Origin of the sequence: Streptococcus orisasini (assembly GCF_001431045.1) — a bacterium.
In the GTDB taxonomy this organism is placed as follows: domain Bacteria; phylum Bacillota; class Bacilli; order Lactobacillales; family Streptococcaceae; genus Streptococcus; species Streptococcus orisasini.
Map to the genome: position 1 here is coordinate 57,672 of NZ_BCLE01000030.1, position 115,343 is coordinate 173,014.

Consider the following 115,343-nt stretch of genomic DNA (forward strand, 5'->3'; position numbering starts at 1 on the left):
CTAAAACATTACCTAAAGATTTTATCTTCGGTGGTGCAACAGCTGCCTATCAAGCAGAAGGTGTCACCAAAGGAGAGGGCAAGGGACCTGTTGCCTGGGATAAATATCTGGAAGATAATTATTGGTATACAGCAGAACCTGCCAGCGATTTTTATCATAAATACCCTGTTGATTTAAAATTAGCTGAAGAATTCGGCGTCAATGGTATCCGAATTTCCATTGCCTGGTCGCGGATTTTCCCAACTGGTTTTGGTCAGGTCAATCCTAAAGGTGTTGAATTCTATCACAATCTTTTTGCAGAGTGTCACAAGCGTCATGTTGAGCCCTTTGTGACCCTGCACCACTTTGATACTCCGGAAGCTCTGCATTCTAAAGGCGATTTTCTCAATCGCGAAAATATTGATCATTTTGTTGATTATGCTGAATTTTGTTTCAAAGAATTTCCAGAAGTTAACTACTGGACAACCTTCAATGAAATCGGCCCTATCGGCGATGGACAGTATTTGGTTGGGAAATTCCCGCCAGGTATTAAGTATGATTTAGCTAAAGTTTTCCAATCCCATCACAATATGATGGTCTCGCATGCCCGTGCGGTTAAACTTTTCAAAGACGGCGGCTATTCCGGTGAAATCGGTGTCGTACACGCCCTACCAACCAAGTATCCTTATGATCCTGCTAATCCTGCTGATGTTAGAGCCGCAGAATTAGAAGACATCATCCATAATAAGTTTATTCTTGATGCTACTTATCTGGGAGAATATTCGGATAGAACGATGGAAGGCGTCAATCATATCTTAGCTGTCAATGGTGGTGAGCTGGATCTTCGCGATGAAGACTTTGCAGCTCTTAAGGCTGCTAAAGATTTGAATGACTTCTTGGGCATCAACTACTACATGAGTGACTGGATGCGCGCCTTTGACGGGGAAACGGAAATTATCCATAACGGAAAAGGCGAAAAAGGAAGTTCTAAATACCAGATTAAGGGTGTTGGCCGCAGAGAAGCGCCAGTAGATGTACCAAAAACAGATTGGGATTGGATCATCTACCCTCAAGGTTTATACGACCAAATCATGCGTGTCAAAACCGATTATCCAAATTACAAGAAAATCTATATCACTGAAAATGGTCTGGGATATAAAGACGAATTTTTAGACAATACTGTTTATGACGACGGACGTATTGATTACGTTAAAAAGCATCTAGAAGTTATTTCAGATGCCATAGCTGATGGTGCCAATGTTAAAGGTTACTTCATTTGGTCACTTATGGATGTTTTCTCATGGTCAAACGGCTATGAAAAACGTTACGGTCTCTTCTATGTTGATTTTGATACTCAAGAACGCTACCCTAAAAAGAGTGCTTACTGGTATAAGAAATTGGCTGAGAGCCAAACAGTTGACTGACGCCTGTGTTTTAGTATCAGTTGATAACTATGACACATAGCCCTTGGCTTTAAGTCATCTTGTTTGGAAAAATTGCTGCCTTGACTGAAATTTAATTTAAAGTTGTTTCTTCAATACTTTCTTATCTATTTATACATATACCCTATATTACCCTATATTTAATAAATACTTCCAAATATCAAAAGCTTTGTTTAAATTTTAGGAAAAGGCAGCATAGAAACAAGAGTGACAGTCTTTGATTGCACTCTTGTTTTGTTTTAATGATTAATACTCTTCAAAAATCAAAACTATAGGCTCTTGTTTTCACTTTGTTGTACCCTAGTCTATTTTTGATTTTTATTGAGTATAAAATACGGATAAAAACGAGGATAATCAATGGTTATTGAATTAAAAAATGAAAAAGTAACAGTCCAGTTTAAGGAATTAGGTGGCGCTTTGTCTTCTATCAAAGATCAAGATGGTTTGGAATATCTCTGGCAGGGAAATCCTGAATATTGGAGTTCTCAGGCACCAGTTCTTTTTCCTATTTGCGGCAGTTTAAGAAATGATTGGGGAATCTATAATTCTAAAGAACATCCGCATTTTTACGGTCGTATTCCTAGACACGGGCTGGTGCGAAAGAAGAATTTCAGCTTTGAGCAGCTAGGCGAGGACAGTGTCGCTTTTACAATTGTCTCTGATAAGGAAATGCTGACGCAGTATCCTTATCACTTTGAATTAAAAATCATCTATACTTTAAAGGGGACAACCGTTCGTACAGAATATCAGGTCACCAATAAAGAAAAGGAAAGAACCATGCCTTATTTTATCGGTGGTCATCCCGGTTTTAACTGTCCTTTATTTGAAGGTGACCGCTATGAAGATTACTATCTTGAATTTGAAAAGGAAGAGAACTGCACGGTGCCCAAGTCCTTTCCTGAAACAGGTCTGCTTGATTTAGGAGACAGAAGTCCTTTCTTGGGAAAACAGAAATTTCTTGATTTAGATTATTCCTTGTTTGAGCATGATGCCATTACTTTAGATAATTTACAGTCAAGAAGTGTCACCTTGCGTTCTAAAAATCATGATAAGGGCTTGCGTTTGGATTTTGCAGATTTTCCTTATCTGATTCTTTGGTCGACGGTCAATAAAAGTCCTTTTATAGCTTTGGAACCTTGGAGCGGATTATCAACGTCTTTAGATGAATCCGATTATTTCGAAGAAAAACGCAATGTGAGCTTGCTGAAGCCTGGAGAGGTTGACCGAAAATATTTTGACATTACTATTTTGTAAATCCTGAAAAGTGTTTAATACAGCTCTTAATTTAAAAATCCATTTGGAGATCCTAACTCCAAATGGATTTTTAAATACAGTAGACAGCCCGCGCCAGACATGCAAAGGCGATAGGCACAACTGATGTGCTATATCGACTCGATTGCTTTAACCTATCCCCAAAACTTGGCAGCAATTTCTTGACCTTGTTTGATTTTGGCCCATTGCTGAGGAATGGCCAATTCGTTGCCTGAATCGCAGGAAGCAAAGCCGCATTGATGAGACAGCAACAGACGCTCTTTAGGAAGAATAGTGCTGGCTTCTTCAAGCAAGGAAAGTACACGTTCTTCATCATCAAGATCAGTTGTCTTACTAGAAAGAAGTCCAAGGACAACTTCAGCATCTTTATCTTTAAGAGAAGCCAGTGCTTTTAAATCTCCAGCAGCTTCACTGTCCCACTCAAGAAAGAAACGATCGTAATGCTGATCATGCAGGAATTTTTTGGCAATAGCTTCATAGGTTCCGCCTGAAGCTGAGCGGCTTTCATAGTTACCGCGGCAGTTGTGAGTCCAGACTTTGAGACCCAACTTGTGACCGTAATCTGCTACTTCATTATTAATGGCAATGAATTCATCGGCAAGATCAGTCAGACTGGCATTTCCTTCTGCAAAAAATGAGGCAGGATTTGATTCGTCAAAAAGTTCCCACAGGCAGTCGTCAAACTGGATGATTTCCCCGCCAACTTCCTTGTACTCTGCTAAGAATTCTTTGTAAGCCTTGATGAGACCAGTCTTTAACTCATCATTGGTTTTGTAAATTTGATCTGGTCCGGCAAGTTTATCAAAGATAGCCAGTTCAGTATAGGCATGAGCAGGCCCCCAAATGGTCAATTTGGTTTGGGTATCGCCAGCTTCTTGCTTGAGCAACTTATAAATGTCTAAGAAATGGTGATTTTTACCAGACAGTGGTTCGGTGATACGAATACCAATGTCTTTGCGTGTTTCAAAATGACCTCCGTCATGGTCTTTAAAAGTGTATCCATGATCAGCTATATAGCGTTCGATACCTTTAAGACCCCAAACGAAGTCTAAGTGCCACATGGACTTAGAATATTCACCATCTGTCAGAATATCAATACCATTTGCCTTTTCATCAGCGATAATTTTTTTAATCTCTGCCGTCTCGGTTTCATGATAACCAGGGAAACTGTCATAAAATGGGTACTGAATATCATCACGATGTTCAATTTGATTTTTATAGTCCAGCAGGTTCGCAGGACGTAAGAGTGAACCAACAAGTTGGAATTTTGATTGTGTCATATAAAAGCCTCTTTTCAGATTTCTTGCTTTTTATTGTACAGGAGCTGAGCCTTTTTGAAAAATAGTTAATTTAGAGAAAAGGATATAGTTTTAAACTATACCTCCCCTTTTAGCCTAAACAATTAACTGTCATTGCTAGAAAAGCCATGGTTAAGGAAAATCAGATGGCGACGTATTATGTGATTTTCCTTGACTATAAAGCCTCACTAAAAATTGGCAAAGGCTCCAAGCAGCTCTAATTTAAATCTTCTACCATAACATTAGGCGTAAAACTTTGCAACTGCTGTAAAAGCATACTTAGGTCTCCGTCGATATAAGTTACCTCAAGTTGTATAGCTGCCTGAGTTTTTGTGTTAATGGTTAGATAAGTGTAAAAAGGTCTAGTGAGAAGGCCTACGCGATCCATGCGGGAAAAAGGGAAAGGTGATGACAGCTGAAGAGGATATTTGCTTCTGGTATAAGTAATGGACTCAATGTCATTCCAGCTGAATCGATAGTCTCGTGAAGAGTGGTGAATGGCGAGTCCTTGGTCATCTCCCTTAATTAGGTAATGAGAATTTTTGAGCTTAGCAATACTTATGATAAAAACAATCAAGCCAATAAGCAATAATAAAATTGGAAGCCCTAAGGAAGGGAAAAGTCCTATTGGCGATTTACTTTTAGTCACTGATGAAAAGAGAAAAACGGTAAATGCACCGAAAAAGAGTAAGGGCAGAGCAATAAAGGTGGAAATTAAAGCAAAAACAAGCCAAAAACGAGATGATGTCTTTTTGTTTTTATATTGAAATGGCATTGCATCTCCTTTTTATATCAAATAATTACTGTTATTTTACCACTAAAGATTGCTAATTTCCTTTGAAGTTAAAAAATGATACATCATTTTAAAGGGCTGACATTCTCAGATAAAACTTCTTAATGTAATTGAAAAGAGGTTTTCTCTTCCCTCTCCTTTTTGGTAAAATAGAAGAAAGGTGATGAGCTGAGGAATGAAACAAACCCAACTGATGTCACCAAACAGAGTAAGTTAGCAAGGCGCTGTTTTGATTTTTAAAAAATATTAGGAGATTTTCTATGCGCGACAACCATTTACACACCCATTTTTCCTACGATTCCGATGCCAGCTTTGAGGACTATCTCAAAGACTACAGCGGGGAGATTGTCACGACAGAGCACTATGACCTGTCCAACCCCTACACCAAGCAGGATGATGTGCCCGATTATGAGGCTTATTCTAAGGAAATAGCAGAGCTAAATCGCAAATATGACAATCGCATCAAGCGCGGCATTGAAATCGGCTACTATCAGCCCCGCGAAGCGGACATTCTCAGCTTCCTAGCTGACAAGGACTATGACTTGAAATTGCTTTCCGTCCATCACAACGGCGTCAATGACTATCTGGACGATGAAGTTGCCGACATGGACAAAGAAGCTGTTATCCAAGAGTATCTGGACAAGCTGGAATACGCCATCGGGCGCGTGGAAGCTGATGTGCTAGCGCATTTTGACTATGGTTTTCGCCTCTTTGATGTGACGGTTGATGAATTAAAGACCTATGAACCCCAGCTCATTCGCATTTTCCAAAAAATGATTGATCACAATCTCGCCTTTGAGCTCAACAGCAAATCCATGTACCTCTACGGCCACGAGCATCTCTACCGCTATGCCTTGGGTTTAGTTCAATCACTGGGCTGCCATAAATACTCCATCGGCTCCGACGGCCACAAACTCGAGCATTTTCGCCTCAAATTCGACCGCATCCAAGAAATATTGGAAGAGAATGGGATTGGGGAAGAGGAGATAATCTAGAAACAGCGGCAGTGGTATGGTGTTTAACTTGCAAACCTATTCCGGATTGTCAGTCAGTTTTATGTGGTTCGGGAGGCTAGCAAGTCTACAGTTTTGTGGTTTTTCCTGAAAGCAAAAAATATTTTAAGAGCTTATATTGTTAGCAATACCAGCGATACTTTACCCACTATGGAAACTGGATTTAGGAGAAACTTCTTAGTAGGATTATAAATTAAATGAGTATAATGGATCGAATACAATAAGTATGCATATTATCTTTATGAAAGGAGGTTTTAATGAGTCGAATTAATAAAATCGAGAATGCTATTAAAGAATTAGAAGGAGGACGATTTCAGAATTTTGGAGATGCCTACCTAAGAAGAAAATATCAATTTGAGAATTTAGTTTCTTTAGGTTCTCAAGAAGGAACAGATAAGGCAACTAGAGGGATTCCAGATTCTTACGCAGAAGAAAATGGTAAGTATATCTATATCATGTATGGTACTCATAAATCTGCAATGTCTAAATTAAAGGAAGATATTCAGTCAGTTAAGAATAAAATATTAGACGAAAATATTACTGAGAAGAGAGTTGGGAGAATTATTTGCTGCCACACTTCTTCAAATATAGAAATTAAGCAGAAAGAAGAATTAGAGAAACTAGCTAAGCCTTATCAACTGGAGTTAATAGGAATCAATGAAATAGCTAGTGATCTTACAAAATTAGATTTCCAATTCTTAGCGAAAGAATATTTATCAATTAGTGAGTCTACAGAGCAAGTTTGGAATATTGAAGACTTCATAAAAATCCATGATAGTAGCAAGACAAATGCACCTATTTCAAACCATTATATTGGCGATGTAAGCGAAGGTGTCGACTTATTAACATCAAGTAAAACTCATATTTTATTAATATCAGCTAAACCTGGAACAGGAAAAACAAGATTGGCAATTGAAATTTGCTCTTTGCTAGATAGAAATAGATATAATATTCTTTGTGTAAAGAGCAACAATCAGTCAATTTATCAAGATATTAAAGATAACTTAGTTTCACAAAAGGAAAATATTATTTTTATTGATGATGTTAATTTAACTCAGAATTATATTTCTACGCTCGATTTATTAAGGATAACTACCAATGTTAAGTTTATTCTTACTGTTCGTGACTATGCTAAAAATGAAGTCATCGCCAATATAAAAGAGTTTGGATATGATAATGTTGAACCAAGTGTTCTAAAAGAAGACAACTTTACAAAATTACTTAAACAATTCTCTAGTCATAATTTTACTCAGAAAGAAATAGAACATATTAATACTATTTCTAAAGGAAATCCACGGATTGCGGTTCTTGCAGCTCAATTATCTAGCTCACAGGATTTGGATAATTTTAATGACGAAATTGATATTTTAAAAGATTACTATGAAGAGATTTTAATTAAAAATAGTATCAATATTGAAGAGCAAAAAGTTCTTTTCATTTTGTCTTATCTTAAAAAAATTAGATTAGATAGCTTGGCAAACAATCAGGAATTTGCTAAATTACTGCAAATAATTGATATAACAGAAAAAGAATTTAGGAATGGAGTTAAAAAACTTCATGAACGAGAGTTATGTAATATCTATAAAGATAAAATTGTAAAAATATCAGATCAATTATTAGATGATTATATTGTTATCAAGTTTTTAATTAATAAAAAAGTATCAATCTTAGATATTTTACATGAACTCTATCCATTAAATAACCATAGGATTGTTCAGGTATTAAATCAGTTATCCAATTTTATCAGAAAAGAAAGTGATACAAAAATAGTTTCTAATGCAGTTAAACAATATTATAATGAAAGCAATTTCAAGAATGATGAAGCTAAAGAAAAGTTCCTAACACAATTTGGTGTCTTGCTTCCTTTAAAGGCTATTTCTTATATTAAAAATAGGATTGAAATTATTGAGGTAGGGGATTACACAAAAGATAGTTTTATTAAGGAAAAGAATAAAAAAGTCACTGTTGAAGATCCAATTTTATTGATAATCTATACGATTAGCCAAACGGAATATTATAATTACGCCCTTCAATTATTGTTAAAATATTTTGTTAAAAAGCCTGATATAATTTCTGAAGTTTATACCATTCTTGAAGGAAGTTATGGCTTAGTAACAGATAGAGATTATATCTATTATAATAAAGCGGAAGAAACGATAGATGAATTAGATAAACTTGACTTGGATCGACGCTACAATCAAGAATTAATTGTGACAGTTTTGAAGCAATATTTTAAGATTGATTTTAAACGGACAGTATCAAATGAAGAGCACCTTATATTTAAACATTATACAGTGTCAGATGATGATAATTTAAAACAATACCATAAAAATATCCTAGAACTTCTAGCAAAATTATATGATGTTGGAAATTCAGAAGTGAGATGTTATATTGAGAAAATATTATTTGATTATCAATTTACAATTTTAAATTACTCAGAAAGTCATTCTAATACCATTAAGGGAGACTTGAAAATTATTAAGAAAGTGTTCTTTAAAGATTTTTCAGAGTTGTCGATGGTGGAAGAAAAGATAGCTTACGCGTTACATCAAGCCGAAATTAAAAAGAATTTTTCTATCTTTTCAGATTATAAAATTTCTGAGAGACAGGAAATTTATAACAATCTAACAAATGATAATTATGTAAGGTTTTATGAAGATGATGACAAGATAAAGTTACAGAAAATAGCAAACAATTATTCGCGAGAGTGGAATAAAATTTTCATTTTTGCTAATCAATTCAAAAGTAACTTATTTATGGATGATACAAATATTGAATCTGTATTATTTAATATATTTCAGAAACTAGATAATAATGGCAAAATTAGCTTTCTTAATTCTATGTTCAAAGCAGACTATCATTTTGAAAATATTATGCCAGTTAGATTTTTAGAAAATGTAGAAATAAGCTCAATACAGACTATTATTGACTTTTCACCAGAATTAGAAAAATATAAATGGCAATTTGCTTATCTAATTCAGCTTGAAGAAATTGAAAAAGAAGATGTACAGTTACTAGAAAGTCTTTTAGAGAATGTCCCTTTACCTGAATATTTTAATATTTTAAATTTCGAAAAATTTATTTTAGTGGAGCCTAATCTAAAAGAAATATTGATTCAAAAAGCAGAAAGCATCAATTTTGTTATTCCCTATTTTGTGAAAAAAGAAGAAACAGCAAGATTAATTAATCTAATTGGAGAAAGTAATTTAAAATTGTTATATCTAAAAGAATTAGGGAACAATATTGATCATTTTTGCTACCTTTTTCGAAAACTGGGAGAAGATGATGCGGATTTTACAGTAGAAATTTTGAAAAAGATTGATGAACTGAAAATGGAACATAGCAATGAGGGTTATATCTTGCTACATAGCATTAAAAGTTTTAAAAATGCTGAAAAAATTTATCTAATTTTTTTGAACTACATAATATCAAAAGATCCTCTTTATTATTATAATAGCCTGTTGGAAAGTATCGTGAAAGAAGATAATAATATTTTATTTCGCGCCCTAAATTTATCTGATAATGAAGAATTGGCGATAAAGTTTGTGAATCTAGGTGTAGAAGTTATTGATGATAAAAATAAGAAATTAGAATTATTTAGAATTTTAAAAGATAAAGGCTATGGGAAAAGTACCTTTTTAAAAATTCATTTTTCTCCTTATTCAGATTCGTGGTCAGGTAGTTATGTTCCGGTACTAGAGCAGAAGCAAGATTTTTTGAAATGTACCAAAAAAATTTTTGACGATGATATGGACTATATTGAACTAGTAATGTATCTTGATAAAAGAGTAGATAGTTATACTGAACAGATTGAAGAAGAATTGGAGAAGGAATTTTAATAATCTATTAGTTGTCTCGCTATTTTCAAATCTAGGAATAGAGACACTGATAACATTATTGAAATTTTGGGAGAAAGGAAAATTTATGTCAACAACTATTGAAGTCAATAAACAAACTGTTAAACAACTTTTGGAAACGGGAAAAAAGAAAAAGTTTGTTATTCCTGAGTATCAGAGACCATATGCTTGGACAGCTGATCAAATTCAGACTTTATTTAATGACCTTGTGGAATATACAGAGACTACTGCAGGCAATAATAGTAGTGAAGAAAGTACTTACTTTTTAGGGACGATTGTTGCATATGAAAATAATAATGAGCAAGAAATTATTGATGGTCAGCAACGCATTACTTCACTATTCTTACTATTAAGGGCTATATACTCTAAGTTGGTTTCAATGAGTGAAACACCACAGTCTAAAAATTTCATCACACAAATTGAGTCAGCCTTGTGGCAGCAAGATGAGCTAACCGCAGAAGTTGATTTTGAGAAGATATTAATTATTTCTAGGGTGATGGGAGAAGAAGGTAATGAAATCTTTTCTAATATTTTAGTTACTGGTACAGTGAAAAAAGGGGCAAAAGATAATTATTCTCTCAACTACAGTTTATTTACAAAATTAATTGAAGAGTATGCTAGCAAAGAGCCAGAGTTGTTTTATTGGTTAATTCGGAATATATTAAATAGGGCAATTTTACTTCCTATTACTGCTGATACACAAGATACTGCCCTAACCATATTTTCAACTCTGAATGATCGAGGATTAGCATTATCTGACGCTGATATTTTTAAAGCTAAGATATATAACCATCTTGATGAAATAGATAAACAATCTTTTATTGAAAACTGGAAGCAGCTTGACGAAAACGCCACAAATGCAAACGAAAGTATACAAAAGCTATTCTATTATTATATGTTCTATTTAAGAGCAAAAGAGAATGATAAAAATACAACAACGCCTGGTATAAGGAAATATTATTCTCAAAATAAATTTGAAAGATTGTATGCGAAAGACTTGTTGATTGATCTGAATACATTATTAAATTTATGGATTGTTGTCAACAATAATACAATGATTGATGGTGAAGTCTGGTCAGAAAATAGTGATATTTTAAAGGTTTTAGATGCTCTGTCCTCATATCCAAATGAATTCTGGAAATATCCTGTCGTTATTTATTATTTGAGATATAAAGATTCTGTAGAGTTTGAAAATAACTTTCTAATTTTCCTCAAACGTTTATTTGCAGTTTTATCTGCCAGATATATAGTAACCCCAACTATCAATGCTGTGAAGCGTAGCATATTGAATTTAAATGCAGAAGTTTACCGCTCTGAAAATCCAAAATTTGATTTTAAACCTGTTGATGAAGAAGAATTAAAAGAACAGATAAAGCATTCTCATAGAAACACAGTTCGAATGATTTTGAAAGTTCTTGCCTATCAAAAACAAGAAAATCTACTTCCTCCAAAGTGGGAGATTGAACATATTCTGCCTCAAAAGTGGCAAAATAGTTATTTCCCAGATAACACAGAAAAGGAAGTTAGATTACTTGTTGAACATATTGGAAATAAGATTCCATTTGAAAAAAAGTTGAATATTATCGCAAGTAATGGCTATTTTCAAAAGAAACAAGATAGCTATAATAAGTCAAAAATTACAATTGTTCAAGAGTTATCACAAGAAAAATCTAAGTGGGAACTAGATGATATTAGAGAACGGGGATATACGAATTTCAGATGAATTACTGGATTTACTTAAATCTTGGGGCTTAAACAAAATTGATACAGAAAATGATAACAGCAATGAATCAAAATATAAAATTAAAATTCCTGTTGATAGAGAAAATGATTATAGTCAATTTTTGACTATATTTCATAAAGAAGATTCCGATGAGAGTAGAGATCAGTTTTTAAATCTGTAATATTGTGTGGTTATTGCATTGATTTAAATTAATCCCTTAAACGAAAGCGAGCAAACCAATGACTGAAAACCTAATCTTAGTCCGTCCCAGTCTTGACTGGGAAGAGGAATTACTGGCTTATAAGGAAGCTTTTAAAGATGAGCACATGCACGGCGGAGCTGGTCTTGATCGATTTGATAAGATGTCTGACTGGATGGTCTACTTAGAAAAATTGTCAAGGGATAAACCGGCGGCAGAAGGCTGGACAGCGACAGCTTTTCTCTGCATTCGCCCGTCCGATAAGCGGATGGTTGGCATTTGCAATGTCAGACACTATCTCAATAGTTTAGGCTTGCTTAATGTTTCAGGACACATTGGCTATTCCATTCGACCCGATGAACGTCAGAAAGGCTATGCTAAAGAGCAGCTACGTTTGGCGTTGTTAGAAGCTAAGAAATTAGGCATTGAAAAGGTTTTGCTGACCTGTGCAGACGGAAATATTGGCTCTGAACGCACGATTGTAGCCAATGGCGGTGTCTATGAAGACAGCCGTCTGGATGAGTCTACAGGGGATATGATGAAGCGTTATTGGATAGATGTGACCGAAGGAGTATGAGCCATGAAGCTAATCTTTTTGCACGGCTTGGGACAGGACAAGACGGTTTGGGATGATGTGACAGCAGCCCTGCCTCATCAGGACTGCTTGGCCTTAGAGTTATTTGAAGATGGAAAAATGCCTGAAAATTTTGCGATCTTGACAGAGCAGGTGGCTAACAGTCTCCAAGAGATAGAAGAAGATTTTATTTTAATTGGTTTATCCTTGGGCGGTGTACTGGCTCTGGCATTGAGTCAGTATCACTTTATGCATCTCAAAGGTCTTATCATCTCTGGCGCGCAGTACCGTTTGAAAGGAAATTTTCTTTATAAACTGCAGCTGCTAGTCTTTCAGCTCCTGCCCCAGTCGGTTTTTAAAAAACGGGGAGTAGCTAAAAGGCCTTTCCTTACCTTTTTAAAGTCCATGTCCAATCTTGATTTAAGCGAAAGGATCAAACATATCCAGCTACCAACCTTGATTCTCTGCGGGCAAAGGGACAAGCCTAATCTTTTGCCTGCAAAAGAAATGGCAGAGTTGATTCCCCATGCCAAACTTGCTGTCATAAAAAAAGGCGGACATCTCTTAAACACTGAAATGCCAACGATTTTTGCCACAGAAATTACTGATTTTTTAAAAGCATTGACAACAGAAAAAAAGTAATCTGCGTTTGCCCAGTACTACTACGTCATGAGCTTATTCTAAAACAGGAATACTGGACGAGTTTTTACACGTAATTTTCCTAGATTACACCGTTTTGTGAGCGACTGCCCAGCCTCTTGAAGCATTCTCTTTCCGAAATGGCCTTAGGAAAATAAGGCTGGCATTTAAAAACTCAAAAATAGAAATCCGCAAACACTCAAAAAAACCACGAAGCTTCTCACCAACTCTAAAGGCTTGGGAAGGTTCGTGGTTTTTGTTATTATAAATCGCTGTATTCCAAACCGAGCGAGTCTGCAACGGCCTTATTGGTGACTTTGCCGCGATAGATGTTCAGTCCTGTACGCAGGGCTGTGCTTTCAGCGACAGCTTTATCAGCACCTTTATTAGCAAGTTCAAGGGCATAAGGCAGGGTCGCATTTGTCAGAGCGAGAGTAGACGTGCGAGCGACAGCTCCCGGCATGTTGGCTACGGCATAGTGAACAACTCCGTCAACCAGATAGGTTGGATCGTCATGAGTTGTTACACGGTCGGCTGTTTCAATGATACCGCCCTGATCGACAGCGACATCAATGATGACAGAACCAGCTCTCATTTGTGCGACCATTTCTTTGGTGACAAGTTTTGGTGCGCGTGCTCCTGGAATTAAAACTGCTCCGATGAGGAGGTCTGCATCTTTAACACTTTCTGCAATATTGAGCGGATTGGACATCAGTGTCTGTACCTTACCGTCAAACTGAGCGTCCAGCTCAGCCAGACGTTTTGGATTGACATCAATAATAGTAACTTTGGCACCAAGCCCGACAGCCATCTGTGCAGCATTAACGCCAACATTGCCGCCGCCGATGATGACTGCATGGCCTTTTTTAACACCGGGAACGCCGCCGAGAAGAATACCCGAGCCGCCTTCGATTTTAGTGAGGAACTGGGCGCCGAGCTGAGTGGCCATGCGTCCTGCTACCTCACTCATAGGATTGAGCAGCGGAAGTGTACCCTTGTCAACAACAGTTTCGTAGCCGATTGCAATCACGTCCCCATCAATCAGAGCCTGCGTCAGCTCTGGTGCTGGTGCTAAGTGCAAGTAAGTAAAAAGCAAGAGTCCTGGGCGGAAAAACTGGTATTCACTTTCTAAAGGTTCTTTAACCTTGATGACCATATCAGCTGCCCAAGCTTCCTGGGCTGTAGATCTGATAAGAGCTCCCTGCTCTTGGTATTCTGTATCGCTAAAACCGGATCCAAGGCCCGCATCCTTTTCAACCCAGACTTCGTGACCAGCTTGTTTGAGTGTAAGCACACCAGCTGGCGTCAGCCCCACTCGGTTTTCATTGTTTTTAATTTCCTTAGGTACACCAATGATCATAATGTAACCCCTTTCATTTGATAGAAATATTTTCCCACATTGACAGGCAATAGTCAAGAAAAAATCAAAAGGCGGTTTGCTCAGGTACCAGCAAACAGTGAGAGATTGGAGCTATTAGTAATTTTTTGCATAGGCATTTAATCGTTTATTCCTTCAAATATAAAATAAATTCATATTTGAATATAAGCTGCTTAGCCCCTTTTTTGTGATAGTATGCATCATAAGAGCTTGAAGTGACAAATGTGACATTAGAGCAAATCACTGTATTCACTAAAGGGCTCAGACTGGCTAAAGGGATAGGATTATGACAGCGGAACAAAGTCCTATTATTCAAATCTATAACTTAACTGGGGGGAATCATCTATGTTAAAGTTCTTAAAGAGGAATAGACTGTTTGCACGATTAACAGGAATTAATTTAGTATCAAAAATTGGAGACAGGCTGTTTTATACAGCAATGCTGGCTGCAGCAACTTCATTACCGAACAGCAGCTTTGCTGTAATGATTGTGTCAGCCTCAGAGACCCTTCCTATTTTGATTAGTTTATTCCTAGGTGTGATTGCTGATAAACAGCAGAAAAAACTAGATCAATTAGTGACTAGTTCACTTGTTAGAGCAGCTTTGTATTGCTGCATTGGACTTATATTTAGGTATCCTCCCACTTTGCTATTAGTCATTTGTGCTTCGTGCTTAAACCTTTTATCGGATATTGGCGGGAATTACGCGACGGCTCTGTTTTCACCTTTTACCAAGATTTTAATAAAAGCAGACGACATGGAGAAAGCTCAAGGTCTTGTCAATTTAGGCACACAGCTGGTCTCTGTTTTTGCAGCCTTTATTGGAGCAGTCTTGCTGACGATTTGTACAGAGAGTGCTTTAGCCCTGATAAATGCTTTGGTTTTTTTAATGGTTGCTATGCTTTATTGCCTAATCAAACCGTCCCTGCAAGACGATGAGACCAAGATAAAGAAATTCGAACGGGGAAATACTATTTCAGTCGTCAAAGATAACTTGAAATCTTTTACAGCTGATCATCTTTTTCTGCTTAATTTAATTCAGCTGTCCATGCTCAATGGATTTTTCGGAGGACTGACACCTCTATTCGCCTTGTTTATTAAGAACAACAATGAATTAACTGCTTTAAGCGGCCCCGTAAAAATATCAGTCTTATCAGGCATTATTACGCTAGCTATGATTATTGGGAACAGCTTAACAGCTAAAGTGCTTAGAAAACGGTCCATTTTTTATATTAATCTTTGGTCTGATGCAGTCATTCTTTTTGTAGGGCTAGGTTTTATCTTTAATAATATTTGGCTGATTTTCTTTTCGAATGGCTGCCTTGCTCTGTTCTTAGGGATTGTTTCCCCAAGATTCTCAGCAGAAGTGGTCAACCGCTATCCCATAGACAGAATCGGCGGAATTATTACCAGTATCAATGCTATTTTAGTGTTAGCACCGCCTGTAACAAGCTTGCTGTTTCCCATGTTATCAGCCATCAGCCTATGGCTTGCCTACTTAGCTTTTATTGCTTATGCTCTGTTATTAATCATCATTAGTTTCGTCTTAGTGAGAGCAGCAAGGACAAAAGTTTGAACACCATTATAAAAACGAACACCTTTAGTCTTCTGTTAATCAGAAGGCAAGTGTGCTCGTTTTTTTGATTAGCGCAAAACAGCATTTAAGTTCGATGCTTATCTTTTCTTGAAATTTTTAATATGCTATTAGTCTGTTTAAATTATCTTGGAGAAAAGCGGCAACTTCCTCCTGCCCCAGCTCTTTAACATGCTGAATATACTGTTCTAAAGCTGCTGTGCTAACACTTTTTCCCTCTTGATAATTGAGAATTTTTCTCAAGAAAGTAAGAACAGTCTTTACGAACATATCTTGGTAATTGAGAATACTTTCTAAGTGTTTCATAAAATAATCGGCATCATATCTCTGCTCTCTCTCCAATAATACAAAGATGATGTTTAGAAAAACTAACTGTGTTCGGTATTTATTATTGGGGATTGATAAGTATAGAGAGTCTCTCTCAGTGAGAGCTTTTCCTAAAAATATGAGGTCATTATTGGATAATACTTGTAAGGTATTTCCAAAAATATAGAGTTCATATTCTGTCCAATCTTCAATACTGTAGAGATAGGCTGCGATGAATTCTTTATCCTGATCTGAAATGATAAATTCCGGTTTCAAATTGTGAATAGCACACTGAATAACCAGCTTATTAAGCTGATTATAGGTGTCGTAGGTCTCAGAGTTCCCTTCATCATTTTCTAAAAGTCGTTCTAAGCCTGCGACGTCTTTGTTTGAGTGGAGATCTGAAATGATTTTAGCCTGCTTAAAAAAACAACTATCTTCATATTGATGATAAGCATGCTCAAACTCAGAAAAACTCAGATGAATAGCAGATATGGCAAGGAGCAATTTATCTGCTGAAAGCATCGTTTGACCATTTTCAAATTTAGATAATTGAGACTGTGATAGATTGCTGTTAACCACATCTTTCATCTTTAGTCCCCTGGCCAGTCTAAGGTCTCTATACAGTTCACCTAGATTAACCGCATTTAATTTAGTCAAAGTCCATTCTCCTTCATTATCTTATGCTAAGAAAAAACGTCCCTGAGGACGGTTTTTCTTGTTTTATCGAGTAACGCGGCGGCGTGCAGCTTTCTTACGATTTTCTTCAATAAAGGCAGCTTTCTTTTCTTCTGGATCGATAATTGTTTTCTTAACGGCAAAGACAGCTCCGGCAACTGTTGCAGCAGTACCGATGACGCCTGTCGCAAGACCTCTAGCAAATGCATGTTTTTTAGCCATAAGTAAGACTCCTTTTATATGTTATAATAGTATTATTATCTTAAAAATTACCGTTTTTTTCAAGGAAAAAGTGCATGAAAGAAAAAATACTTGTGGTCTTAGGTCCGACAGCAGTCGGCAAAACAACTTTAGGCATAGAGCTGGCGCAAAAATATGGGGGAGAAATCATCAGCGGAGACAGTCAGCAGGTCTACCGCAAGCTGGATATCGGAACGGCCAAAGCGAGCGCAGCCGAACAGGCAGCAGTGCCTCACCATCTGCTGGATGTGCGCGATGTCAGTGAGGGCTACTCGGCTTTTGATTTTGTCCAGGAAGCGGCGAGTGCTGTTGAAGCAATCAGGCGGCGCGGCCACCTCCCGATCATTGTCGGCGGGACGGGACTGTATTTGCAGAGTCTTTTAGAAGGCTATCATTTGGGCGGTGAGGTCAATCAAGAGGAAGTTTTAAATTACCGCAAAGAATTGGAGGAACTGTCAGATCAGAATCTCTTTTCTTTGCTAGAGGCTCATAGCATTGAACTGCCGGAGTTAAACCGCCGCCGCGCCACTCGGGCACTGGAACTGCACAGATTCAGTCAGGGAGCCCGCAATCATGAGAAACCGTACGATTTTTTACTGATCGGTCTAAACGATGACCGCCAAAGGCTGTATGAGAGGATTAATCAGCGCGTTGACCAGATGCTGGCTCAAGGGCTGTTAGATGAAGCCAGATGGCTTTATGAGAACTATCCTCAGTCACAGGCTAGCCGCGGTATTGGCTACAAGGAACTTTTTCCTTATTTCGCGGGAGAGCTAAGTTTGGAAGCAGCGGTTGAACAAATCAAACAGAATACCCGGCGTTTTGCCAAGCGTCAGCTGACCTGGTTTAAAAATCGCATGGCTGTTGATTTTTATATGGTCAGTGCAGCAGATTATAAGACAAGGATTGATCAGGCAGTGCTTGATTTTTTGAAAGACGATTGAAAAGCTATGTGGTCTTAAATGGCTGATTAGTTATAGAAATCAATAATTCAGTTTCAGGGGCTGCCCCCTGTTTTTTCTTAGGTTAAATATCTTTTACATTATTTAAGAGCTGATAAAATTATTTAAGTCTGGAGAAATTGTCTGACTTTTCTACTTAGCTGTGATATAATAATTGTTAAATTTGGTGTCTCATTGTCATACAAAAAATTGAAAATTTATGAAAGCAGAGGGGAAGGACAAGAATGATTGAAACTAGTCAAAAACAAGAGCGTGTCATTCTTGTCGGTGCAGCTCTGCCAGACAGTGAAAACATTGAAATGTCCATGGACGAGCTGGCTAGTCTCGCGCAGACAGCGGGGGCCAAAGTCGTTCATTCTTATTGTCAAAAAAGAGACCGTTACGACAGTAAAAGCTTTATCGGCTCAGGCAAATTGCAAGAAATTAAGCAGCTAATTGAAGCTGAAGCTATTGATACGGTCATCGTCAATAATCGGCTGACGCCCCGCCAAAACACTTATTTGGAGGCAGAACTTGGGGTCAAGGTGATTGATCGGATGCAGCTGATTTTAGACATTTTTGCCATGCGGGCCAGAAGCCATGAAGGAAAGCTTCAGGTTCATCTGGCCCAACTCAAATATATGCTGCCGCGCCTTGTCGGACAAGGCGTTATGCTCAGCCGTCAGGCCGGTGGCATCGGCAGCCGCGGTCCTGGTGAAAGTCAGCTGGAGCTGAATCGCCGCAGTATTCGCAGGCAAATTTCAGACATTGAAAAGCAGATCAAAGCGGTGGCTAAAAATCGAGAAACTATCCGTGAAAAACGACTGGACTCGCAGACTTTTAAGATTGGTTTGATTGGTTACACAAATGCAGGAAAATCAACCATTATGAATGTTTTGACCGATAATAGACAGTACGAGGCGGATGAGCTTTTTGCGACACTTGATGCAACGACCAAACAGATTTATCTCTTTGATCGTTTTCAGGCAACCTTAACAGATACCGTTGGTTTTATTCAGGATTTACCGACTGAACTTGTGGCAGCCTTCAAGTCAACACTGGAAGAAAGTCGTCAGGTTGATTTGCTGCTGCATGTTGTTGATGCCAGCGATCCCAATCACGAAGAGCAAGAACAGGTTGTTTTGGATATCTTATCAGAGCTTGATATGATGGCAATTCCACGGCTAGTGGTTTATAATAAAATGGACAAGGCAAAAAATTTTACAGCCAGTCAGTATCCTTATGTCAGTCTTTCAGCCAAGTCTAAAGAAGCCGCTTTTATATTGCGTCAGGCCATTTTGAAGAAAATAAGGAGTATTTTTGTGCCCTTCAGTTTTAAGCTAAGCCCAGAAAATGCCTACAAACTCTATGATTTAAGTCAAATAGCCCTGCTTGAGTCTTATGATGCTGAACAAGACAGCAAGGAAATCAAGGGCTGTATTTCAGAAAAAAACAAGTGGAGGCTGGAAGCATTTTTATGTTGAACTATCTTGACTTAGCCCTTAAGTATGGTGGCTTTACTAGCTTGGACAAGGTTTATTTGAAAAATAAACTGGCTTCTTTGGCTGATGCCGACAAGCTGGCTTTTATTACACCGCCGCCGAGTGTCATCAATGCCTATTTTGCTGAAATTTATCAAAAGCAATCACCCAAGGCGGCAACAGATTATTATTTCGAAATAAGCCAAAAGCTGCAGCTTTTGACCGATAAACCTTCTTTTGACGAGCAAAAGCCTTTTGTCCGTCTCAATCTGTCTGGAAAATCTTATGGCTTTGTTTTTGAAAATGAAGAAGAAGTCGCTCAGGTTTTCAGTGAGCAGGACGAGCCGATTACTGACAGTCTTTTATTTGAATTGGCTCAGATTTTTCCACAGTATAAGGTTTTTGTAAATGCTCAGACCATAAAAATGAAACCTTTGACATTTGAAGAGGGTGAGAGTAAGCAGATTAAAGAAGATTCGGCGCTTCTTAGTGATATTCAGAGATTAAAAGACGGAACGATTAAAATCTCAAGTTTCAATCAGGAAGAAATCATGGAAGTGGCTAAGGCCTATCAAGGTCAGCGCTATTACAGTTACGTTCAGCGTCAGGCTGTGCTTTACATTATTAAAGATTAACCAGTATAGAAAAGTATAAATAGAAAGTATAGTAAGTATGGAAATTCAATTTTTAGGAACTGGTGCCGGTCAGCCGGCCAAAGCCAGAAATGTATCAAGTCTCGTTTTAAAACTTTTGGATGAAATCAATGAAATTTGGATGTTTGACTGCGGAGAAGGAACTCAGCGTCAAATTTTAGAAACAACGATTAAACCGCGTAAAATCAGAAAAATTTTTATCACCCATCTGCATGGCGACCACGTGTTTGGTTTGCCAGGTTTCTTATCAAGCCGTGCTTTTCAGGCTAATGAAGAGCAGACGGATGTTGATATTTACGGTCCTGTCGGTATTAAAAGCTTAGTTATGGCTAGTTTGCGGACTTCCGGCGCTCGACTGCCTTATCGGATTTATTTTCATGAATTTAATGAAAAACATGTGGGAAAGATTCTTGAAACGGACAAATTCACAGTTTATGCTGAAAAATTAGACCACACTATTTTTTGTGTGGGCTACCGCGTGGTGCAAAAGGATTTGGAAGGCACGCTTGATGCTGAAAAGCTAAAAGCAGCAGGAGTTCCTTTTGGTCCCCTTTTTGGCAAAATCAAAAACGGTCAGGACATTGTCTTGGAAGATGGAAGAAAAATTATTGCCAAAGATTATATTTCAGCTCCTAAAAAAGGGAAAGTTATTACTATTTTGGGAGATACCCGCAAAACGGATGCTAGTATCCGTCTGGGCTTGGGTGCAGATGTGCTGGTTCACGAGTCGACCTATGGCAAGGGCGATGAAAAATTAGCCAGACGTCACGGGCATTCAACTAATATGGAAGCAGCCAAGGTAGCTAAAGCAGCTTCGGCCAAGAAACTGCTGCTCAATCACATTAGCGCTCGCTTTTTGTCACGAGACATCAGCAAGATGCGCAGCGATGCTCAGGAAATTTTTGAAAATGTCCATGTTGTCAGGGACTTAGAAGAAGTAAAACTATGAAAGAACGTGTTATTGTTATTACCGGAGCGTCCGGAGGAATTGCTGAGGCGATAATTAAGCGTCTTCCGCAGGCTGACCAGCTTATTTTGCTCGGCCGGAACAAGGAAAAATTGGAAACCATGTATGCCCATCGCAGACCAGTGACCTGTTTTTCAGTTGACATCACAGATGATGAGGCTCTAAAGGCGATAGTTGATACTATTTATCAGCAATTTGGCCGCATTGATATTTTCATCAACAATGCTGGTTTTGGTGAATTTAAGGATTTTGATCAATTTTCAAACAGTGACATTCGGGAAATGTTTGATGTTAACACTTTGGCGACCATCAATTTTTCACGCCTTGTCGGCCAAAGAATGGCTGAAGCAGGTGCAGGCCATATTGTCAATATTGCCAGCATGGCAGGCCTGATTGCGACGAGCAAGTCAACGATTTACTCAGCCACAAAATTTGCCGTTATTGGTTTTTCCAATGCTCTGCGCTTGGAACTGGCAGACAAGGGCGTTTATGTGACGACTGTCAATCCCGGCCCGATTGCGACTAAATTTTTTGATCAGGCCGATCCTAGCGGTGCGTATTTGAAAAGTGTCGAAGAATTTACCCTGCAGCCGAGCGATGTTGCAAAGAAAATCATTGCGCTTTTAGGGAAAAACAAGCGAGAACTCAACCTGCCTTGGACGCTAAAAGTAGCACACAAGGCCTATACCCTTTTTCCAAGATTATCGGATTTTTTGGCCAGAAAGGTATTTAATTATAAATGATTACATCCAAATTTGATTGGAAAATAAAGCATGAAAAGCCAGATGATGGCTTTTTTGAACTGATTAAAAAAGAAAAACTTAGTCAAGTGGCTGCCCAAATTCTCTACGGGCGCGGCCTTAACGAAGCTAGTGCTCTCGAGCAGTTTTTACACCCTGATTTGTCACAGCTTCACGACCCCTATCTTTTAAACGATATGGAGAAAGCGGTGAAGCGGATTCGTCAGGCCATTGAAAACTATGAAACGATTTTAATTTACGGCGATTATGATGCTGACGGTATGACATCCAGTTCTATCGTCAAAGAGGCCTTAGAGATGATGGGAGCAGAATGTCTGGTCTATCTTCCTAATCGCTTTACGGATGGTTACGGTCCAAACAAGAGTGTCTATCAGTATTTCATTGAACAGCAGGCTGTGTCTCTAATTATTACGGTAGATAATGGGGTTGCTGGCAAAGAGGCGATTGCCTATGCGCAGGAAAAGGATGTTGATGTCATTGTGACAGATCACCACAGCATGCCCCAAGAGCTGCCGGATGCTTATGCTATTGTTCATCCTGAACATCCTGGAGCAGCCTATCCTTTTAAATATTTAGCTGGCTGCGGTGTTGCCTTTAAGCTGGCCTGGGCTCTTTTAGAGTCTGTTCCTGTGGAAATGCTGGATTTAGTAGCTATCGGGACAATTGCTGATATGGTTTCTCTGACAGATGAAAACCGCGTCATGGTCAAATATGGTCTGGAAATGCTTAAGCAGACAGAGCGTATTGGCCTACAGGAATTGCTGGATCTCTCAGGTGTTCAGGCAGACAGTATTAGCGAGGAGACCATTGGCTTTAAAGTGGCTCCGCAGCTCAATGCTCTAGGCCGCTTGGATGATCCCAATCCTGCTGTAGAGCTGCTGACGGGCTTTGATGAAGAGGAAGCTCGTACGATTGCGGCCATGATTAATGACAAAAATGAGGAACGCAAGGCCATCGTTCAGACGATTTTTGATGAAGCCATGGCCATGGTAGACACAGCAAAAACTGCTCAGATTTTGGCAAAAGAAGGCTGGCATGCTGGTGTTCTGGGCATTGTCGCAGGACGTATCATGGAAGAAATTAATCAGCCAGTGATTGTCCTCAATATTGAAAACGGTTTGGCCAAGGGCAGCGCCCGCAGTCTGGATACGGTCAATATTTTTGCTGCTTTGAATGAACACAGAGACTTGTTTACGGCCTTTGGCGGGCACAGCGGTGCGGCCGGCATGACTTTGAAAGCTGACAGGCTGGAACAACTAGAACAAGTCCTCGTGTCCTACATTGAAGAACACCATATTGATCTCTCTCAGAAGAACCCGCTGATTATTGATGCCGAGCTTCCTTTGTCACAGCTGAGCTTTGACACTGTTAAAGGTTTGGAAAAGCTGGCGCCTTTTGGTATGGACAATGATAAGCCTGTTTTTTTGATAAAGAATTTTAAGGTGAAGCAGGCCAGAACCATGGGGCAAAACGGTGCTCATCTCAAGCTTAGGCTCATTCAGGAAGGAACAGAATTTGATCTGATTGCTTTTAATCAGGGAGCTTTAGTTCAGGAATTTCAGCAGGCTCAGCATTTAGAATTGGCCGTGACCTTATCTGTCAATCAGTGGAACGGCAATACCAGTCTTCAGCTCATGCTGGTAGATGCAAGGGTTGAGGGTATTCAGCTAATAGACATTCGCTCGCGCAGCAGCGCACTGCCTCAAGCAGTGCCTATCTTGGATGATAAAACGGCTAGTAAGGCCGTGGTTCTGCTGGAAGTTCCTGAAAAGGAAGAGGATCTTTTAGCGCTTTTTGAAAATCGTGATTTTGAAGCGATTTATTTCAAAAATATCATCAAGCATCGTTATTATCTGACAGGTTATGGGACGCGCGAGCAGTTTGCCAAGCTCTACAAAACCATTTACCAGTATCCCGAATTTGATGTCCGTTATAAGCTAAAGGAGCTGAGTCGCTATCTCAATATTCCTGAAATTCTCCTCGTCAAGATGATTCAAATTTTTGACGAACTAGATTTTGTCACCATCACGGATGGTATTATGACCGTCAATAAAGAAGCCGATAAACGGGACATTGCTGAAAGCCGCATCTATCAGGACTTAAAGCGGCTTGTAAAATTTCAGGAGCTGATGGCTCTGGGCACACCGCAGGAGATTTATGATTACCTAACTTCGAAAAATCAAAAGTAAGTCGATTTTGTCGGTGGAATCCTAAAAACAAGAGAGCACAAAGCTAATTTGTGCGCAGTTGGTTAAAAAGCGCTGCGCTGCTAACTTAATAAGATAAAAAGATTAAACTCTCAGCAGCAAAGAACTGCTGAGAGTTTTAGGTAACAATCAGAAAATTAATTGTATGTATTCCAACAAGTCTTAGTAGTAATATTTTCTAAAATAACTAATTCATGCTATAATAAGGAGTAAAAGATTTTTTGGCAGATTGCCCTAGAAAGTAAGGAAATGGATTTAAAAGATTACATTGCAACTATTGAAGATTACCCGGAAAAAGGGATCCTTTTTCGCGATATCAGTCCCTTGATGGCTAATGGGAATGCTTATAGCTATGCTGTTCGTGAAATTGTTCAATACGCGACAGACAAAAAGATTGATATGATTGTCGGTCCAGAAGCGCGCGGCTTTATTGTTGGCTGCCCGGTGGCTTATGAGTTGGGAGTAGGTTTTGCTCCGGTCCGTAAGCCTGGCAAGCTTCCGCGCGAAGTGATTGAAGCTAATTATGAAAAAGAATATGGTATTGATACTCTGACTATGCATGCGGATGCTATCAAACCTGGCCAGCGCGTGCTGATTGTTGATGACCTTTTGGCAACTGGCGGAACCGTTAAGGCAACGATTGAAATGATTGAAAGGCTGGGAGGAATTGTTGCTGGCTGTGCCTTTCTGATTGAGCTGGATGAGCTGGGAGGCCGCAAGGCTATTGGCGATTATGATTATAAGGTACTCATTCATTATTAAGGCTGACTTATAGCTGTTTGCTATATCTAACTAGAGAAATTATATATTTGAAAACTATATCTCCCTGCTTTATAATATTAAGATAGATATTGTAGAAATGGGGATATTTTCATGCCAATTACTCTTGATAAAAAATTACCTGCGGTGGATATTCTAAAGTCTGAAAATATCTTCGTCATGGATGATAAACGAGCCATTCACCAGGATATTCGGCCCATGAGCATGTTGATTTTGAACTTGATGCCGACCAAGGTAGCAACAGAAACTCAGCTGTTGAGGCTCTTGGCCAATACTCCCTTGCAGATGAGCGTGGACTTTTTGTACATGGCCAGCCACCATTCTAAAAATACACAGGCTGAGCATATGAAGACCTTTTATAAAACTTTAAAGGATATCAGAGGGAAATTTTATGACGGCTTGATTATCACTGGTGCACCTGTGGAGACGATACCTTTTGAGCAAGTTGATTATTGGGAGGAACTTTGTCAGGTTTTTCAGTGGTCTAAAACTCATGTCTACTCAACCCTGCATCTTTGTTGGGGGGCTCAGGCAGGGCTTTACTATCGCTATGGTATTGACAAATCTGAAATGGTTGAGAAGCTTTCAGGTATTTATTGGCAGACGGTGGAAAAGCCGTTCAGTCCTTTGATGCGAGGCTTTGATGATCGTTTTCTTGCCCCTCATTCGCGCTATACTGAAGTTCTTTTAAAAGATGTTATCAATAAGACAAATCTTGAAGTGATTGCTAGTGGTAAGGAAGTAGGCTTGTCCATTTTGTCCAGCCGCGACATGCGGGAAGTCTATAGCTTTGGTCATCTAGAATATGATCGGGAAACCTTGGGCAATGAGTACAAACGCGATCTCAAAGCTGGTAAACAGCCTAACATTCCGAGCAATTATTATCGGGATGACGATCCTGAATCTTATCCGGAAATGCGCTGGAACCTTGCTGCGGCAACTTTCTTTAGTAATTGGCTGAATTACGCAGTTTATCAAGAAACGCCTTATCGCTTGGAGGAGTTAGAAAATGATGTTTCATTTTATGGCTATCTGTAAGGAGGTCCTATGAGCTTTTTGCAACATTATAAGTCAGGGAACTTGGTTTTGCCGAGTGCCTTGCTTTTTCATTACAAAGATATTTTCAGCAGCACAGAGGATTTTTTGGTCTGGCAGTTTTTCTATCTTCAAAACACGACAAAAATGGAAGAAATTGCCACTAGCCAAATCGCTGCAGCTGTTGGAAAGACCGTAGCTCAGGTTAACCGCTGTGTTTCAAATCTGATCAGTCAGGAACTTTTAGCCATGAAAACGATTGAGTTGGACGGTGAGAGTGAGGTCATTTTTGATGCAACTCTGGCTCTTAAGAAACTGGATGACCTGCTGGAAGAGTCCAAGCAAGACAAGAGCCTGTCAAATGCTGACAATGGAAACGTCTTAAAAGCTTTGGTCGAAGATTTTGAAAGAGAACTGGGCCGGCTGCTCAGCCCCTTTGAGCTGGAAGATTTGCAAAAGACTGTTGCAGATGATAAAACAGATCCTGACCTTGTTCGGGCAGCTCTGCGGGAAGCTGTTTTCAATGGTAAGACCAATTGGAATTACATTCAGGCTATTTTGAGAAATTGGCGTCGGGAAGGGATTACGACCCTGCGTCAAGTCGAAGAGAGACGACAGGAACGTGAAGAAGCCAACCCAGCTAATGTGACAGTTTCAGACGATTTTCTGTCGGCCATGAATTTATGGAGTGACTCGGATGCAAGATAAAAAGAAGGGTATAAACCTTTCTGAGCGTTTACAGGAAATTGCGAGCTTTGTACCTAAGGGTGCAAGGCTTCTTGATGTTGGGAGCGATCATGCCTATCTGCCGCTTTATCTGCTGGAAAATGGGCATATTGATTATGCCATAGCCGGTGAGGTGGCCAAAGGTCCTTACAGTTCAGCTGTAGAAAATGTGGGTCAAGCTAGTTTATCAGAACGCGTGGATGTCCGTCTGGCAGATGGCTTAGCAGCTTTTACGGCAGCAGATAAAATTGATGTGATTACGATTTGCGGCATGGGCGGACGGCTGATGGCAGAGATTTTAGAAGCAGGCAAGGCTAAGCTGTCTTTGGTAAAGCAGCTCATTCTGCAGCCTAATAATTGCGAAGATGAGCTGCGCCTTTGGCTGATGGCCAATGGTTTTGTTATTACTGCTGAAAAGATGGTAACCGATAAACAAAAATACTATGAAATAATAGTAGCTGAGCAGGGTCAGATGAATCTGTCAGCTGCAGATTTGCGCTTTGGTCCTTTCTTGCGTCAGGAACTGTCAGCTGTTTTTAAAGCAAGGTGGCAAAAAGAGCTGTCTAAATTAGAGCAGGCTTTGGTGAAAATTCCTGAGACAAATGAAGAGGCTCAGCTGGCTGTAAAGGCAAAAATAAGTCAGATTAAGGAGGTGCTGCATGAAAGCACGGCAAGTTATTAAACGTTATGAAGCTTACTGTCCGCAGGGGCTGTCTCTTGAAGGCGATATATCTGGTTTGCAAATTGGCACTCTGGACAAGGAAGTTAAGCGCATCATGCTGGCGCTTGATGTGCGTGAAAGTACGGTTGCAGAAGCTATTGAACAAGAGGCCGATTTGATTATTGTTAAGCATGCGCCGATTTTTCGGCCGCTAAAAGATTTAACAGCGACTGCGCAAAATCAGCTTTATATTGATTTGATTAAGCATGATATTGCTGTCTATGTCAGCCACACCAATATTGATATTGTCCCTGATGGTCTCAATGATTGGTTTTGCGATTTGTTGGATATTGATAACAGAGAAATTCTAAGTCCCAGTAAAGATGGCTATGGCATTGGACGTGTCGGGGATATTGCACCGCTTTCTTTTGAAGATTTGGCAATGAAAGTTAAACAGATTTTTCATTTGGACAGTATTCGCTTAGTATCTTACGGCAAGGAAAATCCCTTGATTTCCCGCGTTGCTATTTGCGGCGGCAGCGGTCAGGGCTTTTATCAGGAAGCTTTAGCTAAAGGGGCTCAGGTCTATATCACTGGAGATATCTATTACCATACTGCTCAGGAAATGCTGACCAACGGCCTTTTAGCCTTAGATCCGGGACATCACATAGAAGTCCTCTTCGCTGAGAGACTAGCCGCCAAATTTGAAGCATGGAAGGCTGAAGATAACTGGGATATTGAGATTTTGACCACCCAGGCCAATACGAATCCTTTTTATCATTTATAAAAAATTTGTTTGTAGAAGAAGCTTGTCTTAAGCGAAGCAATAGGAAATTTTAATAAACAATAAGGCTGTTCTTGCTTTTCTAAGCTCTGCTGCCTTAAGACCTGATATGACTTAGCTTATTTAGGAGCGAACTTTTAGCAAATTTTAAGAGCTGATTTGCACAAATGGCTGCTTACCCGGTTGATTTTCATGATCAAACCGGTGTTTTCTTGTCTGGGAAAATGAGGACAAGTTGGAAAAGTTCTGTATAGAGCAGAAAAACGAAAACTGTAGTCTCCTTGGATTGGACATTCCTGATAAGGTGTTTGTTATGTCTTTAGGGTGGTTAGTGACACCGCTAACAAAAAATGATAAAATGTAAGATGATTAAATATAAAGAGGAGACCTATAATGAAGGGTATTATTCTTGCAGGAGGCTCTGGAACACGCCTGTATCCACTGACTCGCGCTGCTTCAAAACAACTCATGCCGGTTTATGATAAACCAATGATTTATTATCCGCTTTCAACTTTAATGTTAGCAGGAATCAAAGACATTTTAATTATTTCGACACCTCAGGATTTACCGCGTTTTGAAGAGCTGCTTCAAGACGGCTCAGAATTTGGTATTAAACTTTCCTATGCTGAACAGCCAAGTCCAGATGGTCTTGCCCAAGCCTTTATTATTGGTGAAGAATTTATTGGTGATGACAATGTGGCCCTTATTTTAGGAGATAATATTTATTACGGTCCTGGCCTTAGCCGCATGCTGCAAAAGGCAGCCAGCAAGGAAAAGGGAGCAACTGTTTTTGGTTACCAAGTCAAAGATCCAGAACGTTTTGGGGTTGTTGAATTTGATGAGAATATGAATGCTGTTTCCATTGAAGAAAAACCAGAACATCCTAAGTCTCATTATGCTGTGACAGGTTTGTACTTCTATGACAATGATGTCATTGAGATTGCTAAAAATATCAAGCCAAGTGCGCGTGGAGAGCTGGAAATCACAGATGTTAACAAGGCTTATCTTGAGCGCGGTGATCTTTCTGTAGAGGTTATGGAACGTGGTTTTGCCTGGTTGGATACTGGAACTCATGAAAGCTTGCTGGAAGCGGCTCAGTATATCGAAACAGTGCAGCGCATGCAAAATCTGCAGGTGGCTAATCTTGAAGAAATTGCCTATCGTATGGGTTATATTACAGCTGATGATGTGCGCGAATTGGCACAGCCGCTCAAGAAAAATGAATACGGACAATATTTACTCCGTTTGATTGGAGAAGCCTAATGACTGAACAATTTTTTGAAAAAGAATTAGCCGCTCGTAAAGTTGAAGCAATCCCTGGTATGCTGGAATTTGATATCCCAGTTCACGGTGACAATCGCGGCTGGTTCAAGGAAAACTTCCAAAAGGAAAAGATGATTCCTCTTGGCTTTCCAGAAAGCTTCTTTGCAGAAGGTAAGCTGCAAAACAACGTTTCTTTTTCTCGCAAAAATGTTTTGCGCGGTCTTCACGCAGAACCTTGGGATAAGTATATTTCAGTCGCTGACGAGGGGAAAGTTCTGGGTTCATGGGTTGACCTTCGAGAAGGTGATAGCTTTGGCCATGTCTATCAAACGGTTATTGATGCTTCTAAAGGGATTTTTGTTCCCCGTGGTGTGGCCAATGGTTTTCAAGTTTTATCTGATAAGGTTGCTTACAGCTACCTCGTCAACGATTATTGGGCATTAGAACTCAAACCTAAGTATGCTTTTGTTAATTACGCTGATCCGGCCCTTGGCATCACATGGGAAAACTTGGAAGAAGCAGAAGTTTCAGAAGCAGACAAAAACCACCCACTGCTCAAAGACGTTAAACCATTGAAAGCAGAAGATTTGTAAGATGTATCACCTGTTTTTAGAGATTGCTAGGGAGTTGAATGCAATCGGCATTACACCCCTTCTAATGGGTTCTGTTGGCCTTGAAGTGCGGACTGAGTGTTCGTGGCAGGCAAGGGATTTGGATATCCATGTTCCTAGTGATCCTCGTGGCTGGGAAGCACCTGATGAAGAGAGAATTTATCGTTTTGATGAGCTCAATGTCATTATGGAAAAGCTGGGCTATCATCTAGTCGATCGCCATGAACATGAGTTTCAAAAGGATGGATGCTCTGTTGAGTTTGGTGGCCTTGATTCTCTGCCAAGTTTTGCAGGTGTTGCACTAGAAGACTTGGAGGAAGTAGAAGATGAAGGAGTTCATTACTATCTGCCTAGTCTTGAACAGTACCTCAAAATCTACCAAGCCTCATCCAAAGATTCTTATCGAGCAGACAACAACAATCGCAAAGATTTTGCCAAAATTGATTATTTGAAACAAATATTAGGAAAATAAAAATCAAGCTAAAATAAACAAGAAAGGAGTGTTCAGTTAGTTTGTCTAACTGAATACGGGGCTAAAAGCGTCGAAAAAAAAGGATAAATCTCCCAGTGTGCAGCGGCAGGCACACCGAGTCAATTTTTTTGTTTTTCTTTCGCTTTCTTAAGGCTCTTTATATCTTAATTTATGTCTGAATACAAAAACATTATTGTAACCGGCGGTGCTGGTTTCATCGGTTCTAATTTCGTACACTATGTTTATAACAACCACCCAGATGTCCATGTGACAGTCCTCGACAAACTCACTTATGCGGGCAATCGTGCTAACCTTGAAGAAATTCTTGGCGACCGTGTGGACTTGGTTGTGGGTGACATTGCTGATGCTGAATTGGTAGACAAATTGGCCGCTAAAGCAGATGCCATTGTTCACTATGCGGCTGAAAGCCACAATGACAATTCACTTAAAGACCCATCACCATTTATTTATACGAACTTTGTCGGAACCTACACTTTGTTGGAAGCTGCTCGTAAATACGACATTCGTTTCCACCATGTCTCAACAGACGAAGTTTATGGTGACCTTCCGCTTCGTGAAGATTTACCAGGTCATGGTGAAGGCGAAGGTGAGAAATTCACAGCTGAAACCAAGTACAACCCATCATCGCCCTATTCATCAACCAAGGCAGCGTCTGACTTGATTGTCAAGGCTTGGGTGCGTTCATTTGGTGTCAAAGCAACCATTTCCAACTGTTCAAACAACTATGGTCCTTATCAACACATTGAAAAATTCATTCCGCGTCAAATTACCAATATCTTGTCTGGTATCAAGCCAAAATTGTATGGTGAAGGTAAAAACGTGCGTGACTGGATTCACACCAATGACCATTCAACTGGTGTTTGGGCTATTCTCACTAAGGGGCGTATCGGTGAGACTTACCTCATCGGTGCTGATGGTGAAAAGAACAACAAGGAAGTGCTTGAGCTCATTCTTGAAAAGATGGGTCAGCCTAAAGATGCTTACGATCACGTAACAGACCGTGCGGGGCACGATTTACGCTATGCCATTGACTCTACCAAACTCCGTGAGGAGCTTGGCTGGGAACCGCAATTCACCAACTTTGAAGAAGGATTAGAAGATACCATCAAATGGTATACTGAACATAAAGATTGGTGGCAAGCTGAAAAAGAAGCAGTCGAAGCTAATTATGCTAAGACGCAGAAAGTTATCAAATAAAAACTGCTGGTACTTTTTACCGAGCAGAATAAATAATCCTTGTTAAATCTATCAAGCATAGATCTAACAAGGATTTTTATATTCGAGTTAAAGCAAAACGTACTAAATATCAGCAGGTTTTGTTCTTCTTTTACCGCCCAAAAGTCCTTGATTTATGAGCAAAGTTGTCAAAGGCTTGCCCTGCCTTTCATAAGGATCTATGAATGACTTATGCTTAAATCTAGCAAAATCAGTCTAATCAGTATAAAATTCAAGAACTTCTGGCTTGGTTCAGGTGGCTGTTCAATTGTTCGGGGGTGCTGCTGGTTTTTAAACCTAATTTTGACACATATCATCATTCTTTCTCATGCTTGAAAGCCACACAAACTACTTCAGGAACGTTGAAGTCATGGCTTATCTCTGTTAACTGTCCTGTTTGATTATCACGCTTAAAAATGGTAATGTTGTCAGAATCTTGGTGGCCGATAATGAGGTGGCGGTTATCTGGTGTGAGATTGAAGTCACGTGGCTGTCTGCCTGCTGTTGAGATGATTTGCAGACGTTCCAATAGACCCTTACTAGTGACCTTAAAGACTGCAATGGAGTCATGGCCGCGGTTGCTGGCGTAGACAAATTTGCCATCTGAACTGATGCGAATAGCAGCGCAGGCATTTTTATCAGTATAGACTTCTGGAAGAGTAGAGACTGTTTGGCAGTGTGTAAAGTGCCCATAACCACTGTAAGTTAAGACTTCTATGCTGGCATTAAGCTCACAAATGAGATAAGCTGTTTTTAAATGAGGATGGAAAACAATATGCCGTGCTCCAGCACCGGGTGCTGCCTGATAATTGCCAATTTCTCTTGTCTTACCGTTGGGGCTGACATCATAAGTTGTTACAGCATCTGTTCCCAAATCGCAGGTTACAAGGTAGTTATCAGGAGTTAGGCCTGCAAAATGGATGTGAGCACTGGCTTGGTTGGGGTGTATCCCGGAACCGCGGTGAACCACTTTGTTCAGTAGACTAAGTGCCCCGTTATCAGCAATGCTATAAATTAAAAGCTCTCCTTTATGGTAATTAGCACCGTAGACTAAACGGCGTTTTTCATCAACACTGAGATGGCACAAAGGTGCACCTGTCTCTAAAATACGATTGATGAGATGACCATCTTGAGTAAAGCTAGCAATCCCGCCTTTGTCATCCTGCTTTGAGACGCTGAAAAGATGATTTTGCTTATCAAAAGCCAGATAAGTCGGATTTTCTTCAGCTGCAAGCAATTTCAAATCTGATAGGACGCCTGTTTCGGTATCAAAAAGAGCGGTATAGATGCCCTTTGATGCTTGTTTGGTATAAGTGCCAAAATAAACTGTTTCCATCATTTGTATTTTCCCTTTTGTTTCTTGTCCAAATTATAGCATAATTTTTGTTATAATAATAAAGGAGAAAAGGAAGGATAGAAATATGACGAAGTTAGCAACGATTTGTTATATTGATAACGGACGTGAACTGCTGCTTTTGCATCGGAATAAAAAAGAAAATGATGTTCATGAAGGCAGATGGATCAGTGTCGGCGGTAAAATAGAAGCGGGAGAAAGTCCCGATGAATGTGCACGCCGGGAGATTTTTGAAGAAACTCATCTAAAGGTCAAGGAAATGGATTTCAAAGGGATTATTACTTTTCCTGATTTCACGCCGGGCCATGATTGGTATACTTACGTTTTTAAGGTAACTGATTTTGAAGGGGAGTTGATTTCTGATAGTGAAAGCCGTGAAGGAACACTTGCTTGGGTTCCTTATGACCAAGTCCTTCAAAAGCCAACTTGGGAAGGCGATTATGAAATTTTTAAATGGATTTTGGACGACGTTCCCTTTTTTTCAGCCAAATTTACCTACGTTGAGAAAAAGCTAGTGGATAAACAAGTAACTTTTTATGATAGATAAGTTTGAAAGAAAACCATAATTAAGAGATGATTAAGTTAAGATAAAAAGTGTCAGGAGAGTGCGGATGGATAATAATCAAAAAAAGTTTAACATGACCTGGTTTTTCCAATGGTTCTTAAATAACAAAGCAGTGACTGTTCTGCTTGTGATGCTTTTGATTTTTTTGAATATTTTCGTCTTTACGAAAATAAGTCCTATTTTAGAGCCTATTTTTTCCTTTGTAGCTGTTATTATGCTTCCTTTGGTCATTTCAGCTTTGCTTTATTACCTTTTAAAACCTATTGTTGATTTTATTGAAAAGTTGGGCACAAGCCGTGTCACATCTATCACAATTGTCTTTTTGGCGATAGCAGGGCTTTTGGTTTGGGGAATTGCTAATTTCTTTCCAATGCTCAACGATCAGCTGTCTTCTTTTATCAGGCATCTGCCAAGTTATGTTAAATCTGTTGACCGTCAGGTTTCGAATTTGCTGAAGGACGATTTTTTAGATAGTTTTCGCCCGCAAATCGAAGACGCTGTTACTAATTTCAGTCAGAAGGCTGTAGACTATGCGGAATCTTTTTCAAAAGGAGCTGTGACCTGGGCGGGAAATTTTGCTTCTGTACTTGCGCGTGTTACGGTTTCTATTTTGATTTCACCTTTTATTATTTTTTACCTTTTGCGTGACAGTGGTAAGATGAAAAAAACTTTTGTTTCCTATCTGCCGACTAAGATGCGCCAGCCAGCCTATCGTGTTCTCAGCGATGTTAGCCGCCAGCTAGCCAGTTATGTTCAGGGGCAGGTGACTGTAGCTATCATTGTAGGCTTCATGTTTTCCATCATGTTCAGCATTATTGGTCTGCGCTATGCAGTGACTTTTGGCATTATTGCTGGATTTTTGAACATGATTCCCTATTTGGGAAGTTTTTTGGCAACGATACCGGTTTTAATGTTAGCATTAGTTGAAGGTCCGGTTATGGTAATCAAGGTTATCATTGTTTTTATCCTTGAACAGACCATCGAAGGCCGCTTTGTTTCGCCGCTTGTTTTGGGCAGCAAACTTAGTATTCATCCCATTACCATTATGTTTATTTTGCTGACAGCAGGCTCTATGTTTGGTGTTTGGGGCGTTTTTTTAGGAATTCCTGTCTATGCCTCCCTAAAAGTTCTTGTCAAGGAAATCTTTGAGTGGTATAAACCTGTCAGCGGACTTTACGAAGAAGAAAATGAGGTCATTGAAGAAGATGTTAAACAGTGAAAAAATGATTGCAGCTATTCAAAATCAAGATTTAGCCCATGCTAAAAAATATTTGAAACGGGCGCTGAGAGAAGATGATCCTGAAACGCTCCTGTCTTTAGCCGAATATCTGCAGTCTATTGGCTTTTATCCGCAGGCCAAAGAGATTTACTTGCAGCTGCAGTCTGATTTTCCTGAGGTTAATATTAATTTAGCTCAGATTGCTAGTGAGGATGGGGAGATTGATGAGGCTTTCTTGTACTTGGATGTTATTAGTCCAGACAGTCCGCACTATCTGGAAGCCTTGCTTGTTAAGGCTGATTTATACGATGCTGAAGGCCTTACAGATGTTGCTAGAGAAAAGATGCTTGAAGCCAGCCGCATCAGTCAAGACCCCCTTGTGATTTTTGGTCTGGCAGAAATTGAAATGAGTTTAGAGCTTTTTCAGGATGCTATCAAGCACTACGCTCAGCTGGACAACCGTGAAATTCTGGAGGCAACTGGGGTTTCAACTTATGAGAGAATCGGCCGTGCTTATGCCGGATTGGGTAAATTTGAAGCAGCTATCGAGTTTTTTGAAAAAGCTATCGAAATTGAATTCGATGACCAAACGGTTTTTGAAACAGCTGTCCTTCTTTATGATCAAGAAGAATATCAGAGAGCCAATCTCTACTTTAAGCAGCTGGATACTATAAATCCTGATTTTGCCGGCTATGAATATATTTATGCTCGCTCTCTTCATGCTGAGCACAAAACAGATGAAGCTTTGCGCCTTTTGCAGCAGGGGCTATCTAAAAATGCCTTTGACAGCCGTCTCTTGCTCTTAGCTTCGCAACTGTCTTATGAAGAGCACGATAAAAAGGCAGCAGAGGATTATCTACTTAAGGCCTTGGATGTGGCCGAAGATGATGAAGAAATTCTAATGCGGCTCAGTAACCTGTATTTAGAAGAAGAACGCTTTGAAGATGTTGTTCATTTAGATAATCAAACGATTGACAATATTCTAACTAAGTGGAATATCGCCAAAGCTTATCAAGCCTTGGAAAAAGACGAAAAAGCGCTTGAGCTGTATGATGATTTGGCAGTAGATTTGGCAGATAATCCGGAATTTCTCAAGGATTATATTTATATTCTGAGAGAATTTGGCTACCATGACAAGATGGCTTCTTTGGCTGAAAAATATCTGCAGTTGGTTCCTGATGACAGTGACATAGCAGATCTTTTGACACAGCTTTAAGCAGGTAGAAAGAAGCAGTTGTTTTTGAAAGAGTTTTCATTGTCTCGCTCAAAAATTCACAAATATAAATTCACAAAGTCTCAAAAAATCTGTGGTATAATTGATTTGAAACTTGTGAAAGAAGGTCTTTAAATGACAGAAAATAATAGGAAAAATTATGGGGCTGACTTAATTGTCGACAGCCTCATTAATCATGATGTCGACTATGTGTTTGGTATTCCTGGAGCTAAGATTGACCGTGTTTTTGACACCTTGGAAGATAAAGGGCCAGAATTGATTGTAGCGCGTCATGAACAAAATGCCGCCTTTATGGCGCAAGGGATTGGCCGTATTACCGGTGAACCTGGCGTTGTGATTGCAACCAGCGGTCCTGGGATTTCTAATCTTGCTACTGGTCTTGTCACTGCAACGGCTGAGGGAGACCCTATTCTTGCTATTGGCGGTCAGGTCAAGCGCGGTGATCTTCTCAAGCGTGCCCATCAGTCCATGAATAATGTAGCCATGCTGGAGCCGATTACCAAGTATTCAGCAGAGATTCACGATCCTGAAACACTTTCTGAAAATATTGCCAATGCTTATCGTTTGGCTAAAGCAGGAAAACCAGGCGCTAGTTTTCTGTCTATTCCTCAGGATGTGACAGACAGTCCCGTCACTGTCAATGCAATCAAACCTTTGACGGACCCTAAACTGGGTTCAGCATCAGTTGCTGATATTAATTATTTAGCGCAGGCTATAAAAAATGCGGTTCTGCCTGTTTTGCTTTTGGGAAACGGAGCATCAGCAGCTCCTGTCACAGCTTCTATTCGCCGTTTGTTAGGCGCTGTCAAGCTGCCAGTGGTTGAGACCTTCCAGGGAGCCGGTATTGTTTCGAGAGATTTAGAAGAAGATACCTTCTTTGGCCGTGTTGGTCTGTTTCGCAACCAGCCTGGGGATATGCTGCTTAAACGTTCTGACTTAGTCATTGCTATTGGTTATGACCCCATTGAATATGAAGCCCGCAATTGGAATGCTGAAATTTCAGCCCGCATCATTGTTATTGATGTCGCTCCAGCTGAAATTGATACTTATTTCCAACCAGAACGTGAATTGATTGGTGACATAGCAGAAACGCTTGATTTGCTCTTGCCTGCTGTTAACGGCTATGCCCTTCCAGAAGGTTCTGTTGAATACCTTAAAGGTCTTCGTAATAATGTAGTGGAAGATGTCAAATTTGATAAAACACCAAAAGAAGGTCTGCTTCATCCGCTTGATGTGATTGAGGTTCTTCAAAAACAAACTACAGATGACATGACAGTGACGGTTGATGTCGGCAGTCATTATATTTGGATGGCTCGTTATTTCAAGAGCTATGAAGCCCGTCACCTGCTTTTTTCAAATGGTATGCAAACCTTAGGAGTTGCACTTCCTTGGGCCATTTCAGCCAGCCTCTTGCGGCCAAATACCAAAGTTATTTCCGTTTCTGGTGACGGAGGTTTCCTCTTTTCTGGACAGGAACTGGAAACAGCTGTCCGTCTGAAGCTGCCTATCATCCATATTATTTGGAATGACGGTAAGTACAATATGGTTGAGTTTCAAGAGGAAATGAAGTACGGTCGTTCATCAGGCGTTGATTTCGGTTCTGTTGACTTTGTTAAATATGCTGAAAGCTTCGGCGCTAAGGGCTATCGTGCCGACAGTAAGGAGCATTTTGATGCTGTCTTAAAAACAGCTATAGAAGAAGCCGAGGATGGTCCAGTTCTGATTGATCTTCCCATTGATTATAAAGATAATATTAAATTGGGTGAAACCATTTTACCAGATGAATTTTATTAAAAAGGAGTTAAAAAATGGAAGCCAACAAACTGTTTCAATACAATACCTTAGGGGCTCTTATGGCGGGACTTTACGGCGGTTCACTGACAGTAGGTGAGCTGTTGGAGTATGGTGATTTGGGACTTGGAACACTTGATTCTATTGATGGTGAGCTTATTGTCTTGGATGGCAAAGCCTATCAGGCCAAAGGATCTGGAGACAAGCCCAAGGTTGTTGAAGTACCTGATGATATGAAAGTGCCTTATGCCGCTGTTATTCATCATCAGGCTGAAGTCATCTTCAAACAGCGCTTTGAAATGACAGATAAAGAACTGCAGACGCGTATAGAATCTTATTATGATGGGGAAAATCTTTTCCGCTCTATTAAGATTCACGGTAATTTTGCAAAAATGCATGTGCGCATGATTCCGCGCTCAACGTCCGATAAAAAATTTGCAGAAGTAGCTACACATCAGCCTGAATATACAGCTGAAAATATTACAGGAACAATTGTCGGCATCTGGACTCCTGAAATCTTTCATGGAGTTAGTGTGGCAGGCTACCACCTTCATTTTATTTCTGATGACCATACTTTTGGCGGCCATGTAATGGATTATATAATTACAGAAGGCCAAGTTGAAGTAGGGGCTGTCGATCAGCTGGATCAGCGTTTCCCTGTTCAAGACCGGCAGTATCTCTTTGCAAAATTCAACGCCAAAGAGGTCCGCGGTGATATTGACAAGGCTGAATAAACTGCACTCTAGAAAGCTGACAATGTTTGGATAAGAGCTATCCGTTGCCAGCCGCAAGGGAGCTCTTCAAATTGCCTATACAAAAAAGTGAGATACAGATAGCATTCCTTAGGAATGGATCCATATCTCACTTTTTATATTCTTTAGATTGGTTGCCTTCACTTTGCCGCACTTACAGCCTGCAGCTCGTCGCCTAGTCTATTTTTGATTTTTAAATTTAAACTGGCTGTAAAGACCAAAAACAATAATCCAAATCGTTGCACCGACAGCTCCAATGTAGGTTGAGTCCTGCAAAAAGAGGGAAATAAAGACAAAGACCATAAAGAGCGTGGTGATAGGATTTGACAACTTATAGGCAGGCATGAGATAGCCATCTGGCATGAAATCTTTAGACTGCCTGTATTTGTAATGTGCAATCATCGTTAAAATATAAATAGCGATGTAAACACCTGATGATGAAGCTGTGATGAGGGCAAAAGCATCAGATACTCCTGGTAAAACAGCGATGAAGGCAGAGATAGCAATTACCACTGCTGACATAATAATGGCTCTGCTAGGAACGCCTGTCCGTGATAGACGGTTGGCCTTGAAATAATTTAAAACAGGATTTGGAACCTCATTAGCTAATTGGTAAAGGTGGCGTCCTGTAGAATAGAGTGTGGAGTTGAGGGCAGAGGCTGCTGAGGTTAGAACGACAAAGTTAATTAAAGCAGCAGCCCATTTAATTCCTGCAAGTTTAAAGACCATAACAAAGGGTGACGCATTGACCGGCAGAGCCCGCCAAGGAAAGATGGCCATAATGGCAAGCAGGGCACCAATGTAGAAGATGACAATCCGAACAGGAATTTCTTGAATAGCCTTAGGCAGAACTTTTCTGGGGTTTTGTGTTTCTGAGGTTGTAATCCCTACAAATTCAATGGCCTGATAGGCGAAGAAAACCATTTGAAAGGCCATGAAAAATCTTGTCCAGCCTTTAGGGAAAAATTCAAAATGATCTGTAATATTAGCGAGACTAGCATGTCCTTGACTTGTTTCAAAGTTAGTCAGCACCATGAAAATTCCGGTAGCAATCAAGGCTAGAATAGCAACAATTTTAATCATGGCAAACCAGAATTCTGTTTCTCCGAAAACCCGGACAGCAATTAAATTGACAGAAGACAGCAGTATTAAGAAGACAATTTGGATAATCCAGGCAGGCCACGTAGGAAACCAGTACTGGACATAGGTAGCAACGGCCGTAATTTCGGCCATTCCCAAAAAGATTAATGACAGCCAGTAAGACCAACCGGAAAAATAGCCCCAGCCCTTGCCGACATATTTAGTGATAAAGTTAATAAAAGTATGCTGGTCCGGATCGTAATAGAGCATTTCTCCGATAGCCCGCATCATTAAAAACATAAAGAAGCCTGTAATAAGGTAGACAACGATGATGGACGGCCCTGTCAGGCTGATGGATCTCCCGGCTCCTAAGAAGAGCCCAGTTCCGATTGTTCCGGCAATAGCGATAAGCTGAACATGGCGGTTTTGCAAACCGCGGACCATACCATTTTCCAGTTCTTCTGAATCCTGGTGGGTCTGTTTGGTATCTGATTGATCTGACATAATTTCATCCTTTTTTATAATATTTTATTATTATAGTATTATTTTACAAAAAGTACAAATAGAGCCCAAGCAAGTTATATTAAGCAGACAGTTGATAAGATTTGCTGCCATTTCAAGGGTAAATATTAAACTTATCTCTTTAAGCATACTTGTTGAACAGAAGTTCTAACTGTATTTGAATTTTCTAAACTTGCAAGATTGGGTTCTTTTTAGATTTTCATAGCCTTTATTTTATCCTCATCAGGAGTAACACGCAAGGTTTTCTGCCCTGTATAGGTAACAAAGCCTGGTTTAGCGCCGCTTGGTTTATTGAGCTTTTTGGCCTCAATCATATCAACCTGAACGAGGTTGGAAAGACGAGCTTTTGAAAAATAGGCAGCTAATTCGGCAGCGTCTGTTTTAACCTCATCACTAGGATTAAGATTGTCTTTGATCAGAACATGACTGCCTGGGATGTCCTTGGCATGAAACCAGAGTTCGCCTTTTTTGGCCATTTTGAAAGTTAAGTCATCATTTTGCAGATTGTTCTTGCCTACCATGATAATGGTTTGGCCATCAGAAGCCAAGTAGCGTTCAGGTTTCTTGCGTTTTTGAAGTTTTTCTCTGTGGCGGCGTTTGACAAAGCCAGTTTCGATTAATTCTTCGCGAATATCACCAATTTCAGCAAGGCTGGCTTGGCTGAGCGCGTTGTCAACACTTTCTAAGTATTGGATAGTAGCCTTGGTTTCCTCAATTAACCCTCCCAGATGCTTAACAGCTTCCTTTAATTTTTGATACTTCTTAAAATAGCGCTGGGCATTCTGGCTGGGTGTTAGAGCCTTGTCAAGTGCAATTGCTATTTTCTCACCTGTGTAGTAATTGTCAAGCACCACCTGATCTTGATTGTTAGGAACCTGATTTAGATAGGTTGTCAGCAACTCTCCTTTTTGGCGGTAGTTTTCTGCCTTGTCTGTATCCTGCAGTTCTTTTTCTTGCTTTTTAAGTTTTTTCTTATTTTTTTCCAGTTCATTTTGAATGCGATGGATCAAATCGCTGGCCTGCTGAGCAATGCGATCGCGTTCAGCCTTATCCTGATAAAAATAATCCAGTAAATCAGAAAGGCTGGCAAATGTTTCCTGAGAACTATCCCAATTTACTGCAGAAAAAGACTTTTCCGTCAAAGCAGGGCAGACTGGCAGGGCGAAAAATTGTTTAAATTGTTTTAGTTTGTCAGTCTCCAAGCGCCTGCTCAATTCCTCGGCAGTATCGCGCCCCAGCCCTTGAAAAAGTCTTTGTAGGTTGCGGGCTTCAAGATTCTCTGTTTGCAGAATTTCAAAGAGTTTTTCATCAGAAATCATAAAGGGATTTTGCCCCTTTGTTTTTGGCGGTGCCAGATAGCTGGCACCAGGCAGGATAGTGCGGTAGCTGTTTTGGGCAAATCCAATATGCTTAATGGACTCAATGATTTTTTTCTCATTTTTATCAAGCAGGATGATGTTGCTGTGCTTGCCCATGATTTCAATGACCAAGGTGACCTTGATTTGATCTCCAATGTCATTTTTGTTGGAAACGGTTATTTCTAAAATTCTATCATTTTCAAGCTGTTCAATACTTTCAATCACAGCTCCCTGCAGGTATTTTCGCATAATCATAGTAAAAGTATTAGGGCTCTGAGGATTTTGAAAATTGGTCTTGGTCACCTGAACGCGGTCGAAAACTGGATGGGCTGAGAGCAGCAGTTTGTAATTTTGGCGGTTGTTGCGGACTGATAAAACCAGCTCATGCTCAAAAGGCTGATTGACCTTTTGAATACGTCCCCACAGGAGCTGCTCTTTTAATTCCAAGGTTAAATGATGCAAAAAAAAGCCATCAAAGGACATGGTTTTTCCTCTTTTCTTTTAGTCTTTTCTATTATACCATATGAAACTTTCAATTCGCACTTTCAGAACAGCAAAACGTTTTCAGCTGTATTGAAAAAAGCTGAAAATTACAGTAAAATAAAAGCAGGAATGATTTGAGGAGGAAATATGAAAAATAAACGTTTAATGGGAGTGCTTCTAGCTCTGGCCGTTGTGGTCATCGGTGTTCTTGTTTACCAGTCACTTAGTAAACCAAATCAAAAGTCAGCCAAGTCAGACACTTTTAAAGTCGGCGTGCTTCAGTATGTCAGCCACAATGCTTTGGACGAAATTTATCGAGGCATTAAGGCTGGTTTGAAAGAAGAAGGTTACTCTGGCAAGCAGCTTAAGATTGATTTTATGAATGCTGAAGGAGATCAAAGCAAGGTTCAAACCATGAGCCAAACCTTAGTTAATCATAAGAATGATGTCTTAATCGGAATTGCTACACCGGCGGCTCAAGGACTGGCCAGTGCAGCAAAGGATACTCCTATTGTGATGGGAGCTGTAACAGATCCGGTTGGTGCTAAGTTGGTTAAAAATCTCAAAAAGCCAGATGGCAATGTTACCGGAGTATCTGACAGAACACCAATTCGTGCTCAGGTTGATTTAATAAAGACCTTGACACCAAAAGTCAAAACGGTCGGTGTCCTTTATTCAAGCAGTGAGGACAATTCTAAATCTCAGGTGGCTGAATTTAAGAAAACAGCTGAGAAAAAAGGCTATAGGGTTCTGGAGTATTCTGTTCCTTCAACCAATGAAATTGCTACAACCATGAATGTTATGTTGGGGAAGGCAGATGCTGTCTGGATTCCGCTGGACAATACCATTGCCAGTGCCTTTCCGACAGTCGTATCAGCTGCTAAGGCAGCCAAAAAGCCTATCTATCCAAGTGTCGATACCATGGTCAATGAAGGTGGGCTTGCTTCGGTTGTCGTTGATCAATATAAACTTGGTGTTGCCACTGGCAAGATGGCTGTAAAATTATTTGAAGGAAAAAAGGTCTCAGAACTACCTGTTGATATTTTTGACAAGGGAACCCCTGTTGTCAATGAAAAGGTAGCTAAAGAGTTGGGCGTCACTATTCCTGCTGATGTGCTTAAAAAGGCTAAAAGCAAGTAAGTCAAGCCTACTCAAAAACAGATTTTCTTGATCAAAGGAGGAGACAAAGTCAAGCAATCAAAATGACTTTTGTCCCCTTCCTTTTTTTGTGTTAAAATAAGAGATATTTATAAAAGAAGGATAGAAGATGTTACTTTCAACGATTTCACAAGGTTTTCTTTGGGCCATTTTAGGCTTGGGCATTTTTATGACCTTCCGGATCTTAGATTTTCCGGATATGACAACAGAAGGCTCCTTTCCTTTAGGCGGAGCAGTAGCGGTGACGCTGATTACACAGGGAACTAATCCTCTGCTGGCAACTGTAATAGCTGTTTTAGCAGGCTGTTTAGCAGGACTCGTAACTGGTCTCCTTTATACAAAAGGGAAGATTCCTACTCTTTTATCGGGAATTTTGGTCATGACGTCCTGCCATTCCATCATGCTGATGATTATGGGGCGTGCTAATTTAGGACTACTGAATTCTAAAAAACTGCAGGACTTTCTGCCCTTTTCTGCTACTGTAAACCTGCTTGTTCTGGGGCTTATCTTTGTCGTTCTGGTGGTTGGCAGTATGATTTTCTTTTTGAACACACGTCTGGGACAGGCCTATATCGCAACTGGTGATAACCATGATATGGCTCAAAGTTTTGGAATTAATACCGATAAGATGGAACTGATGGGCTTGGTTTTGTCCAACGGCCTGATTGCTCTGGCTGGCGCCCTTATCAGCCAGCAGGATGGCTATGCTGATGTTTCCAAAGGAATTGGCGTTATCGTCATTGGCTTAGCCAGCATCATTATCGGAGAAGTGCTTTTTTCAACAGGTCTGACTCTGGTAGAGCGGCTTATCGCAATTGTTGTCGGCTCTGTTCTTTACCAATTTTTAATTTTGGCAGTTATTTCTCTAGGCTTTAAAACCAACTATCTCAAACTCTTCAGTGCGGTGGTCTTGGCTGTCTGTCTTATGATTCCGGAATTGAAAAAGAAGTTCTTTAAAGGAGTGAAACTGTCCCGATGACTAAAAAAATTGTTGAATTAAAAAACGCCACGGTCAAAGTGAATAACGGCTTTGACGATTATAAGACCATCCTTGATACTGTCAGCCTTGATATTTATGAGCATGATTTTCTGACGATCCTCGGCGGAAACGGAGCGGGCAAGTCCACACTTTTTAATGTTCTCGCTGGGACGCTCAGCCTGACCAGCGGCAGCATTTCCATCATGGGAGAGGATATGACTGCCTATCCCGCTCAAAAACGGGCCAAGTACCTATCAAGGGTTTTTCAGGATCCTAAAATGGGAACGGCACCTCGAATGACGGTGGCGGAAAATCTTTTGATTGCTAAATACCGCGGAGAGCGGCGCAGCCTCATTTCTCGCAATATCAATGCACATAAACAAGAATTTCAGGCGGTTATTGATAAAATCGGCAACGGTCTGGAAAAGCATTTGGAAACGCCAGCTGGCCTTCTTTCAGGAGGACAGCGGCAGGCTCTGAGTTTGCTCATGGCGACTATCAAACGGCCAGACCTGCTCTTGCTTGACGAACATACAGCTGCCCTTGATCCAAAGACCAGTGTAGCCTTGATGGAGCTGACAGAAACATTTATCCGTCAGGATCATCTGACAGCTCTCATGATTACCCACCGCATGGAAGATGCTCTCAAATATGGCAATCGGTTGCTGGTCATGAAGGGCGGTCGCATTATTCAGGATTTATCTGCTGAAGAAAAGGCTCAAATGGACATCTCTGACTATTACGGCCTGTTTGAATAAATTGAAAAATAAATTGAAAAGTTGTATACTAATCGTGTATGCAATTTTTTTATTGCCCGCAGTAATTCGACCTGTTATTTCGTGCATGAACACGGGAGATAGGGACCGTTTGTATGAAAATAAAGACAGTGAAAAGATAGTGAATTGTATGACAAAAACTTATCTGAAAATACTGTGAAAACATAAGGAGAACTAATGACAGATATTAAAATTATGGCCCTGGGAGGAGTTCGGGAGAACGGTAAGAACTTCTATTTGGCAGAGGTCAATGATTCTATTTTTGTTCTGGATGCCGGATTAAAATATCCAGAAAATGAGCAGCTAGGTGTAGATGTTATTATACCTAATTTGGATTATCTTATTGAAAATAAAAAACGAGTGCAGGGAATCTTTTTAACTCATGGGCATGCTGATGCTATTGGTGCTCTGCCTTACCTCTTAGCCAATGTCAAGGCACCGGTTTTTGGATCTGAGCTGACTATTGAGTTAGCCAAATTGGTTGTCAAAAATAATGATGCCACCAAGAAATTTCATAACTTTCATGTAGTTGATGCCCAAACTGAGATTGAATTTAAGGATGCCTTGATTTCTTTCTTTAAAACAACGCACTCAATCCCCGAAAGCTTGGGAATTGTTGTCGGCACAAAGGAGGGCAATATTGTTTATACCGGTGATTTCAAGTTTGATCAGGCTGCCAGCAAGCTCTATCAGACAGATTTAGCCCGTATTGCTGAGATTGGACGTGAAGGTGTTTTGGCTCTGTTATCAGATTCTGCCAACGCTGACAGCAATGTTCAAATTGCCAGTGAAGCTGAAGTAGGCGTTGAGATGGAGCAGATTATCTCCGACTGGGAAGGCCGCATTATTGTTGCGGCAGTGGCTTCTAACCTTGTGCGTATCCAGCAGGTCTTTGATTCGGCTGCCAATAACGGCCGCCGTGTTGTTCTGACTGGTTTTGATGTTGAAAATATTGTCCGCACCGCTATCCGCCTTAAAAAGCTTTCAGTTGTGGATGAAAAGCTCATTGTGAAGCCAAAAGACATGCATAAGTTTGAAGATCATGAGTTGATTATTTTGGAAACAGGCCGGATGAGCGAACCTTTGAACGGTCTGAGAAAAATGGCTGTCGGCCGTCACCGCTATGTGGAAATTAAAGACGGAGACTTGGTTTACATTGTGACAACGCCGACGGTTTCGAAAGAAGCCGTTGTAGCACAGGTTGAAAATCTGATCTATAAGGCGGGCGGCACTGTTAGACTGATTACCCAGGATCTTCGAGTGTCAGGACATGCCAATGGCCGTGACCTTCAGCTGATGATCAACCTTCTTAAACCTAAATACCTTTTCCCAATTCAGGGAGAGTACCGAGAGCTGGCTGCTCATGCTGATTTAGCGCTTGAAATCGGCATGTTCCCAGAAAACATTTATATTATGAAACGTGGGGACATCATGGTTTATGGCAAGGACGGCTTTGTTCACGAAGGAGCCGTATCTGCAGGAGACGTTATGATTGACGGAAATGCGATTGGCGATGTGGGCAACATTGTCCTGCGCGATCGCAAGGTCTTATCAGAAGATGGTGTCTTTATTGTCGCCTTGACAGTCAATAAGAAGGAAAAAAAGATTATTTCCAGAGCTAGAATCAATACCCGCGGCTTCGTTTACGTTAAAAAAAGTCGCGACATTCTGCGTGAGAGTGCTGAAATTGTCAACAAGGCTGTTGAGAGTTACTTGAGCCAAGATAACTTTGACTGGGGTGAATTAAAATCCCTTGTCCGCGATGAAGTCGGTAAGTTTCTCTTTGATCAAACCAAACGCCGGCCTGCAATCCTACCGGTTGTTATGGAAGTTAGATAAGTTAAATAAAAATAAGGAAGAAATAAAATGGCAATTAAAAAACCAATTTTATCTCTTCCTTTTTTGTGCAGCAATAGGCTGTTATATTGATGTGTGCTTATCAGGAATCTGTAAAATAATAGTCATAGTGGCGACTGCAGTTAGGATTAAAGGGATGGTCACAGTTAGGACAGGCAGCTCTTCCTTTATAATCTTCGATGGTCAATTCTTTTTGGCAGGCTCCGCAAAAGACCACCTTATCCTTTTTTAAATGCTGTGGATAAGGCTCAAAAGGGTGGTCTTCATGACGATTATGGCACTTAAAACAAGGATAGTATTTTTGACAGGCAAAGCATTTTAAAGCCACAATATCTGTAGGGCCATGATAGTCAATACAGCGAGTCTCTTGGTCAATTAAATCCCCATAAATTGCAGTCATTTTTTGCCTCCTGTTTTTTCTTTTTAGTTTATCAAAAGAAAATAAATTATGCTATAATGAGGGAAATAAAATTGGGAGGAAATTGATTAATGGCTTTTTTTCAAATAGAATATCAATCGCAAAGTTTAGATATGGTGCGCCATGTTAATGTCATTTATCCAGACGCCTCAGAAATTAAAGAAGAATATGTCAATGACACAGACATTCCGGTACTCTATCTTTTACATGGCATGGGCGGAAATGAAAATTCCTGGCAAAAGCGTACAGCAATTGAGCGCCTGCTGCGCCGCACAAACTTGATTGTGGTTATGCCTTCAACAGATTTAGCATGGTATACCAATACCGCCTATGGTCTTAATTATTATGATATGATAGCTAAGGAACTGCCAGAAGTTATGCAGCGCTTTTTTCCTAATATGACCAAGAAGCGTGAAAAAACCTTTATTGCAGGTCTTTCTATGGGTGGCTATGGTGCTTACAAGATTGCTCTTTCCACTGATAAATTTTCACATGCAGCTTCATTTTCAGGAGCACTTGGCATCGGTATTGATGGAAAAAGCATCACAACCACTACAGAAGGCTCCCCGAGCTACTGGCAGGGCATCTTTGGTGACTTGGAGAAAGAAAAAGAGCTTGAGAAACACTTTTTAACGACGCTTGCAAAAAAATCAGATAAAAAAACAAAATTTTATGCCTGGTGCGGTTATGAAGATTTTCTCTTTCCGGCCAATGAAATAGCTGTTGAAAAGCTGAGAGCTCTGGGGCTTGATATTGATTACCGCAAGGATCATGGCAGGCATGAGTGGTATTATTGGGAAAAGCAGCTGGACTTTCTTTTAGAATGGCTTCCAATTGACTATCAAAAAGAAGAAAGACTGTCCTAATCATGTTTTAAAGTGTTCTTTAATCTTATTTAATAGTTATTGGACAATAGAGTCCTTGACAGAGAACTTATCAGAAGTTACAATAAGAAAGTACAAATTGAAAGTGAGGAAATTTATTGATGAAAAAGAAACTTGGCCTTATCTTAGGCTTGCTGGCTGCAACCGTATTGTTAGTCTTGACTACGCAACAGACAGTCAGTGCAAAGTCTTCTCGTACACAAGCTGTTTACTACCAATTATTTAAAGAGAATGCAGCAGATATTCGCTTGACTTATTATCACCTAAGAGGAAGCGATCGTGTTACCAAACAAGTGTCTGAAAGCCAATTGACCTATTCAGCACTTAAAGTAGCGGATGCAGCAGCAGCCAAGGAAAAAATTGCTGACGAAGCTCAAAAATATCAAGGAATCACAGGTGTTAAGGAAAGCATTGAGTATAAAGATACTTATTTGATTGAAAAGGTCAGTGTTGATTATACAAAAGCTAATCTTAATGAACTGGCTAAGAAACTGCCAGAAATCAAACTTGACACACCTTCAGGCCGAAAAGCAACTTATATCAGTCTGAAAAAGAGTGAACAATTGCTTAAAAAGCAAGGATACCAAAAGGTTAAAAAAGGTCAGTTTAAAAAACTGGCAGTAGAATAATGCCTATAAAAAATTAGCAGACAGCCAAGTCATAACTGTAAACCAGTCATGATCGGCTGTCTTCTTTTTTTGATAAGCTTGTGGCAAAAGCAGCTGGTAAATCCTTGCTTTTTATTTTTAGGCTTGCTATACTTAGTTCTAGGTCTTTTCTATTCAATAAAAATGAAGGGACAGTTCTCTATGAAAAGTGTATTTAAGATTTTATTTTTTATTCCTAGATTAATTTTCAGTCTCATCTGGAGTCTTTTTCGAACGGTCATTATCTTAGTGATTATTACTTTGCTCTTTTTCTATTTTACCAGCAGCAGTAAGGCTGATTTTGGAGCAGCAATTTCTGAGCAGATTCATAAAATATCGACGACTTTTTTTAGCAGTGATTTTAATCTGCGAGATACTATGTCTAAGCTGTCAACAGATAATTACGAACATGAACAAGGCAGCCGCTGGGATAAGAATAAGGCTACAATCTACATTGCTTCAAGCGATGAGACTTTTATTAAAGCTTATCGGACAGCAATTGCCAATTGGAATGCAACTGGCAGCTTTACTTTTAATATTGTTTCTAATAAAGCAGGGGCTAATATTATAGCAACAGATTATTCAGACGCTAAAACTCAAGCTGCAGGGCTGGCTGAATCTGAAACCAATGCTGCGACAAATCGTATTAGTCACGTTGATGTCAAACTCAATCGTTATTATCTTTTAAATGAAAATTATGGCTATAGCTTTGATAGGATTGTTCATACAGCAGAGCACGAACTAGGACATGCTATCGGTCTTAACCATGATGACAGTGAAACCTCGGTAATGGCTTCATCAGGTTCTTATTATGGTATTCAGGATACTGATGTTGCAGCTGTTAAAAAACTTTATGCTAAATAATATGAAGTAGTTTAAAAAAACAATATACTTATCATATTAATTTAATCTTATTGTTATCTAAGAAATAATTGTGGTTATTTAATTTAGTTATTTTTCTCATCTATTTATAATAAAATGGCAAACTGTTTTGACCTATCTAAAGTTGATTGTAACAAGGATTTTGAATAATTTACCGCTCTTCTTTGATAAGGGCGTTTTTTAATATAATCATAAAGTAAAGGAAAAAATTTTTAAAAAAATCAAAGGAATTTGTCTTGAAAATGTAATAAAATAGTGATATTATGACAAAGATGTATTATTTTGACATACATTAATTTAAATTTATCATAAAGAGGAAATATGAAAAAAATTAAAGTTATGCTTGTTTTCGGTACAAGACCGGAAGCTATAAAAATGGCTCCTTTAATTAGATCTTTAAAAGAGCAAGCCGCACGATTTGATGCAGTAACGGTTGTAACTGCTCAGCATCGGCAAATGCTTGATCAAGTATTGAAAACATTTCACATTGACCCTGATTATGATTTGAACATTATGAGTAAGCAGCAGACTTTGTCAACAATTACGACTAATGTGATTAACAAACTTGACCAAGTCCTCAAGACTGAAAAGCCTGATGTTATCTTAGTGCACGGCGATACTACGACAACTCTTGCTGCCAGTATTTCTGCTTTTTACAATCAAATCAAAATCGGTCATGTTGAGGCAGGCCTCAGGACTTGGAATAAGTATTCCCCTTTTCCTGAAGAAGTCAACCGTCAGGTAACTGATATTGTTGCAGATCTTTATTTTGCACCAACCAGCCAAAGCAGGGACAATCTTATAAAAGAAAATCATCCTGCTGAACAGATTTTTGTTACCGGCAATACAGCTATTGATGCCTTAACTTTGACTGTTAAGGAAGATTACCACCACAAGGTGCTTGATAATATTGATCCAAACCATCGGATTGTTTTGGTCACTATGCATCGTCGTGAAAATCAAGGCCAGCCAATGCGCAGAGTCTTTAAAACAATAAAAGCAGTCTTGGCTGATTACCCTGATGTTGAGATTGTTTATCCGGTTCATCTGAGTCCTTCGGTGCAGGAAGCTGCTAAGGAAATTTTAGCAGATGTTGAGCGTGTTCACCTAATTGAGCCGCTTGATGTTATTGATTTTCATAATTTAGCTAACAAGAGTTATTTCATTATGTCTGATTCTGGCGGTGTCCAAGAAGAAGCGCCTTCGCTGGGGAAACCTGTCTTGGTTCTTAGGGATACAACTGAGCGTCCTGAAGGTGTAGCTGCCGGAACCTTGAAATTAGTAGGAACTGAAGAAGAATCTGTCAGAACTGCTATGGCAGACTTGCTTGATAATAAAGAAGGTGTGTATGATAAGATGGCTCAGACCAAAAATCCTTACGGTGACGGTCAGGCTTCTGAACGTATCTTAGACGCTATTTCTTATTATTTCAATGATGGCGAGCGGCCAGAAGATTTTGGAAGGGAGTAATGAGCTTAAGATGAGACGATTGCTAAATTTTTCTACCATGCTTTTGCTTCTGGTGCTAGCTGCTGGTTCAAGTCTTTATGTGGCTTTTCAGTACAGTCCTATGATGGCAGGCATTTATGGTTTTCTTATATTTATAGTCTTACTGACTCCTTGGTTTTTAACCGATTTGCTGGTGACTTGGACAGAGCTTTTTTCACTCATTATCGGATCCTTTATTCTGATTGTTGGCATTTCTTATATTCCTTTGGAGGATCGCTTTATTCTGATTGTTGCTCTGCCGATTATTTTAATTATTGCCAATCAGCTGGAAGGCCTAATTTTAGAGAAAAAAGGTGCCATTGCTGTTCAGACTTCCAAGGCTAAGAGCTACTATGAATATTACGCTCGCAAGGCTCAGCATTCTGATGATGTTACGATTCAGACCATGCTGGTCAGCTGGGCTCACGCGGAACAGTTTAAACAAACGCAGCCGACAGAGTACTATGCCAGTATCAAGCGGATTAATCGTGCTATTTTTAGATCAAAGCAAGACAGTGACAGAGTATTCTATTTAAGAAACGGTTTATTTCTTATTGTTCAAACCAGCTCAGATCCTAACTGGCATTCTGAGCTTGAAGAGGAGATAGAAATCAACCTGAGTAATATACGCTTTAATCATGAGAACAGTACACATGAAATTCAATTCCAATATGGTTATCAGATGGTTGATCATGAAAATTGGGAGCGTTATGCTTATTATGAGGACATTATCAAGAGATTGGAACGACTCTTGGAAACTCATATTATTGTAGAATATTAAGTGAGTGGAGATATGAATTTAACGAATATATTTTTTAATATTGGACTTGGCATCAGTCTCTTTTTTGCAGCCTGCTTTGTCATTTTATTCATTAGCTATTTAGTTATTCTTGAACGAGTTAATAAAAACTTTAAGGCGGTAGATGATGATTAGTCAGATTTTAATGATTATTAGTTTAATCTCAATTTGGTCTTCCTTGGCGATGGCCTTGATTATTCTTATGTCGGCGGTTCATTTCTGGTTTAAACACAGTGATTTTGATGTAGATATCAGTCCCTTACCTGAATATCCGATGATAACAGTAGTTGTTCCGGCCCATAATGAAGATGTGGTTATTGCCCAAACAGCAAAAGCGATTCTAGATATGAACTATCCTCATGACAGGATAGAAGTTCTACTTTTTGCTGATAACTGCGAAGACAACACTTATCAGGAAATGCAAAAGGTGAAGGCTCTACCGCAATATGCTGATCGAGATTTAACCTTGATTGACCGTACTGGTACTGGTGGAAAGGCAGGAGTGTTAAATGATGCTCTGAAAATAGCCAAGGGAGATTACATCTGTGTTTATGATGCCGATGCTATGCCAGAGAAAAATGCTCTTTATTTCCTTGTGCAAAAAGTAATGGAAGATCCTGAACGTCATGTTGCAGCCTTTGGACGCAACAAGACACGTAATGCCAATCAAAACTTCCTGACTCGCTGTATCAATCAGGAAATCGTTGTAACGCAGCGGATCCAGCATGTTGGCATGTGGCACTTGGGTAAGATTGGCCGGATTCCCGGAACGAATTTTATCATTAATACAGAATTTGTTAAGAGCATCGGTGGCTGGCGAAATGGTGCGCTGACAGAGGATACGGATATTTCCTTTAAAATCATGCAGAGTGGTAAATTAATTGCTTTGGCTCACAATTCAGAAGCCTTCCAGCAAGAACCTGAAACGCTGAAATCTTATTACTTGCAAAGAAAGCGTTGGGCTAAGGGAAATTATGAAGTGGTTATTGCCAATTTCAAACATCTTTTTGGCCGTGGCAATTGGCGCGTTAAGTGGGAAGTTTTCTATTATACATGTACTTTCTTTTGGTTTAATGCAGCGATTGTTTTGTCAGATATTCTCTTCTTTTCTAATCTGATAGCCTTAATTATCGGCTTATTCAAACCAGGAGTGCAGCTTCCTTTCGCCTTTGATACCAACAATGTCTACATGGCTCAACTTTTGCTCTTTAACTGGTTCTTGATGATTTTGCTTTATCTCTTGCAGATTTCTATTTCACAAGCAACTCAGCACGGTCAGGCTACAGTTAGGCAGATTTGGATTGCGCTGTTGTCTTACTTTACTTATACGCAGCTCTTCATTATAGTATCTATCTCATCTATTAGTTCTGTTATTATGGATAAAATCTTACGCCGTGATGGAACGAAGTGGGTTAAAACAAAACGATTTGCAGGCTAAAGGAGAAAGACGTGAAGAAAAAGACATTAAAATATATTTGGTTTGTGCTCTTTCTTGTATTACTGACCGCAGGATTTTACATCATTCGTATTAAAAGTACAGATGATATGCGGCAAAATATCTACAAGCAATGGTCTAAATACTATGTTGTAACTCATGGTAAGAGTGCCTATGTCAAGACGGCGGCAAGTAAAAAAGGAACCACAGCTCTTTCTGAAGGACAAGGTTACGGATTGTACATTGCTATTGAGGCGGCTAAAAGGGGTGCTGACAGCAAGTCAGAATTCAACAAACTCTATCAATATTATCTAGATCACCGTACTGCGGGTACTCAGCTGATGTCTTGGAAACAAATTATTAAGGCAGATGGTTCTATTGAAGACATGCCTAACAGTGCTACTGACGGGGATCTCTATATTGCTTATGCTTTAATTAAAGCAGCAGAGCTCTGGCCTGACAAGGCTGAGGCTTACAAAAAACAGGCTAGACTTCTGCTAAACGATATTTTGGCTTATAATTATAATTCAGAAACCAAGTCCTTAACCGTTGGAAACTGGGCTACTGAAGGAACTGATTATTATGATCTGGTTAGAACGTCAGATGTTCTGCCAGAACAGTTTGATGTTTTCTATAATTTTAGTAAAAACAATACTTGGAAAGTTATCAAGTCTTCAATGTTGGATAGCTTAGAAAAAATGAGCAGACAGCATAAGGCTGGTCTTTTTCCAGACTTTATGTGGGTTCGTAAGTCTGGTCAGGTTAAGGCAATCAAGGCGAATTTAATTGCCAGCAAGTATGATGGTGATTACTATTACAATGCCTGTCGCATGCCTTATAACTTAGCCAGAAGTAAGGATAAGCAAAGTCAGAAGATGCTCAGAAAGATGATGAATTTCTTTATGAAGCAAAAAACTATTTATGCAGGCTATAAGCTAAACGGTAAGCATTTGGATGCTCATCAGTCTGCCAGCTTTGAGGCACCTATTTTTTATGCGGCTAAAAAGATAGACCATAATCATAAATATGAGCGCCTGCATCAGCAGGAAAAGAAAGTTTTTGTTAATGGTCTGTCCTCAACCAATTACTATGACTCTGCTTTGACAACTATGGCTGCTTTAGGAGACTGATAAACTTCTTTGCTAGGGGGGCTCCAAGAGTCTGTATTAGCCTTTACAGGCTTAAAAGAGCACTATTTAGAGTAATAAAAGAATAATAAAAAAGAGCGGTTTTGCTTGAACTCTAGCAGTTATGCTGGGTGCTTGGACCGTTCTTTTTTTCATATTTCGGCTAGCCTAGCTGAGGGAGATTTGATAGAATAGACATATGATTATTTTACAAGGAAACAAAATTGAGCGCTCTTTTGCTGGTGAAGTGCTCTTTGATAATATTACTATTCAGGTGGATGAGCGTGACCGCATTGCCCTTGTCGGCCGTAACGGTGCAGGAAAATCAACTCTTTTAAAAATACTGGTGGGAGAAGAAAGCGCCAGCTCAGGAAGCATTGACAAAAAACGCGACCTGTCCCTGTCTTATTTGGCGCAAGACAGTCGTTTTGAGTCTGACAACACTGTTTTTGAAGAAATGCTCCATGTTTTTGATGATCTGCGTCAAGACGAAGAACGCCTGCGTCAGCTGGAAATGAAAATGGGCGAGCTGACAGGTTCTGAATTGGATGATCTCATGCAGACTTATGATAAGCTGTCTGAAGATTTTAGAATAAGAGGCGGTTTTACTTATGAGAGTGATATCCGTGCGATTTTAAATGGTTTTCAATTTGATGAGTCTATGTGGCAAATGAAAATATCAGACTTGTCTGGCGGACAGAATACGCGTTTAGCCTTGGCCAAGATGCTTTTAGAGAAACCTGAACTCTTGGTGCTTGATGAGCCGACCAACCATTTGGATATTGAAACCATTGCCTGGCTGGAAAACTATCTGACGCATTATCAAGGAGCTTTGATTATTGTTAGTCACGACCGTTATTTTCTGGATAAGGTTGCAACTGTAACTCTTGATTTGACTAAGCATTCATTGGATCGGTATGTTGGCAATTATTCTAGTTTTGTCGAGCAAAAGGCTCAAAAACTCCTAGCTGAGGAAAAACTATTTGAGAAGCAGCAAAAGGAGATTGCTAAACTAGAAGATTTTGTTCAGCGCAATATTGTTCGCGCATCAACGACCAAACGTGCGCAGTCGCGGCGTAAGCAGCTGGAAAAAATGGAACGCTTGGAAAAACCCGATAACAATGCTAAAAAGGCTCAGATGACCTTTAAATCAAGCAAACCTTCCGGCAGAGAAGTCCTAAAAGTTACCGATGCAGCAATTGGTTACGATGGCGATATTTTGTCTAGTCCGATTAATATGGAGGTTAATAAGTATGACGCCATAGCCATTGTCGGTCCTAATGGAATTGGAAAGACAACCTTAATAAAATCCATTATTGGACTTATTCCCTTTATTAAAGGCGAACTCAAATACGGTGCCAATGTGGAAATGGGCTACTATGATCAGACTCAGTCCGATTTGACAGCCCGCAATACTGTTTTAGAAGAACTGTGGTCAGCTTTTTCGACTAGACCAGAAGTGGAAATTAGGAATCGTTTGGGTGCCTTTCTTTTTTCTGGTGATGATGTACAAAAAACAGTTGCCATGCTGTCAGGCGGAGAGAAGGCTCGTTTGCTGCTAGCAAAGCTGTCCATGGAGAATAATAACTTTTTAGTACTGGATGAACCGACCAACCATCTGGACATTGACAGCAAGGAAGTTCTTGAAAATGCCCTGATTGATTTTGACGGAACTTTGATTTTTGTCAGTCATGACCGCTATTTTATCAACCGTGTAGCAACAAAAGTCTTGGAGATTTCAGAGAAAGGCTCTAAACTGTATTTGGGTGATTATGATTATTATCTTGAGAAAAGGGCAGAACAAGAAGGGCTTAAAAGCAAGTCTGCTGTATTGGTGCCTGCTGATGTTTTAGCAAATGCAGCTCAGGATTATCACAGTCAAAAGGCCAGCCAAAAAGAATTGAGAAAACTGAACCGCCGGCTTGAAGAAGTTGAAGGAACTTTAGAGCAGCTTGAGCAGCAGCAAAATACGATAACAAAGCAAATGGCTGCAACCAACGATGCCAGTCAGCTTATGGATCTGCAAAAAGAAGTTGATCATTTGAGTGCTCAGCAGGAAGAACTTTTAGAAGAATGGACCCTTTTATCTGAGAAGGCAGAAGCTTATCAATAAATCTTTGCTTGTCTAACAGTGACTAAACAAAGATACTGTTTACAGAATTAAGCTATGGGCCTGTTAGTTTATCCCATTTAAAGCCTGACTGTACCTTGATTTAGCTGATAATAAAACAATTAAAGAGGGCAACAACTGAACTGACTCCCACAAAGTTAGACGAAACATCTAACGATTGGGGTACAGATCAGCTGTTGACCTCTGTTTTTTTATTTTTCAAATTCTGCCTTACTTTTGATGTCGCCGTATTCTTCAGCAACTTCAAGGCTGAGAATATCTTGGTAACTTGGCAGGCTAATATCTTGGCCATACTTATTTTTTAGAGCAGTAGTGACTAAGCGATAGGCAAGATTGGCATTGCGCGAAAGAATTGGACCGTGGAAATAAGAACCAAAAATGTTCTTATAATGGACTCCTTCGGTAGCATCTTCCTTATTATTGCCATTACCGTAAATGACGGTTCCTAAGGGCTTTTCATCTTCGGCTAAAAAGGTACGCCCTTGATGATTTTCAAAGCCATAGTATGTTTCATTGAATTCATCATTATGGATTTTAATATCGCCAATATAGCGATTATTGTTCTGATTGAGGGTGTAATGTCCCATCACGCCGATACCGTCAATCTTTTTTCCATCAGCCTGAATATAGTACTGTCCTAAAAGCTGAAAGCCGCCACAAATGGCCAGACCAACACCTCCTGACTCAATAAATCGGGCAATGCTGGCTTTTTTACCGGGCAGATCCTTAGCAACAATAGACTGTTCATAGTCCTGACCGCCGCCAAAAAACATTATATCATAAGCTTTTTCATCAAAAGCATCTCCCATAGATACAATATCAATGGTCATGTGGGCAGCCAATTTTTCGCCGACATATTTGAGCATCAAAATATTGCCATTGTCGCCGTAGGTGTTGAGCAGATTGCCATAGAGATGAGCAACTCTGAGCTGATATTGATAATCCGGTCTGTCAGGGGACTGCAAAGATGTATAAACCACTAGTTCATCTCCTTTCCGACAGCATGTCTGCTTGCTAACAGACTGCGAAATTCAAGCATAGCCGTATAGGTGGCTAGAATATAGGCGTGTTCTGTTTCTTGATTTTCGATCATGGTCAGAATATCTTCTAATTTTTCAGCCTGGTGAATTCTTTTTTCATCGTATCCTGTGACTCGCAGCCGTCTGGCAATTTCTGAATGGCGGATACCACCTGTGAAAATTTCAGGAATATCCATGTCCAAGATACTTTCAAAATTCGCATCCCAAATCCAACTGGTATCAATACCGTCAGCATAATTGGCATTGAGCAGCACAGACAAGGTGAAGGGATAAGGAGCCAATTTAATCATATCAAGTGCCTGACTGGCTCCGACAGGGTTTTTAATAAGAACCAAGGTACAGGATTTATTGCCGATTTTAAAGGTTTCCTGACGGCCAAAAACTGCCCGGCTTTTATCAAAGCCAGCCTTGATTTTTTCAGGTTCAACACCAAAAAATTCAGCAGTAGCAACGGCAGCCAGGGCATTGTAAATGTTATACAATCCGCCAACATTAATCTTGTAACTGTGGTTGTCAATGATAAATTCAGAAGCTGTATTGGTGATTTTGGTCAAATCAGTCAGTTTATAGTCTAGCTTAGGACGGCAAAAACCGCAATTTTCACAAATATAATCACCGAGGTTGGCATAGGTGTTGAGCTTGTATTTAAGAATATTTTGGCAATTGGGGCAGAGAATACCTTCAGTATTGTAGTGCGCAAGCTTAGCATCATGCCTTTCAGTATCAAAGCCGTAATAACGCATAGGATTGACTGTTTTGACAGAGTGAAAGAGCGGGCTGTCGCCATTAGCCAAAATAGTTGCCTGTGGAGCCTTGGCTGCGCCATCTAAAATCATTTGATAAGTTGTGTAGATTTCGCCGTAGCGGTCCATTTGGTCACGAAAGATATTAGTGAAAACAAAAAGACTAGGCTTTAGGTATTCTGTGATTCTAGGAAGGCTGGCTTCGTCAATTTCTAAAACAGCTATCTTTTTACCATTCTTGTTTTTCTTAGCAGTTAAAAAGGCAGCTGTAATCCCTGTGATCATATTTGCACCGCTGGGATTGGTCAGCACTTGTCCGAATGCTTCTTTCAAAATACCGACTGTCAAAGCAGTTGTCAGAGTTTTTCCATTAGTACCTGTGACAACGACGATTTCGTAATCTTTAGCCAGTGTATTTAAAATGTCTTTATCGCATTTAAGAGCAATTTTCCCGGGAAGAGTTGACCCGCGACCCAATTTGCTAAGAGCAAAATGGGCTGTCTTACCGGCTATAATGCTTAATTGTGTTTTAAGAGTCATAAGACCATTTTATCATAAAAAAAGCGTTTGAGATACAAGAAAAATCATCTGAAAAGTGATATAATGATAAAGCATGTATTTAGCCAGTTTTTACTAAAAAGAGAGAATTGTATGAGTAGTATATTTGAAGTTAATGCTAATTTTTGGGTTAGTCTGTTTGATAGCCCGCTGAAAATTTTGATTCATACTCTTGATATTGCCATTGTATCTTGGTTGATTTATAAATTTATCAAGGCTCTGGCTGGTACTAAGGTCATGGCCTTGGTTCAAGGGGTCGTTTTGTTTGTCCTTTTTAAGTTTGTGGCAGAATTTCTAGGATTTACCACGATTGCTTTCTTGATGAATCAGGTGATTACTTACGGGGTTATCGCGGGTGTTGTTATCTTTGCTCCTGAAATTCGTTCGGGTTTGGAGCGTTTCGGACGGACGCCCCAGTCTCTCATTCAAAGACAGCAGCTCAGCAACGAGGAAATGCTGGTCAATGCTTTTGTGAAAGCAGTAGCTTATATGAGTCCGCGTAAGATAGGAGCCTTGATAGCTGTTGAAGAGACACAGACCCTGCAGGAATATATCGCTACCGGGATTCCCTTGGATGCAGATATTTCTGGGGAGCTGCTGATTAATATCTTTATTCCCAATACACCTTTGCATGATGGAGCTGTTATTATTGAGGGCAATAAGATTGCAGCTTCCTGTGCTTACCTGCCTCTTTCAGAATCTAGTCACATTTCCAAAGAATTTGGTACGCGGCACCGGGCAGCTATTGGACTTTCTGAAAATTCGGATGCCTTTACCATTGTTGTTTCTGAGGAGACAGGAGCCATCTCCATTGCTTATAAGGGAGACTTTGTTCACGACTTATCTATGGAGGGCTTTGAGGTGCTTTTGAGGGATCACTTTATCAAAGAAGAACCCAAGAAAAAGAATTGGCTGAAACAATTCTTTGGAGGTCACCATCATGTTTAAACGAATTTTCGCCAAGCGTTTCTGGCTGGCTCTTGCTTCAATCTTCTTTGCACTTTTGCTGTTTTTAACGGCAAATTCTGTTAACTATAGTTCCAGAAATCAAACAAGTGGTCTCTTACAGACCTACAGTCATACCTTAGAAAATGTTCCCATAGATATCAAGTATGATAGCAATAAATATTTTATCAGCGGTTATTCTTATGACACAGAAGTTTACCTGACATCCACCAACCGTGTCAAATTGGATTCCGAGATTAACAATGATACTAGGCATTTTAAGGTAGTTGCTGACTTATCAAATGCTAGAGAAGGGACTAACAGGGTACCATTGGAAGTGAAAGACCTTCCCAGCGGTGTTAGTGCAGAGTCCTCGCCGACTACAATAACAGTCAATGTTGGTAAGAAAAAGACCAAGACCTTTAGAGTTGAAGGAAAGATTAGTGCCAATCAGATTGCAGATGGCTACAAGCTGGCAAAAGTCTCAACTGGAGTATCTGAAGTAGAAGTGACCAGTGATGAAGCAACTATCAATCAAATTGACCATGTAGCGGCAATTTTGCCGGAGGAACAAATTCTGTCTAAGGATTACAGCAGTATGGTGACTCTTCAGGCGGTTTCTGAGAGTGGCAAAATTTTGCCAAGTATCATCAATCCAACCAAGACAGATTTAGATGTTGATGTCGAAGAACTTTCCAAAACAGTTCCAATTATTGTTGAATTGACTGGCCAGCTAAACAGCAATCTATCGGATATTCGCTATGAGCTGCAGCCTAAAGAGGCTCTTGTTTATGGCAAGCAGGCGGATCTTGATCGGACTGCTTATGTGAGAGTTAAAGTCAATATTTCTGACATTACTAAAGATACGACCAAAACAGTCAACCTATCAGCTGGTAAATTAAGGGTCAGTCCTGATAAGGTTGCCGTTAAGTTGACAGTTAAGAAAAAATAATATTATAATGACATTAGAATTAAAGGGAGGAAGATGCCTAGCATCAAATTGTTATGGGAAAATATTTTGGTACCGACGGTGTACGCGGTGAAGCAAATGTTGAATTGACGCCAGAGTTGGCTTTCAAACTTGGCCGTTTTGGAGGCTATGTGCTCAGCCAGCATGAAAAAGAAAATCCAAAAGTCTTTGTGGCGCGTGATACACGTATTTCAGGACAAATGCTTGAGAGTGCTTTAGTTGCTGGACTTTTGTCAGCAGGTATTGAAGTCTATCAGCTGGGGGTTCTGGCAACACCAGGAGTTTCTTACTTGGTCCGTACGGAAAAAGCCAGTGCTGGTGTTATGATTTCGGCTAGCCACAATCCGGCCTTGGACAATGGTATTAAATTCTTTGGCAGTGATGGTTTTAAACTGGATGATGACCGCGAACTGGAAATCGAAGAGCTTTTAGATGCTGAAGATGACCTTCTTCCGCGGCCCAGTGCTGCAGGTCTAGGAAGGCTTATTGACTATCCTGAAGGTGTTCGTAAGTATGAGAAATTCCTCGTTTCTACTGGTCTGGATTTGGAAGGAATGAAGGTTGCTATTGATGCGGCTAACGGTGCAGCTTTCTCGTCTGCCCGCCAAGTATTCCTTGATTTGAATGCTGACATTACAGTCATTGGGGATGAACCTGATGGTCTTAATATCAATGATGGTGTAGGTTCAACTCATCCTGAACGCCTGCAGGAATTGGTTAGAAAATCTGATGCTGTAGTTGGTCTTGCCTTTGATGGCGACAGCGACCGCTTGATTGCTGTTGATGAAAATGGTGAGATTGTTGATGGCGATAAGATTATGTATATTATCGGTAAATACCTTTCGGAAAAAGGGAAACTGGCTAAGAATACTATCGTGACAACGGTGATGTCAAACATCGGTTTTCACAAGGCGCTCGATCGTGAAAATATCAACGAGGAAATTACTGCAGTCGGTGACCGCTATGTCGTTGAAGAAATGCGCCGTTCCGGTTATAATCTGGGCGGAGAGCAGTCTGGTCATGTGATTATTATGGACTATAATACTACGGGTGACGGCCAGTTAACAGCTATTCAGCTGACCAAGATCATGAAAGAAAGTGGAAAATCACTGTCCGAATTAGCCAGCGAAGTGACCATTTATCCTCAAAAACTGGTTAATATTCGTGTGGAAAATGATATGAAAGATAAGGCCATGGATGTGCCTTTGATTGCAGATGTGATTGAAAAGATGGAAACAGAAATGGCCGGTAACGGCCGCATTCTAGTCCGTCCGAGTGGAACAGAGCCGCTTTTGCGTATCATGGCAGAAGCACCTACTCTTGAAGAGGTTGACTATTACGTCGATACGATTGCCAAGGTCGTTGAAGCAGAAATCGGTATTTAAAACAAGGTTTAACACCATTTCTGCTACTGTTTGCTGCAATGATCATCATAAATAATAGGAGTCAGAAATCCCTCGATGTTCTGCTCCTTTTTGTTTACAGGCGATTTGCCACAGCTGCAAACAATGTCAGAAAAAATAATTTGTGTTATACTAAACGTAGATTTGAATGTAAGCGTTTAAAAATAAGAAGGGGTGATTTTATGGCAGATAGGATGACTCAATTGGTTGAAGAGTCTCTACTTGAGGCCAAGGAACTTGCTGTTTCTCATCGCAATTACCAAGTGGATATTCCTCACTTATGGTCAGCTTTAGTACAGCCTAAACAGTTTGCTTTTCAGTTTTATGAATCTGTAGGCATAAAAGGCAGTCAGCTGCTTAAAGTGATTGATCAGGAAGTTGCCAAAATCCCTGCTTTTTCAACTACCGAAAAAGGCAGTTATGCCCGCCTCTACAGCCAGCGCTTGAAAAAACTTTTGGATGATGCACAGGAAGAAATGATGGATTTAGGCGATCAAGTTTTGACGGCAGAACATCTCATTCTGGCGCTTTTTAATCAAGAACGCAATCCGATTACTGTTTTTCTGCTGAAACAGGGACTAACTAAGACTCTGCTTTATCAAAAGATGAATAAAATGCGTAAAGGAAAACCAGCAGTTTCTTCCAGTCAAGAGGCTGTTTATGATGCTTTAGAGAAATATGCAACTAATCTTAATCAGCGCATTCTGGATGGCCATGCCAATAAAATTATCGGCCGGCAGGATGAAATGAATGATATCATTCGAATCTTGTCGCGAAAAACTAAAAACAATGCTGTTTTAGTAGGTTATCCAGGTGTTGGTAAAACGGCTGTTATGGAAGGTTTTGTTCAGCGTCTGGTCAAAAATCAGGTGCCTAAAAATTTGCAAGGTAAGGTTATTTACAGTCTTGATATGGGAGCCTTGCTGGCAGGAACCAAATACCGAGGTGAGTTTGAGGAGCGCTTTAAGGCTCTCTTGAATGATATTATAGCTTCAAAGGGAAAAATTATTCTTTTTGTTGATGAAATCCACTCCATTGTCAGTGCCGGCAGGACTGAAGGGTCAGTTGATGCAGCCAGCATTTTAAAGCCACTTCTGGCTCGAGGTGATATTCAAATTTTGGGTTCGACAACCCATGCAGAATATCGAGAAAGCATTGAGTACGATAAGGCCTTGGAAAGACGTTTTCAAAGGATTTTGATTCATGAACCAGATGTAAATCAGGCTATGGAGATTTTAAAGGGTCTGCAGCCGATTTATGAAAATTTTCACGGGGTCAGGCTTACAGAAGATACACTCGAAGCAGCGGTGTCACTGTCCAAACGTTATATTTCCGATCGTTTTTTGCCGGATAAGGCCTTAGACTTGATTGATGAGGCCTGTGCAGTCAAACAAATTGCTGCTCGGTCCTATCCTAAACAGATCAAGGATTTGTCCATTCAGATTGTCTCTCAGAAAATTGACTTGCTGCGCTTGGCTGACGCTAAAGAAGCCGACCAGCTGACCGAGCGCTTAGCGAAATTGGAAGAGCAGAAAAATGCTCTGTTAGCACGGTGGCAAAACGAGCGTCAGCTTTTGGATGAGGAGCAGGAAATTCAGCAGCAGCTGACAGTTTTGGAGGAAGAGGCCAACCATGCTTTAGAGGATGAAAAGATTTCTAAATATGTCCAACTAAAAGATGAGAAAATGGCAGAGCAATACCAAGCTCTCAAGGTTTTAGAAGAGGAGCGGCTGTCTCAAACATCAATGATTGATGTTTTAGTCACCAGAGAGGATATTGCAGCTATTGTTGAGCGTTTGACCGGTATAAAGGTCCAAGGTGTCATGGAAAACGAACGTGATCGTTTGCTCCATTTGGAAGACTTGCTGCATGAGAAGATCATTGGGCAAAATCAGGCTGTTCAAAAGGTATCACAAGCCATTATTCGTTCTCGCGCCGGCATTCAAAATCCTAAACGGCCGATTGGTTCTTTCCTTTTCTTGGGTCCAACAGGTGTCGGCAAGACTGCCCTAGCTAAACGCTTGGCAGATGTGCTCTTTGGCAGTGAACTTGAGATGGTGCGTTTGGACATGTCTGAATATATGGAAAAGCATGCTGTTGCTCGTTTGGTGGGTCCGCCTCCAGGTTATGTGGGCTATGAAGAAGGTGGCCAGCTGACAGAAGCAGTCCGCCAGCGCCTGTACTCTATTGTGCTTCTTGATGAGATTGAAAAAGCCCATCCGGATGTTTTTAACACGCTTTTGCAGGTTCTCGATGAAGGCCGGCTGACGGATTCTAAGGGGCGGACTATTGACTTTAAAAATACCATTTTAATTATGACCAGCAACATCGGCTCATCCAAGATTTTGCAGAGTCTGCATGACCATGGCTGTCTGACCGATGAGGCTCGCCAAGAGGTGTTAGAGGAACTGAATCACAGTTTTAAGCCTGAATTTCTCAATCGGATCGATGAGACGGTTCTTTTTAATGCTCTTTCTGAAAGTGATGTGATAGGGGTGGTTAAGGTCATGGTGGCTGATTTGCAGAAACGTCTGCTGGTTCAAAACGTTCATCTTGAGCTGACTGAGCCTGTCTATGCATTTTTAGCACAGAAGGGGTTCGATATAGCTTTTGGTGCCCGTCCTATACAGAGGACTATTATGCAGGAATTGGAAAATCCGCTTGCTCTCTATATCATTCAGCATCAAACAGACTCTAAACAGACTCTTCTTGTTAAGGTTGCGCTTAGGGATAATAAGCTTGCTTTTACTTTCTCATAATTTTCTTATTTTTCACTAACTATTCAAATTTCAAAAAATAAACCATCACTTAAGTTATTGATAAAGCTGACTTAATTGATGGTTTTTATTTTTAAAAAATATAATAAAAAAATATTTCACAAACTTTTTTTGCTTGAAATTCTTATTGAAAAATACTACAATCAAATCGTAGAAAGCGTTTTTTATGATGAAATGCAATGCAATGCCCTTTAGTCTTGCGAGAAAGGAGCGTGATATTTTGGCAACATACGATGTTTTAATTATTGGAGCTGGACCTGGAGGCTACGTTGCAGCTGAAGAAGCCGCCAGGCTTGGCAAAAAAGTGGCTGTTGTTGAAAAGAAAGCTATTGGCGGAACCTGCCTGAATGTTGGCTGTATTCCTTCAAAAGCCTATCTTCAGCACAGTCACTGGCTTTTATCAATGCAAAAAGCCGCTGAATATGGAATCACAGCTAATCTTGACGGAATAGACTTCAAAAAATTAGTCAGCCGTAAAGATCAGGTCATTTCTGGCTTGCAAGGAGGAATTCACGCGGCTTTTAAAGCGCTGAAGATTGATTACTATGAAGGCGAGGCCATATTTGATAAGGCTAGAACCTTCATTGTCAATGGCGAAAAAATTTCAGGAAAAGATGTTATTTTGGCAACTGGAAGCCATCCGTTTATTCCACCGATAAATGGGATTGATACGGCAGCCTATCTGACAACGGATAGTTTTTTTGAACTCAAGACTCTGCCCCAAAAACTTGTAATTATCGGCGGCGGTGTCATTGCTATTGAATTGGCATTTGCCATGAAACCTTTGGGTGTGGACGTTACGGTTATCGAAGTTGCACCACAAATTCTTTTAACAGAAGACGAAGCTGCGCGTGCTGTTATTAGAAGTAAGCTAGAGGCATTGGGAGTGCGCATCTTTGAAGGCGCTTTGATAGAAAAAGTAACTGCTGACTCAGTTATCTTGAAAGGAGATGGCGCTCAGGAATTTGATCAATTATTGGTAGCAACAGGGCGCAAGCCAAATACGGAACTGGCTCAAGAAATGGGATTAACTTTAACAGAACGCGGTTTTGTCAAGGTTGATGATTACTACGAAACATCCCTTCCTAACGTCTATGCTATTGGTGATTTGACCGAAAGCTACATGCTGGCTCATGTTGCTAGTATGGAAGGCATCAAGGCTGTTAAGGCTATTTGCCGAAAAGCAGAAGATCCTGTTGATGCTTTGGGAGTTCCGCGTTCGCTCTACACCAGTCCGGAAGTGGCATCTTTTGGACTCAGTGAAGAGGAGGCTAAGGAAAAAGGCTACGATGTTGTGGTTGAACAGCTGCCGTTTTCTTATAATGGCCGAGCCCTTGCAGCAGCTGAGCCGGAAGGATTTGTAAAGATTATTTCAGAAAGGAGGTACCATCTGCTGTTAGGAGCTGTTATTGTTGGCGAGCACGCGACAGATTTATTGCAGCAGCTGATTTTGCTGAGACAGGCCGAAGGAACACTCGATCAAGTTGCTGATACCATTTTTGCTCACCCGACAATTTCAGAATTAATACAGGAAGTTGCTAAGCGAATTGTTCAGTAAAGACTTTAACATAGGAGGGAAGCAGAATGCCAAACTATAAAGATTTACCACAAGAATTGACAAGAACCAGAAGTCATACATCTGTTTCAGAATTAGTTGACTTGAAGGTTCACACAGCAACGGACATTGAAGTTGAGGAAATTTCAAAAGAACAAGCCAAAGGTATGTACAAAACCATGTGGAACATCCGAAATTTTGAAGAAAATGCTCGCCGTTTCTTTGCAGCAGGTCAAATTCCCGGATTTGTTCACCTGTATGCTGGTGAAGAAGCAGTTGCTACTGGTGTCTGTGCAAATCTGACGGACAAGGATTATATTACTAGTACTCACCGCGGTCACGGACACTGTGTGGCTAAGGGCGGCGACTTGAAAGGCATGATGGCTGAAATTTTCGGTAAGGCAACAGGCCTTGGTAAAGGCAAGGGTGGCTCCATGCACATTGCCGATATTGATAAGGGAATTTTGGGTGCTAATGGTATGGTTGGCGGCGGTTTCGGTCTAGCGACAGGTGCCGCTATGCGCAACAAGTATCTAAAAACTGACAGTGTAGCTGTCTGCTTTTTCGGCGATGGTGCCGCTAATGAGGGGCTTTTCCATGAATGCCTGAATATGGCTTCTATCTGGAAGCTGCCTGTTATTTTTGTTAATGAAAACAATCTCTTTGCCGAATCTACTCCTCAATGGTATTCATCCGCATCTGCAACAATTGCTGAAAGGGCACTGGCTTATGATATGCCGGGTATCCGGGTTAATGGTAAAGATCTCTTTGCTGTTTATCAAGTAACTAAAGAAGCAGTTGAGCGGGCTCGAAATGGTGAAGGACCAACTTTGATTGAAGCTGTTACCTACCGTAACTATGGTCACTTTGAAGGGGATGAACAAAAATATAAGGCTCCTGATGGCGAAGAAAAAGAATGGGCGGATGTTGATCCTTTGGAAGTCTTCCGTGATTATGCCCTCGAACATGATCTGATGACCGAAGAGGAATTGGATAACATTTTGGAAGAATCCAGAAAAGACGTGGAAGAAGCTATCCAATACGCTCAAGACAGTCCAATTCCTGAACCGGAATCCCTGCTTGAAGATGTATTTGCTGAGTAAATGAAGGAGGTTAGAAATGGCTAGAGAACTGTTATTTATGAAGGCAATTAATGAAGCGCTTGATATGGCAATGGCCAAAGATGACACAGTCGTTTTACTTGGTGAAGATATTGCAGGCGGTGTTAAGGTCAAACATTTGGAAGAACAAAATGAAGAAGCCTGGGGCGGCGTTATGGGAGTTACCAGTGGACTGATGCTTAAATACAGCCGTGACCGTGTCATTGACACCCCTCTCTCAGAACATGGCTACATGTCAGCAGCCGTCGGGATGGCTTTAACGGGGCTGCATCCCGTACCAGAATTAATGTTCAATGACTTTATCGGCTTTTGTTTCGATGCTTTGATTGGTCAAGGTTCAAAAATGCGCTATATGTTTGGCGGTAAGGCAAAAGTACCTATGACAGTGAGAACCATGCATGGTGCAGGAGCTTCAGCAGCTGCTCAGCACTCAGGCTCTTACTATGGAATCTTTGGTTCAATTCCAGGAATTAAGGTGGTTGTTCCAGCTACACCTTATGATGCCAAAGGTTTGCTGCTGTCTGCTCTTGAAGAAGAAAATATCGTCATCTTTTCAGAAGATAAAACACTTTACGGCTTTAAGGGCGAAGTGCCAGAAGAATACTATACGGTTCCAATCGGTAAGGCAGCTGTCCGCCGCGAAGGGGATGATTTAACCATTGTGACAATTGGCAAGATGCTTTATGTGGCTTATGAAGTAGCGGATCGTTTGGCTCAAGATGGAATTTCTGTTGAAGTTGTTGATTTAAGAACAGTTGCACCTTGGGATCAGGAAACAGTCATTGATTCTGTGAAAAAGACAGGTCGCTTGATTGTTGTGGATGAATCCAATCCGCATAACAACACCGCAACAGACATTGCTTCTGTTGTCAATGATAAAGCATTTGATTATTTAGACGGACCAATTAAATGCGTTTGTGCACCGAATGTACCAGTGCCGTTTGCTACTAATCTTGAACAATTATATATCCCTAATGCAGACCGTGTCATTAAAGAAGCAGCCGAATTAATTGATGACTTGAAGGCCTAGAAAGGGGGATGATAATATGGCAACAGAAATTGTGATGCCTAAATTAGGTTTAACTATGACAGAAGGGCTAATTAATCGCTGGCTTGTTAAAGAAGGCGACACCGTTGCTGCGGGCGATCCTGTATTGGAAATTAGCTCTGAAAAATTAACCAGTGATGTTGAGGCTCCGACAGCCGGCGTCATTTTGAAGATTGTCAAAGGCGAAGGAGATACCGTCCCTTGCAAGCAAGTCATTGCCTGGGTAGGCCAAGAAGGTGAAACTGTTCCTGATACAGAAAGCACAGAGCCTGAGCCAGTTCTTACAGTAGGAGAAAGCAGCAGCTCTCCAAACGAGACTGAAACTGTAAAAGCGGCTCCTGCAGCAGCTGTCAAGCATGAAAGTGGACGTATCTTTATCACCCCTCTGGCACGTAAAATTGCTGAAGAACGTGGTTTGGATATTTCCTATATTAAAGGAACAGGCGGAAATGGCCGCATTACACGGCGAGACGTTGAAGCCTTTGATCCGGCAAGTGTTCCAGCTGCTCAGCCTGCAGCTGTTCAAACAGCGGCTCCTGTATCTGCTGTATACGGAGCTGGTTTGACCGGTATGCGCAAGGTTATTGCTGAACGGATGATGAACAGTCTGCAAACCAGTGCCCAGTTAACTCTTCATCGTAAAGCCGATGTGACTTTTTTGATGGTCTTTAGAAAAGACATTCAGTCAAAAGTTAAAGAACCGCTAGAAAATGGCGAAATTGGAATTACAACACTTCTGACCAAGGCTGTTACTAAGGCTCTGCAAGACCATCCAGAAGTTAATGCTTGGTATGCCAACGGCCAGTATCAAGTGCAGTCAGAAATCCATATTGGTATAGCAACTGCTTTGAGCGATGGCTTAGTAGTGCCGGTTATCCGTAACGCAGACAAGCGAACCTTATCGGATTTGGGCCGGACTATTAAAGAACAGGCAGCACAGGCTAGAAAGGGAACTTTAGATGCTTCTCTTTATTCTGGTTCGACATTCAGTATCACTAGCCTGGGGGCTCAAGGTATCGAATACTTTACGCCAATTTTAAATACACCAGAAGTGGCTATCTTGGGTGTTGGTGCTATTCAAAAAGCTCTTACTTTGGATGAAGAAGGACAAGTAGTGGAAAAACAATATCTACCGCTTAGCCTGAGCATTGACCATCAAGTTTTGGACGGCGCACCTGCAGCTGAATTCTTAGGAACAATTGTTTCCTATTTAGAAGACGCTTATAGCTTGATGTTTTAGGTAGCATCTGGCTACAGAGCTTAAAAAAGAAGGGGGTTGGGAATTTTTGTCCCAACCTCCTTTGTGTTATGATGTTTAAGTTAGCTAGAAAGACTAGTTGCCTTGTTCCCAGTTTCCTTTATCATATGTTGCTGGCTATTTGAGAGATTTTATCCAGCAATTTTTGCCGTTTGTCAGTGGAAATCTTTTCGATACTGGTTAGCTGCGTTAGTTTCACTGGTGAAATGCCGCAAGTCTTCAGCACTTGCCGTTTTAAAACCTTCCCATAATCCTGAGCAAAAGGCGTTATAAAGGCTGGTGTATTATGCGTGGTAATAATCCAGGCGGATTTTCCCTGTAAATGCCCCTCCATACCGACTTTTTTGTAAGAGTAAGCGAAACCAGCAGCAAAGACGCGGTCGATAAATCCTTTAAGAATGGCTGGCATGCCGCTCCACCAAAGAGGAAAAATGAAAATCAGCTGATCCGCCCAAGTGATTAAGCGACGGTAATTCTCCATTTCAGGAACCTTGTCCAAATCTCGACGCTTATGATCCTTGTCAAACTGTAGGATGGGATCAAAATGTTCAGCATATAAATCCAAGGTCTGAAAATTGTGGGATTTAGAAAGACTGTTTTGAACTTGCTTTAGGATTGCAGCATTAAAACTAGCTGGATTTGGGTGTGCATAAATGATTAAAATATTCATGAGCGTTCTCCTTTGATATAGATATCGAGCATATGATTAATAGTTGTTTGGATGGACTTGTCATCCAGGTCAGTACCGATTGGACTCTTAGATAGAATAGCTAGGCCTGAAATAAAACTCCAAAAATGGAAGAGGGTTTCCATTTCGCTGTTTGAAAATCCTTCTTCTTTGCGAAGCTTGATGACAATGGTTTTAAAGGAATCAAAACCCGGCAAGTCAGAATAGGTCAAAATGGTTTCCTGAGTGACTTCCATATATTTAAAGGGAAATTTAATAAAGAGCGCCTCAAAAAAGTAAGGATAAGTCTGGGCGAAAGCAATGAAATTTTCTCCCATTTTAGCCAATTGGTTTCGGGCGGATGTTTTGGGGTCGAGACCTCGTTCTAATTCCTGACTGACAAAAATAGAAAGCCGTCTCAGAACTACTCTCAGGTAGTCTTCTTTACTTTTAAAGTGGCGGTAAGGAGTTCCGTGAGTAACGCCGCAAGCTTTGGCAACTGTCCGCAGGGAAAGGTTGTCAAGACCATGTTTTTTAATTTCAGCGACTCCGGTTTGTATCAATTTTTCTTTAAGTTCTGCTGTGTTTCGTTTCATAATACATACTAAATATCAAGTTAAAAACGATGAATCAGTTCCTAGATTTTGATGGTGCTGAGATTCTGTTTTTGCTTGATTTTTCTGTCTATATTTTAGTTTTTCAAAAAGTAGACATTGTCTACTTTTATGTAAAGTTTACACCGTCTACTTTCTTCTGTCAAGTTTTTACTGCAAAAATTTTAAGAATTTCTCTTGTTTTAATTCAGTATTTTAATTTCAGCGCCAAATTGAGCTAAAAGTGGTAAAATAGTAACATGTATTTAAAACCGAGTTCAGCCTATGTGCATATTCCTTTTTGCACACAGATTTGCTATTATTGTGACTTTTCAAAGGTATTTATTAAAAATCAGCCAGTTGATGCTTATCTAGAAGCTCTCAGTAAAGAATTCAATGATTATTACCAGATTAAAAATCTGCGCACACTCTATATCGGAGGCGGGACACCAACAGCTATTTCTGCTAAGCAGTTGGATTATTTGCTGAGCAATTTATCGAAAAATCTTGATCTCAATATGCTGGAAGAATTTACTATTGAGGCTAATCCTGGAGATTTAACGCCGGATAAAGTAGCAGTGCTAAAAGAATCAGCTGTTAATCGTGTTTCTCTGGGGGTACAAACCTTTAATGATAAGCATCTCAGGCAAATTGGCCGGGGACACAATGAAGCACAGATTTATGAAAGTATTGATAGCTTGAAAAAGGCGGGATTTGACAATATTTCTATTGATTTAATTTATGCCCTGCCCAATCAAACCATGGCTGATGTCAGGGAAAATGTTGCTAAAGCGCTGGCACTAGATATTCCCCATCTCAGTCTTTACAGCTTGATTTTAGAGCATCATACCGTCTTTATGAATAAGATGCGCCGCGGCAGACTCAATCTGCCAACAGAAGATCTGGAAGCCGAGATGTTTGAGTATATCATTTCTGAAATGGAAACTCATGGTTTCGAACACTATGAGATTTCTAATTTTAGCAAGCCTGGTTTTGAAAGCCGCCATAATCTCATGTACTGGGATAATGCTGAGTATTTTGGCTGCGGTGCTGGGGCTTCAGGTTATGTTGATGGTGTTCGCTATCGGAACCGCGGACCTATTCAGCATTATTTAAAAGCTATCAAAGAAGATGGACATGTTCGATTTCAGGAAGAAACACTAAGCCAATCAGAAAAGATGGAAGAAGAACTTTTTTTGGGCCTGCGCAAAAAATCAGGTGTTTCTCTTCAGCGATTTGAAGAAAAATTTGGTCAGACACTTGAAACCGTTTATGGTCCAATCCTTCGTGAATTAGAAGCAGACGGTTTAATTGTGTCGGAAAAAGATAGGATTAGGATGACCAAAAAAGGTCTCTTTTTGGGAGACACTGTCGCTGAAAAATTTATTTTGGAGTAAAAAGATCATGGGGAAAAAATATAAAACACGTTATCAAATACCATTTTATGAAAGTGATGTTAATCATAATGTTAAACTGCCGCATATTTTATCGGTTGCTCTGCAGATTGCAAGTGATCAGTCTTTTGGTTTGGGATTAGGTGATGAGCGGATCTTTGAAGATTACAATTTAGTTTGGGTTGTTTCAGAACATGAAGTCAACATCAATCGATTGCCGCATTTTAATGAAGTTGTTGAAATTGAAACCGAACCTATTTCTTACAACCGTTATTTTTGCTATCGAAAATTTAGAATTTTTGATGATAAAGGAGAGGAGATAGTAGACATTCTGTCCACCTTTGTTCTCATGGACTATGATACGCGCAAGGTTCATGATGTTCCTGAGGAGCTTATTGCGCCTTATGAATCAGAAAAAATTAGAAAAATTTTGCGGGGTCCTAAGTACAGACCGCTGGAAAATGTTGACAGTACTCTCTATCATGTCCGCTATTTTGACCTTGATATCAACGGCCATGTCAATAACAGCCGTTATCTTGAGTGGATGTATGATGTTCTTGATTTTGAATTTCTGAAGAACCATGTTCCTAAAAAAATCAATCTCAAATATGTCAAAGAAGTCCAATATGGCAATGACATTGAATCACGTTTGAAGCAGGAAGGCCTAGTCACTAAGCATGAAATCACTTCAAACGGGCACATTAATGCACAGGCTATTACACAATGGGAGAAAATATAATAAATGACAGAGTCTAGTATGCAAGAGAAAAAATGGCTAGATTGGCTGATTCGCTTGCAGTCATTGGCACAAGCAGGTCTGGCCTATGGTAAGGATAAATATGATATTGAGCGATTTGAAGAGATTCGAGATCTCTCTGTGCAAATGATGACAGATCTTTCAGATTTACCAGGCCAAAAGGTTAAACATCTCTTTGCCGATGAAACAGGCTATCAAACACCAAAGATTGATACACGTGCCGCTATTTTTAAGGATGATAAAATCCTTCTTGTTCAAGAAGCAAATGGCGATTGGGCTTTGCCTGGAGGTTGGTGTGATGTTGATCAGTCTGTGAGAGAAAATACCATCAAAGAAGTCAAAGAAGAAGCCGGTTTAGATGTTGTATTGGACAAGGTTATAGCCATACAAGATAGGGATAAACACAATCAACCACCTTATGCTTATAAGATTTGCAAAATTTTTTCACTCTGTCATGCAACTGGCGGTACTTTTACCAACAATCTTGAGACCATTGCCAGCGACTATTTTGAACTAGATAAACTTCCTAGATTGGCTCAAACCAAAACCAATGAAGAACAGGTTCAGATGTGTTTTTTGGCTTATAAAAGTAATAATTGGAAAACCTTAGTAGATTAAAGGAGTTATAATTCGATGACATACAAGGGCTACCTTATTGACCTTGACGGAACCATTTATAAAGGAAAGGACAGGATTCCTGCCGGAGAAGAGTTTATTAAACAGCTGCAAAGAAGACAACTCCCATATATTTTGGTGACTAATAATACCACTCGAACACCAGAAATGGTACAGGAAATGCTGGCAACTTCTTTTAATATCAAAACGCCGTTGGAAACCATTTACACAGCGACCTTAGCCACCATTGATTACATGAATGATATGAATCGTGGGAAAACAGCCTACGTCATTGGTGAAACGGGCTTGAAGACGGCTGTCGCTGCGGCGGGTTATCATGAAGACACTGAGAATCCGGCCTATGTTGTCGTTGGTTTAGATACAGAACTGACTTATGAAAAGCTGACTCTGGCAACCCTGGCCATTCAAAAGGGTGCGGTCTTTATTGGCACCAACCCTGATCTCAATATTCCAACAGAAAGAGGACTTCTGCCGGGAGCAGGTTCTATCCTATCGCTTTTGGAAAAAGCAACACGGGTCAAGCCGATTATTATCGGCAAACCTGAGGCTGTTATCATGAACAAGGCTTTGGAACGCTTGGGGGTTAAACGACAGGAAGCTATTATGGTTGGTGACAACTATTTGACAGATATCACTGCAGGTATTAAAAATGATATTGCAACCCTTCTAGTAACAACTGGTTTTACCAAGCCAGAAGAAGTACCTGCTTTGCCAGTCCAGCCTGATTTTGTTTTATCTAGTCTTGCGGAGTGGAATTTTGATGAAAGCTAAACTACATTTTGCACTGACTGTGCTTTTCCTGCTGTCTTTTTCTATTCTAGCTACTATCTATTTAGTCTGGCTTTTTTATCCTTTAGAAATTTCTTGGCTGCATTTAGAAAAAATTGTTTTTATGAAAAGTAGACAGATCCAGCATAATTTCAATATCTTAATGGTTTATTTAACCAGTCCCTTTCATTGGCAGCTGACCATGCCTGACTTTCCTTCTTCCAAAGATGGTCTGCATCATTTTAAGCAGGTAAAAGTCCTATTTCACTTAGCACAAGTCTCTTGCCTTTTGACTTTGCCTAGCTTTCTTCTTTTTATGAAAAATGTCATTCAAAAGGGCTATGGTCTATTATATAAGCAAGCTCTAAAGATTGCAGCGCTTATTCCTATCCTTTTGACCATGATAGCTGCAGTAATTGGCTTTGACAGCTTTTTTACCCTTTTTCATCAAGTGCTTTTTGCAGGAGATGAAACCTGGCTTTTTAATCCTTACACCGATTCTGTCATTTATATTTTGCCTGAAACTTTCTTTTTACATTGTTTTATTCTATTTTTGCTGCTTTATGAATTATCGTTTTGTGCTCTGTTGTGGCAGATTAGGAAAAAGCAACATAAGAGAAGCAGTAGACAAGGAACAAGTGAGTCCAGTGCTTAGCATGTTTTTACGAAAAAGTGAATAATCTTTTCGAAGCCTTACGACGGAATAAACACAAAAGCGAAACAAAAAGATGAACATCTCAAGTTTCGCTTTTTTACATGCTCAAATAAATTTATGGGAACTAGAAGGCTTTTTGTGTATAATAAAACAATCATGACATAAAGGAGAAAAGAAATGAAAGTGCTGGGAATTGTTGATACGACTAGCCCTTTTTCCTACAATCAGTTGTTGCTGGACTTTATTCAAGACCGATTTGGATTGGCTTTTGATTTTGAAGTGATTGAAGTAGAAGAGCTTCCCTTTTTCAATCAAGATGAAAGCCAAGAAGACTATCCCATTTTACAAGAATTAGCAGAGAGCATTTCAGTCGCAGATGGCATTATTTTAGCCGTAGAAGAACATAATCATAGCCTGACAGCTAATCTCAAATCCATGTTAGAATGGTTCTCCTTTCAGCAGAGTCCTTTTGTTAACAAGCCTATCATGCTTGTCGGAACATCCACTGATGAGCAAATTCCGCAGAGGGCACAGGAGCATTTAAAGCAGATTTTAAACGCTCCCGGCTTAAGGGCTTGGGTTATGTCTGATAAATCCTTCTTTTTAAAGAACGCCTCCAAAATATTTGATCAAAACGGCCAGATCAAAGACGCTGAACTCATAACCCGCCTAGCCGGAAGTTTACAGCACTTTATTCGATTTATCACTTTGATGGATAGTTTAAAAGAAAAATAATTGTCTACTTTTAAGATTTACGAAAATATCCCAGCGAAAAAATACAGAAATATTTCTGTATTTTTTCGCTTATGTTATTAAAATGTTTCATAGATAGTGGTATAATAGAAACGCTTACAAAAACAAAGAGGAGATATTTATGACTAATGGCAAAATCTTAGGCTTAGACATTGGTATCGCATCAGTAGAAAGTGAATTATAAAATAAAAAAAGCACCCGAATCGGGTGCCACTTTTTCAAGTTGATTACGGACTGGATTAAAAAATCACTGCCTTATTTTAACTTGCTGTGTTGTTTCGAATGATTCCAACACCTTTATTTTACAATTTTTAATTTATTTTGGCAAGACATTTTTAAAAGGAGAAATTTATGACAAAACCTTACTCTATTGGACTTGATATTGGAACAAATTCTGTCGGCTGGGCTGTTATAACAGATGATTACAAGGTTCCTGCCAAGAAGATGAAAGTTTTGGGAAATACAGATAAAAACTATATCAAGAAAAATTTACTTGGAGTTTTATTATTTGATAGCGGCAATACTGCTGAGGACAGACGTCTGAAACGCACAGCTCGGCGCCGCTATACCCGCCGCAGAAATCGTCTTTTATATTTGCAAGATATTTTTTCGGAAGAGATGAGTAAAGTGGATGAGAGTTTCTTTCGTCGGTTAGAAGATTCTTTCTATGTTCCTGAAGATAAAAGAGATGCAAAACATCCAATTTTTGGAACACTTGACGAAGAGAAGGCTTATCACAAGCAGTTTCCGACTATTTATCATTTGAGAAAACATCTAGCGGATTCTTCAGAAAAAGCAGATTTACGTCTGGTTTATTTGGCTCTAGCTCATATCATAAAATATCGTGGACATTTTTTGATTGAAGGGGAATTTGATACACAGAATAATGATGTACAAGGATTATTTGATGAATTTTTAGTAGTCTATGATAATACTTTTGAAAATAGCTCGCTTCATGTGCAAGATGTTCAAGCTGAGGAAATCCTGACTGATAAAATTAGCAAATCTGCTAAGAAAGATAGGGTTTTAAAACTTTTTCCTAATGAAAAATCTAATGGCCGTTTTGCAGAATTTTTGAAGTTAATTGTTGGCAATCAAGCTGATTTTAAAAAGCATTTTGAATTAGAAGAAAAAGCACCGCTTCAATTTTCTAAAGATAGTTACGAAGAAGACTTAGAAGGGTTATTAACTCAAATTGGAGATGATTACGCAGAGCTCTTCTTATCAGCAAAGAAATTATATGACAGTATTCTTCTGTCAGGAATTTTAACAGCTACTGATGTCAGTACGAAAGCGCCACTGTCTGCTTCAATGATCAAACGATATAAGGAACATCAAACTGATTTAGCTGAGTTTAAGAAATTTATCCGTCAGAATTTACCAGATAAATATAACGAAGTTTTTTCTGATACTTCAAAAAACGGTTATGCAGGTTATATTGATGGAAAAACCAGTCAAGAAGATTTTTACAAATATTTGAAAAAATTATTGGCAAAGGTAGCTGGTAGTGCAGATTTCCTCGATAAAGTAGAGCGTGAGGATTTTCTGAGAAAACAACGCACCTTTGATAATGGTTCCATTCCGCATCAGATTCATCTTCAAGAGATGCATGCCATCATTCGCAAACAGGCTAAATTCTATCCGTTTCTAGCAGAAAATCAGGATAAGATTGAGAAAATATTGACTTTCCGTATTCCTTACTATGTCGGTCCCTTAGCGCGAGGAAATGGTGATTTTGCTTGGCTAAGCCGGAAATCAAATGAAAAAATTACACCTTGGAATTTTGATGATATTGTTGATAAGGAATCTTCTGCTGAAGCATTTATCAATCGCATGACCAATCATGATTTATATTTGCCAGATCAAAAAGTTCTTCCTAAGCACAGTTTATTATATGAGAAATTTACTGTTTACAATGAATTAACAAAGGTCAAATATAAGACAGAGCAAGGAAAAACATCGTTTTTTGATGCTAATATGAAACAAGAAATCTTTGATGGTGTATTTAAGGTTTATCAAAAAGTCACTAAAGATAAATTGATGAATTTCCTTGAAAAAGAATTTGATGAGTTCCGTATTGTTGATTTAACAGGTCTGGATAAAGAAAATAAAGCATTTAATGCCTCTTATGGAACTTATCATGACTTGCGTAAAATTTTAGGTAAGGATTTTCTCGATAATCCGAATAATGAAAAGATTTTAGAAGATATTGTACTGACCTTAACGCTATTTGAAGATAGAGAAATGATTCGGAAACGTCTAGAAAATTACAGTGATTTACTGACCAAAGAACAAGTAAAAAAACTGGAAAGACGTCATTATACTGGATGGGGACGTCTTTCAGCCAAGTTAATCCATGGTATTCGCAATAAAGAAAACAGAAAAACAATTCTTGATTATCTCATTGATGATGGCAATAGCAATCGTAATTTTATGCAGCTGATTAACGACGATGCTCTTTCTTTCAAAGAAGAAATTGCTAAGGCACAGGTTATCGGAGATGGAGATAATCTAAATCAAGCTGTTAGTGATATTGCTGGCAGCCCAGCGATTAAAAAGGGGATTTTACAAAGTATTAAAATTGTTGATGAATTGGTCAAAGTAATGGGGCACAACCCTGAAAATATTGTGGTTGAAATGGCGCGTGAAAATCAATTTACGAATTATGGTAGACGTAACTCACAACAGCGCTTAAAAGGCTTAACAGATTCTATTAAAGAATTAGGAAGTCAAATTCTTAAAGAACATCCAGTTGATAACTCACAGTTACAAAATGATAGATTGTTCCTGTATTATTTACAAAATGGTAGAGATATGTACACTGGGGAAGAATTGGATCTTGATTATCTGAGTCAATATGATATCGACCATATTATTCCGCAATCTTTTATTAAAGATGATTCTCTTGACAATAAAGTTTTAGTCTCATCAGCTAAAAACCGTGGGAAGTCTGATAATGTCCCAAGTGAAGAGGTTGTTAAAAAGATGAAAAGTTTCTGGAATAAACTGCTAAAAGCTAAACTCATCACACAACGTAAATTCGATAATTTAACCAAGGCAGAACGAGGTGGCTTAACTGATGATGATAAAGCTGGTTTTATTAAGCGTCAGTTGGTTGAGACGAGACAAATTACCAAACATGTAGCACGTATCCTTGATGAACGTTTCAATACAAAATTAGATGAAAATAATAAGAAAATTCGTCAAGTAAAAATTGTGACTTTGAAATCAAATCTTGTTTCTAATTTCCGTAAAGAATTTGAACTCTATAAAGTGCGTGAAATTAATGATTACCATCATGCGCATGATGCTTATTTAAATGCAATTGTAGGAAAAGCTTTACTAGGTGTTTATCCACAGTTAGAGCCTGAATTTGTCTATGGTGAATATCCTCATTTTCATGGACATAAAGAAAATAAAGCAACTGCTAAGAAATTTTTCTATTCAAATATTATGAATTTCTTTAAAAAAGATGATGTCCGTACCGATGAAAATGGTGAGATTATTTGGAAAAAAGATGAGCATATTTCTAATATCAAAAAAGTGCTTTCCTACCCGCAAGTTAATATTGTGAAAAAAGTAGAAGAGCAGACAGGAGGATTTTCAAAAGAATCTATTTTACAAAAAGGTAATTCTGATAAGCTTATTCCTCGAAAGACAAAGAAATTTTATTGGGATACAAAGAAATATGGTGGATTTGACAGCCCAATTGTTGCCTATTCCGTTTTAGTTATTGCTGATATTGAAAAAGGTAAATCCAAGAAGTTGAAAACAGTCAAGAACTTGGTTGGTATAACTATTATGGAAAAGGTAACTTTTGAAAAAAATCCAGTTGCTTTTCTTGAACGTAAAGGCTATCGAAATATTCAAGAAGAAAATATTATCAAGTTACCGAAATATAGTTTGTTTGAACTGGAAAATGGGCGGAGAAGGTTGCTAGCAAGTGCTAGAGAACTACAAAAAGGAAATGAAATCGTTTTGCCATATCACTTAGGAGTGTTACTTTATCATGCTAAAAATATCCATAAAATTGATGAGCTAGAACACTTAAATCATGTTGAAAAACATAGAGATGAATTTAAAGAATTGTTAGATATTGTATCAAACTTTTCTAAGAAGTATACTTTGGCAGAAGGAAATTTAGGAAAGGTAGAGGAATTATATGCACAAAATAGTAGTAAAGATATTAATGAGCTGGCAAGTTCATTTATCAACTTATTAACATTTACTGCTATCGGAGCACCAGCTGCTTTTAAATTTTTTGATAGCAATATTGATCGAAAACGTTATACATCAACTGCTGAAATTCTCAAGGCCACCCTCATTCACCAATCTATTACTGGTCTTTACGAAACGCGAATTAACCTTAGTAAATTAGGAGGCGACTGATGGCAGGATGGAGAACAGTAGTTGTCAATACGCATTCTAAGTTGTCTTATAAGAACAACCACTTGATTTTCAAAGATGCTTATCAGACAGAGATGATTCATCTGTCTGAAATTGACATCTTATTACTTGAGACAACGGATATTGTTTTATCAACTATGCTGGTAAAACGTTTAGTTGATGAGAATATTTTAATAATCTTTTGTGATGATAAACGTCTGCCAACAGCCATGCTCATGCCATACTATGCGCGTCACAACTCTAGTTTGCAGCTGAGTCATCAGATTTCTTGGACAGAAGAGGTGAAATGTGATGTTTGGACAACAATCATTGCTCAAAAGATTTTAAACCAATCTTGTTATTTGGGAGAATGCTCTTATTTTGAAAAATCTCAGTCTATCATGGACTTGTATCATGATCTAGAGCCGTTTGATCCTAGCAATCGGGAGGGGCATTCTGCGCGAATTTACTTTAATACCTTATTTGGAAATGATTTTTCTAGGGAACAAGATAATGATATCAATGCAGGTCTGGACTATGGTTATACCTTGCTTTTAAGTATGTTTGCGCGTGAAGTTGTGGTGTGCGGCTGCATGACACAATTTGGTCTTAAACATGCTAACCAATTTAATCAGTTTAACTTTGCCAGTGATATTATGGAGCCTTTTCGCCCGATTGTTGACCGCATTGTTTATGAAAATCGAAACAGTTCTTTTGTCAAAATAAAACGCGAATTGTTTAGCATGTTTTCAGATACCTATCTTTATAACAATAAGGAGATGTATTTGACAAATATTGTCAGCGATTATACTAAAAAGGTGATTAAGGCGCTGAATAATGATGGAAAAGGGGTTCCTGAGTTTAGGATATGAGTTACCGATATATGCGAATGATTTTAATGTTTGATATGCCGACAGATACTGCTGAGGAGCGCAAAGCTTATCGTAAATTTCGGAAGTTTTTACTGAGCGAAGGTTTCATCATGCATCAGTTTTCCGTTTACAGCAAGCTACTTTTAAATAACTCTGCTAATACAGCCATGATTAGCCGTCTGAAAGAGAATAATCCTAAAAAGGGCAGTATTACCTTACTGACTGTGACTGAAAAGCAGTTTGCTCGTATGATTTATCTCAACGGTGAGCGCGACACCAGCGTTGCCAATTCAGATTCACGTCTGGTATTTTTAGGGGAGGCATTTTCGGATGAAACTTAATTTTCCGATATTAGATGAACCAATTGAGCTTGAAAAATCAACGATTTTAGTCATAGAAGATGTGCAGGTTTTCGCTCAGTTGGTGAAAAATTTTTATCAATATGAAGAGGACAGTGAACTTAAATTATTTGATGATAAATTGAAGAGTTTAAAAGTATCTGAGCTGATGCTAGTGACAGATATTTTAGGCTATGATGTCAATGCACCATCGCTTTTGAAGTTAGTTCACGCTGATTTAGAAAGTCAGTTTAATGAGAAACCAGAAGTGAAGTCTATGCTTGATAAGCTTGCTAACACTATTACAGAGCTGATTGCTTATGAATGTTTAGAAAACGAATTGGATTTGGAATATGATGAGATTACTATTTTAGAATTGATAAAGGCTTTAGGTGTTAAAATTGAAACACAAAGCGATACCATCTTTGAAAAAATGTTTGAAATCCTTCAAATTTATAAGTATTTGAGTAAAAAGAAAATTCTGGTTTTTCTTAATTCCTTATCCTATTTTCAGAAAGAAGAAATAGCCCAAATTCTGGAATATATTCACTTATCTAATATGACTGTTCTGTTTCTTGAACCGCATCAAATTGATGGATTTTCTCAATATATTTTAGACAGGGATTATTTCTTAATCACAAAAAACGGCAACTAAATACGAATAATGATAAGACAGTTCCTAAATGAGGACTGTCTTTTACTATTAATTGACAAATACGTATAATGCGTATAAAATAAGAAATGAGGTTATCGGTTTGCCCTTAACTGGAAAAAAGTTGGCCAAACTGGCTGTAAAAAATGGATGGAAAGAAGTTAGAGTGAAAGGAAGCCATCATCATTTTAAGAAAGATGGCCTGCCTTATATTGTGACAATTCCGATTCATGGAAATCAATCGGTTAAAGCTGGCCTTGAAAAGAAAATTTTAAAGGATCTAGGGTTGCTATGATAGAGGAGGAATTCTTATGTTGAAAACATATCCAGCAATTTTTCATAAGGAAGAAGAAGGGTACTGGGTTGAATTTCCTGAATTTGGCGGAGGTACGCAAGGGAAAGACTTGGAAGAAGCCATGAAACATGCGCGTCAAATGTTAGAGAGTGTACTGGCATCTTATCTGGATGAGGGAATGCAACTGCCTGCTCCAAGCGATATTCGTAAACTATCTGCAGAGGATGGTTTTGTTAGCCTGATTCAGGCTGATCCCAGTCCCTACCTTAGAAATACTAAAGCTATCCGAAAGAATGTAACGGTTCCTGAATGGCTGGTGCGATTGGCAGATCGCAATCAAGTGAATTATTCCGAAGTGCTGACTAAGGCTTTAGAAAAGAAGCTACAATTGTGAATTAATTGAAAGTGCTAGAAAGATTGATTTCTAGCGCTTTTTGAGGTATAATATAGATAATTAAATGTTTAAAAAGGAATCATTTTGAAGCTGAAATCTGGCTGAGATGAATGGCGCGATTACGAAATTTCGAGACGAAAATTGGTCCACGAGGTTTTAGAGCTGTGTTGTTTCGAATGGTTCCAAAACATGAGATTTACAGATCCTGATAGTGGTAAAGTTTTAGAGCTGTGTTGTTTCGAATGGTTCCAAAACAAATGATAAACCATTCAATCGCTATCGCCGGTTTTAGAGCTGTGTTGTTTCGAATGGTTCCAAAACGAAGTAAATATCATCTAAAGCAGTAGGATTGTTTTAGAGCTGTGTTGTTTCGAATGGTTCCAAAACTTTAGCAGAAGTTCTAAGCGTTGGCTCCCTGTTTTAGAGCTGTGTTGTTTCGAATGGTTCCAAAACCAGCTCTTGCTGTGCTTGCTCCGGTTGCTAGTTTTAGAGCTGTGTTGTTTCGAATGGTTCCAAAACCAGTGCCTGTTGCAGCGAGCACAGATGAAAGTTTTAGAGCTGTGTTGTTTCGAATGGTTCCAAAACAGCTTGTTCTTTACCAGCTTGCAAGTCGAAGTTTTAGAGCTGTGTTGTTTCGAATGGTTCCAAAACTTAATACTATGTCTAGATTACAACGTGAAAGTTTTAGAGCTGTGTTGTTTCGAATGGTTCCAAAACATGGCAAGAGTTTATGCTTTCGCAATGTTTGTTTTAGAGCTGTGTTGTTTCGAATGGTTCCAAAACGCTTGACCAAGGCTTGCCGTTCTCGTCCAAGTTTTAGAGCTGTGTTGTTTCGAATGGTTCCAAAACCATCGGTGTTAATGAGATTGCAAGCAGAAAAGTTTTAGAGCTGTGTTGTTTCGAATGGTTCCAAAACTTTAAAATTATACAGAGGAAAAAAGCTGGAGTTTTAGAGCTGTGTTGTTTCGAATGGTTCCAAAACAGGATCTCCCGGATATATTCCGCCGCTTCCGTTTTAGAGCTGTGTTGTTTCGAATGGTTCCAAAACGACGGCGCTCAGCGGGGCGAGCAAGGCGCAGTTTTAGAGCTGTGTTGTTTCGAATGGTTCCAAAACTTTGGTGTATAGCACGTTTTCAAATGCTGTGTTTTAGAGCTGTGTTGTTTCGAATGGTTCCAAAACACTAATGCTTAATTCCCTTTACGGTAAATTGTTTTAGAGCTGTGTTGTTTCGAATGGTTCCAAAACCCTCGACATATAATTTGTGAATTGTGAATTGTTTTAGAGCTGTGTTGTTTCGAATGGTTCCAAAACTCTAAGCGTTAATAAATACAGTCATAAAGTGTTTTAGAGCTGTGTTGTTTCGAATGGTTCCAAAACCAGCCATTTGATCGTCCGATTGATATTATAGTTTTAGAGCTGTGTTGTTTCGAATGGTTCCAAAACTTCTAATCTAGATTTAATAAAACCGGGAATGTTTTAGAGCTGTGTTGTTTCGAATGATTCCAAAACCTTAGATGTATACACTAAGCTTATTGAATTGTTTTAGAGCTGTGTTGTTTCGAATGGTTGCTGCAGTTAAATTACGAACTAGTTTGAAATTGATTTATCTGTTTGTGTTTTTTAAGTTAAGTTTGTAGTGGGCGAAAGAGATAAAGGTGACGGGGAACTGAGGATCCTTTTTTTGTTAGTAAAAAAGCTGCAGTGAAATCGCTGCAGCTTGAGTTATTTTGAGTCTTGGTTTGCTTAAGTAATAACAGTGCCGATGATTTTAATATCATCATCTTCTTGCAGGATGATATCATCGTAGCGGGAGTTGAGCGAAATCAATCTGATTTCTTGCTCTTTTTTGTATAATTTTTTAAGGTAGGCTTTATTGTTCACGATGACAATGATAAACTGACCATGATAAATTTCGGGAGTTTTCTTGACAAAAATGACATCACCGTTATAAAACAAGGGTTCCATACTGTTGCCACTTACTTTAAGAGCAATATCATGCTTGGGAATAGGCGCCGGATATTGGATGGTCTCTTGCTTTTCATGATCAACCCAAATGCCAGTACCAGCCGATACTTCGCCGTAAAGTACAATTGTCTCGTAACGGTTCCCTAAGGCTTGATAGAGGTTCTTGGCCTTTTTAATGCTGTCTAAATAGACATTATCTTGATTTTTAATTTCATTAGCAATAAACTTATCAACAATTTTTTGATATTCAGCGCCGCCGACCTCTTCTGACATTTTTCTGTCCGCCAAGTGTTTTTTGGCAGTTAGTTTTGTGGCTTGCTTTTGTTCGGACAGCTGCTGTTGGCTGAAATCTAAGACTTTCAGCTGTCTTTTATGGTTTAGCTGCCGAGCAGTATAGGTAATTTTTTCAAGCACGGAAGAAGTAGATTTTTTTGAAAATCGAGGATCAATATCAGATTTTTTCAATCCAAAATAATCAGCAATCTTTTGGATGTTCCCAGCCTTTGGCAGCGTCCTTCCTTTGACATATTCGTTGAAACTACTTTTGGGAATATTAAGAATAGATGCTAATTGGGATTGTTTCATGCCGCTCTCTTCCAGCAGCCGTTGGATGTTGGAAGAAATCACTTTCAGGTCTTCCAAATCTTGTGGCGTTAATTTTCCGCGTCCCATGTTTCACCTTCTTTAGAAAAATACTATCTACATAATAATACCGCGTTCAATTGCAAAAGTAAATAAAAAAGGAGTAAATGCTTGACTTTCGTTTTAAAACGAACTATAATGTTTCTATTGAAAATAGTTTTCATGAGAGAACAGTTTTGGCAATGTAAAATCTTCACCTCACAATTCACAACTTCAAAATTTCAAAATCTTTGTTCCTGCCAAAACAACTGACTAGTTTCCCTTTTTCTAAGTCAGCTCTCTTTATGAAAGTCAAGAGTGTTTGCCAGGCACTGCTATTTTTGACCTTAGCCTCTACATGGAGTCTATGGGAATGTTAGTAAGATGAAAGGGGATGTAATTAGTGGAGAAGTTGACATTGCGAGCTCTCAGAGTGAACTATAGTTTAAGTCCTAAAGAGGTGGCTGATTGTCTAGGCATTCAACAAGAAACTCTGCTAAAGTATGAAGAAGATAGTTCTGATATCCCCATTCATCTGGCTAACGCTTTGGCTGATTATTATGATGTTAATCTAGATTCTGTTTTTTTAGGTCAAACGTCCGATTTAAAACAGAAATTCAAAGAAAGCAAGTTTAAGAACAATCTTTAAAATTCTAATTAGATTATTCGTGTTTTAAATTTAATTATTTTTTCATTTTAACAAGAAATCGCGGTTTAAAAATTTAGAAAAATTTAATTTATAAGTCAAAATTATTGAAAATATGTCTCATTTTGGTATAATGGGACATATATTTTTTTATTTATAAATTAAAATTAATATAAGGAAAAGTTTTTATGAAATCAAAAACCGCTAAGATTACTTTGTTAGGCGGCCTTACTTTGGCAGCATTTGGAACAACAAATGTATTAGCAGAAGAGGCAGCAGTCGATCAAACTCCTAGTACCGCTGCAAATGCAAATACTGCTCAAGCAGCACCTACAGCTTCTAATCAGCAAGTTCAGTCACCATCAGTAACGGTTACCAAAACTGAGACAGTTGGCGATACTACAGTGACAACATCACATGTTACTTCTAAAGAATTAGAAGAGGCTAAGGCAACGGCACATTATGTTGGCTTAAATGTTACTGAAACTTCTGCTAAGCAGCAGCCTTCTGTAGCGGCAGCAGATGCTGATAACAAAGCTCAGACTCAAACAATTAATCAGGCAGTTTCCGATTATAATAAAGCCAAGGAGCAGCATGCCAAGGATAAGGAGCAATATCAAGCTGATTTAGCAACATACAATACTAAAAAGGCTGAATATGATGCTAAAAAGAAAGCTTATGATGACTATCGTCAGCAAGTGGCTTCTGGTCGCAATGCGGGCAGGGTTGCAGTAGCACAAGGGCTTCTTTTTGAAAATGAATCTAATGCTACGGTAAGTATCCAAGGTGTTGACCGTTACATGAACAAGGATGCTCGGGCTGCTCATCAGACAGATGATATTTTACAGCAGTTTAACACAGACAAATATTCTGAGGATGATTTTTCTTCTGTTAATCCTTACGACCCTAAAGAAGATGTTTGGTTTAGAATGTCTGTCGGTGATACGGTAACAGTTACTTATGACAATATCCAAAATTCAAGATACAACGATAAAAAGATTCGTAAAGTTGTCACAACTTACACACTAAACCAATCAACTAGCAGTGAAAACACCGCCATTGTCGAGCTTTTTCATGATCCGACCAAGACGATTTTTATTGGTGCTCAGACTTCTAATCCTGGCAGAAATGACAAGATTAGTGTTACGATGCAGATCACTTTTTATGATGAAAATGACGAAGTCATTGATTTAAGTGATAATAGAGCCATTATGAGTCTGTCTTCGCTCAATCACTGGATAACTGAACACGGTGACCATGTCGAAAAAGTTGCCTTGGGAAATAATGACTTTATCCAAATTCCAGGTTCATCAGTAAACAAGTACGGCAATGAGATTTACTCTGCTAATGATAATCAGTATAAGAAAAATGGAGCAACTTTTGATGGTGACGGTGAGGACGGCTGGGATGCAGTCAATGCCGATGGCGCTCCTCGTGCTGCTACAGCCTATTATGGAGCTGGTGCCATGATTTATAAAGGTGAGCCTTTTACCTTTACTGCTGGCGGTAATGACCAGTACTTGCCAACTATTATTTGGTTTGCGACAAATTCGACCATTGCTGTTTCTGAAGATCCTGGTGAAGAACCTAAAAAACCGGAAGAACCGAAATTGGAAAGACCTTCAGTTGCTTGGCATAAAAACTTTATTGTGGAAGCACAGGGAATTCCTCCGGAAGTTCCAGAAGATCCAGAAGTGCCAATGCCACAGACACCAAAACCACCGACATCGCCAAGAGCGGATCGTCCAGCTAGTATGGTTTCGGTTAAATCAAGGGACTTTAGACTTGCCCGTAAAAATGAAACACGTGTCAGAGAACGCAGCTATCAGCCAATGCTTCCTCAAACAGGCGCTGACAGCCATAATTACTTAGCCGCTTTTGGTTTTGTTTCAGTAGCTTTTGCAACAGCTACTTTACTGGCAGCCAAAAAACGTGAAGAATAATGATATGATATAAAAACTGAGAAGACTTTCTTTCTCAGTTTTTTGTTTTGGTACTAAGCTTGAGTTTTCAAAAAAAGAAGGGGGTTAAGTATCAATCAGTTTTCCGGCTGTTCTTGTTTTCCTCCCAATAAATCTATGGTAAGGCCCCTTCTTTTTTGTTATAATAAAGCTACTGATTAATTTTGACAAGGATAAAAAATGGATATTAAAAATTTAAAAAAACGTCAGGAGAAAATTAGGAATTTCTCAATTATAGCTCATATTGATCATGGGAAATCCACTCTGGCGGATCGTATTTTAGAAAAAACGGAGACGGTTTCTAGCAGGGAAATGCAGGCTCAGCTGTTGGATAGTATGGACTTGGAGCGTGAGCGCGGTATTACCATTAAACTGAATGCTATTGAGCTTAATTACACGGCTAAAGACGGTGAGATTTACATTTTTCACCTGATTGACACACCGGGGCATGTGGACTTTACCTATGAGGTCTCCCGCTCTTTAGCTGCCTGTGAGGGAGCGATTTTGGTGGTAGACGCTGCCCAGGGAATTGAAGCTCAAACCTTGGCAAATGTTTACCTTGCTTTGGACAATGATCTGGAAATTTTACCAGTCATCAATAAAATTGATTTGCCAGCTGCGGATCCCGAGCGCGTGCGGGCTGAGATCGAAGATGTCATCGGTCTTGATGCTAGTGAAGCTGTTCTAGCATCTGCTAAGGCAGGAATTGGCATTGAAGATATTCTTGAACAGATTGTCGAAAAGGTTCCAGCTCCAGCCGGCGATGTCGAAGCTCCGCTTAAAGCGTTGATCTTTGATTCTGTTTATGATGCCTATCGCGGGGTTATCTTGCAGATCCGTGTCATGGATGGAATGGTTAAGCCAGGGGATAAAATCATGCTGATGAGCAATGGCAAGACCTTTGAGGTGACAGAAGTAGGTATCTTTACTCCTAAGGCGATTGGCCGTGATTTTCTGGCGACTGGAGATGTTGGTTATTTGGCAGCTTCTATCAAAACAGTAGCTGATACGCGTGTCGGTGATACTGTAACGCTGGCCAACCGTCCGGCTGCTGAGCCGCTCCATGGTTACAAGCAGATGAATCCCATGGTTTTTGCAGGAATTTACCCAATTGATTCCAGCAAATACAATGATTTACGTGAAGCTTTGGAAAAACTGCAGCTCAATGATGCCAGCCTGCAGTTTGAACCGGAAACTTCTCAGGCTTTGGGCTTTGGTTTCCGCTGTGGTTTCCTGGGGTTATTGCATATGGATGTAATTCAGGAGCGCTTGGAGCGTGAGTTTAACATTGATCTTATTATGACAGCGCCATCGGTTGTTTATCATGTCAATACGACTGACGGTGAAATGTTGGAAGTGTCCAATCCATCTGAATTTCCAGATCCGACTAAGGTTGATACGATTGAAGAACCTTACGTTAAAGCGCAGATTATGGTGCCGCAGGAATATGTCGGCAGCGTCATGGAATTGGCGCAGCGCAAGCGCGGTGATTTTGTGACCATGGACTATATTGACAATAACCGTGTCAATGTCATCTATCAGATACCGCTGGCTGAAATTGTTTTTGATTTCTTTGATAAATTAAAATCATCAACACGCGGCTATGCCAGCTTTGACTATGAAATTTCTGAATATCGGAAATCGCAGCTGGTTAAAATGGATATTCTGCTCAACGGGGACAAGGTTGATGCCCTCAGCTTTATTGTGCACAAGGAATTTGCCTATGAACGCGGCAAGCTGATTGTTGAGAAGCTCAAGAAAATTATTCCGCGCCAGCAATTCGAAGTGCCTGTTCAGGCAGCTATCGGTCAGAAAATTGTGGCTCGTTCAGACATCAAAGCCCTGCGCAAGAACGTTCTTGCTAAATGTTACGGCGGCGATGTTTCTCGGAAACGCAAACTTCTTGAAAAGCAAAAGGCTGGGAAAAAACGGATGAAGTCTATCGGTTCGGTTGAAGTACCGCAGGAAGCCTTCTTAAGCGTGCTTTCTATGGACGATGATGACAAGTAAGGCTAAGAAATCTTGCGAGTTAAGCTTAGTGTTTCTAATTTAAGAGATTCTTTGACAGAAGTAAGAGATAAGTTTAGAAGTTAAAGCTTTAAAACTGAATTTTCAAGCTGTCGGCTATCAAACTTACAATCAAATAGATTGAATCGTTGATTGTATTTTTAGCTAAGAGTGATAGCAGCCTGTTATGAGACTTGTCAGCAGAAGGTTAAAAGTTTGTTTGATAAAAGCAAGACAGTTAGAAAGGAAGGATTCATATGTCCATTAGATTGGCTCAAATAAAAGATATTCCAGCTATTGAAAAACTTTTGCGTCAGATATTTCAAGTTCATTCTCAAATGCGGCCGGATCTTTTTGGGGAAACTGATCAGGGAAGTAAGTATTCTGCAAAAGAGCTAGAAGAACTCCTGCAGGATGCTTCTAAGCCGATTTTTGTCTATGTTGATGATCAGGAACACATTTTAGCGCACATGTTTCTAGTGATAAAAGAAAAGGAAAGTTCTTCTATTTCAAAATCTGTGAAGACACTCTTTATTGATGATTTGTGTGTATCCGAAGAAGCTAGGGGGCAAAAGATTGGACAGGAGCTCTATGATTTTGCCTTGGAATATGCAAAAGAGCTTGGCTGCTATGATTTAACCCTTAATGTTTGGAATGATAACAAGCGGGCTCTGGCTTTTTATGAACGCCAGGGGATGAAGCCTCGTGAAACTAAAATGGAAAAAATTCTGTAAAAAATCATAAAAGACCTGTTTTTTTAAGGGAAAATTGTGTAAAATAAAGGGAAGAGTAAAATTTGAAATTGGAGGGCTGATTATGCCAAGACGTCGCGCTAGCCGCAGAAAATCCAGAAGAAAGACAGTATTTAGTATTTTATTATCAGGTCTGCTTCTTATTATTTTAGGTCTGGCTGTTTATTTTGTTTCTTCCTACCTTAAAAATTCAGACAAAGCAGCAGGCAGCAAGACACAAACACATGTTGTCAATCCTAAAAAAGATCCAGAAGAGAAAAAGGAGACTACAACGTCTTCACAAGCACCGGTATCTAGTTTTGATTTAGCAGCTATCGCAGCAGGAGACTACACTTCTGCAGCAGGTACTTGGACCAATGAACTTGGCGATAATCTGAAATTAAATGCAACAGGTCTTGAAAGTGCTGCTATTCGCAGTGTAACAGAATTTACATTGGCATCTGGTCAAGCAACAGGTGATGGTATTTATCAGGCGACCTTGACTTCAGCTGACGGAACGGTGGTTTACAATTTGCTGTTTGTCAAAGGCGGAACAACAATTCCTGCTGAACGCTTTACAGAAGGTCACAGCGATACATCAGATACTGCCCGTGATCGCCTTTATATCAGTTCAGAAACTTTATTTGGGGACGATAACTTCAGCAAGAGTGTCCTCTATAAATCTGATGAGCAAAATCAATAAAGAAAAAGCAGAACAGCCTTGTCTCTTGACATTTACTGTTCTGCTTTTTTTTACTGCTTGCTGATACTCTTTGGAAATCATATGTCCTTGACTTTGTCTGGCTCTATCCTAGTATTGTCTGTAGTTATTACCTAGTTTAATTTTGATTTAGGGCCAATAAAATACTTGATTAGGACCAAAATATAGCCGATAAGAAGATAGACAGCAGCAATGCCACAGGCATTTATCAGAACGGTTCTGGAGCCGTATTTGACGACATTAATAAAAAAGTAAGGGAAAGGATTGTCGGCAGCACCAGGAATGCTCCATTTTAGGATAAACCCGTTAAACAGTGCTAAAGCAAAGTAGATTAGAGGAAAGCAAGTCCAAAGCAAGGGATCAAACCAGCGATAAACTCTTGGTCTATCAATAATCAAAGTGTCAGCTATCATGCCCAAAGGTAGAACGTAGTGAACCAGAAAATTCCGAAGCGTATAGTAATCATAGGCTCTCACCTTAGGAGCTAGGATAAAATGGTAAACCATAAATGTCATGACGATAATCATAGTGACACCGCCTTTGAGGCGCAGCAGTTGAGAATTGTAGCTTTGATTTTTAATTTCTCTGATGATGAGATAAATCAGAAAGCTAAAGACCAAAACGTTTGAGAGGGTTGTGTAATACAATAGCATGCCCCAACCGGATTGTTTGATTTGAATACTAACACCAATGATACCAGCAAGGGCAATGAGAATTCTAAAAGTCAATGTTTTTGACATGACGAAACCTTTCTATAAGAATGCAAAACCTTTCTTATCATACCATATTTTCATTGACCTGTAAGCAAAAACTTTGTAGAATAAAAGTAAATAAAGACATCTTAAAGTAGGAGAACTGTGGCTAATTTTATTGATTATGTGAAAGCAAATGCTGGGCAGTCTTTTGAAGACCTGCCCTTAAATGAAGTAGATATAGCTTGCCTCAATGAGCTGGGCTATTTGCCCTTGGGAGAGTGGCTGCAGCAGCCACATTTAACGAGAGACAGCCTGTGCCTTAGAGATTTTCTGGATAAAGAAGCGCTGGTTCATTTTAAGAATGATTTTTTAGTGACTAAGGAGCGCTTAATACTGTTGGAAATCCTTCTTTCCAGTCAGCGCTTTGCAGACCTGTCTCTTAGTTATTATGCCAACGAAATCAGCCCAGAATTCGAACGGCAGTTTGCTGCTATGGTTCTCAGTCTGCCATCTCTTGAGCATACACAGGTCATTTTTCGCGGAACCGATGATAGTTTGATTGGTTGGCAGGAAGATTTTCGAATGACTTATATGCGTGAAATTCCTGCTCAGCGGATGGCCAGTCGCTATTTAGCGGACTTCCTTAAAGATTTTGATGGGCAGGTGGTCGTCTCTGGCCATTCTAAAGGCGGCAATCTGGCCGTTTATGCTAGCAGCCATCTGCTTAGTTCTCATCAGGAGAAGATTTCGGCAGTTTACATGTTTGATGCCCCTGGTCTTCACCCAAGTGTGCTGGCTTCTTTTGGTTATGGCAATATTCAGTCAAAAATTTTGGCCATCCGTCCTAAAGAGTCTATTGTTGGCGTCATGCTTACGACTGGAGTGGAGGCTAAAATTGTAGACAGTGTTTCCTTTGGTATCAATCAGCACAATGTCGCTAACTGGCAGCTTGATTTGTACCTAGGGCAGTTCATCGAGGTCAGCAAGGGAACAGACTTCAGTCTTGCCTTAGAGAAGACTTTTAAAACTTGGAATGAAGAGTTGTCCAGTCAGGAGCTGAAGATCTTTTTTGATACCTTTTTTAATCTTTTTATGGATAACGGTATTGACAGCCTCAATGATTTTTCAAGCCGAAATTGGGATATTCCGCAAAAATTAGGTCATGTTATGACGGATTATTTTCGAGACCTTGATGATGATAAACGCCGCCTTATGCGCAAGTCCCTGACCACCTTAGTCAGCCATTTTGCAGAACATTCTTTAGAGAATACGAAAGAAACCATCAGCAGCCAATTGCCGGATTTCCTAAAGCATTTCCAGTTGCCACTGAAGTAAAAGGAAATATGATAGAGATAAGCTGTCAAAGATAGCTTGCCTTTTAGCTCCTTTACACGTTTCAGAACATCAAATGAGTTTTACTACCCAATCTTTTTTGCCTTGGAGTTCACTCAAAGGTGTATAATAATTGGTGTTAATGTGTATCTAAGTGCAGCAGCACGGATGCTCGGCTATATTTCAGAGAATCAAGGAGAAGAAAATGAATATTAAAAGGGTCAGTGAACTGACAGGAGTGTCTGCGGATACCATTCGCTATTATGAACGGATTGGCTTGATTCCGCCCGTACCGCGCAACAAATCAGGTGTGCGGAATTTTACAGAACATGAGATTGGTATTTTGGAATTTGTCCGCTGTTTTCGCAAGGCAGGTATGAGCGTGGAGTCACTTATTGAGTACATTGCCTTGTTGGAAAAAGGAGAGGGTACTGAAGAGGCTCGTCTGGCCTTGCTTGTAGAGCAGCGTGAAGAAATGGATGCGCGGATTGATGAACTCAATCAGGCTCGCGAACGCCTGAATTACAAAATCGAAAACTATGAAAATCAAATTCAAAAACGAGAACATGAACTGTTCGATGAAAATAAGGAAGGCTAAAGGAAAAAAGATTGGGCTCTGTACAATTCAGAGCCCAATATTTTTATAAACTAAAGCACTCAGCTTAAGGGATCTTTTGGTTACTGGCGTGCTTACAACGATTTAAAAACAAAAAATCTGGAGCTATTTTTGTGCTAGTCTTTGGTAAAGATAGCCGCTCAGCAGAGCACATAGGATAATGCCCAGCAAGTGCATGCTGATTTCAGGAAGACTAGCAGGAATCATAACACTGTCAATATAAGCCTGTGTCTTACCTTCGGCAAGCAGCTGAGCAATGTAAGCTTTCGGTGTCAGCCACATGGTTAGAATCGGTGCTAGGTTGCCTAGGGAGAAAAGAGCATAGGAAATCAGATTGCGTTTATTATTGCTGTATTGACCAGACTTGGCAATGCCGTCAGCAGCAAGAGCACAGAGGATATTAGGGAGAGCTGCCCCAATAAAATGACCAGAGGCTAAAAAGAATAGTGACATCATGCCGCCAAGTGCTGTAATAGGACCAAAAGTTTTTGTCTTTTTAATTAAACCAAGATAGACCCAGCTGGCAAAGAGGGCAGCGAGAGCTGGTGTGTGAGTCATATTTGTCACTTTGAGAATGACTAAGTCAATAGCTGTGGCTAAGCCAACACAAAGGAAGTAAAAAAGCATAGCCAGAGCTATTGTCCGTATTAGTTTCTTGTCCACATTAATCTCCTCAAGTTAAGTTATAATATAATTTAATTTTATCTTATCATAAGGATTTGCATTTGGCTAGCTATGCTCCTTGTTTGTTACTCAAGTTATAGGCACTGCAGTCGAAACCTAATTGATAAACGTAAAAAACTGATATCTGTCAGGTAACAGATATCAGTTTTATTCATAAGATTTAAAGGGTTTATCCGCTTTTGGATAGCGGTCTGGAGTGATGCTGAGTCCCATCTTGTCTTTTTCATGATAGAGTTCCTTGAGCAGGGAAACAGTAACAAGAATGAGCACTAATGAGAAAGGTAGGGCTGCAATAATTAAAACGTTTTGAAGAGCGGTTAAGCCTCCAGAAAGTAAGAGAGTGATAGCGATACCAGTTACACTCAGTCCCCAGATAACTTTTTTACGGTTACTTGGGACTAGACTGCCGTCCTCAGATAGCATGGCTAAGACATAGGTGGCAGAGTCTGCCGAGGTAATAAAGAAACTGAAAACCAAAAAGATAGCAATGATAGAAAGTAAGGAACCCATGGGGTAATTTTCAAAGGTTTTAAATAGCACCTCTTCGGTAGCAAAGCCTGTCAAATCAATGCCTTTAGATTGAACATTGGTTGATAAAGTGCCAAAAGTCGAAAACCAAAGAAAGCTAAGGACTGTTGGTATTAGCAAGACAACTGATAAGAATTCACGGATAGTGCGTCCTTTTGAAATGCGAGCAATAAAAACGCCAACAAAAGGTGACCACGAAATCCACCAAGCCTAGTAAAAAATAGTCCAATTGTTGATCCAGTTGCGTTTCGAGACATCAAAGGCAGCTGCTCGAAAGCTCATTCTAAAGAAGTTTTGGAAATATAGTCCCAAACTATCAGTCAAAGTATTAAAAATTTTAATAGTTGGTCCAAGGAAGATAGCTAGAATCAAAAGGATAATAGCCAAAATTAAGTTGAGATTGGACAAAATTTTCACACCTTTACCAAGTCCTGATAAGGCAGAAGCAATAAATAGGGCAGTCGTAATTATGATAATAATGATTTGAACAGTACTATTGTTAGGAATACCAAAAACTTGAGACAAGCCCCCATTGATTTGAGCGGCACCGAAACCAAGAGTTGTTGCTACACCGATAACAGTTGCGATAATTGTGATGGTATCAATAATGGTTGCAATATGTCCATCAGCATACTTACCTAAAATTGGTTTAAAACTGACCGATAAGAGGTATTTCTCGTTTTTACGGAAACCAAAGTAGGCCAATGTCAAGGCGACAAAGGCGTAGACCCCCCAGGCATGAAAACCCCAGTGGAAAAAGGTATAGCGAAATGCATCTGCTAAAGCTTTAGTTGACATTGCAGGCGCATTTGGTGTTGATTTAGCAAAATGACTTAAAGGCTCTGCAGCCACGTAAAAAACCAAACCAATTCCCATCCCAGCCGAAAACATCATGGCAATCCAAGAAGTTGTTGAATGTTCAGGTCTAGAATCCGGCGGTCCCAAACGAATTTGTCCGATTGGACTTGCAATCAAAAACAGACAGTAGGCTAAGAGTCCTGTCACTAACAGGAGATAGAGCCAACCAAAGTCAGATGAAATAGCCTGTCTAAAGGTGACGCTTAATCGTTGGAAATGTTTGGGAATGATTAAGCCTAGACCAACCAAAATTAACATGACAGCAATAGAAATAAAATACACTTTGGTGTTTTTTTTAGGATTACTCATAAAATACTCCTTAGGCATATTTTAACACATCAATAAAAATAGCGCAAAGTTAGTTTATTTTAAAGGATTATTGCATTGCAGCCCTATAGTCAATGTGAGACCTAGAATAAGAAAGCGGTTGGGTCGATTTGGGCAGGCTGCATGCAGGTTTATATGGAAAAGGAAGCAGCCAGAAATTGGCTGCGTCTCTTGATAATATTCATACGCTTGATGTTATCAGATGACTTTTCTCACTTGTTGTAATAACTGCAGCTAGTAGCACTCAAATAAAACTTGGTTCAAAAATTTTTGACAGATCTTTGTTTCGGTGTTTAGTGAAAGTGAACACGGTATCAAGTTTTTTGAACTTCCTAAATAATTTGTGACATGCTAAACTTGATTTATAAGAATAAGGAGGCGCTTTCATCATGAAAAAATTGACAGATACTGTAACCTTTCGTCATGGCGTAAGCATTAAAACTCGGACGGCTCAGTCCCCCATGCTGACTAACAGTGGTTTGGATGAGAAGGTGACACAGGATACTATTGATTATTATTCGGTACGTTCACAGTCGGCAGGTATGGTCATTGTTGAATACACCAGTGTCAGCCCCAATGGCGGCCCGTCACGTTCATGGGCAAAAGACCGTGAACAATTAGCCATTTACAATGATGATTTTAAACCGGGTTTTACTAAAATTGCTGAAGCTCTTAAAAAGGATGGTAACAAGGCAATTTTACAGCTGGTTCATTCCGGTCGTGAGGCTCAATACCGTCATGTTCTTGGTGGTCGTGTGGAAGTGCCGTCTGCCATGGATTTTCCTTGGATTGATTACCCTTTGTATGAACTGACCGAAGATGACGTCTGGCAAATTGTCAAAGATTTTGGTACTGCAACGAAACGTGCTATTGAGTGTGGCTTTGACGGTGTTGAAATTCATGGTGCTAACCACTATCTTCATCAAGAATTTTTCTCTGCTTTTTCCAATCTTCGGACAGACTTTTGGGGCGGAACATTAGAAAAACGCATGAATTTTGCTATTGAAGTAGCGCGTGAAGTGTTCAAAATTGTAGAAAAATATGCACCTAAAGATTTTATCGTTGGCTATCGTATCAGTCCGGAAGAAATCCATGGTGATAATGTCGGTTATACATGGCATGAGTCACAACAATTAGTCAAAAAGCTGACCGAAACCTTCGAATTTGATTACGTTCATCTCTCGACTAATGATTATAAGGCAACCCCTGCTGATTCAGATAAGAATTTTGCTCAATTGCTGGGTGAAGGGATTCAATCACCAACGTTAGAGCTGATTGCCGGCGGTATTCACACCGTTGAAAAAATGGAAGATGCTTTGAACTATGTGGATATTGTAGCGCTTGGCCGTGCAACGCTGATTGATCCGCAAATTGCTTATAAATTACAAAGTGGTCAGGCAGATAAGATTTTCTTGGAATTCAATGAAGAATCGGTCAAAAGTTCTCATTTGACCCCAGGTCTGATTGATTTGTTGGCAAATGCCGAATACTTTGCTATGCCGGGTATTGATTATTTAAAAACTCTGACAACAATAACTCTTGATGATGTTGTCACTCACGATGGTACACACTAATACTGTTTTTTCAAGTTTAATTTTTTAGCTTGAATGCAAGGCAACAAAAAGAGAAGGCAGCTGACTGTATTCTCTTTTTTTAATATTATTTTTATTTATTTCAGCTGCTCTACTAAAGAAGGGCTGTTTTGGTGTTCAGCGTGTTAGATTGTAGATCAACTTAAGCTTGAAAAGATTGAATCTCGGCTGTGATGTCTGCTATTAAGTCCTGAGCCTTGCTTGATAGCATATGGTTGGGATTAGTCAGCCAGCCAAGTTTAAAATTATCATCAATAAGATGACCAATGTCAATACTGACAAACTCCGAAAAGTCAGTATTACTGGAGAGGTCGCTTTGCAAGGTTCTGCCGAAACAAACAGTATTGAGCTTACTGATGGCCTCTTTCATAGCCCAAGAATCGTCAACTCGCAGGACAAGCTGCAAGGGGCCGCCTTGAAATTGAAGTCGGTCAAATAGCCTATCGTGAAAGCGATCATTAAAAAGGCTGAACTTTTGCGATTTCAAATCTTCCAGTCTGATGGGGCGTTTTAAGCGACTTAGAGGATTATCAAGGGAGCAGATGAGCTTTAGCTTAGTGTCGCAGACAGGCGTAAAAATCAGATGCTGCAGCAAATCATCGTCACTTTGTTTGATGGCAATAAAACCAGCATCAATTTCTTGACTGTGGAGCCGTCGGATAATGGAGTCCAGCTCATGACAACTGATGTCCAGCTGAACGTGATTGTACTTTGTGTAAAAATCCTTGATAAAAGGTGTCATAAAGGGTTTTAACAAGGTATTCATATAGTGGATAGCCACTTTTTGATAATCATGAGAGGCGATTTGTTTGGCCCTACTTTCAAGATTATTTTTATGCCGCAGAATATCTGAAATAGAAGCTAGGAGCTGCCTGCCTTTTTTAGTCAGATAGGTTCCTTTAGCCGAGCGTTCAAAAAGTTTTACACCTAGTTCGTTTTCAAGCTGGGTGATGGCTAAACTCAAACCAGATTTGCTAATATGAAGTGCATCCGCAGCTTTTTGCATTGAATGATGCTGTGCTAAAATTTCTGCATAGAGCAGTTGTTCAAAGGTCATGGCAAACTCCTCAAAAATAGTGGTGCTGGCAGGTAAATTCTTTGTTGATGATGTCAATACAGCAGCAGAATAATCAAGAACTATCTTTGCAGTCAGCAAGGATGGTTTTTAGCTTGACTGAAGGCTGGCTGAAAAAGTATCCAGCAAGACCCGGCCTAAAATATAGAGTGGCAGGCGGGAATGTACCTCGAAATCCGGAAAGTAGGACAGCTCTGTTTTAAAGCCGTATAGTTGTAAGCAGGTCAGCTTAGCCAAACTTCCGGATTTATTGGCAGTAATTAATAAATTGGGAATATTCTTTTTCTGGCAGTTTTTTGCTGCTGTAACAAGGGCTGCTGTTTCACCGTTTAATGAAATGAAAAGAACAAAGTCATCAGGAGATAATTGTTTGCTGACAGGGACAATGATGTTTGGGTCGGTATGCATTTCGCAGTATTTATGCAGCAATTGAAATTTCACCAGCATTTCATTGCCCAGCATTTCTGAGAAACCTCTGGCAAAAATAATGATTCTTTTAGCCTCAGTCAGCTGAGGAATGGCTTCTTCCAAGGCATCTACATCAAGCATGTTCAGGGTTCTGACAACTTCCTGATAATTTTTGACGATTGAATGCTTGGTATCCATGGCCATTTTTTTACTGTCAAGGATATTGAGCTGATCTTTTTTCTGAGTAGCAATAGAATGTTTGAAATCTGAAAATCCGCTGTAGCCTTTTTTCTGAAGGGTTCTTGTAATTGTGGCATTTGAAACATTAACGGCCTCACTGAGTTCAGAAATGCTATAGTTTGCAATGGCAGCAGTATTTTTAGTGATATAAGACCAGAGATATTCCTCAGTATCGGTCAGCTTTGTCGCTCTGTTCATGGTAAACTCCTGAAAATCGTTTCACAGTTCATTTTATTTTTGAAAACACTTTCAATAATAAAATAGTAAGATAGTAAATGTAAAAAGATTATATCAAAAAAACGAAAGGAGGGAAATAATGTCAAGGGTTTATACATGTACGATGAACCTAGCTATCGATTTGTTTATTGAAACCGAACATATGCTGGCATCAAAAGTGAACCGTACCCTCTCCGATGATGTCCAGGCCAATGGAAAAGGGGTTAATGTCTCCTTTATTATGAAGCAGCTGGGAATCTCGACAACAGCTATTGGCTTTGCGGGCGGCTTTACTGGCAGGTTCATAGCTGATACTTTGGTGTCCAAAGATATCGGGGCGCAATTTGTTGAGATTGAGGGCCTCACTCGAATCAATGTTTTTACAAAGGTAAATGCGGATCACAAAGAATTCAAGCTGGTGAATCGAGGTCCGCTGGTTAGTGAGGCGGCTCAGGAAAAGCTCTTAGGACAGATAAGAAACTTTGCTGAAGGTGATTACTTGGTGGTTTCAGGAAGCCTGCCTCGAGGAGTGCAGCCTGAAATTTTGACAGAAATCTCTAAAATTGGTCAGGAGAAGGGTTTGCAGCTGATTTTTGATGTCAGTCATCCGACTGTTTTAGAAAGTCTGCCCTATAGGCCTTATCTGCTGAAGCCCAATGAAGAGGAACTAGCTGATTGGTTTGGGAAAGAATCGCTCAGCCCTACTGAGATTGTTGAGTGCGCTAAAGAGTTGGTGAACAAAGGCGCTCAAAATATTCTGGTCTCATTGGGCGGAGCCGGTGCGGTGGCTGTGAATTCAGCTTTAGAGGTGTTTGAGTGCAACGCTCCGCAAGGTGAAGTAGTTAATACGGCCTGTGCAGGCGATACCTTGCTGGCAACTTTTTTAACGGGATTAATTCGGCAGGAGGCGATTACTGCTGTACTGCCAAGAAGTGTTGCAGCTGGTTCATCAACAGCTTTTAGAAGCGGTTTGACCGATTTCAGTGATGTTGATCTATTGCAAAAACAAATTAAATGTCATCAGATATAGGAGTAAAAAAATGGCACAATATAAAATTATTGCGGCAACAGGCTGCCCTACAGGAATTGCTCATACATTTATGGCACAGGAAGCATTGGAAAAGGCAGCAGCTGACAGAGGTGTCAGCATCAAGGTAGAGACTCATGGACAAATTGGTGTGGAGAATGCCCTGTCACAGGAAGAAATTGCAGCGGCAGATGCGGTTATCATTGCAGCAGATAAAGATGTTCAGGCAGAACGCTTTGCTGGCAAGCGCCTGATTGAGGTGTCAGTGGCCGATGGTATAAAAAAAGCAGATCAGCTAATTGACGATGCTCTTGCTGGTAAAGGCTATATCAAAGAAGGCAGACAGCAAAATGAGCAGTCTGAAAATCAAGAAGCTTCTGGACAGGAAAGTATCGGCCGTCAGATATACAAACACTTAATGAATGGCGTTTCACATATGCTGCCCTTTGTTGTAGCTGGCGGTGTGTTGGTAGCAGTTTCCTTTCTCTTTGGTATTTATTCATTTGACAAGAACAGTGACCAATATAACTGGTTCGCCGCTCTTTTAAAAAATGATATCGGCGGCGTTGCAATGGGAATGATGACGCCGATCTTGGCTGCTTTCATTGCTGAATCTATTGCTAAACGTCCAGGCTTTGTAGCAGGTCTCGTAGCCGGTTTGATGGCAGCTAATGGTGGTTCGGGCTTTTTAGGCGGAATACTTGGCGGATTTGCTGCAGGTTACATCGTTTTAGCCTTGATCAAGGTGTTTAGCGGTCTGCCAAAATCATTGGATGGTCTAAAAGCCATTTTCCTCTATCCAGTATTCGGTGTCTTTCTGACAGGACTGGTCATGGCCCTCATTAATTCCCCTATGGTGTGGGTGAATACAAGCTTGATGAAGTGGCTGGCAGACTTTGAAAACGCCAATCCGCTAGTTTTGGGCGTTATCATTGGTTGTATGAGTGCTTTTGATATGGGTGGACCTGTCAATAAAGCGGCTTATGTTACAGGGACAGCTCTTCTGGCACAAGGCAATACATCCTTTATGGCTGGTGTTTCGGCAGCCTGTATCGTACCTCCGCTGACAACATTTGTTGCAACCACTCTTTTCAAAGATTCCTACAGTGCCGAAGATCGCAATGCTGGATTAGCAAACCTTATTCTCGGTTCTACCCATATTACTGAAGGAGCTATTCCTTTTGCAGCCAAAGACCCGTTGCGCAATATTCCAACCCTTATGTTAGGTTCCTCTATAGGAGCTGTGTTGACTTACATGTGGAAGGTTAAAGTGCCTGCTCCCCATGGTGGATTTTTGGTTCTGCCAGTTGTGACACATGCCTTTCTTTGGGTCTTGGCTATCGCTATCGGTGCTGTGGTTTCAGGCATTCTTATGGGCTTGATTCAAAAATCAAAAGCTAAGAAAGCTTAAAAGAGGAGAATCATATGATTGATGAATCGTTAATTAAAATCGCTTTGACTTTGGAAAGTCAAGAAGACGTTTTTCATTATCTGTCAGAGCTGGTTGTTAAAGAAGGCTATGCTAAAAAAGCTTCAGAAGTTTTAAAAGCTTTGAAAGACAGAGAAGCAGAAGGCTCAACAGGAATGATGGATGGATTTGCTATTCCTCATGCAAAATCAAACACTATCACTAAGCCCGGTGTAGCTATCGTAAAACTAGCGGCAGGAATTAATTGGGAGTCAATGGACGGCAAACCAACCAAATATATTGTTGCCTTATTTATTCCAGAAACTGAGGCTGGTACAACGCACTTGAAATTGCTGTCTCAGCTGGCTCGCTTATTGATGAAGGACGACTTTAAGAAAGCTTTTGAAGCTGCACAAACACCTTCAGAACTAAAAGCCTTGCTGGAAGATAAATTGAGCAGTTAGTTTATGGACATATTTTTTATGAAGGATAAGGATGAAGAAAGATGTTAACATTAACCCCTAAAAAAAGAGCCTGTCTGGAAAAGGTCAGCCAAAATGGCATTATCTCTGCCCTGGCATTTGACCAACGCGGGGCTCTTCGTAAAATGATGGCAAACTATCAAGACAGCACCCCCACGAGACAACAAATGGAGCGCCTCAAGTCCTTAGTATCTGAAGAATTAACAAAGTATGCCTCATCCATTCTTCTAGATCCAGAATATGGGCTTCCTGCTGTCGATGTAAGAGATAAGCATTCGGGACTCTTACTGGCCTATGAAAAAACAGGTTACGACGCAACAACAACCAGCCGACTGCCAGACTGTCTACCAGAGTGGTCGGTCAAGCGTTTGAAAGAGCAGGGAGCTGATGCGCTTAAATTCTTGCTTTATTACGATGTGGATGGCGATGAAGCGGTCAACTTGCAAAAACAAGTCTATATCGAACGCATAGGCTCTGAGTGTCAAGCAGAAGATATCCCCTTTTTCCTTGAAATTCTGACCTATGATGAAAATATTGCAGATAACAGTAGCCTAGCCTTTGCACAAGTAAAGGCTCACAAGGTAAATGGCGCGATGGCAGTCTTTTCTAATCCTCGTTTTGGAGTGGATGTCCTCAAAGTTGAAGTGCCAGTAAATATGCATTTTGTTGAAGGTTATGCTGCTGATAAAGTCCTTTTCACAAAAGAAGAAGCGCTCAAAGCTTTTCAGGAACAAGATGCCTCAACCGATCTGCCTTATATCTACCTAAGTGCCGGTGTCAGTGCTCAGCTGTTTCAAGAAACCTTGCTCTTGGCTCACGAAGCTGGTACTAACTTCAACGGTGTTCTCTGCGGCCGAGCGACTTGGGCAGGCTGCGTGCAGGTTTATATTAAAAAAGGTGAAGCAGCAGCTAGAAACTGGCTGCAAACAGAAGGATTCAGCAATATTGATGAACTCAACAAGGTGCTTAAGCAAATAGCATCTTCGTGGGAAGCTAAAGTTCGGTGAGTTTCGCTTAATTGCTGATTGTTAATAGTAAAGAAGAGAGACTTAGACCATGACGAAGGACTAGGTCTCTCTTTTTTGATAGCTGCAAAGCTAAGAAAGCTCTATATCAGCGCGGACAGTCTGGGTCTCAAAGTTCAGATAGTTAGCAGTTGTGACAGTTCCCAGAGTGCCTTTCATATCTGTTTTTTCTAATTCTCGCAAATGTACTGGGAAATAGCATAACATTTAGCAATAGAAACCAGTGCTGCAACACCGCATCCACGAGCATTTAGCTGTGAAACATATTTATAAAACTTCTGTTTTCATTGTACAAAAAAATTGAGGCAAATGTCGTGAATGGCTACTTTTTGAAAAATCAATAACCGTTCACGACATATTTGATACCTTTTAAGACAATCGCCACACAAACAGATCAAAATAAGTTATACTATGAGTGTTTTTTGGCCAAGGAACAAAATCAAAAATGAAAAAGGGGTTTTGTTATGAATACACAAGCATTTGAACAATTTAAAGCAATAGATAATCAAGCACTCGCTGTTGTTGAAGGTGGGAAGGTGTCGGGTAGAGAAGCAATTGCTGCAATTGGAATATGTGCCGCTGCTTCAGCGGCAGTTGGAGGACTGGCAGGTGCGACTCTTGTTACTCCATATTGCGTAGGTACTTGGGGATTGCTTAGAAAATAAGAAAGAAATGGTATTATTGTTCCTGCCCATCTAGCAGTTTGTGGAGTGGTTGGTGCAGGTCTGAATATGGTATTTCCTCGCTAATTATGTGCACATAGAGTTACTAAACTTTGCTAATTTGTAGTTACTAGAAGTATAATAATGCATATGAAAAAATTAAGTTCTACTACTTTACGATTTATCAGACTGGGAGCTAGCCTCATGGGGCTTTTAAGTGCCCATCTTTGTATTTATACTGTAGATAACAATAATATTATATGGCTCTGGCTGCCGCTAGGTATTTTATCTGGATTATCTTTCGTGATAACTTACTTTGCCTATAAAGAGATAAAAAAGCGTCCTATAGCAGAACAAAGCTTTACGCAGTATCAAACTCAGATTGGTATACTCACGGCTGCATTTTTGACTCTTTTTCTTCTTTTATACGTTGCAGTTACAACTGGTGATGAGGCTCAACGAACAGCCTTAATTATTGTTCTAATCATTTTAATTATTACTATCATTTGGAATTTGATAAGATTTATCAAATTACATAAAAGACACTAGATTACTCGTTTAATTTTACTTATACAGGTGATAGAGGATTAGATCGTGATAGCGATTGTTCTTAATTCCTTAGTTTAACATTTGAGAAGAAAAACTTAAAAGCTATGGTAGGTAAATCAGTTAATCAACGGTGTTTTTAAACGATTGTTTACTGTGCTGGTGGGGCTACAACTATCAGAATATAAAGTAAGGTACAGCAGTAAATTTATGTGGCAGGTATTTTAGTAATTTTGTCTTAAAAGTTAGACAGAAAATCTAATGATTGAGGTGCTTTTTCTATGGTATAATTCTAATAACTAATTCTTTTAGAAAGTAATCATATGCCCAAGACAAGTATTGACCTTGAAAAATATCATGACCTAGCTCTTCAAAAGCAGAAAGAACACCGACTCTTTTTAGCAGCATTAAAGAAAAAAGCGCCGAAAAACCTGGATAAGATTGTTCAGGAAGTGCACAGCCAAGTGTTTGAGGAAATAGACTGCACGGCCTGTGCCAACTGCTGCAGAACTTTAGGACCGCTGTTTACAGAAGCTGATATCACCAGAATTGCCAAGCATTTTCGCATGAGATTGCCGGTTTTTGAAGACCTTTACCTGCGTGTGGATGAAGACGGCGATAAGGTTTTTAAGGCCATGCCTTGTCCCTTTTTAGGAGAGGACAATCTCTGCTCCATCTATGATGTGCGCCCCAAGGTCTGCCGCGAATTTCCGCATACAGATCGCAAAAAGATTTATCAGATTAATCATCTGACTCTCAAAAATACCCTCTTTTGCCCAGCAGCTTATCTTTTTGTGGAAAAGCTTAAAGAGAGGATAGGATAGAAAAAACTTGTCATAAAACCTTGTGACAAGTTTTTATGTTTGTCTTGAATTACTTGAGCTAACAAACACAAACAGAATATTATCTTTTTAGTTTTCCTGTATCAGGATGGATAATCCAAGTCTCTTCTTTAAATTGTCAGCCATCATTATCGAAAATAAACGTATCAAAATACACCTAATCAATTAGAGTGTTTAAGATCAAGGACTGTTTTTTATTGTCTGATTAATATTATTCAGTGTTAAAAAATAATTTCCAAAATGATTAAGTGGTTTAGATAATTGGATGATAAAACCATGATATAATAAAATCAATAATCTTTTATGTGAAAGGCTGGGCAAATGCGGTTATGCATATTGAGAAGATAAAGTATTATATTGATTTATACGATTGTAGGAGTTTTACAGAAACCGCTAGAAAAAATTATATTTCCCAAGCTTCTATCAGCCAGTACATAACAGCTCTAGAAAAAGAATTTGGGGCGCAATTTTTTGATAGAACTATAACTCCAATACAACCAACTCGTGCTGGAAAATTATTTTATGCTAATGCTAAATTGTTATTGAAACAGTATGAAGAAACAAAGGAGCGGGTAAAGCATCTATCTGACAATGTGATTCCTAAGTTAGTTCTAGCTTATACATCGTTAAATGATTTAAAACTATTATTGCCATTTGTTAGCTATCTCAAAAAGCTAAACATCATTATTGATATTGAACTTGAAAAAGTAAAGTGTAAGGATATTGAGTCCTATGTGACCAAGGGATTGTGTGATTTAGGGCTTTCATTTGCAGATGAATTATCAGCTTCTTCTTTGAACAGGTTTATTTTAAAATCAGGAAAATATAGGGCCTTAGTGGCAGAAGGTCATTCATTGTTTGATAGTAAGAGCATAATGGTTGAGGAACTCTACAAATATTATCCATTGCTTATGTTAAGTGAAGAGAGCATGGGAGAGAGTTTTTTAACTATGAAAGAAAGATCCCTAAAAGATGGTTATTTCCCAAATATCGCAAGAACAGTTGATGACTTTGAGGAAGGTTTTTTCTATATTTTATCAGAGCAGCTAGTTGGTTTTGGAACAGAAGATTATAACCTTGATAGGCTTAGTGGTGTCATTCGCAGCATTCCTATTGAAGGAAGTAATCATAGCTATGATATCGTCTTGGCTTATCAAAAAGAAAACAACAATGAAACGCTGTTAAATTTTTTATCTCTTCTTAAAGAATACTTGGCATTATAAAAAATAATGGGCTATAAGAAAAGGCAATTGGCATTTTGACACCGTTTACATTATAATAGGAGTATCAAAAAGAAAGTGAGAATTATCACATGGTGAAATTTCTATTAACAGGTGTAGATGGCAATCTTGGTGGTCTGGCTGCAGATTACTTACTTAAGCTAACTGAAAAAGAAAATCTTATTTTTGGTGGCTATAGCAAAGAAGCATTAGTTAAGTATGCTGAGCAAGGTGTTGAAACTCGTCAAATGAACTTTAATCACACAGAAGGACTGGCAGAGAAATTTGCTGGAGCAGATGTGGTAGCCTTAATTTCAATGCCATTTGTTGGTGAAAAACGCCAAGCCGCACACAGAAATGTTATTGATGCTGCTAAAGAAGCTGGCGTAAAGAAAATTATTTATACTTCTTTGGTAAATGCTGCTGACCCAACTAACCCAAGCAAAGAAAAAATTGATCACGCTTATACTGAGAAGTATATTGAAGAATCGGGACTTGATTATATTTTCTTACGTAATTCTCAATATGCTGAAGCGATGATTACAAACTACTTTACCTTTGTTCATATGAATGCTCCGCTTTCAAACAGCCAAGGGGATGGGAAAATGGCCTACATTTCACGTAAAGATTGTGCAAAAGCTGTAGCTCATGCTTTACTTGCTGACGACCTTCACCATTCCATTCAAAATATCAATGGTCCAGAATTGATGACAATGGCTGAATTCGTTCAAATTGGGAATGAGGTAACGGGAAATATTATCACTTATAAGCCAATAACTGATGAAGAAAACTATGCTATCTTTGATGCTATGGGTGTTCCTCGTACAACAGATGGAGAATTCCAAAAAGACTCTGAAGCACCTTATTCATCTGAAGGAATGGTTACTTTTGCCCAAGCTATTCGTGAAGGTAAGATGGCGCTTTGTACTGATGACTTTGAAAAATTAACTGGAGATAAGGCCTTGACTGTTCGTTATATGTTTGAACATGCAGCTGATTTCCAAGTTGGTGAACGTCATTCCCAAGATAATTAGGAGGAAAAAATGTCTAAAATTGTAGTGAATGGTGTAGATGGCAATTTTGGCTCACAAGTAGCCAAGTATGTTCAGACTCTTCTTCCAAAAGAATCCTTGCTTTTTACTGCTCCGAGGAAAGAGTCTCTCAAAACTTATCAAAAATTGGGAATAGCTACGGCAGTTGCAGATTTTAATTCCCAAGATAATCTTGTACAAGTCTTTGAAAATGCCGATAAAGTTCTCTTGATTTCAATGCCTTTTGTTGGTGAAAAACGTAGAAAAGCCCATCAAAATGTTGTTGAAGCATGCATCAAGGCTAATGTGAAACAAATTATTTATACTTCCGTTCTTTCAGCAAGTCATCCACTCAATCCAAGCATTGAGAATATTGATCATAGTTTTACCGAAGCAATTATCCAAAATTCCCCACTTGATTATATTTTCTTACGGAATTCTTTATTTGCAGAAGCATTTATCAGTGATTACTTGAGAGCGGTCGAAGCTAAAGAAACAACTATCTCAAAAAATATGGGTGATGGCCGCGTATGGTTTATCTCACGTAAGGATGCTGCCTTTGCTGCAAGCTGTGCTCTCTCTAATGATTTGTTGCATCGTGAGGTCTTAAATATCAATGGTATTGAACCCGTTTCTTATCAGAAGTTTCTTGATATTGCTAATGTCGCAACAGGCAATAATATCAGTTATACAAAATTAACTGACGAAGAATTGTATGCTTACTTTGATTCTATCGGCGTTCCACGAGATACAAACGGTGACTTCAGCAAGAGTCCAATTCAGGCAACATCAGAAGGCATGGTAAGCTTTGGTACCACTGTTACACAGGGCTTTCTTGATGTTCCAGTTAGCGATTTTGTTAAATTAGCTGGACGGAAACCCATTTCAGTAACTGAAATGTTTGAAAATCCTGAAGATTATTTGCTGGGTGAACGACATACAATGGAATAACCCTGTATCACATTTAAAAATAATTAGCAGATTAATAAAAATTCTAATCGCTCAAAAGCATACTTGAGCATTTATATCTCCTGCAAAAGAAGTATAGCAATTAGAATACAGGAGTGAGAATATCTGACTGCTGATGAGAAAGTCATAGCTTTGGTTAAGCCTAGTATATGGAGCGCATTCCACAGTTGGTGCGCAGGCATGCGACTAAGGCAACCAGCAACCCGTAAGTTGATTGCGCGTGAGTTTGCTAAAGCTTATGCAGAAACGCAAAAAGAGGGCGTTTTGAGCCCTGAGGTTGAGGAAGCTACTTTTGAACAGTCTTGCCGGCAAACGGTGAATTTCATAAAAACGAGCTTAACACGGCTCGTTTTTTATAGTACGAGGGGCATGGCGTAGATCTGAGATGAAAGTCCTCTGTAGACACCCGCTGTCAATAAGTCAAGCATATCATAGATATAAGTGAAAGAAGCTGATTTGCCACTAATAAAGAGGCTACCGACGCTGTCTAACAATAGAGTGGGTTCAATAATAGTCATGCAGCAGTTGAGACGCAGGATGCCATCATCAGTCAAATAAACAAAGATAAGATTAAAAAATCTTTCAAAAATAGGATTTTTAGTAGATTTATTTATTATTTTTTGTTAAAATCTCTTAAAAATGCTGATTTTTTGAAGATGGGAGATATAAAATGAATTATAAACCTCTAAAAATTGTCAAATTCATGAATTCTGGAAATAATGAGAAAGAATATTTCAAAAGATTTGATAGTTTTGGAGTTATTAAGGCTAAACTTTTCCCGCATTTATCAAAAAGAGGGGAATTCAAAACTAGTCAATACGAGCTCTTTTGTGTTCCTATTCAGGAAATTCAAATCTTGACCCAAGAGATTTTCGCTAATTCAAATCGTATCAAAGAGTTAGATGACCTTCTTCCCGGAGTTGCTAAAAAGCAGTTCTATAAGGAGCAGCTTTATAAAGCTATCATCAGTACAGATGAAATTGAAGGGATCAAAACAACCAGAAAAGAGCTTTCTCTAGCTCATCGGTCCTTAGCTCAGAAGACCAAGGAAAAGGTTAGGCTGCAATCTACTGTACGCATGTATAATGATATTCAACAGAATGACTTCCTCAAAATTGATAGTCTCCAGTCTATCAGAACCATTTATGACCAGTTAACAGAAGGTGAGATTGACAGCGAAGATATACTGGATGGTGAACTTTTCAGGGATAATCTGGTCTCAATCATTGATGCCGCCAATAATAAGATTGAACATGTTCCGCCTATTTCTGAAAAGCAAATCTTTGCCATGCTGCAATCATGGGTTGGCTTTATCAATGACAAGGCAGTTCCCGTACTCATCAAAGCCTTTCTCGCTCATTATTTCTTTGAAAATGTTCACCCATTTTATGATGGTAATGGCAGGACAGGCAGGTATATCCTAGCAAGGTATCTAGCTCGCAAACTTGATATCTACTCAGGATTTGTTATTTCTCAAAGGATTAATCAGGAAAAGAAGAAATATTACGAAGCCTTTAGCATCACTGGGGATGCAGACAATAAAGCAGAAGGAACTTTTTTTGTCCTCTCTTTAATGGAAATTCTCAAAAATGGCCAGCATGATATCATAAATATGCTAGAAGAAAAGAAAGCTATTTTAGATAATTACGATAATGAATTAAATCAAGCGGACTACACCGAGCTTCAAAAGAGAATTCTCTTCATTTTGCTCCAATCAAAAGTTTTTATCGACGATCCAAACGAAGGCATTTCAGATAATGACATCATCGAGCTCCTCTCTCATGACTTCGCAAAATCAGCCATCAAAAGAACAATCGATCACTTAGAAAAAATCGGCATTATAAAACTAACCGCACAAAGACCTAAAAAGCACCTGCTCTTGTAAATCTATACAAGTCAACAGTTTTTCAAGCATGTAGGATTTAAAAATCGGAAGTAGTAGAACTACCAGCATTTCAATGAAAGTAGTCTTACTGCATAAAACTTAACTATTGAAAAATAGGCATTGTGAGATAATCATAAACTAGTCAAAGCAGCCCTAAAATCAGAGGCTGCTTTTCAAATGTTTGAGCAAAGAAAAGACTCTCAAACTTTTCTGAGAGCTTAAAGAGCAGCAACATTAAAAAAGACAACCTCAGGCACATAGGAATGCTCGGTACATAGCACCTACCCCATTCTGGGACCCAGCGTTAATCCTTCGAAAGTTATCTTTAAGTATACACTAACATACTTTATATTAAATCAAAAGGATTTTATAAATTAATTCAAAAAATTTTGGAGAAATCAAGTCGTGTACTTGGTTTTTTTGTTTATAAAATTATTCCTAAAAGCTTGATTTGATGGGAAAGATAACTTTAGTTACGTAGTGAAAAGTGGTAGAATAGAGGCAGATACTACACTAAAAGAGAGATCAAATGACCGAAAAGCATACTCAAAAATTTAAAAAGTTAACTCCAATAAATGATGCTGATATCGACCAATCACATATTGATGCAGTTGATTTTGCCATTGAAGATCCAGATGTGTTAAATGTCGCTATATCTGGCAATTATGGTTCTGGGAAAAGTAGTTTCATTGAGACTTATAAAGAAAGGCATAATAAGAAAAACAAGACCTTTCTGCATATCTCATTGGCTCACTTTAATTCTGAAGATGGAATTGAAGATAAACAGCAAATTAAACAGAGTACAGATAAGACGGAGAAAGATAATGTTTTAGAAGGAAAAATAGTCAATCAATTACTTCATCAGATTGAAGCTGATAAAATTCCTTTGACCATTTTTAAATCAAAACAACACCCTAAGGAGAGACAAATTTGGGGTTGGTTTACTTTACTGACTATTTTGCTATTTTCAGTACTAACTATATTGACTTTCCCTAGTTTATCTTGGAGCAGTTGGGTTAAGAAGGTATTAGGTGTCATTTTTGTCCTGAGTCTATCAGTATTGATTTATCAACTAATAAGACTTCAATTTTATCGCAAACTATTCAAATCGATATCTTTCAAAGGTGCTTCTATTTCAGGAGAGATTGAGATATTAGGTAAGTCTGATACTTCATACTTCGATAAATATTTAGATGATGTCCTTTATTTATTTGATAATTGTCAGAAGGATATTATTGTCTTTGAGGATATTGATCGGTTTGAAACAAACCTCATTTTTTCAAAATTAAAAGAAATAAATACCTTGGTTAATAATAAACGAAAAGCACGTGGTGAAAATAATAAACTTCTCTTTATGTACCTTGTCAAAGATGAAATGTTTATTTCTAAAGAAAGAACAAAATTTTTTGATTTCATCATTCCGATTATTCCAGCAGTGACATCCTCAAATTCAAGAGAAAGATTTAGTGAAATTTTGTCTGATTTAGAGTGTGGAGATGATCTTAAAGGTAGTTTTTTACAGAAAATTTCAATCTACATTGATGACTTGCGCCTAGCTAGCAATATCTGCAATGAATATGTTTTGTATAAAAATAATCTAACAGGAGAAAACAGTGAAAATAAACTAAAATTATCAAATGAAAAGCTATTTGCAATGATAGTTTATAAAAATATTTTTCCCAAAGATTTCTCTGAATTGCAAGTGGATTCAGGATTTATTTATAGGCTCTTTCAAGAAAAAGATAACCTGAAAAGAGAACAATTACATGACATAGATGAACAAATTTCAGAAATTAATCAGAAGATCATAGATGCAGAAAATGAAGTGTTGAATAATGAGTTAGAGTTGTATTCATCCATTCTAAAAGTTCCTAACAATCGTGCTGTTTTAAAAGTTAATAATAAATTTGAATACGAGTTTGAAAATCGACTTGATTTTATCGCTGAATTGCTAAGGGAGGATGCTGAAATAGTGTCCTATGAAAGTTATTATCATGCTAGTAATGGATATAATCAAAGAAAGGAGATGAAGAAAACAATTTTTGAGATTCCAGACTCTGAACAGGATAATTTCAATTCTCGACTAGAAAACATTAAAAATAAGGGTTCAATCGAATTATTAAAGAACGAGATGAGTGCTCTTCAAAAGAAAAAACAAGAAGCTCAACGCCAAAAATTAGCAAATTTAATTACACGTGAAAAGATAGACAATATTTCAGATGAAGAAAACTTTCATTATATTAAAGGTAACCCTCAATTTTCTATGATTACATTTTTAATCAGAAATGATTATATTGATGAAAGCTACCCTGACTATATTAATAATTTCTATGCAAATATCTTAAATAGAGAAGATAAAGAGTTTATCATGGCTGTTCAGGGGGAAGGAGCCCTCCCTTGGGATTATCATCTAACAAATATTGCGGAAATTTATAATAATAGATTGGTTACAGAGGATTTTAATCGTGATGAAGTTTTGAATTATGATTTATTTGAATACGTTATCTCAGAAGATAATAAGGAAAAATTAAGAACTTACTTTGTTGAGAATAGACTAAAATTCCTTATATCCTTTTTCAGCAGATCATCCTTAAGTTTACAAAAAGCTGTCGCCAGAGATTTATTAAACTATAACCCTGACTTAGTTGGACTATTATTATCGTCTGAGGATTTTCTACATGCTGGTGGTTTTGCTATGATTCAGCGGATACTGTTTGATAATTTCTTATTATTAAGCCAAAAGTTATCAGCAGAACAAAAAGAACAGTTATCGCAATTTACTTCTGACTCTTGGCATTTTATTTGGTATGAATTTACACAAACTGGAGAAGATGATGACTATAAAGATTTAATATTTAATTTAAAAGATTTGAACGCAAAAATAAAAGAATTTAATTTTAGTTCAGAGTATGGAGATTTTAGTGACGAAATTTATAGTAATAACCTTTATCATTTGAATGTTGACAATATCACAAAATTATTATTATACCTTGATTCTTCCTTAAATGAAAATGATATTAAGCACCAAAATTTTACTATTATCAATTCTGATGATAAATTTAGTCATTTGCTGAATTATGTCAAAGAAAATATGGAAGAGTACGTTAAAATTATTGTTGATCGGTCTGATAAAGTGATCACGGATAATGTGGAATATATTTATGATATTCTTAATAATGAAGATATTTCAGATGAGACTAAAACTAGGTATTTATCCTATGTTAATGATAATATTTTGGAATTATCCTTAATTGATAATATGTCATTCAAGGATAAAGCGATGGAATTCAATAAAGCGATTTTTGAGACTGAAACTGTATTAGATTACTTTGAAGAGTATAATACATGGAATAATCTCTTAATAAATTTTGTTAATTCGAAACCTGTCTTTAATGTAGATAAAAAAATATGGGAAGAAAGAGAAAAAGATCTCCAAAAGATATTCTTTGAAGAAACGGTAAAATGTAATACTTTAGAAAATCGACACTATAAATCTATTTTGTCTTCTCTTGGATGGATTTCTAATGCTTTACCAGAAGAAATCGAAGAAGATAAAATTGATATTTTGATAGAAATTGGGGTTCTTTCAGAAGAATTTGACACAACTATTCTTTCAAATTTAAGAGATAATTATCCTGCAAGCGTTATTAAATATATTCTAAAATATCTAGACGGCTATCTTGAAAACATTAACGATTACTATGATGAAGATGAAATCTTAGAAGTTTTGGAGCAAGGCATCCCTCTTGAAAAGGCTCAACTACTAGTGGATAATTTTAATGGTACTATTAGCGTTCAAGATAAGAATTACAGTTCAGAACTGATAGCATATATTTTAAAAGATAAATTTGATGATGAAGATTTGCCAATGCTTTTAAAAGAATATCAAATATTTGATAAGATTGTTCAAGATGTTATTGTACAAAAAGGAACAGCGAATATA

98 protein-coding genes, 2 pseudogenes and 1 CRISPR repeat array (2 of these 101 cut by a window edge) are annotated in these 115,343 nt (G+C 39.2%); of the genes and pseudogenes, 81 read left to right on the forward strand and 19 right to left on the reverse strand.

Annotated elements, in window-relative coordinates:
• Positions 1-1,403: the 3' portion of a 6-phospho-beta-galactosidase gene (gene lacG / locus SCSH_RS06080; RefSeq protein ID WP_057491003.1), read on the forward strand. Its footprint begins 4 nt before the window's first position; 1,403 of the gene's 1,407 nt are visible here — the last part of the coding sequence; the start codon falls outside the window, past its left edge; it ends in the stop codon at positions 1,401-1,403.
• Positions 1,404-1,778: 375 nt separating this feature from the next.
• A complete protein-coding gene (locus tag SCSH_RS06085) occupies positions 1,779-2,675 on the forward strand; it encodes an aldose 1-epimerase family protein (RefSeq protein WP_057491004.1) in 897 nt (298 codons plus the stop codon).
• A 152-nt stretch (positions 2,676-2,827) separates the two neighbouring features.
• Here the strand turns inward: SCSH_RS06085 and SCSH_RS06090 are convergent, their stop codons facing one another.
• Positions 2,828-3,973, reverse strand: coding sequence for a cobalamin-independent methionine synthase II family protein (locus SCSH_RS06090; RefSeq protein WP_057491005.1), 1,146 nt, complete (start codon positions 3,971-3,973; stop codon positions 2,828-2,830).
• Between the two features lie 235 nt (positions 3,974-4,208).
• Positions 4,209-4,766, reverse strand: coding sequence for a hypothetical protein (locus SCSH_RS06095; protein ID WP_057491006.1), 558 nt, complete (start codon positions 4,764-4,766; stop codon positions 4,209-4,211).
• A 278-nt stretch (positions 4,767-5,044) separates the two neighbouring features.
• Here SCSH_RS06095 and SCSH_RS06100 point away from each other — a divergent pair, with 278 nt between their 5' ends.
• The 6 genes from SCSH_RS06100 to SCSH_RS06120 all read left to right on the forward strand — a co-directional run bounded on the left by SCSH_RS06100 (position 5,045) and on the right by SCSH_RS06120 (position 12,792).
• On the forward strand, positions 5,045-5,779 hold the full coding sequence (locus tag SCSH_RS06100; RefSeq protein WP_057491007.1) for a PHP domain-containing protein: 735 nt from the start codon (positions 5,045-5,047) through the stop codon (positions 5,777-5,779).
• Positions 5,780-6,054: 275 nt separating this feature from the next.
• Positions 6,055-9,636 (forward strand): nSTAND3 domain-containing NTPase, encoded by a 3,582-nt coding sequence (locus SCSH_RS06105; protein WP_057491008.1) that lies wholly within the window; start codon positions 6,055-6,057, stop codon positions 9,634-9,636.
• 85 nt (positions 9,637-9,721) lie between these two features.
• Positions 9,722-11,377: a DUF262 domain-containing protein gene (locus tag SCSH_RS06110; protein ID WP_238581371.1), complete on the forward strand. Its 1,656-nt coding sequence runs from the start codon at positions 9,722-9,724 to the stop codon at positions 11,375-11,377.
• Positions 11,340-11,558 carry a hypothetical protein gene (locus tag SCSH_RS11375; protein ID WP_238581372.1) on the forward strand — a complete coding sequence of 73 codons (219 nt, stop codon included), beginning with the start codon at positions 11,340-11,342 and terminating at the stop codon, positions 11,556-11,558. Before SCSH_RS06110 ends, SCSH_RS11375 begins: the two co-directional genes overlap by 38 nt.
• Positions 11,559-11,616: 58 nt before the next feature.
• Positions 11,617-12,153 (forward strand): GNAT family N-acetyltransferase, encoded by a 537-nt coding sequence (locus tag SCSH_RS06115; protein ID WP_057491009.1) that lies wholly within the window; start codon positions 11,617-11,619, stop codon positions 12,151-12,153.
• Between the two features lie 3 nt (positions 12,154-12,156).
• Positions 12,157-12,792 (forward strand): alpha/beta fold hydrolase, encoded by a 636-nt coding sequence (locus SCSH_RS06120; protein WP_057491010.1) that lies wholly within the window; start codon positions 12,157-12,159, stop codon positions 12,790-12,792.
• 259 nt (positions 12,793-13,051) lie between these two features.
• On the opposite strand, the gene ald is transcribed toward SCSH_RS06120, so the two are convergent.
• Positions 13,052-14,149 carry an alanine dehydrogenase gene (gene ald / locus SCSH_RS06125; protein ID WP_057491011.1) on the reverse strand — a complete coding sequence of 366 codons (1,098 nt, stop codon included), beginning with the start codon at positions 14,147-14,149 and terminating at the stop codon, positions 13,052-13,054.
• A gap of 363 nt (positions 14,150-14,512) precedes the next feature.
• Here ald and SCSH_RS06130 point away from each other — a divergent pair, with 363 nt between their 5' ends.
• Positions 14,513-15,742, forward strand: coding sequence for an MFS transporter (locus SCSH_RS06130; RefSeq protein WP_057491012.1), 1,230 nt, complete (start codon positions 14,513-14,515; stop codon positions 15,740-15,742).
• A 117-nt stretch (positions 15,743-15,859) separates the two neighbouring features.
• Here SCSH_RS06130 and SCSH_RS06135 read toward each other — a convergent pair whose 3' ends face one another.
• Entirely contained in the window at positions 15,860-16,726 is an 867-nt protein-coding gene (locus SCSH_RS06135) for an Rgg/GadR/MutR family transcriptional regulator (RefSeq protein WP_057491013.1), read from the reverse strand.
• A gap of 63 nt (positions 16,727-16,789) precedes the next feature.
• On the reverse strand, positions 16,790-16,966 hold the full coding sequence (locus SCSH_RS10915; RefSeq protein ID WP_002263068.1) for a DUF3042 family protein: 177 nt from the start codon (positions 16,964-16,966) through the stop codon (positions 16,790-16,792).
• Between the two features lie 74 nt (positions 16,967-17,040).
• Here SCSH_RS10915 and miaA point away from each other — a divergent pair, with 74 nt between their 5' ends.
• From miaA to rfbB, 15 genes are all read left to right on the forward strand, one after another.
• Positions 17,041-17,928 carry a tRNA (adenosine(37)-N6)-dimethylallyltransferase MiaA gene (miaA, locus tag SCSH_RS06140; protein ID WP_057491014.1) on the forward strand — a complete coding sequence of 296 codons (888 nt, stop codon included), beginning with the start codon at positions 17,041-17,043 and terminating at the stop codon, positions 17,926-17,928.
• A gap of 242 nt (positions 17,929-18,170) precedes the next feature.
• On the forward strand, positions 18,171-19,409 hold the full coding sequence (gene hflX / locus SCSH_RS06145) for a GTPase HflX (protein WP_057491015.1): 1,239 nt from the start codon (positions 18,171-18,173) through the stop codon (positions 19,407-19,409).
• On the forward strand, positions 19,406-20,041 hold the full coding sequence (locus tag SCSH_RS06150; protein WP_193743687.1) for a cystathionine beta-lyase: 636 nt from the start codon (positions 19,406-19,408) through the stop codon (positions 20,039-20,041). Before hflX ends, SCSH_RS06150 begins: the two co-directional genes overlap by 4 nt.
• Before the next feature lie 37 nt (positions 20,042-20,078).
• A complete protein-coding gene (rnz, locus tag SCSH_RS06155) occupies positions 20,079-21,008 on the forward strand; it encodes a ribonuclease Z (protein WP_057491017.1) in 930 nt (309 codons plus the stop codon).
• Entirely contained in the window at positions 21,005-21,769 is a 765-nt protein-coding gene (locus tag SCSH_RS06160) for an SDR family NAD(P)-dependent oxidoreductase (RefSeq protein ID WP_057491018.1), read from the forward strand. The genes rnz and SCSH_RS06160 overlap by 4 nt, the downstream gene beginning before the upstream one ends.
• Positions 21,766-23,976, forward strand: a complete 2,211-nt coding sequence (gene recJ, locus SCSH_RS06165; RefSeq protein ID WP_057491019.1) for a single-stranded-DNA-specific exonuclease RecJ — start codon at positions 21,766-21,768, stop codon at positions 23,974-23,976. Before SCSH_RS06160 ends, recJ begins: the two co-directional genes overlap by 4 nt.
• Positions 23,977-24,243: 267 nt before the next feature.
• Positions 24,244-24,756 (forward strand): adenine phosphoribosyltransferase, encoded by a 513-nt coding sequence (locus SCSH_RS06170; protein WP_057491020.1) that lies wholly within the window; start codon positions 24,244-24,246, stop codon positions 24,754-24,756.
• A 111-nt stretch (positions 24,757-24,867) separates the two neighbouring features.
• Complete coding sequence (metA, locus tag SCSH_RS06175) at positions 24,868-25,812, forward strand: homoserine O-acetyltransferase MetA (protein ID WP_057491021.1); 945 nt, start codon at positions 24,868-24,870, stop codon at positions 25,810-25,812.
• A 9-nt stretch (positions 25,813-25,821) separates the two neighbouring features.
• Positions 25,822-26,517 (forward strand): DnaD domain-containing protein, encoded by a 696-nt coding sequence (locus SCSH_RS06180; protein WP_057491022.1) that lies wholly within the window; start codon positions 25,822-25,824, stop codon positions 26,515-26,517.
• A complete protein-coding gene (locus SCSH_RS06185) occupies positions 26,507-27,217 on the forward strand; it encodes a tRNA (adenine(22)-N(1))-methyltransferase (protein WP_057491023.1) in 711 nt (236 codons plus the stop codon). Before SCSH_RS06180 ends, SCSH_RS06185 begins: the two co-directional genes overlap by 11 nt.
• Positions 27,195-27,983 (forward strand): Nif3-like dinuclear metal center hexameric protein, encoded by a 789-nt coding sequence (locus tag SCSH_RS06190; RefSeq protein WP_057491024.1) that lies wholly within the window; start codon positions 27,195-27,197, stop codon positions 27,981-27,983. Before SCSH_RS06185 ends, SCSH_RS06190 begins: the two co-directional genes overlap by 23 nt.
• A gap of 390 nt (positions 27,984-28,373) precedes the next feature.
• The gene (rfbA, locus tag SCSH_RS06195) at positions 28,374-29,243 is read left to right on the forward strand and encodes a glucose-1-phosphate thymidylyltransferase RfbA (RefSeq protein ID WP_057491025.1); all 870 of its coding nucleotides are present in this window, start codon (positions 28,374-28,376) and stop codon (positions 29,241-29,243) included.
• Entirely contained in the window at positions 29,243-29,836 is a 594-nt protein-coding gene (locus SCSH_RS06200) for a dTDP-4-dehydrorhamnose 3,5-epimerase family protein (protein ID WP_057491026.1), read from the forward strand. Before rfbA ends, SCSH_RS06200 begins: the two co-directional genes overlap by 1 nt.
• Before the next feature lies 1 nt (position 29,837).
• The gene (locus tag SCSH_RS06205) at positions 29,838-30,326 is read left to right on the forward strand and encodes a hypothetical protein (RefSeq protein ID WP_057491027.1); all 489 of its coding nucleotides are present in this window, start codon (positions 29,838-29,840) and stop codon (positions 30,324-30,326) included.
• A gap of 171 nt (positions 30,327-30,497) precedes the next feature.
• Entirely contained in the window at positions 30,498-31,544 is a 1,047-nt protein-coding gene (gene rfbB, locus SCSH_RS06210; RefSeq protein ID WP_057491028.1) for a dTDP-glucose 4,6-dehydratase, read from the forward strand.
• A 334-nt stretch (positions 31,545-31,878) separates the two neighbouring features.
• Here rfbB and SCSH_RS06215 read toward each other — a convergent pair whose 3' ends face one another.
• Positions 31,879-32,901, reverse strand: coding sequence for a lactonase family protein (locus SCSH_RS06215; protein ID WP_057491029.1), 1,023 nt, complete (start codon positions 32,899-32,901; stop codon positions 31,879-31,881).
• An 82-nt stretch (positions 32,902-32,983) separates the two neighbouring features.
• Between SCSH_RS06215 and SCSH_RS06220 the strand changes: the two genes are divergently transcribed.
• From SCSH_RS06220 to budA, 5 genes are all read left to right on the forward strand, one after another.
• A complete protein-coding gene (locus SCSH_RS06220) occupies positions 32,984-33,463 on the forward strand; it encodes an NUDIX hydrolase (protein ID WP_057491030.1) in 480 nt (159 codons plus the stop codon).
• A 64-nt stretch (positions 33,464-33,527) separates the two neighbouring features.
• Entirely contained in the window at positions 33,528-34,700 is a 1,173-nt protein-coding gene (locus tag SCSH_RS06225) for an AI-2E family transporter (protein WP_057491031.1), read from the forward strand.
• On the forward strand, positions 34,687-35,916 hold the full coding sequence (locus SCSH_RS06230; RefSeq protein WP_057491032.1) for a tetratricopeptide repeat protein: 1,230 nt from the start codon (positions 34,687-34,689) through the stop codon (positions 35,914-35,916). The genes SCSH_RS06225 and SCSH_RS06230 overlap by 14 nt, the downstream gene beginning before the upstream one ends.
• Before the next feature lie 132 nt (positions 35,917-36,048).
• Entirely contained in the window at positions 36,049-37,728 is a 1,680-nt protein-coding gene (gene alsS / locus SCSH_RS06235; protein ID WP_057491033.1) for an acetolactate synthase AlsS, read from the forward strand.
• A 14-nt stretch (positions 37,729-37,742) separates the two neighbouring features.
• Positions 37,743-38,459 carry an acetolactate decarboxylase gene (gene budA, locus SCSH_RS06240; protein ID WP_057491034.1) on the forward strand — a complete coding sequence of 239 codons (717 nt, stop codon included), beginning with the start codon at positions 37,743-37,745 and terminating at the stop codon, positions 38,457-38,459.
• A 198-nt stretch (positions 38,460-38,657) separates the two neighbouring features.
• Here the strand turns inward: budA and SCSH_RS06245 are convergent, their stop codons facing one another.
• Positions 38,658-40,061 carry an amino acid permease gene (locus SCSH_RS06245; RefSeq protein ID WP_057491035.1) on the reverse strand — a complete coding sequence of 468 codons (1,404 nt, stop codon included), beginning with the start codon at positions 40,059-40,061 and terminating at the stop codon, positions 38,658-38,660.
• A gap of 209 nt (positions 40,062-40,270) precedes the next feature.
• Positions 40,271-41,920, reverse strand: coding sequence for an Rqc2 family fibronectin-binding protein (locus tag SCSH_RS06250; protein WP_057491036.1), 1,650 nt, complete (start codon positions 41,918-41,920; stop codon positions 40,271-40,273).
• Between the two features lie 147 nt (positions 41,921-42,067).
• Here SCSH_RS06250 and trpX point away from each other — a divergent pair, with 147 nt between their 5' ends.
• The 4 genes from trpX to SCSH_RS06270 all read left to right on the forward strand — a co-directional run bounded on the left by trpX (position 42,068) and on the right by SCSH_RS06270 (position 46,672).
• Positions 42,068-43,060 (forward strand): tryptophan ABC transporter substrate-binding protein, encoded by a 993-nt coding sequence (gene trpX / locus SCSH_RS06255; RefSeq protein WP_057491037.1) that lies wholly within the window; start codon positions 42,068-42,070, stop codon positions 43,058-43,060.
• Positions 43,061-43,187: 127 nt separating this feature from the next.
• Positions 43,188-44,057: an ABC transporter permease gene (locus SCSH_RS06260; protein WP_057491038.1), complete on the forward strand. Its 870-nt coding sequence runs from the start codon at positions 43,188-43,190 to the stop codon at positions 44,055-44,057.
• The gene (locus SCSH_RS06265; RefSeq protein WP_057491039.1) at positions 44,054-44,815 is read left to right on the forward strand and encodes an ABC transporter ATP-binding protein; all 762 of its coding nucleotides are present in this window, start codon (positions 44,054-44,056) and stop codon (positions 44,813-44,815) included. Before SCSH_RS06260 ends, SCSH_RS06265 begins: the two co-directional genes overlap by 4 nt.
• Before the next feature lie 195 nt (positions 44,816-45,010).
• The gene (locus SCSH_RS06270) at positions 45,011-46,672 is read left to right on the forward strand and encodes a ribonuclease J (protein ID WP_057491040.1); all 1,662 of its coding nucleotides are present in this window, start codon (positions 45,011-45,013) and stop codon (positions 46,670-46,672) included.
• A 100-nt stretch (positions 46,673-46,772) separates the two neighbouring features.
• On the opposite strand, the gene SCSH_RS06275 is transcribed toward SCSH_RS06270, so the two are convergent.
• On the reverse strand, positions 46,773-47,090 hold the full coding sequence (locus SCSH_RS06275; RefSeq protein WP_057491041.1) for a CHY zinc finger protein: 318 nt from the start codon (positions 47,088-47,090) through the stop codon (positions 46,773-46,775).
• Between the two features lie 89 nt (positions 47,091-47,179).
• Between SCSH_RS06275 and SCSH_RS06280 the strand changes: the two genes are divergently transcribed.
• The 8 genes from SCSH_RS06280 to abc-f all read left to right on the forward strand — a co-directional run bounded on the left by SCSH_RS06280 (position 47,180) and on the right by abc-f (position 56,483).
• Entirely contained in the window at positions 47,180-47,974 is a 795-nt protein-coding gene (locus SCSH_RS06280; protein WP_057491042.1) for an alpha/beta hydrolase, read from the forward strand.
• Positions 47,975-48,093: 119 nt separating this feature from the next.
• Positions 48,094-48,621: a DUF1307 domain-containing protein gene (locus SCSH_RS06285; RefSeq protein ID WP_057491043.1), complete on the forward strand. Its 528-nt coding sequence runs from the start codon at positions 48,094-48,096 to the stop codon at positions 48,619-48,621.
• Between the two features lie 180 nt (positions 48,622-48,801).
• On the forward strand, positions 48,802-49,503 hold the full coding sequence (locus tag SCSH_RS06290) for a M57 family metalloprotease (RefSeq protein WP_057491044.1): 702 nt from the start codon (positions 48,802-48,804) through the stop codon (positions 49,501-49,503).
• A 339-nt stretch (positions 49,504-49,842) separates the two neighbouring features.
• The gene (wecB, locus tag SCSH_RS06295; RefSeq protein WP_057491045.1) at positions 49,843-50,991 is read left to right on the forward strand and encodes a non-hydrolyzing UDP-N-acetylglucosamine 2-epimerase; all 1,149 of its coding nucleotides are present in this window, start codon (positions 49,843-49,845) and stop codon (positions 50,989-50,991) included.
• Between the two features lie 10 nt (positions 50,992-51,001).
• Entirely contained in the window at positions 51,002-51,790 is a 789-nt protein-coding gene (locus SCSH_RS06300) for a hypothetical protein (protein ID WP_057491046.1), read from the forward strand.
• A gap of 145 nt (positions 51,791-51,935) precedes the next feature.
• Positions 51,936-53,246 carry a glycosyltransferase family 2 protein gene (locus tag SCSH_RS06305; RefSeq protein WP_057491047.1) on the forward strand — a complete coding sequence of 437 codons (1,311 nt, stop codon included), beginning with the start codon at positions 51,936-51,938 and terminating at the stop codon, positions 53,244-53,246.
• 11 nt (positions 53,247-53,257) lie between these two features.
• Positions 53,258-54,373 carry a glycosyl hydrolase family 8 gene (locus SCSH_RS06310; protein ID WP_057491048.1) on the forward strand — a complete coding sequence of 372 codons (1,116 nt, stop codon included), beginning with the start codon at positions 53,258-53,260 and terminating at the stop codon, positions 54,371-54,373.
• Between the two features lie 196 nt (positions 54,374-54,569).
• A complete protein-coding gene (gene abc-f / locus SCSH_RS06315; RefSeq protein ID WP_057491049.1) occupies positions 54,570-56,483 on the forward strand; it encodes a ribosomal protection-like ABC-F family protein in 1,914 nt (637 codons plus the stop codon).
• 209 nt (positions 56,484-56,692) lie between these two features.
• On the opposite strand, the gene gatD is transcribed toward abc-f, so the two are convergent.
• Complete coding sequence (gene gatD / locus SCSH_RS06320) at positions 56,693-57,481, reverse strand: lipid II isoglutaminyl synthase subunit GatD (protein WP_057491050.1); 789 nt, start codon at positions 57,479-57,481, stop codon at positions 56,693-56,695.
• A complete protein-coding gene (murT, locus tag SCSH_RS06325) occupies positions 57,481-58,824 on the reverse strand; it encodes a lipid II isoglutaminyl synthase subunit MurT (RefSeq protein WP_057491051.1) in 1,344 nt (447 codons plus the stop codon). The genes gatD and murT overlap by 1 nt, the downstream gene beginning before the upstream one ends.
• A gap of 111 nt (positions 58,825-58,935) precedes the next feature.
• On the opposite strand from murT, the gene cdaA reads away from it, so the two are divergent.
• From cdaA to SCSH_RS06365, 8 genes are all read left to right on the forward strand, one after another.
• Positions 58,936-59,790, forward strand: coding sequence for a diadenylate cyclase CdaA (cdaA, locus tag SCSH_RS06330; protein ID WP_057491052.1), 855 nt, complete (start codon positions 58,936-58,938; stop codon positions 59,788-59,790).
• Positions 59,783-60,739, forward strand: coding sequence for a CdaR family protein (locus tag SCSH_RS06335; protein WP_057491053.1), 957 nt, complete (start codon positions 59,783-59,785; stop codon positions 60,737-60,739). Before cdaA ends, SCSH_RS06335 begins: the two co-directional genes overlap by 8 nt.
• Positions 60,740-60,792: 53 nt before the next feature.
• A complete protein-coding gene (gene glmM / locus SCSH_RS06340; RefSeq protein WP_057491054.1) occupies positions 60,793-62,142 on the forward strand; it encodes a phosphoglucosamine mutase in 1,350 nt (449 codons plus the stop codon).
• Between the two features lie 200 nt (positions 62,143-62,342).
• Positions 62,343-64,919 carry an ATP-dependent Clp protease ATP-binding subunit gene (locus tag SCSH_RS06345; RefSeq protein WP_057491055.1) on the forward strand — a complete coding sequence of 859 codons (2,577 nt, stop codon included), beginning with the start codon at positions 62,343-62,345 and terminating at the stop codon, positions 64,917-64,919.
• Positions 64,920-65,157: 238 nt separating this feature from the next.
• Positions 65,158-66,495, forward strand: a complete 1,338-nt coding sequence (gene lpdA / locus SCSH_RS06350) for a dihydrolipoyl dehydrogenase (protein WP_057491099.1) — start codon at positions 65,158-65,160, stop codon at positions 66,493-66,495.
• Between the two features lie 26 nt (positions 66,496-66,521).
• Positions 66,522-67,595: a thiamine pyrophosphate-dependent dehydrogenase E1 component subunit alpha gene (locus SCSH_RS06355; protein WP_057491056.1), complete on the forward strand. Its 1,074-nt coding sequence runs from the start codon at positions 66,522-66,524 to the stop codon at positions 67,593-67,595.
• A gap of 16 nt (positions 67,596-67,611) precedes the next feature.
• On the forward strand, positions 67,612-68,643 hold the full coding sequence (locus SCSH_RS06360; RefSeq protein WP_057491057.1) for an alpha-ketoacid dehydrogenase subunit beta: 1,032 nt from the start codon (positions 67,612-67,614) through the stop codon (positions 68,641-68,643).
• Positions 68,644-68,659: 16 nt separating this feature from the next.
• Positions 68,660-69,901, forward strand: a complete 1,242-nt coding sequence (locus SCSH_RS06365) for a dihydrolipoamide acetyltransferase family protein (protein ID WP_057491058.1) — start codon at positions 68,660-68,662, stop codon at positions 69,899-69,901.
• A gap of 121 nt (positions 69,902-70,022) precedes the next feature.
• On the opposite strand, the gene SCSH_RS06370 is transcribed toward SCSH_RS06365, so the two are convergent.
• Both SCSH_RS06370 and SCSH_RS06375 read right to left on the reverse strand, forming a co-directional pair.
• Complete coding sequence (locus tag SCSH_RS06370; protein ID WP_057491059.1) at positions 70,023-70,589, reverse strand: NAD(P)H-dependent oxidoreductase; 567 nt, start codon at positions 70,587-70,589, stop codon at positions 70,023-70,025.
• Entirely contained in the window at positions 70,586-71,182 is a 597-nt protein-coding gene (locus SCSH_RS06375; RefSeq protein ID WP_057491060.1) for a TetR/AcrR family transcriptional regulator, read from the reverse strand. Before SCSH_RS06375 ends, SCSH_RS06370 begins: the two co-directional genes overlap by 4 nt.
• A 257-nt stretch (positions 71,183-71,439) precedes the next feature.
• Between SCSH_RS06375 and hemW the strand changes: the two genes are divergently transcribed.
• The 12 genes from hemW to SCSH_RS06440 all read left to right on the forward strand — a co-directional run bounded on the left by hemW (position 71,440) and on the right by SCSH_RS06440 (position 83,079).
• Positions 71,440-72,576 (forward strand): radical SAM family heme chaperone HemW, encoded by a 1,137-nt coding sequence (gene hemW / locus SCSH_RS06385; RefSeq protein WP_057491062.1) that lies wholly within the window; start codon positions 71,440-71,442, stop codon positions 72,574-72,576.
• Between the two features lie 7 nt (positions 72,577-72,583).
• Entirely contained in the window at positions 72,584-73,312 is a 729-nt protein-coding gene (locus tag SCSH_RS06390) for an acyl-ACP thioesterase domain-containing protein (protein ID WP_057491063.1), read from the forward strand.
• 18 nt (positions 73,313-73,330) lie between these two features.
• Positions 73,331-73,948, forward strand: a complete 618-nt coding sequence (locus SCSH_RS06395) for an NUDIX hydrolase N-terminal domain-containing protein (RefSeq protein ID WP_057491100.1) — start codon at positions 73,331-73,333, stop codon at positions 73,946-73,948.
• Between the two features lie 15 nt (positions 73,949-73,963).
• Positions 73,964-74,737 carry a TIGR01457 family HAD-type hydrolase gene (locus SCSH_RS06400; RefSeq protein ID WP_057491064.1) on the forward strand — a complete coding sequence of 258 codons (774 nt, stop codon included), beginning with the start codon at positions 73,964-73,966 and terminating at the stop codon, positions 74,735-74,737.
• The gene (locus SCSH_RS06405; RefSeq protein ID WP_057491065.1) at positions 74,727-75,389 is read left to right on the forward strand and encodes a TIGR01906 family membrane protein; all 663 of its coding nucleotides are present in this window, start codon (positions 74,727-74,729) and stop codon (positions 75,387-75,389) included. The genes SCSH_RS06400 and SCSH_RS06405 overlap by 11 nt, the downstream gene beginning before the upstream one ends.
• 177 nt (positions 75,390-75,566) lie before the next feature.
• Positions 75,567-76,124, forward strand: a complete 558-nt coding sequence (locus SCSH_RS06410; RefSeq protein WP_057491066.1) for an NADPH-dependent FMN reductase — start codon at positions 75,567-75,569, stop codon at positions 76,122-76,124.
• A gap of 369 nt (positions 76,125-76,493) precedes the next feature.
• The gene (gene cas9, locus SCSH_RS06415; protein WP_057491067.1) at positions 76,494-80,531 is read left to right on the forward strand and encodes a type II CRISPR RNA-guided endonuclease Cas9; all 4,038 of its coding nucleotides are present in this window, start codon (positions 76,494-76,496) and stop codon (positions 80,529-80,531) included.
• Positions 80,531-81,400: a type II CRISPR-associated endonuclease Cas1 gene (cas1, locus tag SCSH_RS06420; protein WP_057491068.1), complete on the forward strand. Its 870-nt coding sequence runs from the start codon at positions 80,531-80,533 to the stop codon at positions 81,398-81,400. The genes cas9 and cas1 overlap by 1 nt, the downstream gene beginning before the upstream one ends.
• Positions 81,397-81,741, forward strand: coding sequence for a CRISPR-associated endonuclease Cas2 (gene cas2 / locus SCSH_RS06425; protein WP_057491069.1), 345 nt, complete (start codon positions 81,397-81,399; stop codon positions 81,739-81,741). The genes cas1 and cas2 overlap by 4 nt, the downstream gene beginning before the upstream one ends.
• On the forward strand, positions 81,731-82,393 hold the full coding sequence (gene csn2 / locus SCSH_RS06430; RefSeq protein WP_057491070.1) for a type II-A CRISPR-associated protein Csn2: 663 nt from the start codon (positions 81,731-81,733) through the stop codon (positions 82,391-82,393). The genes cas2 and csn2 overlap by 11 nt, the downstream gene beginning before the upstream one ends.
• Before the next feature lie 100 nt (positions 82,394-82,493).
• The gene (locus tag SCSH_RS06435) at positions 82,494-82,685 is read left to right on the forward strand and encodes a type II toxin-antitoxin system HicA family toxin (RefSeq protein ID WP_057491071.1); all 192 of its coding nucleotides are present in this window, start codon (positions 82,494-82,496) and stop codon (positions 82,683-82,685) included.
• 16 nt (positions 82,686-82,701) lie between these two features.
• Positions 82,702-83,079 (forward strand): type II toxin-antitoxin system HicB family antitoxin, encoded by a 378-nt coding sequence (locus SCSH_RS06440; protein ID WP_057491072.1) that lies wholly within the window; start codon positions 82,702-82,704, stop codon positions 83,077-83,079.
• A 153-nt stretch (positions 83,080-83,232) separates the two neighbouring features.
• Positions 83,233-84,655: a CRISPR direct-repeat array (repeat unit 36 nt; unit sequence GTTTTAGAGCTGTGTTGTTTCGAATGGTTCCAAAAC).
• A 168-nt stretch (positions 84,656-84,823) separates the two neighbouring features.
• Here SCSH_RS06440 and SCSH_RS06445 read toward each other — a convergent pair.
• Positions 84,824-85,717, reverse strand: a complete 894-nt coding sequence (locus tag SCSH_RS06445; RefSeq protein ID WP_057491073.1) for an XRE family transcriptional regulator — start codon at positions 85,715-85,717, stop codon at positions 84,824-84,826.
• A 333-nt stretch (positions 85,718-86,050) separates the two neighbouring features.
• Between SCSH_RS06445 and SCSH_RS06450 the strand changes: the two are divergent.
• From SCSH_RS06450 to SCSH_RS06470, 5 genes and pseudogenes are all read left to right on the forward strand, one after another.
• Positions 86,051-86,315, forward strand: a pseudogene (locus tag SCSH_RS06450) (helix-turn-helix transcriptional regulator).
• Positions 86,316-86,500: 185 nt separating this feature from the next.
• Positions 86,501-88,255, forward strand: a complete 1,755-nt coding sequence (locus tag SCSH_RS06455; protein ID WP_057491075.1) for a GbpC/Spa domain-containing protein — start codon at positions 86,501-86,503, stop codon at positions 88,253-88,255.
• A gap of 198 nt (positions 88,256-88,453) precedes the next feature.
• On the forward strand, positions 88,454-90,283 hold the full coding sequence (gene lepA / locus SCSH_RS06460) for a translation elongation factor 4 (protein WP_057491076.1): 1,830 nt from the start codon (positions 88,454-88,456) through the stop codon (positions 90,281-90,283).
• Positions 90,284-90,537: 254 nt separating this feature from the next.
• A complete protein-coding gene (locus SCSH_RS06465) occupies positions 90,538-91,014 on the forward strand; it encodes a GNAT family N-acetyltransferase (RefSeq protein ID WP_057491077.1) in 477 nt (158 codons plus the stop codon).
• Positions 91,015-91,096: 82 nt separating this feature from the next.
• Complete coding sequence (locus SCSH_RS06470) at positions 91,097-91,714, forward strand: DUF6287 domain-containing protein (RefSeq protein WP_057491078.1); 618 nt, start codon at positions 91,097-91,099, stop codon at positions 91,712-91,714.
• 131 nt (positions 91,715-91,845) lie between these two features.
• On the opposite strand, the gene SCSH_RS06475 is transcribed toward SCSH_RS06470, so the two are convergent.
• Complete coding sequence (locus SCSH_RS06475) at positions 91,846-92,472, reverse strand: Pr6Pr family membrane protein (RefSeq protein ID WP_057491079.1); 627 nt, start codon at positions 92,470-92,472, stop codon at positions 91,846-91,848.
• 117 nt (positions 92,473-92,589) lie between these two features.
• On the opposite strand from SCSH_RS06475, the gene SCSH_RS06480 reads away from it, so the two are divergent.
• The gene (locus tag SCSH_RS06480) at positions 92,590-93,762 is read left to right on the forward strand and encodes an Mbeg1-like protein (protein WP_057491080.1); all 1,173 of its coding nucleotides are present in this window, start codon (positions 92,590-92,592) and stop codon (positions 93,760-93,762) included.
• A 202-nt stretch (positions 93,763-93,964) separates the two neighbouring features.
• Positions 93,965-94,357: a stress response transcriptional regulator NmlR gene (gene nmlR, locus SCSH_RS06485; protein ID WP_057491081.1), complete on the forward strand. Its 393-nt coding sequence runs from the start codon at positions 93,965-93,967 to the stop codon at positions 94,355-94,357.
• Positions 94,358-94,480: 123 nt separating this feature from the next.
• Here nmlR and SCSH_RS06490 read toward each other — a convergent pair whose 3' ends face one another.
• Positions 94,481-95,038 (reverse strand): MptD family putative ECF transporter S component, encoded by a 558-nt coding sequence (locus SCSH_RS06490; protein ID WP_238581373.1) that lies wholly within the window; start codon positions 95,036-95,038, stop codon positions 94,481-94,483.
• Between the two features lie 168 nt (positions 95,039-95,206).
• A pseudogene (locus SCSH_RS06495) lies at positions 95,207-96,754 on the reverse strand (BCCT family transporter).
• Between the two features lie 407 nt (positions 96,755-97,161).
• Between SCSH_RS06495 and SCSH_RS06500 the strand changes: the two are divergent.
• Positions 97,162-98,346: an oxidoreductase gene (locus tag SCSH_RS06500; RefSeq protein WP_057491082.1), complete on the forward strand. Its 1,185-nt coding sequence runs from the start codon at positions 97,162-97,164 to the stop codon at positions 98,344-98,346.
• 160 nt (positions 98,347-98,506) lie between these two features.
• Here SCSH_RS06500 and SCSH_RS06505 read toward each other — a convergent pair whose 3' ends face one another.
• Together SCSH_RS06505 and SCSH_RS06510 are read right to left on the reverse strand one after the other, a co-directional pair.
• Positions 98,507-99,421, reverse strand: a complete 915-nt coding sequence (locus SCSH_RS06505; protein ID WP_057491083.1) for a LysR family transcriptional regulator — start codon at positions 99,419-99,421, stop codon at positions 98,507-98,509.
• 108 nt (positions 99,422-99,529) lie between these two features.
• Positions 99,530-100,285, reverse strand: a complete 756-nt coding sequence (locus tag SCSH_RS06510) for a MurR/RpiR family transcriptional regulator (RefSeq protein ID WP_057491084.1) — start codon at positions 100,283-100,285, stop codon at positions 99,530-99,532.
• 118 nt (positions 100,286-100,403) lie between these two features.
• On the opposite strand from SCSH_RS06510, the gene pfkB reads away from it, so the two are divergent.
• From pfkB to SCSH_RS06575, 12 genes are all read left to right on the forward strand, one after another.
• Positions 100,404-101,333: a 1-phosphofructokinase gene (gene pfkB / locus SCSH_RS06515; protein WP_057491085.1), complete on the forward strand. Its 930-nt coding sequence runs from the start codon at positions 100,404-100,406 to the stop codon at positions 101,331-101,333.
• A 10-nt stretch (positions 101,334-101,343) separates the two neighbouring features.
• Positions 101,344-102,741 carry a PTS fructose transporter subunit IIC gene (locus tag SCSH_RS06520; RefSeq protein ID WP_057491086.1) on the forward strand — a complete coding sequence of 466 codons (1,398 nt, stop codon included), beginning with the start codon at positions 101,344-101,346 and terminating at the stop codon, positions 102,739-102,741.
• Positions 102,742-102,755: 14 nt separating this feature from the next.
• Positions 102,756-103,202 carry a fructose PTS transporter subunit IIA gene (locus SCSH_RS06525; RefSeq protein ID WP_057491087.1) on the forward strand — a complete coding sequence of 149 codons (447 nt, stop codon included), beginning with the start codon at positions 102,756-102,758 and terminating at the stop codon, positions 103,200-103,202.
• A 41-nt stretch (positions 103,203-103,243) separates the two neighbouring features.
• Positions 103,244-104,227: a tagatose-bisphosphate aldolase gene (gene lacD / locus SCSH_RS06530; protein WP_057491088.1), complete on the forward strand. Its 984-nt coding sequence runs from the start codon at positions 103,244-103,246 to the stop codon at positions 104,225-104,227.
• A gap of 482 nt (positions 104,228-104,709) precedes the next feature.
• Positions 104,710-104,910 (forward strand): Blp family class II bacteriocin, encoded by a 201-nt coding sequence (locus SCSH_RS06535; RefSeq protein ID WP_057491089.1) that lies wholly within the window; start codon positions 104,710-104,712, stop codon positions 104,908-104,910.
• Between the two features lie 141 nt (positions 104,911-105,051).
• On the forward strand, positions 105,052-105,456 hold the full coding sequence (locus tag SCSH_RS06540) for a hypothetical protein (protein ID WP_057491090.1): 405 nt from the start codon (positions 105,052-105,054) through the stop codon (positions 105,454-105,456).
• 320 nt (positions 105,457-105,776) lie between these two features.
• Positions 105,777-106,277 (forward strand): YkgJ family cysteine cluster protein, encoded by a 501-nt coding sequence (locus SCSH_RS06545; RefSeq protein ID WP_057491091.1) that lies wholly within the window; start codon positions 105,777-105,779, stop codon positions 106,275-106,277.
• A 323-nt stretch (positions 106,278-106,600) separates the two neighbouring features.
• The gene (locus tag SCSH_RS06550) at positions 106,601-107,518 is read left to right on the forward strand and encodes a LysR family transcriptional regulator (RefSeq protein WP_152972526.1); all 918 of its coding nucleotides are present in this window, start codon (positions 106,601-106,603) and stop codon (positions 107,516-107,518) included.
• A gap of 89 nt (positions 107,519-107,607) precedes the next feature.
• Positions 107,608-108,549 carry an NmrA family NAD(P)-binding protein gene (locus SCSH_RS06555; RefSeq protein WP_057491093.1) on the forward strand — a complete coding sequence of 314 codons (942 nt, stop codon included), beginning with the start codon at positions 107,608-107,610 and terminating at the stop codon, positions 108,547-108,549.
• Positions 108,550-108,558: 9 nt separating this feature from the next.
• Positions 108,559-109,497 carry an NAD(P)H-binding protein gene (locus SCSH_RS06560; protein ID WP_057491094.1) on the forward strand — a complete coding sequence of 313 codons (939 nt, stop codon included), beginning with the start codon at positions 108,559-108,561 and terminating at the stop codon, positions 109,495-109,497.
• Between the two features lie 688 nt (positions 109,498-110,185).
• On the forward strand, positions 110,186-111,400 hold the full coding sequence (locus SCSH_RS06570; protein ID WP_057491095.1) for a Fic family protein: 1,215 nt from the start codon (positions 110,186-110,188) through the stop codon (positions 111,398-111,400).
• A 529-nt stretch (positions 111,401-111,929) separates the two neighbouring features.
• A protein-coding gene (locus SCSH_RS06575) for a YobI family P-loop NTPase (protein WP_057491096.1) crosses the window boundary here: on the forward strand, positions 111,930-115,343 show its 5' portion. Its footprint extends 354 nt past the window's final position; 3,414 of the gene's 3,768 nt are visible here — the first part of the coding sequence; the start codon lies at positions 111,930-111,932; the stop codon falls past the right edge of the window.

What these genes read in the sequence shown, in the direction of transcription:
- SCSH_RS06180 (WP_057491022.1), top strand. Translation starts at nt 25,822, where the DNA reads ATGAGCTTTTTGCAACATTATAAGTCAGGGAACTTGGTTTTGCCGAGT.
- SCSH_RS06250 (WP_057491036.1), bottom strand. Translation starts at nt 41,920, where the DNA reads ATGTCCTTTGATGGCTTTTTTTTGCATCATTTAACCTTGGAATTAAAA.
- SCSH_RS06100 (WP_057491007.1), top strand. Translation starts at nt 5,045, where the DNA reads ATGCGCGACAACCATTTACACACCCATTTTTCCTACGATTCCGATGCC.
- SCSH_RS06160 (WP_057491018.1), top strand. Translation starts at nt 21,005, where the DNA reads ATGAAAGAACGTGTTATTGTTATTACCGGAGCGTCCGGAGGAATTGCT.
- glmM (WP_057491054.1), top strand. Translation starts at nt 60,793, where the DNA reads ATGGGAAAATATTTTGGTACCGACGGTGTACGCGGTGAAGCAAATGTT.
- SCSH_RS06505 (WP_057491083.1), bottom strand. Translation starts at nt 99,421, where the DNA reads ATGACCTTTGAACAACTGCTCTATGCAGAAATTTTAGCACAGCATCAT.
- SCSH_RS06205 (WP_057491027.1), top strand. Translation starts at nt 29,838, where the DNA reads ATGTATCACCTGTTTTTAGAGATTGCTAGGGAGTTGAATGCAATCGGC.
- SCSH_RS06260 (WP_057491038.1), top strand. Translation starts at nt 43,188, where the DNA reads ATGTTACTTTCAACGATTTCACAAGGTTTTCTTTGGGCCATTTTAGGC.
- SCSH_RS06520 (WP_057491086.1), top strand. Translation starts at nt 101,344, where the DNA reads ATGGCACAATATAAAATTATTGCGGCAACAGGCTGCCCTACAGGAATT.
- hflX (WP_057491015.1), top strand. Translation starts at nt 18,171, where the DNA reads ATGATTGAAACTAGTCAAAAACAAGAGCGTGTCATTCTTGTCGGTGCA.
- SCSH_RS06170 (WP_057491020.1), top strand. Translation starts at nt 24,244, where the DNA reads ATGGATTTAAAAGATTACATTGCAACTATTGAAGATTACCCGGAAAAA.
- SCSH_RS06370 (WP_057491059.1), bottom strand. Translation starts at nt 70,589, where the DNA reads ATGAATATTTTAATCATTTATGCACACCCAAATCCAGCTAGTTTTAAT.
- SCSH_RS06445 (WP_057491073.1), bottom strand. Translation starts at nt 85,717, where the DNA reads ATGGGACGCGGAAAATTAACGCCACAAGATTTGGAAGACCTGAAAGTG.
- SCSH_RS06355 (WP_057491056.1), top strand. Translation starts at nt 66,522, where the DNA reads ATGCCAAACTATAAAGATTTACCACAAGAATTGACAAGAACCAGAAGT.
- SCSH_RS06090 (WP_057491005.1), bottom strand. Translation starts at nt 3,973, where the DNA reads ATGACACAATCAAAATTCCAACTTGTTGGTTCACTCTTACGTCCTGCG.
- ald (WP_057491011.1), bottom strand. Translation starts at nt 14,149, where the DNA reads ATGATCATTGGTGTACCTAAGGAAATTAAAAACAATGAAAACCGAGTG.
- SCSH_RS06085 (WP_057491004.1), top strand. Translation starts at nt 1,779, where the DNA reads ATGGTTATTGAATTAAAAAATGAAAAAGTAACAGTCCAGTTTAAGGAA.
- trpX (WP_057491037.1), top strand. Translation starts at nt 42,068, where the DNA reads ATGAAAAATAAACGTTTAATGGGAGTGCTTCTAGCTCTGGCCGTTGTG.
- SCSH_RS06540 (WP_057491090.1), top strand. Translation starts at nt 105,052, where the DNA reads ATGCATATGAAAAAATTAAGTTCTACTACTTTACGATTTATCAGACTG.
- SCSH_RS06400 (WP_057491064.1), top strand. Translation starts at nt 73,964, where the DNA reads ATGACATACAAGGGCTACCTTATTGACCTTGACGGAACCATTTATAAA.
- cdaA (WP_057491052.1), top strand. Translation starts at nt 58,936, where the DNA reads ATGAGTAGTATATTTGAAGTTAATGCTAATTTTTGGGTTAGTCTGTTT.
- SCSH_RS06280 (WP_057491042.1), top strand. Translation starts at nt 47,180, where the DNA reads ATGGCTTTTTTTCAAATAGAATATCAATCGCAAAGTTTAGATATGGTG.
- SCSH_RS06115 (WP_057491009.1), top strand. Translation starts at nt 11,617, where the DNA reads ATGACTGAAAACCTAATCTTAGTCCGTCCCAGTCTTGACTGGGAAGAG.
- SCSH_RS06105 (WP_057491008.1), top strand. Translation starts at nt 6,055, where the DNA reads ATGAGTCGAATTAATAAAATCGAGAATGCTATTAAAGAATTAGAAGGA.
- SCSH_RS06475 (WP_057491079.1), bottom strand. Translation starts at nt 92,472, where the DNA reads ATGTCAAAAACATTGACTTTTAGAATTCTCATTGCCCTTGCTGGTATC.
- SCSH_RS06110 (WP_238581371.1), top strand. Translation starts at nt 9,722, where the DNA reads ATGTCAACAACTATTGAAGTCAATAAACAAACTGTTAAACAACTTTTG.
- recJ (WP_057491019.1), top strand. Translation starts at nt 21,766, where the DNA reads ATGATTACATCCAAATTTGATTGGAAAATAAAGCATGAAAAGCCAGAT.
- hemW (WP_057491062.1), top strand. Translation starts at nt 71,440, where the DNA reads ATGTATTTAAAACCGAGTTCAGCCTATGTGCATATTCCTTTTTGCACA.
- csn2 (WP_057491070.1), top strand. Translation starts at nt 81,731, where the DNA reads ATGAAACTTAATTTTCCGATATTAGATGAACCAATTGAGCTTGAAAAA.
- SCSH_RS06545 (WP_057491091.1), top strand. Translation starts at nt 105,777, where the DNA reads ATGCCCAAGACAAGTATTGACCTTGAAAAATATCATGACCTAGCTCTT.
- SCSH_RS06375 (WP_057491060.1), bottom strand. Translation starts at nt 71,182, where the DNA reads ATGAAACGAAACACAGCAGAACTTAAAGAAAAATTGATACAAACCGGA.
- SCSH_RS06200 (WP_057491026.1), top strand. Translation starts at nt 29,243, where the DNA reads ATGACTGAACAATTTTTTGAAAAAGAATTAGCCGCTCGTAAAGTTGAA.
- budA (WP_057491034.1), top strand. Translation starts at nt 37,743, where the DNA reads ATGGAAGCCAACAAACTGTTTCAATACAATACCTTAGGGGCTCTTATG.
- SCSH_RS06570 (WP_057491095.1), top strand. Translation starts at nt 110,186, where the DNA reads ATGAATTATAAACCTCTAAAAATTGTCAAATTCATGAATTCTGGAAAT.
- SCSH_RS06120 (WP_057491010.1), top strand. Translation starts at nt 12,157, where the DNA reads ATGAAGCTAATCTTTTTGCACGGCTTGGGACAGGACAAGACGGTTTGG.
- SCSH_RS06455 (WP_057491075.1), top strand. Translation starts at nt 86,501, where the DNA reads ATGAAATCAAAAACCGCTAAGATTACTTTGTTAGGCGGCCTTACTTTG.
- rnz (WP_057491017.1), top strand. Translation starts at nt 20,079, where the DNA reads ATGGAAATTCAATTTTTAGGAACTGGTGCCGGTCAGCCGGCCAAAGCC.
- SCSH_RS06535 (WP_057491089.1), top strand. Translation starts at nt 104,710, where the DNA reads ATGAATACACAAGCATTTGAACAATTTAAAGCAATAGATAATCAAGCA.
- SCSH_RS06440 (WP_057491072.1), top strand. Translation starts at nt 82,702, where the DNA reads ATGTTGAAAACATATCCAGCAATTTTTCATAAGGAAGAAGAAGGGTAC.
- cas1 (WP_057491068.1), top strand. Translation starts at nt 80,531, where the DNA reads ATGGCAGGATGGAGAACAGTAGTTGTCAATACGCATTCTAAGTTGTCT.
- lepA (WP_057491076.1), top strand. Translation starts at nt 88,454, where the DNA reads ATGGATATTAAAAATTTAAAAAAACGTCAGGAGAAAATTAGGAATTTC.
- SCSH_RS06465 (WP_057491077.1), top strand. Translation starts at nt 90,538, where the DNA reads ATGTCCATTAGATTGGCTCAAATAAAAGATATTCCAGCTATTGAAAAA.
- SCSH_RS06470 (WP_057491078.1), top strand. Translation starts at nt 91,097, where the DNA reads ATGCCAAGACGTCGCGCTAGCCGCAGAAAATCCAGAAGAAAGACAGTA.
- SCSH_RS06275 (WP_057491041.1), bottom strand. Translation starts at nt 47,090, where the DNA reads ATGACTGCAATTTATGGGGATTTAATTGACCAAGAGACTCGCTGTATT.
- SCSH_RS06555 (WP_057491093.1), top strand. Translation starts at nt 107,608, where the DNA reads ATGGTGAAATTTCTATTAACAGGTGTAGATGGCAATCTTGGTGGTCTG.
- SCSH_RS06305 (WP_057491047.1), top strand. Translation starts at nt 51,936, where the DNA reads ATGATTAGTCAGATTTTAATGATTATTAGTTTAATCTCAATTTGGTCT.
- SCSH_RS06410 (WP_057491066.1), top strand. Translation starts at nt 75,567, where the DNA reads ATGAAAGTGCTGGGAATTGTTGATACGACTAGCCCTTTTTCCTACAAT.
- pfkB (WP_057491085.1), top strand. Translation starts at nt 100,404, where the DNA reads ATGTCAAGGGTTTATACATGTACGATGAACCTAGCTATCGATTTGTTT.
- SCSH_RS06095 (WP_057491006.1), bottom strand. Translation starts at nt 4,766, where the DNA reads ATGCCATTTCAATATAAAAACAAAAAGACATCATCTCGTTTTTGGCTT.
- SCSH_RS06500 (WP_057491082.1), top strand. Translation starts at nt 97,162, where the DNA reads ATGAAAAAATTGACAGATACTGTAACCTTTCGTCATGGCGTAAGCATT.
- rfbA (WP_057491025.1), top strand. Translation starts at nt 28,374, where the DNA reads ATGAAGGGTATTATTCTTGCAGGAGGCTCTGGAACACGCCTGTATCCA.
- miaA (WP_057491014.1), top strand. Translation starts at nt 17,041, where the DNA reads ATGAAAGAAAAAATACTTGTGGTCTTAGGTCCGACAGCAGTCGGCAAA.
- SCSH_RS06360 (WP_057491057.1), top strand. Translation starts at nt 67,612, where the DNA reads ATGGCTAGAGAACTGTTATTTATGAAGGCAATTAATGAAGCGCTTGAT.
- SCSH_RS06220 (WP_057491030.1), top strand. Translation starts at nt 32,984, where the DNA reads ATGACGAAGTTAGCAACGATTTGTTATATTGATAACGGACGTGAACTG.
- alsS (WP_057491033.1), top strand. Translation starts at nt 36,049, where the DNA reads ATGACAGAAAATAATAGGAAAAATTATGGGGCTGACTTAATTGTCGAC.
- SCSH_RS11375 (WP_238581372.1), top strand. Translation starts at nt 11,340, where the DNA reads ATGATATTAGAGAACGGGGATATACGAATTTCAGATGAATTACTGGAT.
- SCSH_RS06390 (WP_057491063.1), top strand. Translation starts at nt 72,584, where the DNA reads ATGGGGAAAAAATATAAAACACGTTATCAAATACCATTTTATGAAAGT.
- SCSH_RS06365 (WP_057491058.1), top strand. Translation starts at nt 68,660, where the DNA reads ATGGCAACAGAAATTGTGATGCCTAAATTAGGTTTAACTATGACAGAA.
- SCSH_RS06510 (WP_057491084.1), bottom strand. Translation starts at nt 100,285, where the DNA reads ATGAACAGAGCGACAAAGCTGACCGATACTGAGGAATATCTCTGGTCT.
- nmlR (WP_057491081.1), top strand. Translation starts at nt 93,965, where the DNA reads ATGAATATTAAAAGGGTCAGTGAACTGACAGGAGTGTCTGCGGATACC.
- SCSH_RS06345 (WP_057491055.1), top strand. Translation starts at nt 62,343, where the DNA reads ATGGCAGATAGGATGACTCAATTGGTTGAAGAGTCTCTACTTGAGGCC.
- SCSH_RS06245 (WP_057491035.1), bottom strand. Translation starts at nt 40,061, where the DNA reads ATGTCAGATCAATCAGATACCAAACAGACCCACCAGGATTCAGAAGAA.
- rfbB (WP_057491028.1), top strand. Translation starts at nt 30,498, where the DNA reads ATGTCTGAATACAAAAACATTATTGTAACCGGCGGTGCTGGTTTCATC.
- SCSH_RS10915 (WP_002263068.1), bottom strand. Translation starts at nt 16,966, where the DNA reads ATGGCTAAAAAACATGCATTTGCTAGAGGTCTTGCGACAGGCGTCATC.
- SCSH_RS06335 (WP_057491053.1), top strand. Translation starts at nt 59,783, where the DNA reads ATGTTTAAACGAATTTTCGCCAAGCGTTTCTGGCTGGCTCTTGCTTCA.
- cas9 (WP_057491067.1), top strand. Translation starts at nt 76,494, where the DNA reads ATGACAAAACCTTACTCTATTGGACTTGATATTGGAACAAATTCTGTC.
- SCSH_RS06395 (WP_057491100.1), top strand. Translation starts at nt 73,331, where the DNA reads ATGCAAGAGAAAAAATGGCTAGATTGGCTGATTCGCTTGCAGTCATTG.
- SCSH_RS06225 (WP_057491031.1), top strand. Translation starts at nt 33,528, where the DNA reads ATGGATAATAATCAAAAAAAGTTTAACATGACCTGGTTTTTCCAATGG.
- SCSH_RS06525 (WP_057491087.1), top strand. Translation starts at nt 102,756, where the DNA reads ATGATTGATGAATCGTTAATTAAAATCGCTTTGACTTTGGAAAGTCAA.
- SCSH_RS06130 (WP_057491012.1), top strand. Translation starts at nt 14,513, where the DNA reads ATGTTAAAGTTCTTAAAGAGGAATAGACTGTTTGCACGATTAACAGGA.
- abc-f (WP_057491049.1), top strand. Translation starts at nt 54,570, where the DNA reads ATGATTATTTTACAAGGAAACAAAATTGAGCGCTCTTTTGCTGGTGAA.
- SCSH_RS06405 (WP_057491065.1), top strand. Translation starts at nt 74,727, where the DNA reads ATGAAAGCTAAACTACATTTTGCACTGACTGTGCTTTTCCTGCTGTCT.
- SCSH_RS06560 (WP_057491094.1), top strand. Translation starts at nt 108,559, where the DNA reads ATGTCTAAAATTGTAGTGAATGGTGTAGATGGCAATTTTGGCTCACAA.
- SCSH_RS06190 (WP_057491024.1), top strand. Translation starts at nt 27,195, where the DNA reads ATGAAAGCACGGCAAGTTATTAAACGTTATGAAGCTTACTGTCCGCAG.
- SCSH_RS06265 (WP_057491039.1), top strand. Translation starts at nt 44,054, where the DNA reads ATGACTAAAAAAATTGTTGAATTAAAAAACGCCACGGTCAAAGTGAAT.
- SCSH_RS06230 (WP_057491032.1), top strand. Translation starts at nt 34,687, where the DNA reads ATGTTAAACAGTGAAAAAATGATTGCAGCTATTCAAAATCAAGATTTA.
- SCSH_RS06270 (WP_057491040.1), top strand. Translation starts at nt 45,011, where the DNA reads ATGACAGATATTAAAATTATGGCCCTGGGAGGAGTTCGGGAGAACGGT.
- SCSH_RS06290 (WP_057491044.1), top strand. Translation starts at nt 48,802, where the DNA reads ATGAAAAGTGTATTTAAGATTTTATTTTTTATTCCTAGATTAATTTTC.
- SCSH_RS06185 (WP_057491023.1), top strand. Translation starts at nt 26,507, where the DNA reads ATGCAAGATAAAAAGAAGGGTATAAACCTTTCTGAGCGTTTACAGGAA.
- wecB (WP_057491045.1), top strand. Translation starts at nt 49,843, where the DNA reads ATGAAAAAAATTAAAGTTATGCTTGTTTTCGGTACAAGACCGGAAGCT.
- SCSH_RS06300 (WP_057491046.1), top strand. Translation starts at nt 51,002, where the DNA reads ATGAGACGATTGCTAAATTTTTCTACCATGCTTTTGCTTCTGGTGCTA.
- lacD (WP_057491088.1), top strand. Translation starts at nt 103,244, where the DNA reads ATGTTAACATTAACCCCTAAAAAAAGAGCCTGTCTGGAAAAGGTCAGC.
- SCSH_RS06285 (WP_057491043.1), top strand. Translation starts at nt 48,094, where the DNA reads ATGAAAAAGAAACTTGGCCTTATCTTAGGCTTGCTGGCTGCAACCGTA.
- murT (WP_057491051.1), bottom strand. Translation starts at nt 58,824, where the DNA reads ATGACTCTTAAAACACAATTAAGCATTATAGCCGGTAAGACAGCCCAT.
- SCSH_RS06215 (WP_057491029.1), bottom strand. Translation starts at nt 32,901, where the DNA reads ATGATGGAAACAGTTTATTTTGGCACTTATACCAAACAAGCATCAAAG.
- metA (WP_057491021.1), top strand. Translation starts at nt 24,868, where the DNA reads ATGCCAATTACTCTTGATAAAAAATTACCTGCGGTGGATATTCTAAAG.
- cas2 (WP_057491069.1), top strand. Translation starts at nt 81,397, where the DNA reads ATGAGTTACCGATATATGCGAATGATTTTAATGTTTGATATGCCGACA.